This window comes from Sphingomonas folli (genome assembly GCF_019429525.1).
Lineage (GTDB): Bacteria > Pseudomonadota > Alphaproteobacteria > Sphingomonadales > Sphingomonadaceae > Sphingomonas > Sphingomonas folii.
The window spans coordinates 1-112234 of the sequence record NZ_JAHXZL010000013.1 but is presented as its reverse complement, the minus strand read 5'-3'; the positions used below and the strand labels follow the sequence as shown (position 1 = coordinate 112234).

The 112234-nt window shown below is 70.7% G+C and carries 114 protein-coding genes and 2 tRNA genes (1 of these 116 cut by a window edge); 72 read left to right on the top strand and 44 right to left on the bottom strand.

Features of this window, described 5'->3' with window-relative positions; translation table 11 throughout:
* Positions 1–14: the 3' end of a methionine synthase gene (gene metH, locus KZ813_RS18040; protein WP_219756440.1), read on the top strand. It extends 2680 nt beyond the left edge of the window; the window shows 14 of its 2694 coding nt (coding positions 2681–2694); its start codon lies off the left edge, out of view; the stop codon is at positions 12–14.
* A 134-nt stretch (positions 15–148) separates the two neighbouring features.
* Positions 149–2236 carry a catalase gene (locus tag KZ813_RS18035; protein WP_219756378.1) on the top strand — a complete coding sequence of 696 codons (2088 nt, stop codon included), beginning with the start codon at positions 149–151 and terminating at the stop codon, positions 2234–2236.
* Between the two features lie 175 nt (positions 2237–2411).
* Here KZ813_RS18035 and KZ813_RS18030 read toward each other — a convergent pair whose 3' ends face one another.
* Positions 2412–2558, bottom strand: coding sequence for a DUF2256 domain-containing protein (locus KZ813_RS18030; protein ID WP_183921959.1), 147 nt, complete (start codon positions 2556–2558; stop codon positions 2412–2414).
* A gap of 112 nt (positions 2559–2670) precedes the next feature.
* On the opposite strand from KZ813_RS18030, the gene KZ813_RS18025 reads away from it, so the two are divergent.
* On the top strand, positions 2671–3729 hold the full coding sequence (locus tag KZ813_RS18025; RefSeq protein WP_219756377.1) for a glycosyl hydrolase: 1059 nt from the start codon (positions 2671–2673) through the stop codon (positions 3727–3729).
* A gap of 161 nt (positions 3730–3890) precedes the next feature.
* On the top strand, positions 3891–4391 hold the full coding sequence (locus tag KZ813_RS18020) for a glycine zipper 2TM domain-containing protein (protein WP_219756376.1): 501 nt from the start codon (positions 3891–3893) through the stop codon (positions 4389–4391).
* A 337-nt stretch (positions 4392–4728) separates the two neighbouring features.
* Here the strand turns inward: KZ813_RS18020 and KZ813_RS18015 are convergent, their stop codons facing one another.
* The gene (locus tag KZ813_RS18015; protein ID WP_219756375.1) at positions 4729–5628 is read right to left on the bottom strand and encodes a Gfo/Idh/MocA family protein; all 900 of its coding nucleotides are present in this window, start codon (positions 5626–5628) and stop codon (positions 4729–4731) included.
* A gap of 223 nt (positions 5629–5851) precedes the next feature.
* Positions 5852–6232 (bottom strand): hypothetical protein, encoded by a 381-nt coding sequence (locus KZ813_RS18010; RefSeq protein WP_219756374.1) that lies wholly within the window; start codon positions 6230–6232, stop codon positions 5852–5854.
* A gap of 121 nt (positions 6233–6353) precedes the next feature.
* On the opposite strand from KZ813_RS18010, the gene KZ813_RS18005 reads away from it, so the two are divergent.
* The 4 genes from KZ813_RS18005 to KZ813_RS17990 all read left to right on the top strand — a co-directional run bounded on the left by KZ813_RS18005 (position 6354) and on the right by KZ813_RS17990 (position 11083).
* Complete coding sequence (locus KZ813_RS18005; protein ID WP_373369292.1) at positions 6354–7451, top strand: SdiA-regulated domain-containing protein; 1098 nt, start codon at positions 6354–6356, stop codon at positions 7449–7451.
* A gap of 132 nt (positions 7452–7583) precedes the next feature.
* Positions 7584–9365, top strand: a complete 1782-nt coding sequence (locus tag KZ813_RS18000) for a YbhB/YbcL family Raf kinase inhibitor-like protein (RefSeq protein WP_219756372.1) — start codon at positions 7584–7586, stop codon at positions 9363–9365.
* Between the two features lie 210 nt (positions 9366–9575).
* On the top strand, positions 9576–9875 hold the full coding sequence (locus KZ813_RS17995; protein WP_219756371.1) for a hypothetical protein: 300 nt from the start codon (positions 9576–9578) through the stop codon (positions 9873–9875).
* A 185-nt stretch (positions 9876–10060) separates the two neighbouring features.
* The gene (locus tag KZ813_RS17990; protein WP_219756370.1) at positions 10061–11083 is read left to right on the top strand and encodes an alpha/beta fold hydrolase; all 1023 of its coding nucleotides are present in this window, start codon (positions 10061–10063) and stop codon (positions 11081–11083) included.
* Between the two features lie 91 nt (positions 11084–11174).
* Here KZ813_RS17990 and KZ813_RS17985 read toward each other — a convergent pair.
* Positions 11175–11250: transfer RNA gene (locus KZ813_RS17985), tRNA-Lys, on the bottom strand.
* Complete coding sequence (gene folK / locus KZ813_RS17980; protein ID WP_219756369.1) at positions 11251–11751, bottom strand: 2-amino-4-hydroxy-6-hydroxymethyldihydropteridine diphosphokinase; 501 nt, start codon at positions 11749–11751, stop codon at positions 11251–11253.
* 23 nt (positions 11752–11774) lie between these two features.
* Between folK and KZ813_RS17975 the strand changes: the two genes are divergently transcribed.
* The gene (locus KZ813_RS17975; RefSeq protein WP_219756368.1) at positions 11775–12425 is read left to right on the top strand and encodes a uracil-DNA glycosylase; all 651 of its coding nucleotides are present in this window, start codon (positions 11775–11777) and stop codon (positions 12423–12425) included.
* A gap of 127 nt (positions 12426–12552) precedes the next feature.
* On the opposite strand, the gene KZ813_RS17970 is transcribed toward KZ813_RS17975, so the two are convergent.
* Complete coding sequence (locus KZ813_RS17970; protein WP_219756367.1) at positions 12553–13176, bottom strand: phosphatase PAP2 family protein; 624 nt, start codon at positions 13174–13176, stop codon at positions 12553–12555.
* An 86-nt stretch (positions 13177–13262) separates the two neighbouring features.
* Positions 13263–14042, bottom strand: a complete 780-nt coding sequence (locus KZ813_RS17965; protein WP_219756366.1) for a hypothetical protein — start codon at positions 14040–14042, stop codon at positions 13263–13265.
* A 57-nt stretch (positions 14043–14099) separates the two neighbouring features.
* Between KZ813_RS17965 and trmB the strand changes: the two genes are divergently transcribed.
* The 12 genes from trmB to KZ813_RS17905 all read left to right on the top strand — a co-directional run bounded on the left by trmB (position 14100) and on the right by KZ813_RS17905 (position 21905).
* A complete protein-coding gene (gene trmB, locus KZ813_RS17960; RefSeq protein WP_219756365.1) occupies positions 14100–14780 on the top strand; it encodes a tRNA (guanine(46)-N(7))-methyltransferase TrmB in 681 nt (226 codons plus the stop codon).
* Between the two features lie 120 nt (positions 14781–14900).
* Complete coding sequence (locus KZ813_RS20440) at positions 14901–16139, top strand: tyrosine-type recombinase/integrase (RefSeq protein WP_219756364.1); 1239 nt, start codon at positions 14901–14903, stop codon at positions 16137–16139.
* An 88-nt stretch (positions 16140–16227) separates the two neighbouring features.
* A complete protein-coding gene (locus KZ813_RS17950; RefSeq protein ID WP_219756363.1) occupies positions 16228–17013 on the top strand; it encodes a hypothetical protein in 786 nt (261 codons plus the stop codon).
* Between the two features lie 105 nt (positions 17014–17118).
* Positions 17119–17316: a helix-turn-helix transcriptional regulator gene (locus tag KZ813_RS17945; protein WP_219756362.1), complete on the top strand. Its 198-nt coding sequence runs from the start codon at positions 17119–17121 to the stop codon at positions 17314–17316.
* 205 nt (positions 17317–17521) lie between these two features.
* Positions 17522–17731: a hypothetical protein gene (locus KZ813_RS17940; RefSeq protein ID WP_219756361.1), complete on the top strand. Its 210-nt coding sequence runs from the start codon at positions 17522–17524 to the stop codon at positions 17729–17731.
* Positions 17724–18038 carry a hypothetical protein gene (locus tag KZ813_RS17935; RefSeq protein ID WP_219756360.1) on the top strand — a complete coding sequence of 105 codons (315 nt, stop codon included), beginning with the start codon at positions 17724–17726 and terminating at the stop codon, positions 18036–18038. Before KZ813_RS17940 ends, KZ813_RS17935 begins: the two co-directional genes overlap by 8 nt.
* Positions 18035–18316, top strand: coding sequence for a hypothetical protein (locus KZ813_RS17930; RefSeq protein ID WP_219756359.1), 282 nt, complete (start codon positions 18035–18037; stop codon positions 18314–18316). Before KZ813_RS17935 ends, KZ813_RS17930 begins: the two co-directional genes overlap by 4 nt.
* Position 18317: 1 nt before the next feature.
* The gene (locus tag KZ813_RS17925; RefSeq protein ID WP_219756358.1) at positions 18318–19319 is read left to right on the top strand and encodes a DUF7146 domain-containing protein; all 1002 of its coding nucleotides are present in this window, start codon (positions 18318–18320) and stop codon (positions 19317–19319) included.
* Complete coding sequence (locus tag KZ813_RS17920) at positions 19316–20794, top strand: AAA family ATPase (RefSeq protein WP_219756357.1); 1479 nt, start codon at positions 19316–19318, stop codon at positions 20792–20794. Before KZ813_RS17925 ends, KZ813_RS17920 begins: the two co-directional genes overlap by 4 nt.
* 49 nt (positions 20795–20843) lie before the next feature.
* The gene (locus tag KZ813_RS17915; RefSeq protein WP_219756356.1) at positions 20844–21263 is read left to right on the top strand and encodes a hypothetical protein; all 420 of its coding nucleotides are present in this window, start codon (positions 20844–20846) and stop codon (positions 21261–21263) included.
* Entirely contained in the window at positions 21250–21702 is a 453-nt protein-coding gene (locus KZ813_RS17910; protein ID WP_219756355.1) for a DUF5681 domain-containing protein, read from the top strand. The genes KZ813_RS17915 and KZ813_RS17910 overlap by 14 nt, the downstream gene beginning before the upstream one ends.
* 17 nt (positions 21703–21719) lie before the next feature.
* Complete coding sequence (locus KZ813_RS17905) at positions 21720–21905, top strand: hypothetical protein (RefSeq protein ID WP_219756354.1); 186 nt, start codon at positions 21720–21722, stop codon at positions 21903–21905.
* 30 nt (positions 21906–21935) lie between these two features.
* Here the strand turns inward: KZ813_RS17905 and KZ813_RS17900 are convergent, their stop codons facing one another.
* From KZ813_RS17900 to KZ813_RS17875, 5 genes are all read right to left on the bottom strand, one after another.
* On the bottom strand, positions 21936–22154 hold the full coding sequence (locus KZ813_RS17900; RefSeq protein WP_219756353.1) for a hypothetical protein: 219 nt from the start codon (positions 22152–22154) through the stop codon (positions 21936–21938).
* 243 nt (positions 22155–22397) lie between these two features.
* Positions 22398–22694, bottom strand: a complete 297-nt coding sequence (locus KZ813_RS17895) for a hypothetical protein (RefSeq protein ID WP_219756352.1) — start codon at positions 22692–22694, stop codon at positions 22398–22400.
* A 661-nt stretch (positions 22695–23355) separates the two neighbouring features.
* Positions 23356–23982, bottom strand: a complete 627-nt coding sequence (locus KZ813_RS17890; RefSeq protein WP_219756351.1) for an SOS response-associated peptidase — start codon at positions 23980–23982, stop codon at positions 23356–23358.
* Positions 23983–24048: 66 nt separating this feature from the next.
* Positions 24049–24273 (bottom strand): hypothetical protein, encoded by a 225-nt coding sequence (locus KZ813_RS17885; protein WP_219756350.1) that lies wholly within the window; start codon positions 24271–24273, stop codon positions 24049–24051.
* A 1433-nt stretch (positions 24274–25706) separates the two neighbouring features.
* Positions 25707–26225 carry a hypothetical protein gene (locus KZ813_RS17875; protein ID WP_219756348.1) on the bottom strand — a complete coding sequence of 173 codons (519 nt, stop codon included), beginning with the start codon at positions 26223–26225 and terminating at the stop codon, positions 25707–25709.
* A 55-nt stretch (positions 26226–26280) separates the two neighbouring features.
* Here KZ813_RS17875 and KZ813_RS17870 point away from each other — a divergent pair, with 55 nt between their 5' ends.
* The 15 genes from KZ813_RS17870 to KZ813_RS17800 all read left to right on the top strand — a co-directional run bounded on the left by KZ813_RS17870 (position 26281) and on the right by KZ813_RS17800 (position 36457).
* Positions 26281–26526, top strand: coding sequence for a hypothetical protein (locus KZ813_RS17870; RefSeq protein ID WP_219756347.1), 246 nt, complete (start codon positions 26281–26283; stop codon positions 26524–26526).
* Positions 26523–26756 carry a hypothetical protein gene (locus KZ813_RS17865; protein WP_219756346.1) on the top strand — a complete coding sequence of 78 codons (234 nt, stop codon included), beginning with the start codon at positions 26523–26525 and terminating at the stop codon, positions 26754–26756. The genes KZ813_RS17870 and KZ813_RS17865 overlap by 4 nt, the downstream gene beginning before the upstream one ends.
* 144 nt (positions 26757–26900) lie before the next feature.
* On the top strand, positions 26901–27845 hold the full coding sequence (locus KZ813_RS17860) for a hypothetical protein (protein ID WP_219756345.1): 945 nt from the start codon (positions 26901–26903) through the stop codon (positions 27843–27845).
* A gap of 454 nt (positions 27846–28299) precedes the next feature.
* Positions 28300–28593, top strand: coding sequence for a hypothetical protein (locus KZ813_RS17855; RefSeq protein WP_219756344.1), 294 nt, complete (start codon positions 28300–28302; stop codon positions 28591–28593).
* Positions 28593–29330, top strand: coding sequence for a hypothetical protein (locus tag KZ813_RS17850; protein WP_219756343.1), 738 nt, complete (start codon positions 28593–28595; stop codon positions 29328–29330). Before KZ813_RS17855 ends, KZ813_RS17850 begins: the two co-directional genes overlap by 1 nt.
* Before the next feature lie 65 nt (positions 29331–29395).
* Entirely contained in the window at positions 29396–30247 is an 852-nt protein-coding gene (locus KZ813_RS17845; protein ID WP_219756342.1) for a hypothetical protein, read from the top strand.
* On the top strand, positions 30247–33000 hold the full coding sequence (locus KZ813_RS17840; RefSeq protein ID WP_219756341.1) for a hypothetical protein: 2754 nt from the start codon (positions 30247–30249) through the stop codon (positions 32998–33000). The genes KZ813_RS17845 and KZ813_RS17840 overlap by 1 nt, the downstream gene beginning before the upstream one ends.
* 168 nt (positions 33001–33168) lie before the next feature.
* Positions 33169–33243: transfer RNA gene (locus KZ813_RS17835), tRNA-Ser, on the top strand.
* A gap of 203 nt (positions 33244–33446) precedes the next feature.
* A complete protein-coding gene (locus KZ813_RS17830) occupies positions 33447–33899 on the top strand; it encodes a helix-turn-helix domain-containing protein (RefSeq protein WP_219756340.1) in 453 nt (150 codons plus the stop codon).
* A gap of 3 nt (positions 33900–33902) precedes the next feature.
* Positions 33903–34493, top strand: coding sequence for a PIN domain-containing protein (locus KZ813_RS17825; protein ID WP_219756339.1), 591 nt, complete (start codon positions 33903–33905; stop codon positions 34491–34493).
* A 419-nt stretch (positions 34494–34912) separates the two neighbouring features.
* Positions 34913–35215, top strand: a complete 303-nt coding sequence (locus KZ813_RS17820; RefSeq protein ID WP_219756338.1) for a hypothetical protein — start codon at positions 34913–34915, stop codon at positions 35213–35215.
* A gap of 2 nt (positions 35216–35217) precedes the next feature.
* Positions 35218–35460 (top strand): hypothetical protein, encoded by a 243-nt coding sequence (locus tag KZ813_RS17815; protein ID WP_219756337.1) that lies wholly within the window; start codon positions 35218–35220, stop codon positions 35458–35460.
* Positions 35461–35463: 3 nt separating this feature from the next.
* The gene (locus tag KZ813_RS17810) at positions 35464–36042 is read left to right on the top strand and encodes a hypothetical protein (RefSeq protein WP_219756336.1); all 579 of its coding nucleotides are present in this window, start codon (positions 35464–35466) and stop codon (positions 36040–36042) included.
* Positions 36039–36284 (top strand): hypothetical protein, encoded by a 246-nt coding sequence (locus KZ813_RS17805; protein WP_219756335.1) that lies wholly within the window; start codon positions 36039–36041, stop codon positions 36282–36284. Before KZ813_RS17810 ends, KZ813_RS17805 begins: the two co-directional genes overlap by 4 nt.
* Positions 36281–36457: a hypothetical protein gene (locus tag KZ813_RS17800; RefSeq protein WP_219756334.1), complete on the top strand. Its 177-nt coding sequence runs from the start codon at positions 36281–36283 to the stop codon at positions 36455–36457. The genes KZ813_RS17805 and KZ813_RS17800 overlap by 4 nt, the downstream gene beginning before the upstream one ends.
* Before the next feature lie 98 nt (positions 36458–36555).
* On the opposite strand, the gene KZ813_RS17795 is transcribed toward KZ813_RS17800, so the two are convergent.
* Positions 36556–36693: a hypothetical protein gene (locus KZ813_RS17795; RefSeq protein ID WP_219756333.1), complete on the bottom strand. Its 138-nt coding sequence runs from the start codon at positions 36691–36693 to the stop codon at positions 36556–36558.
* Between the two features lie 16 nt (positions 36694–36709).
* Between KZ813_RS17795 and KZ813_RS17790 the strand changes: the two genes are divergently transcribed.
* Both KZ813_RS17790 and KZ813_RS17785 read left to right on the top strand, forming a co-directional pair.
* Positions 36710–37300 (top strand): hypothetical protein, encoded by a 591-nt coding sequence (locus KZ813_RS17790; RefSeq protein ID WP_258046927.1) that lies wholly within the window; start codon positions 36710–36712, stop codon positions 37298–37300.
* Positions 37301–37641: 341 nt separating this feature from the next.
* Positions 37642–38466, top strand: a complete 825-nt coding sequence (locus KZ813_RS17785) for a hypothetical protein (RefSeq protein WP_219756332.1) — start codon at positions 37642–37644, stop codon at positions 38464–38466.
* A gap of 609 nt (positions 38467–39075) precedes the next feature.
* On the opposite strand, the gene KZ813_RS17780 is transcribed toward KZ813_RS17785, so the two are convergent.
* The 4 genes from KZ813_RS17780 to KZ813_RS17765 all read right to left on the bottom strand — a co-directional run bounded on the left by KZ813_RS17780 (position 39076) and on the right by KZ813_RS17765 (position 41110).
* Entirely contained in the window at positions 39076–39441 is a 366-nt protein-coding gene (locus KZ813_RS17780; protein ID WP_219756331.1) for a TrbC/VirB2 family protein, read from the bottom strand.
* Entirely contained in the window at positions 39416–40192 is a 777-nt protein-coding gene (locus tag KZ813_RS17775) for a TrbG/VirB9 family P-type conjugative transfer protein (protein ID WP_219756330.1), read from the bottom strand. Before KZ813_RS17775 ends, KZ813_RS17780 begins: the two co-directional genes overlap by 26 nt.
* A 131-nt stretch (positions 40193–40323) precedes the next feature.
* The gene (locus KZ813_RS17770) at positions 40324–40800 is read right to left on the bottom strand and encodes a PilZ domain-containing protein (protein ID WP_219756329.1); all 477 of its coding nucleotides are present in this window, start codon (positions 40798–40800) and stop codon (positions 40324–40326) included.
* A 115-nt stretch (positions 40801–40915) separates the two neighbouring features.
* Positions 40916–41110, bottom strand: a complete 195-nt coding sequence (locus tag KZ813_RS17765; RefSeq protein ID WP_219756328.1) for a hypothetical protein — start codon at positions 41108–41110, stop codon at positions 40916–40918.
* 238 nt (positions 41111–41348) lie between these two features.
* On the opposite strand from KZ813_RS17765, the gene pcaF reads away from it, so the two are divergent.
* Complete coding sequence (pcaF, locus tag KZ813_RS17760) at positions 41349–42551, top strand: 3-oxoadipyl-CoA thiolase (protein WP_219756327.1); 1203 nt, start codon at positions 41349–41351, stop codon at positions 42549–42551.
* An 88-nt stretch (positions 42552–42639) separates the two neighbouring features.
* Here the strand turns inward: pcaF and KZ813_RS17755 are convergent, their stop codons facing one another.
* The 4 genes from KZ813_RS17755 to KZ813_RS17740 all read right to left on the bottom strand — a co-directional run bounded on the left by KZ813_RS17755 (position 42640) and on the right by KZ813_RS17740 (position 44858).
* The gene (locus tag KZ813_RS17755) at positions 42640–42921 is read right to left on the bottom strand and encodes a DUF427 domain-containing protein (protein WP_219756326.1); all 282 of its coding nucleotides are present in this window, start codon (positions 42919–42921) and stop codon (positions 42640–42642) included.
* A gap of 94 nt (positions 42922–43015) precedes the next feature.
* On the bottom strand, positions 43016–43474 hold the full coding sequence (locus KZ813_RS17750) for a globin domain-containing protein (protein WP_219756325.1): 459 nt from the start codon (positions 43472–43474) through the stop codon (positions 43016–43018).
* Positions 43475–43742: 268 nt separating this feature from the next.
* Entirely contained in the window at positions 43743–44312 is a 570-nt protein-coding gene (locus KZ813_RS17745) for a YkgJ family cysteine cluster protein (protein WP_219756324.1), read from the bottom strand.
* Between the two features lie 60 nt (positions 44313–44372).
* Positions 44373–44858: a cupin domain-containing protein gene (locus KZ813_RS17740; RefSeq protein WP_219756323.1), complete on the bottom strand. Its 486-nt coding sequence runs from the start codon at positions 44856–44858 to the stop codon at positions 44373–44375.
* A 142-nt stretch (positions 44859–45000) separates the two neighbouring features.
* On the opposite strand from KZ813_RS17740, the gene KZ813_RS17735 reads away from it, so the two are divergent.
* The gene (locus KZ813_RS17735) at positions 45001–46233 is read left to right on the top strand and encodes an SAM-dependent methyltransferase (RefSeq protein WP_219756322.1); all 1233 of its coding nucleotides are present in this window, start codon (positions 45001–45003) and stop codon (positions 46231–46233) included.
* Here the strand turns inward: KZ813_RS17735 and KZ813_RS17730 are convergent.
* The 3 genes from KZ813_RS17730 to KZ813_RS17720 form a co-directional block, all read right to left on the bottom strand.
* Complete coding sequence (locus KZ813_RS17730) at positions 46203–46763, bottom strand: hypothetical protein (RefSeq protein ID WP_219756321.1); 561 nt, start codon at positions 46761–46763, stop codon at positions 46203–46205. The genes KZ813_RS17735 and KZ813_RS17730 overlap by 31 nt on opposite strands.
* A 192-nt stretch (positions 46764–46955) precedes the next feature.
* Positions 46956–47987, bottom strand: coding sequence for a PEPxxWA-CTERM sorting domain-containing protein (locus tag KZ813_RS17725; RefSeq protein ID WP_219756320.1), 1032 nt, complete (start codon positions 47985–47987; stop codon positions 46956–46958).
* Positions 47988–48069: 82 nt separating this feature from the next.
* The gene (locus KZ813_RS17720) at positions 48070–49914 is read right to left on the bottom strand and encodes a toll/interleukin-1 receptor domain-containing protein (protein WP_219756319.1); all 1845 of its coding nucleotides are present in this window, start codon (positions 49912–49914) and stop codon (positions 48070–48072) included.
* Positions 49915–50141: 227 nt separating this feature from the next.
* On the opposite strand from KZ813_RS17720, the gene KZ813_RS17715 reads away from it, so the two are divergent.
* Together KZ813_RS17715 and KZ813_RS17710 are read left to right on the top strand one after the other, a co-directional pair.
* Positions 50142–51926 (top strand): DUF4231 domain-containing protein, encoded by a 1785-nt coding sequence (locus KZ813_RS17715; RefSeq protein ID WP_219756318.1) that lies wholly within the window; start codon positions 50142–50144, stop codon positions 51924–51926.
* Between the two features lie 94 nt (positions 51927–52020).
* A complete protein-coding gene (locus tag KZ813_RS17710) occupies positions 52021–52242 on the top strand; it encodes a hypothetical protein (protein ID WP_219756317.1) in 222 nt (73 codons plus the stop codon).
* Between the two features lie 148 nt (positions 52243–52390).
* On the opposite strand, the gene KZ813_RS17705 is transcribed toward KZ813_RS17710, so the two are convergent.
* On the bottom strand, positions 52391–55285 hold the full coding sequence (locus tag KZ813_RS17705; protein WP_219756316.1) for a TonB-dependent receptor: 2895 nt from the start codon (positions 55283–55285) through the stop codon (positions 52391–52393).
* 419 nt (positions 55286–55704) lie between these two features.
* On the opposite strand from KZ813_RS17705, the gene KZ813_RS17700 reads away from it, so the two are divergent.
* Together KZ813_RS17700 and KZ813_RS17695 are read left to right on the top strand one after the other, a co-directional pair.
* The gene (locus KZ813_RS17700) at positions 55705–57081 is read left to right on the top strand and encodes a glycoside hydrolase family 27 protein (RefSeq protein ID WP_219756315.1); all 1377 of its coding nucleotides are present in this window, start codon (positions 55705–55707) and stop codon (positions 57079–57081) included.
* A 14-nt stretch (positions 57082–57095) separates the two neighbouring features.
* Positions 57096–57842, top strand: coding sequence for a FadR/GntR family transcriptional regulator (locus KZ813_RS17695; protein ID WP_219756314.1), 747 nt, complete (start codon positions 57096–57098; stop codon positions 57840–57842).
* Positions 57843–58076: 234 nt separating this feature from the next.
* Here the strand turns inward: KZ813_RS17695 and KZ813_RS17690 are convergent, their stop codons facing one another.
* The 3 genes from KZ813_RS17690 to KZ813_RS17680 all read right to left on the bottom strand — a co-directional run bounded on the left by KZ813_RS17690 (position 58077) and on the right by KZ813_RS17680 (position 59346).
* Complete coding sequence (locus KZ813_RS17690) at positions 58077–58511, bottom strand: response regulator transcription factor (RefSeq protein WP_219756313.1); 435 nt, start codon at positions 58509–58511, stop codon at positions 58077–58079.
* Positions 58512–58600: 89 nt separating this feature from the next.
* Entirely contained in the window at positions 58601–58903 is a 303-nt protein-coding gene (locus KZ813_RS17685; protein WP_219756312.1) for a polyhydroxyalkanoic acid system family protein, read from the bottom strand.
* Positions 58900–59346: a VOC family protein gene (locus tag KZ813_RS17680; RefSeq protein ID WP_219756311.1), complete on the bottom strand. Its 447-nt coding sequence runs from the start codon at positions 59344–59346 to the stop codon at positions 58900–58902. Before KZ813_RS17680 ends, KZ813_RS17685 begins: the two co-directional genes overlap by 4 nt.
* Positions 59347–59459: 113 nt before the next feature.
* Here KZ813_RS17680 and lnt point away from each other — a divergent pair, with 113 nt between their 5' ends.
* The 4 genes from lnt to KZ813_RS17660 all read left to right on the top strand — a co-directional run bounded on the left by lnt (position 59460) and on the right by KZ813_RS17660 (position 64898).
* Complete coding sequence (lnt, locus tag KZ813_RS17675; protein WP_219756310.1) at positions 59460–60995, top strand: apolipoprotein N-acyltransferase; 1536 nt, start codon at positions 59460–59462, stop codon at positions 60993–60995.
* Between the two features lie 42 nt (positions 60996–61037).
* Positions 61038–62237, top strand: a complete 1200-nt coding sequence (gene metK / locus KZ813_RS17670; protein WP_219756309.1) for a methionine adenosyltransferase — start codon at positions 61038–61040, stop codon at positions 62235–62237.
* 112 nt (positions 62238–62349) lie between these two features.
* Positions 62350–64410, top strand: coding sequence for a M3 family metallopeptidase (locus KZ813_RS17665; RefSeq protein ID WP_219756308.1), 2061 nt, complete (start codon positions 62350–62352; stop codon positions 64408–64410).
* Positions 64407–64898, top strand: a complete 492-nt coding sequence (locus KZ813_RS17660; protein ID WP_219756307.1) for an asparaginase domain-containing protein — start codon at positions 64407–64409, stop codon at positions 64896–64898. The genes KZ813_RS17665 and KZ813_RS17660 overlap by 4 nt, the downstream gene beginning before the upstream one ends.
* A 141-nt stretch (positions 64899–65039) precedes the next feature.
* Here KZ813_RS17660 and KZ813_RS17655 read toward each other — a convergent pair whose 3' ends face one another.
* From KZ813_RS17655 to KZ813_RS20275, 3 genes are all read right to left on the bottom strand, one after another.
* Complete coding sequence (locus KZ813_RS17655) at positions 65040–65174, bottom strand: entericidin A/B family lipoprotein (protein ID WP_219756306.1); 135 nt, start codon at positions 65172–65174, stop codon at positions 65040–65042.
* 270 nt (positions 65175–65444) lie between these two features.
* On the bottom strand, positions 65445–67055 hold the full coding sequence (locus KZ813_RS17650; protein WP_219756305.1) for a sensor histidine kinase: 1611 nt from the start codon (positions 67053–67055) through the stop codon (positions 65445–65447).
* Positions 67056–67060: 5 nt separating this feature from the next.
* Positions 67061–67276: a NepR family anti-sigma factor gene (locus KZ813_RS20275; RefSeq protein ID WP_308461931.1), complete on the bottom strand. Its 216-nt coding sequence runs from the start codon at positions 67274–67276 to the stop codon at positions 67061–67063.
* A gap of 200 nt (positions 67277–67476) precedes the next feature.
* Between KZ813_RS20275 and KZ813_RS17640 the strand changes: the two genes are divergently transcribed.
* From KZ813_RS17640 to KZ813_RS17630, 3 genes are all read left to right on the top strand, one after another.
* A complete protein-coding gene (locus tag KZ813_RS17640) occupies positions 67477–68271 on the top strand; it encodes a response regulator (protein ID WP_219756304.1) in 795 nt (264 codons plus the stop codon).
* 313 nt (positions 68272–68584) lie between these two features.
* Complete coding sequence (locus KZ813_RS17635; RefSeq protein ID WP_183945210.1) at positions 68585–68722, top strand: hypothetical protein; 138 nt, start codon at positions 68585–68587, stop codon at positions 68720–68722.
* A gap of 112 nt (positions 68723–68834) precedes the next feature.
* Positions 68835–69482 carry a sigma-70 family RNA polymerase sigma factor gene (locus tag KZ813_RS17630; RefSeq protein ID WP_219756438.1) on the top strand — a complete coding sequence of 216 codons (648 nt, stop codon included), beginning with the start codon at positions 68835–68837 and terminating at the stop codon, positions 69480–69482.
* 164 nt (positions 69483–69646) lie between these two features.
* On the opposite strand, the gene KZ813_RS17625 is transcribed toward KZ813_RS17630, so the two are convergent.
* Positions 69647–69820, bottom strand: a complete 174-nt coding sequence (locus tag KZ813_RS17625; RefSeq protein ID WP_219756303.1) for a hypothetical protein — start codon at positions 69818–69820, stop codon at positions 69647–69649.
* A 39-nt stretch (positions 69821–69859) separates the two neighbouring features.
* Between KZ813_RS17625 and KZ813_RS17620 the strand changes: the two genes are divergently transcribed.
* From KZ813_RS17620 to KZ813_RS17595, 6 genes are all read left to right on the top strand, one after another.
* Entirely contained in the window at positions 69860–72505 is a 2646-nt protein-coding gene (locus KZ813_RS17620; protein ID WP_373369293.1) for a bifunctional [glutamine synthetase] adenylyltransferase/[glutamine synthetase]-adenylyl-L-tyrosine phosphorylase, read from the top strand.
* A complete protein-coding gene (locus KZ813_RS17615) occupies positions 72484–72933 on the top strand; it encodes a peroxiredoxin (protein ID WP_219756301.1) in 450 nt (149 codons plus the stop codon). The genes KZ813_RS17620 and KZ813_RS17615 overlap by 22 nt, the downstream gene beginning before the upstream one ends.
* 462 nt (positions 72934–73395) lie before the next feature.
* Positions 73396–74541 carry a M23 family metallopeptidase gene (locus KZ813_RS17610; RefSeq protein ID WP_219756300.1) on the top strand — a complete coding sequence of 382 codons (1146 nt, stop codon included), beginning with the start codon at positions 73396–73398 and terminating at the stop codon, positions 74539–74541.
* A 341-nt stretch (positions 74542–74882) separates the two neighbouring features.
* Positions 74883–75221 carry an iron-sulfur cluster insertion protein ErpA gene (gene erpA, locus KZ813_RS17605; RefSeq protein ID WP_219756299.1) on the top strand — a complete coding sequence of 113 codons (339 nt, stop codon included), beginning with the start codon at positions 74883–74885 and terminating at the stop codon, positions 75219–75221.
* A 50-nt stretch (positions 75222–75271) separates the two neighbouring features.
* On the top strand, positions 75272–76042 hold the full coding sequence (gene xth / locus KZ813_RS17600) for an exodeoxyribonuclease III (protein ID WP_219756298.1): 771 nt from the start codon (positions 75272–75274) through the stop codon (positions 76040–76042).
* Entirely contained in the window at positions 76039–76848 is an 810-nt protein-coding gene (locus tag KZ813_RS17595) for a transporter (RefSeq protein WP_219756297.1), read from the top strand. The genes xth and KZ813_RS17595 overlap by 4 nt, the downstream gene beginning before the upstream one ends.
* Before the next feature lie 156 nt (positions 76849–77004).
* Here the strand turns inward: KZ813_RS17595 and KZ813_RS17590 are convergent, their stop codons facing one another.
* The gene (locus tag KZ813_RS17590) at positions 77005–77280 is read right to left on the bottom strand and encodes a hypothetical protein (protein WP_219756296.1); all 276 of its coding nucleotides are present in this window, start codon (positions 77278–77280) and stop codon (positions 77005–77007) included.
* Complete coding sequence (locus KZ813_RS17585; RefSeq protein WP_219756295.1) at positions 77277–77453, bottom strand: hypothetical protein; 177 nt, start codon at positions 77451–77453, stop codon at positions 77277–77279. Before KZ813_RS17585 ends, KZ813_RS17590 begins: the two co-directional genes overlap by 4 nt.
* Positions 77454–77726: 273 nt before the next feature.
* Here KZ813_RS17585 and KZ813_RS17580 point away from each other — a divergent pair, with 273 nt between their 5' ends.
* Complete coding sequence (locus KZ813_RS17580; protein ID WP_219756294.1) at positions 77727–77975, top strand: hypothetical protein; 249 nt, start codon at positions 77727–77729, stop codon at positions 77973–77975.
* 76 nt (positions 77976–78051) lie between these two features.
* Here KZ813_RS17580 and KZ813_RS17575 read toward each other — a convergent pair whose 3' ends face one another.
* The gene (locus KZ813_RS17575) at positions 78052–79203 is read right to left on the bottom strand and encodes an N-acetyltransferase (RefSeq protein ID WP_219756293.1); all 1152 of its coding nucleotides are present in this window, start codon (positions 79201–79203) and stop codon (positions 78052–78054) included.
* Positions 79204–79323: 120 nt separating this feature from the next.
* On the opposite strand from KZ813_RS17575, the gene KZ813_RS17570 reads away from it, so the two are divergent.
* Entirely contained in the window at positions 79324–80409 is a 1086-nt protein-coding gene (locus KZ813_RS17570; RefSeq protein ID WP_219756292.1) for a fatty acid desaturase family protein, read from the top strand.
* A gap of 189 nt (positions 80410–80598) precedes the next feature.
* Here KZ813_RS17570 and KZ813_RS17565 read toward each other — a convergent pair whose 3' ends face one another.
* Positions 80599–80991, bottom strand: coding sequence for a hypothetical protein (locus KZ813_RS17565; RefSeq protein ID WP_219756291.1), 393 nt, complete (start codon positions 80989–80991; stop codon positions 80599–80601).
* Between the two features lie 262 nt (positions 80992–81253).
* On the opposite strand from KZ813_RS17565, the gene KZ813_RS17560 reads away from it, so the two are divergent.
* Positions 81254–82843: a sodium/sugar symporter gene (locus KZ813_RS17560; protein WP_219756290.1), complete on the top strand. Its 1590-nt coding sequence runs from the start codon at positions 81254–81256 to the stop codon at positions 82841–82843.
* Positions 82844–82987: 144 nt separating this feature from the next.
* On the opposite strand, the gene KZ813_RS17555 is transcribed toward KZ813_RS17560, so the two are convergent.
* A complete protein-coding gene (locus KZ813_RS17555; protein WP_219756289.1) occupies positions 82988–86053 on the bottom strand; it encodes a glycosyl hydrolase family 28-related protein in 3066 nt (1021 codons plus the stop codon).
* Positions 86054–86476: 423 nt separating this feature from the next.
* On the opposite strand from KZ813_RS17555, the gene KZ813_RS17550 reads away from it, so the two are divergent.
* From KZ813_RS17550 to KZ813_RS17540, 3 genes are all read left to right on the top strand, one after another.
* Positions 86477–88018 carry a cation:proton antiporter gene (locus KZ813_RS17550; RefSeq protein WP_219756288.1) on the top strand — a complete coding sequence of 514 codons (1542 nt, stop codon included), beginning with the start codon at positions 86477–86479 and terminating at the stop codon, positions 88016–88018.
* 124 nt (positions 88019–88142) lie between these two features.
* The gene (locus KZ813_RS17545) at positions 88143–88841 is read left to right on the top strand and encodes a hypothetical protein (protein ID WP_219756287.1); all 699 of its coding nucleotides are present in this window, start codon (positions 88143–88145) and stop codon (positions 88839–88841) included.
* Positions 88842–89181: 340 nt separating this feature from the next.
* The gene (locus KZ813_RS17540; RefSeq protein WP_219756286.1) at positions 89182–91137 is read left to right on the top strand and encodes a glycoside hydrolase family 84 protein; all 1956 of its coding nucleotides are present in this window, start codon (positions 89182–89184) and stop codon (positions 91135–91137) included.
* Positions 91138–91203: 66 nt separating this feature from the next.
* Here the strand turns inward: KZ813_RS17540 and aguB are convergent, their stop codons facing one another.
* Entirely contained in the window at positions 91204–92082 is an 879-nt protein-coding gene (gene aguB, locus KZ813_RS17535; RefSeq protein WP_219756285.1) for an N-carbamoylputrescine amidase, read from the bottom strand.
* Positions 92083–92147: 65 nt separating this feature from the next.
* On the bottom strand, positions 92148–92810 hold the full coding sequence (locus KZ813_RS17530; protein ID WP_219756284.1) for a hypothetical protein: 663 nt from the start codon (positions 92808–92810) through the stop codon (positions 92148–92150).
* A 149-nt stretch (positions 92811–92959) separates the two neighbouring features.
* Between KZ813_RS17530 and KZ813_RS17525 the strand changes: the two genes are divergently transcribed.
* The 3 genes from KZ813_RS17525 (at position 92960) to KZ813_RS17515 (ending at position 98832) form a co-directional block, all read left to right on the top strand.
* The gene (locus KZ813_RS17525; RefSeq protein WP_219756283.1) at positions 92960–93766 is read left to right on the top strand and encodes a DUF815 domain-containing protein; all 807 of its coding nucleotides are present in this window, start codon (positions 92960–92962) and stop codon (positions 93764–93766) included.
* A gap of 195 nt (positions 93767–93961) precedes the next feature.
* Complete coding sequence (locus tag KZ813_RS17520; RefSeq protein ID WP_308461930.1) at positions 93962–97084, top strand: TonB-dependent receptor domain-containing protein; 3123 nt, start codon at positions 93962–93964, stop codon at positions 97082–97084.
* 125 nt (positions 97085–97209) lie between these two features.
* Positions 97210–98832, top strand: coding sequence for an alkaline phosphatase D family protein (locus KZ813_RS17515; RefSeq protein ID WP_219756282.1), 1623 nt, complete (start codon positions 97210–97212; stop codon positions 98830–98832).
* Positions 98833–98835: 3 nt separating this feature from the next.
* On the opposite strand, the gene KZ813_RS17510 is transcribed toward KZ813_RS17515, so the two are convergent.
* Positions 98836–99273, bottom strand: coding sequence for a winged helix-turn-helix transcriptional regulator (locus tag KZ813_RS17510; RefSeq protein ID WP_219756281.1), 438 nt, complete (start codon positions 99271–99273; stop codon positions 98836–98838).
* Between the two features lie 101 nt (positions 99274–99374).
* On the opposite strand from KZ813_RS17510, the gene KZ813_RS17505 reads away from it, so the two are divergent.
* From KZ813_RS17505 to KZ813_RS17495, 3 genes are all read left to right on the top strand, one after another.
* Entirely contained in the window at positions 99375–100487 is a 1113-nt protein-coding gene (locus tag KZ813_RS17505) for an NADH:flavin oxidoreductase (protein WP_219756280.1), read from the top strand.
* Positions 100488–100576: 89 nt separating this feature from the next.
* Positions 100577–101035 (top strand): cupin domain-containing protein, encoded by a 459-nt coding sequence (locus KZ813_RS17500; RefSeq protein ID WP_219756279.1) that lies wholly within the window; start codon positions 100577–100579, stop codon positions 101033–101035.
* A 73-nt stretch (positions 101036–101108) separates the two neighbouring features.
* Positions 101109–101297, top strand: coding sequence for a hypothetical protein (locus KZ813_RS17495; protein ID WP_219756278.1), 189 nt, complete (start codon positions 101109–101111; stop codon positions 101295–101297).
* 36 nt (positions 101298–101333) lie between these two features.
* Here KZ813_RS17495 and KZ813_RS17490 read toward each other — a convergent pair whose 3' ends face one another.
* The 3 genes from KZ813_RS17490 to KZ813_RS17480 form a co-directional block, all read right to left on the bottom strand.
* Positions 101334–102680 carry a methyl-accepting chemotaxis protein gene (locus KZ813_RS17490; protein ID WP_219756277.1) on the bottom strand — a complete coding sequence of 449 codons (1347 nt, stop codon included), beginning with the start codon at positions 102678–102680 and terminating at the stop codon, positions 101334–101336.
* A 117-nt stretch (positions 102681–102797) separates the two neighbouring features.
* The gene (locus KZ813_RS17485) at positions 102798–105665 is read right to left on the bottom strand and encodes a TonB-dependent receptor domain-containing protein (RefSeq protein ID WP_219756276.1); all 2868 of its coding nucleotides are present in this window, start codon (positions 105663–105665) and stop codon (positions 102798–102800) included.
* A 383-nt stretch (positions 105666–106048) separates the two neighbouring features.
* Entirely contained in the window at positions 106049–109177 is a 3129-nt protein-coding gene (locus KZ813_RS17480) for a TonB-dependent receptor plug domain-containing protein (protein WP_258046926.1), read from the bottom strand.
* 473 nt (positions 109178–109650) lie between these two features.
* Between KZ813_RS17480 and KZ813_RS17475 the strand changes: the two genes are divergently transcribed.
* Positions 109651–109866, top strand: coding sequence for a hypothetical protein (locus tag KZ813_RS17475; protein ID WP_219756275.1), 216 nt, complete (start codon positions 109651–109653; stop codon positions 109864–109866).
* 35 nt (positions 109867–109901) lie between these two features.
* On the opposite strand, the gene KZ813_RS17470 is transcribed toward KZ813_RS17475, so the two are convergent.
* Positions 109902–110600, bottom strand: a complete 699-nt coding sequence (locus KZ813_RS17470; protein WP_219756274.1) for a pirin family protein — start codon at positions 110598–110600, stop codon at positions 109902–109904.
* Positions 110601–110714: 114 nt separating this feature from the next.
* On the opposite strand from KZ813_RS17470, the gene KZ813_RS17465 reads away from it, so the two are divergent.
* Positions 110715–111644, top strand: coding sequence for a LysR family transcriptional regulator (locus KZ813_RS17465; protein ID WP_219756273.1), 930 nt, complete (start codon positions 110715–110717; stop codon positions 111642–111644).
* Positions 111645–111888: 244 nt separating this feature from the next.
* Positions 111889–112234: hypothetical protein (locus KZ813_RS17460; RefSeq protein ID WP_219756272.1), on the top strand; the 346-nt coding region annotated here is incomplete at its 3' end.

Genomic DNA, 112234 nt, shown 5'->3' with positions numbered 1-112234 from the left:
CCAATCTGGACTGAGCGCCAGCGCAGGGTCCGTCAGATAATTGATCTCTCTGGCGTTTCGGCGGGAACGTTCGGCCGTGCCCGCCGCTTCGCTCTCGTACCCCGCCGCGCCCGCACGCGTCCGCGGGCCATCGAAGCGAGGCCTTTCCATGACCGACACGATCCTGCGCAACCCCGGCAACGGCGGCGAGACGCACCAGGCGACCGACGACGACCATCCCGTGCTCACCACCAATCACGGCATGCCGATCAGCGACAACCAGAACCAGCTGAAGGCGGGCGCGCGCGGGCCGGTGCTGCTGGAGGACGAGGTCTATCGCGAGAAGATCAACCACTTCGATCACGAGCGCATCCCCGAGCGGATCGTCCACGCGCGCGGCAGCGCGGCGCACGGCTATTTCGAATGCACCGAGAGCCTCGCCGACATCACCGTCGCCGACCTGTTCCAGAAGAAGGGCCAGCGCACGGAGGTGTTCACGCGTTTCTCGACCGTCGCGGGCGGCGCCGGCTCGGTCGACACGCCGCGCGACGTGCGCGGCTTCGCGGTGAAGTTCTACACCAGCGAGGGCAACTGGGATCTGGTCGGCAACAACATACCCGTCTTCTTCATCCAGGACGCCATCAAGTTCCCGGACCTGATCCACGCCGCCAAGATGGAGGCCGACCGCGGCTATCCGCAGGCCGCCACAGCGCACGACACCTTCTGGGACTTCATCGGCCTGATGCCCGAATCGACCCACATGATCATGTGGGCGATGTCGGACCGCACGCTGCCGCGCACCTTCGCGAACATGGAGGGGTTCGGCGTCCACACCTTCCGGTTCATCAACAAGGAGGGAAAGTCGACCTTCGTCAAGTTCCACTGGAAGCCGCGCGCCGGCCTGGCCTCGACGATCTGGGACGAGACGGTGAAGATCGCCGGTGCCGATCCCGACTTCCAGCGCCGCGACCTGTTCGAGCGGATCGAGCGCGGCGATTACCCGGAATGGGACCTGGGCGTGCAGCTGTTCGACGAGGAATTCGCCAACAGTCAGCCGTATGACGTGCTCGACGCGACGAAAATCATCCCGGAGGAAGTGCTGCCGGTGAAGATCGTCGGCAAGATGGTGCTCGATCGCTATCCCGACAATTTCTTCGCCGAGACCGAGCAGGCGGCGTTCGTGCCGAGCCATGTCGTGCCCGGTATCGGCTTCTCCAACGATCCGCTGCTGCAGGGACGACTGTTCAGCTACACTGACACGCAGCTGTCGCGGCTCGGCTCCGTCAACTTCCACCAGCTACCGATCAACGCGGCGAAGGGTCGCGCCGAGGCGGCGGGCTGCCCGTTCATGAACCAGCAGCGCGACGGTCACATGCAGATGGCCGTGCCCAAGGGACGCGCGAACTACGAGCCGAACAGTCTCGCCAAGGCGGGCGAGCAAGCTGGCGCGCGCGAGGATCCGGACAAGGGCTACAAGACCTTCCCATCCGAGGAGCAGGGCCAGAAGCTGCGCATCCGTCCGGAGAGCTTCGCGGACCATTACAGCCAGGCGCGGCTGTTCTTCCGCTCGCTCGATCCCGCCGAGCAGGCGCACGTCGCCTCGGCGCTGGTCTTCGAGCTGTCGAAGGTGTCGTTGCCGCACATCCGAGTCGCGGTGCTGGCGAACCTGCGCAACGTCGACGAGGATCTGGCGACGCGCGTGGCCGACGGCCTCGCGATGGACCTGCCCGAGGCATCGCCGACCGCCGCACCGGTGCTCGACATGGAGCCGTCGCCGGCACTGCGGATCGTGCGCGGACCGCTCGAGAAGCACACGCTGGAGGGCCGCACCGTCGGCATCTTCTTCGCCGACGGCACCGATCGCGAGGAGTATGACTCGCTGATCGCGGCGGTGAAGGGCGCGGGCGGCCACCCGCTGACGATCGCGCCCAAGGTCGGCAAGGTGCCGCTGTCGGACGGCTCGACCGTGACCGCCGACGCGCAGCTCTTCGGCCAGCCCTCGGTGACGGTCGACGCGTGCGCGGTGATCCTTTCCGCCGAGGCCTGCGCCAAGCTGGTGAAGGAGGGCGCCGCGGTGCAGTGGGTGATGGACGGCTTCGGCCACCTCAAGGCGATCGGGCACAACGCGGAGTCGAAGCCGCTGCTCGACAAGGCAGGGGTGGAGCCCGACGCGGGCGTGACCGACCTCGAGCGCTTCGTCGACGCCGCCAAGCAGCGCTATTGGGACCGCGAGCCCAACGTGCGCACGCTGGCGTGATGGTGTGGGGGCGGGATCACGGTTCTGCCCCCTTCCACTCTCCTTCTTCGTCACCCTGGCGGAGGCCGGGGTCCAGATGCGGACCGCGTGGGCCCCACTGCCGCCTTCCGACTTAAATCCCCGCCCGCCCCGGGGTGACCAGATCCGACGGGCAGTTCACCCAGGCAGCGCCGGCTCACGCCTCCCGCGCACCCACCCCCCGACACCGGTCGGAGCAGTAGCGGACCTGCTCCCAGTCGCGCGCCCATTTCTTGCGCCACGCGAACGGGCGGTGGCAGCTCGCGCAGATCTTCTCGGGCAGGTGCGGTTTGCGATGTGCCATGCCGCGCCAACCCGCGAGCGCCCGCCACGATCCGCGGCGGCGCTAACCGGATGACAACCTAGCTCCTTTACCAGTCGGCGCTCCCTTTCTCCGAGAGTGAGCGCGCGCCGCCATGACCCGTCACCGTCCCCTCGCGCCGCTCGCCGCGGCGCTGCTGCTCGCCGGCTGCGGCGGCGGCGGCGGCCAGACCGGCGCCGCGACCGCGGTGGTGGTCGCCCCCTCGGCCGCGCCGATCGCCGCCCCCGCACCGGCGCCGACTCCCACGTCCACCGCCTCACCGTCTCCCTCGCCGAGCCCGAGCGCGACACCGGTCGTCACCGCCGTCGCGGCCGCGCCGGCGTTCCAGTCGGTCGTTTATGTCGGCAACGACGTGCCCGACCTTGCCGCCTATGAGGCGTGGCTGGGCCGATCGACCGACGGCGTCCAGCTGTTCAGCGGGCGCGCCGGCTGGGCCGACTGGTCGGACTCGATCGGCTGGCTCGCCGACCGCTGGAAGGGCGTCGCGCGCACGCATTACTGGTCGATCCCGCTGTTCGCCGAGGGCGGCACGCTCGCCGCCGCGGCCGCGGGCGACTATGACCCGCGCTGGCGCGCCGCCGCGGCGACGCTGCTCGCCGCCAGCCCGGGCGACTCGACCATCGCGGTGCGCACCGGCTGGGAGTTCAACGGCGACTGGCAGCCCTGGGCGTCCAAGGGCAAGGAGGCCGACTATCGCGCCGCCTACCGCCGCTTCGTCGCGAGCTTCCGCGCGGTGTCGAACCGGTTCCGCTTCGAGTGGACCCCCAACGTCGGTGATTTCGGCACCGACCCCGAGGACAGCTATCCCGGCGACGACGTCGTCGACCTGATCGGCATGGACTTCTACTACAACCACGAGTGGGACCCCGCCGACCCGGTCGCCGCGTTCAACTACAAGGTGTCGGAGCGCTACGGCCTCGCCTGGCACCAGGACTTCGCCGCGCGCCACGGCAAGCCGACCGCTTATGCCGAATGGGGGGTCAGCCGCGACTCGGACGCGCCCTATGTCGCGCTCGCGCTCGCCTGGTTCGCCGAGCACAAGGTGGTCTATGCCTCTTATTGGAACTCGAACGCCGCCTATTCGGGTAAGCTGAGCGACGGTCAATATCCGGCGGTGGCGAGTGCCTATCGCCTGCTCTCGGCAGGTAAGTGATACTTGCCAGTGATTTGGCCGGAGCAGGCGGGATCGGTGGCGAGCGCCGGCTGAACCGCGGCTAACCGCGGCATTCAGGCGGCGCTCAAGCGCCGGTTTCTATCACGAAGCTCGTCGCGGCCCGATCGGCGCGCGGCGGGTGAGGGACAGGAGCTGGAACGATGCTGGGGAAATTCTCGGTCGCCATGGGATCGGTCGCGCTCGCGGCGGCGGCGCTCACCCCGGGCGCAGCGCACGCGCAGCGCTACCACGAGCGCGAGGTGTACGAGCGCGACTATGACCCGCGCGGCTATGACCGGCGAGACGATGACGACGACGGCTATCGCGACCACGCGCGCGCCTATCGCCAGGCCTATCGCGACGGCTGGAATCGCGAGCCCGCCTATGGCTACGAGGATCGCGACCGCGGCGATGAGCGCTACGCGCGCCGCGTCTACGAGGACCGCGGGCGCTACGACGATCGCCGCTACCGCTATGCCGGCGGGCGCTGCCAGAGCGGCACCACCGGCTCGATCGTCGGCGCGATCGCGGGCGGGCTGCTCGGCCGGACGATCGACCGGGGCGGCGACCGCACGCTGGGCACGGTGCTCGGCGCCGGGGCGGGCGCGCTCGCGGGCAACGCGGTGGAGCGCGCCGACAACGCCGATTACTGCCGGCGGTGAGGCGCAGGGGCGGCGGCCGGCGCCGCGTCCCGCCTGGCCGAGCTGGACGATGATCCCCGTCGCTTGAGGCCGAGCGCGTTCCCGCGCGAGCGGGAGTCCAGGACCACGGGCGCTAGAGGCTGATCCATCTGGTGTGAGCCATCGGGGTGCTCCCGCGGACGCAAGAGCAGTTAGCCGCGAGCGTCACGCCCGAGGCCCCGGGCTCCGGCGTCCGCCGGAGCACGGGTGAGCCTGGATGGCTGTCCCCCTGACCGAGGACGCATCGCGGGCGCCGCGCCGACGATCCTCTCATCGCAGGGAAGATGAGGTGCGGCTCGCCACCGGCCGGCCGCCGCACTCACCCCTTCGCCTCGGCGTCGCGCACGATCTCCTCGCAGAGCGCGTGGGTGCGTAGGATCGCGGCGGCGTCGGTCGGGCGGCGCTCGCGCGCGGCGGCGAGGAAGTCGTCGCACATCGCGTCGAAGCCGCGCTGCCGCGCCACCGCGGTCCAGTCGCCGCGCCGGCGTCGTACCTGCGTGCCGGCGGAATCGACCCGCTCGGCGAGGTCGAGCACGCTGTGGCGCTCGCCCGCGCCGATCACGTCGAGCCGCTCCTCGTCGAGCCCGCTGTCGCGGTGCATCGTGCCCACCGCGCTGAAGCCCTCGCCCGCCAGCGTGAGCGTGATCGCGTGGAGCAGCCCGCCCGCGACCTGGGTCACGATCAGCTGGCGTTGCACCGGCGCGGGGGCGAGGAACAGCAGGGTGTCGACGACGTGGATGAAGTCGTCGAATACCACGCGGCGGGCGCGGTCGGGCTGGCGGTGGCGATGCTTCTCCAGCGTGATCAGGCTGGCGCCGCGGCCGCGCAGCGCGGCATAATCGGGCGCGAAGCGGCGGTTGAAGCCCACCGCGAGCGGCGTGCCGCGGCGCACCGCGGTCTCGACCAGCGCCTGGGCCGCGGCGAGCGTGTCGGCGAGCGGCTTGTCGACGAAGGTGGGGACGCCGCGCTCGAGCAGCGCTGCGACGAGCTCGGGGTGCGCGGGCGTGGCGGCATGGACGAAGGCGGCGTCGAACCGGCTGGCGGCGAGCGCCGCGTCGAGGCTGGCATGATGGTGAGTCAGGCGGTGATCGCGCGCCACCTGCGCGCGCACCGCGGGGTCGCGCGTGGCGACGTGCAGCTCGACGTCGCCGCGCGACGACAGCACGGGCAGATAGGCCTTTCGGGCGATATCGCCCAGCCCCACCATCAGCACGCGCATCATCGTCTCCGCCGCCCGTGGTGTCGCCCTAGGATCTGATCCATCTCCATCGACCCGTGCTGCGGCGAACGCCGGGGGCCAGGGTCGGAGACGTGGCTCTGGGCTCCTGCCGCAGAAGGACCCCGCTGGTTCACACCAGAGGGATCAGCCTCTAACCCGCCGGGCGCGGACGGCAAGCGACCCGTGCCGGCGGGCGGGGCGATCACCCCGCCCGCCGCGCGGCTCACTTCTTCGTGCGCGCGCGCTTCGGCGCCGCGGCGGCCGCGGCATCCTCCTCCTCGTCGGGCTGCTCCTCGCCCGCCTCGCTCAGCGCCGCCCCGAGCGCCTTGAGCTTGTCCTGCTGCTTGTCCGCCTTGTCGGCGATCTTCGTCGTCGCCGCGCCCAGGCGGTGGAGCAGGTCGTGGACCCGGTCGGCGTCGGGCTGGTCCTTCTCGAGCTGCTTGCGCAGCGACGCGAGGTCGCGGAGGATGCCCTTGGCGCCGGTCGTGTCCACCTCGGCCAGCGCGGCCTCCCAATCCTCCACCATCGTCGCACCCTTGGCGGGCTTGGTGTCTTCCAGGCCCCGGTTGATCGCGTTCATCGTTCCGGCGAATTTGACGGCCATCGCTTGGATCCTCCTCATCGCCGGTTCGGCCCGGCGTTCGTCAACGACGCGTGAGGTCAAAAGAACCAAGGTATTTCAGCTAAATCAGCGGATCATCCGGGCAAGCGGTCACGTGCGCCTCATGGTTAACGAATTCGTCATCACGCCGTCACCGCGCTGGCCGAGACCCGTCGCGTCCGCCTCCCGCAGGGACGGAGCGCGGGTGACGGATACGAGGGGGAACGCGATGAAGACGATGCTGTTGTGCGCGGGGATGGCCGCGGTCGCGCTCGGGGCGACCCCGGCCGCGGCGACCGGCCTGCTCGACCAGTATAGCGTGAGCTACGCCAAGCCGATCGACACCCAGGAGGCCAGCGCCGTCGCTTATAATTGGGACACGCGGCGGCTGATGGTCACCAACGACGAGGAGGACAGCGCCGGCCGCAGCGTGTGGGGCGAATATGACCTGAGCGGCAACAAGACCGCGACGATCATCCTCAACGGCTGCCTGTCGCTGGGCTCCGCGCAATGCGACCCCGAGGGGCTCACCTATGTCGGTGGCGGGCGCTACGCGGTCGCCGAGGAGCGCTACCAGGACATGGCGCTGATCGGCGAGGTCGGCTCGAGCGGCGACACCCGCACCTACACCGCCTATCCCGACGCGCCCACGGTCAGCGTCGGCCCCGACGCGGGCAACAGCGGGCTGGAAGGCATCGCCTACGACCGCACCACCGGCACCTATTACGGGGTCAAGGAAACCTCGCCGCAGACGGTGTGGCAGATCACCGACGTCGACTTCGCGCGCGGCGCCGGCACGGTAACGTCGCTGTTCGATCCCGCGCCGCTCGGGCTCAACCGACTGTCCGACATCGCGGTGCTGAACAACGGCGCGCTGGCCGGCACGCCGTTCGGCGACAACCTGCTGCTGCTCAGCGGCCGCTCCTTCCAGCTGCTCGAGGTGACGAAGGCGGGCGCGCTGGTCAGTTCCTACGACCTGTCCGGGTTCAAGTCGCTGGTCGATCCGGCCGACGAGGGCGGCAAGTTCGAGGGCGTCACGCTCGACGACGGCGGCAACATCTATCTCGTCAGCGACGACGGCGACGGGCCCAACCAGTCCTACTTGGTCAAGCTCGGCTATACCGCGGCGGTGCCCGAGCCGGCGACCTGGGCGATGATGATCGCCGGCTTCGCGCTGGTCGGCGGCGCGCTGCGGCGGCGCCGTCCCGCCGCGCTCGCCTGAGCGGGGCGGCGGCGGCCCGCGCGCGCCGGCTCACCTAAGGGCCGCGCGCGACGGGCGTCGCGCCCGTTCCGCCCTATCCTCGGAGCCGCCGCGCGCGCGGCGCATTATGCCTGCATCGTGGAGGAGACGACGATGAAGGCCGCGCTGCTCGCTTATGCCCTGTTGCTCCCGCTGACCGCCGCGGCGCAGAGCAGCCCGGAGGACGATGACAAGCGACCCGTGGCGGCGCATTTCTACGAGCTGACCCCGCGCAAGCCCGGCGCCGACTTCGCCGCGTCGCTGCGCGTGCCGCGCGGCTATCGCGTCGGCGTGTGGGCCAGCGACCTCGGCAACGCGCGGATGCTCGCGGTAGCACCCGACGGGGCGGTGTACGTCAGCCGGCGCTCCGAGGCCGACATCGTCCGCCTCGTCGACGCCGACGGCGACGGCCGCGCCGACGGGCCGCCGACCGTGATCGTCAATCGTCCCGGGCTGCACGGGCTGACGATCCACGGCGGACAGCTCTATTTCATGACCGCGCGCGAGGTGTTCCGCGCGCCGCTCCGCCCCGACGGCACGATCGGCACGGTGGAGACGCTGATCGACGACCTGCCCGACGCGGGCCAGCACCTCAACCGCACGCTCGCGGTGGGCCCCGACGAGATGCTGTACGTCAGCGTCGGCTCGACCTGCAACGCGTGCGACGAGTCGAGCCAGGAGAATGCGACGCTGCTGCGCGCCAGCCTGGACGGCAAGCGCCGCTCGGTCTGGGCCTCGGGCCTGCGCAACACGATCGGCTTCGGCTGGCACCCGCGCACCGGCGAGCTATGGGGCTGGGACCAGGGCATCGACTGGCTCGGCGACGACCTCCAGCGCGAGGAGATCAACCGGATCGAGCGCGGGCGCCGCTACGGCTGGCCCTATGTGTTCGAGGACGGCCAGCGCAACCCGCAGGACGAGCCGCCCGGCGGGCTCACCGCGGCGCGCTGGGCCGCGGCCTCGACCGCGCCGACGCTGATGCACGTCGCGCACTCGGCGGGCATGCAATGGGCCTTCCACCCGGGCGGCGGCTTCGGCCCCGACGTCGGCGGCGACGCCTTCGTGGCGCTGCACGGCAGCTGGAACCGCAAGCCCGCGTCGGGCTACGAGCTGGCGCGCGTGCGCTTCGACTCCGCCGGGCGGCCGACGCGCGTCGAGAGCTTCGTCAGCGGCTTCATGAGCCGCGACGGCACCAGCCAGTACGGCCGCCCGTGCGGCGTGGCGGTGCTGCGCGACGGCTCGCTGCTGCTGTCCGACGACGCCAACGGCATCCTCTACCGCGTCAGCTACGAGGGTGCCGCCGGCCGGGCCGCGCCGCTCACGCCGCCGGCGGGGCCAATGCGCGAGCAAGCGGCGCGCGGCACGGACGTGCCGCTCGCGCTGGCGCGCCCCGAGACGGCCGCCCGGGGCGCGCCGATCGCGGTCGCGGCCGACGCCTTCGCCGCGGGGGGCACGATCCCGCGCGAGCACAGCGAATATGGCCTCGGCATCTCGCCCGCGCTGCACTGGGCCGCGGTGCCCGGGGCGGCCAGCTACGCGATCCTGGTCGAGGACCCGGACGGCGCGGCGCGGCCGGTGGTGCACTGGCTGGCATGGAACATCCCGGCGGGCACGCGCGCGCTCCCCGCCGGCCTGCAGGAGCGCGACCGGCTCACCGGCGGCGCGCTCGAGGGCATGATGCAGGGCATGACGACGCGCGGCACGATCGGCTGGTACGGGCCGCGCCCGCCGCTCGGCGATCGACCGCACGCCTATCACGTCCAGGTGCTGGCGCTCGACCGCCAGGTCGAGCTGCCGCTCGGTGCGACGCGCGATCAGCTGCTCGCCGCGGTCGCCGGTCACGTGCTCGCGCGCGGCGAGACGGTGGGGCGGTTCGGCGAGCCGGCGGCGCGGTGACGGGCTTCACCGCGTGAGACCGGCCGCGTTCCGGCTCGTCCCCGCGCGCGCGAGGTGGGGACGGCGCGAAGGGCCGGCCGAGGAGTGTCGCGTGTCGCGGTGGGTAGTGCGGCGGCGGATCATCCACCGCCTTGCCAGCGCACCTCGTAGCAGAGGATCGGATCATCGACCGGCCTAGCCACGGCCGCCGCCCTTCGCCAGGATCGCCCCATGACCGACGACGCCGCGCTCACGCTCCTCCATCGCGACCAACCACCCGCGGCCGGCGGGCTGCTCCGCGCGCTGTGGCATGGCGCGCGCGGCGAGTGGGAGGCGGCGCACGCGATCGCGCAGGATGACCTGAGCGCCGCGGGTGCCTGGGTCCACGCCTGGCTCCACCGCCTCGAGGGTGACGACGCCAACGCCGCCTATTGGTACCGCCGCGCCGGACGCGTCGCCGCCGCGGGTCCGACCGAGGACGAGGCGCGCGCGATCACCACCGCGCTGCTCCGGGACGAGCGCGCGAGCTAGGCCATGATCCTCGACGCCCTCCGGCCTGCGCCGGAGCCCGGTCCGGCTCGGATGGATCTCACCCCAGACTAGCGGGCGGGCCGGCCGGCAGCGCGCCCGCGCGCCGGCGAGCGCCGGAGCACGGCCGTCTGCTCGCCCTCCGCTCTCCCGCGGATATCCCGCACCGTCCGACGGTTCACCCGATCATGTCGCACCGCTTCCTCGCCGCCGCGCTCTGCCTCGCGCCCGCCCTCGCGCTCGTCCCCGCTGGCGCGTCCGCGCGCGACGTCGCGCTCGGCGCGGACCTGGAGCGCTTCGCTTATCCGGCGCCGGTGCATTGGTTCGTCGCCGACTCGCAGGGATCGCGCGTGCGGATGGCCTATCTCGACGTGCCGCCGTCCGCGGCGGCCAACGGCACGACCGTGGTGCTGCTCCACGGCAAGAACTTCTGCGCGGCGACCTGGTACGACACCGCGAGGCGGCTCGCCGCGGCGGGATATCGCGTGATCGCACCCGACCAGATCGGCTTCTGCAAATCGTCCAAGCCCGCGGGCTATCAGTATAGCTTCCACGCCATGGCGACGCTGACCCGCGCGCTGCTGGAGCGCGCGGGGACGGGCAGGGTGGTGCTCGTCGGCCATTCCACCGGCGGCGTGCTCGCCGCCCGCTTCGCATTGCTCTTCCCCGACCGGGTCGCGCGCCTGGTGCTGGTCAACCCGCTCGGGCTCAACGACACGCTCGCCGAGGGCGTGCCTTATGCCGATCTCGGCACGCTGCGCGCGGAGGAGGCGAAGACCAGCGCGGCGACGATCAAGGCCTATCAGCTCCGCAATTACTATCACGGCAGCTGGCGCCCCGCCTATGATCGCTGGGTGGCGATGCTGGCCGGGCAATATGCCGGGGCGGACGGCGACCGGGTGCGCGACGCGCAGGCGCGGCTGTCCGACATGATCCAGACCCAGCCCGTCGCGGCCGAGCTGCCGCGGCTGACGGTCCCCACCGTGCTGCTGATCGGGCAGCGCGACCTCACCGCCTTTCGCGCCGGCACCGCGCCGCCCGCGACGCGCGCCGCGATCCGCACCGTGCCGCAGGCGGCGGAGCAGGCGGTGGCGCGGATCCCCGGCGCGCGTCTGGTGCGGCTCGATGCGCTGGGCCACGCGCCGCAGGTGGAGGATCCCGAGACCTTCTTCGCGGCGCTGCGGACCGCGATCGCGCCGGCCGCTCGCTGACCGAGCGACGGGCGAAACGCGTCGTCGCTGTGGGAGCCGCTCGCCAGCGGCGGCTTCGTACCCAGCGGCGGACGGTGGCGCGGGTGCCGCGTGGTGGGTCCGCCGGGGCTCGAACCCGGGACCTCTCGATTAAAAGTCGCTTGCTCTACCGACTGAGCTACGGACCCTCACGCGGTGCGCGTCGGCCTAGGCACCGCGCGCGGCTTGGTCAACCGGGCATGGAGCTGGCGCAGCGTCCGCCCGCTCGCCGGGTCGCGCCAGCGCGGCGCCAGCGCCGCGGCGGGCGCCAGCACGAAGGCGCGCGCGCGATAGGCCGGGTGCGGGATCTCCAGCCGCGGCGAGCGCCACCGCCCGCCCGACCACAGGATCACGTCGAGGTCGATCACGCGCGCGCCCCAGCGTCGCCCGCGGCGCCGGCCGAAGGCGCGCTCGATCGCCTTCAGCCGCGCGAGCAGCGCCTCGGGCGGCTCCGCGCTGGCGATCAGCGCGGCGCTGTTGGCGAAGGTTCGCGTCGAGGGACCGAGCGGGGCGCTGGCGCGGATCGGCGCCGCGGCGCCACCGAGCAGCGCCAGCGCCGCCGCCACCTCCGCGCGCGGCGCGCCGTGGCGGCCGCGTCGGTTGCTGCCGACACCGATCAGATAGCGTTGCGCGTCGCTTGCTCGCTCCATGCCGCCGCGCCTATCGCACCGCGATGGACTTGGCACCCTCCCCGCTCGCCGCGACCGAGCCGCCGCGCGACTGCCCGCGCTGCCCGCGCCTCGTGGCGCTGCGCGAGCGGCTGCGCGCCGAGCAGCCCGAGTGGTGGAACGCGCCCGTGCCCGCGCTGGGCGACCCGGGCGCGTGGCTGGTGATCGTCGGGCTCGCCCCGGGGCGGAACGGCGCCAACCGCACCGGCCGCGCCTTCACCGGCGACGCCGCGGGCGCGCTGCTGTTCGCGACGCTGGCGCGGCTCGGCCTCGCGGTCGCCGGTTCGGACGGGGAGGCGGCGGCGCTCGACGGCGCGTTGATCCTCAACGCGGTGCGCTGCCTGCCGCCCGAGAACAAGCCCAGCCCCGAGGAGGCGCGCGCGTGCCGCCCGTTCCTCGCCGCGGGCGCGGCGGCGCTGCCCGCGGCGCGGGTGTTCGTGGCGCTGGGGCAGCTGGCGCACCAGTCGGCGATCAAGGCGCTCGGCGGGCGGCTGCCCAAGGCCCGCTTCGCCCACGGCGCCGAGCATCGCCTGCCCGACGGGCGCGTGGTGCTCGATAGCTATCATTGCTCGCGCTACAACCAGCAGACGGGTCGGCTGACCCCGGCGATGCTCGAGGCAGTGTTCGAGCGCGCGCTGGCGCTCCGCGCGGGCTGAGGCGACCGAGCGCGCGGCAGCGGTCCCGCGAGCGAGCCGCGCGCGGGGGGATCCAGGAGCCAGGCAGGGCCGGCGCGCGGCGTCCGCCCCGGCCGCGCCCGCGCGCGCGGCGGAGGGCTGGCTCAGCTCAGCTCGGATGCGCCTCCGCCTCCGCCTCGGCGCGCCGCTCGGTGCGACGCGAGACCGCGCCGCCCGCCGCCGCCATCGCCCAGCTCGCCAGCCGCTCGGAGAGCCAGCCGATCGCGGCGCCGGCCACCACGTCGCTGGCGTAATGCGCCCCGCGGGTCACCTGCAGCGCCCCCGCCGCGCCGGCGGCGAGTCGCGCCGGCACGGTCGCGCCCGGCGCCTCGTGACGCACCGCCTCCGCGATCGCCACCGCGCCCGCGGTGTGGCCCGAGGGGAAAGCGTTGCGCGCGCTGTCGTCGGTGCCGTGACCCTTCTCCAGCGTCGGGCGGTCGCCGGCGGCGTTGGGGCGGGCGCGGTCGACGCTGGCCTTCATCACCGTCTTGAGCCCGGTGGCCAGCAGGTGGCTGGCCACCATCCGCGCGCCGCTGCGCGCCATGGCGGGCCGGCGCAGCATCGCGCCGAGCGCGAGCGTGCCGAGGCCGAGCGCGAGCAGCGGCGGCTCGTCGGTCGCCTTGGCGAGCGGGGTGAGCGCGCGCACCGGGGCACTGTCGGCGAGCGCGCGCACCGGCGCGAGCGCGTCATGCTCGCGCGCGGCGGCCTTCTTCACCGCTTTCTTCTTGCCCATCACGCCGCTCCCGCCTGTTGTCCGTCGCGGGCGCTAACGGTCGCGGGAGGGCGCGGGTTGCGCGACGTCGCGGCCTTCCCCGTCGCTCACCCCGCCGCGGTATAGGCCGCGAAGGGCTCCTCCAGCAGTAGCCGCCCGTCGCGCCACACCTGAACCGCGCCGCCGCCCTGCGCGGGCTCCAGCGAGGCGATCACGCGATAGACGAAGCCGTCGCGCTCGAACTGATAGGTGCGCCGCTCGCGCGACGAGTCGATCACGCGGCCGCCGTCGATCGTCGTCGAGGCGCGCGTGTCGCGCCCGCCCCAGGGGACGTCGACCGCGCCGAGCTCGGCGTCGTGGTTGTAGCTGCGGTAGCGATAGCCGCCGCGCGGGTCGCCGGTGACCTGGACCGAGCGCCTGGCGGTGACCCCCAGCACGCGCGTCTGCGCGGCGAAGCGGCACTGGCTGGTGGTCGGGCCGTAGCGCAGCGACACCACCGTCGGCGTGGTCGCGCCGGGTTCGACCATCTGCGGGTTGACCGTCTCCACCGCGCCGACCGCGCGCCCGGCGGCGTTGGACAGCGTGTACCAGACATGCCCCATGCCCGCGTCGCTCTGGCCGACGCGCACCGTCGCGCGGTGTGTCGCCAGCCCGGGCTTGGCGTAGCTGGTGAGTGTCACCTGGCCGTCGCGCTCGGGCGGGGACATGGCGATCGCCCAGTCGCGATCGGTCGAATCGCACAGGAAGGCGGCCGGCTTCCACGCGCCGTCGACGCGCTGCATCGACACCGCGCCGAGCGCGCGCAGCTGCGCCGTGCCCGCGCCCGGCAGCGCCGCCATCCCCGCCGTGAGCCCCGCCACCGCCGCGCCGATCAGCCACGCCCGCATCATCGTCCTCCGTTTCCCACGTTCCGTTTTGGCGCGCGAGGCGATAGGCGGCGCTGCATGAACGATCCCACAACGATCCGGCGCCTCTACGGCCGCCGCCAGGGCCACGCGCTGCGCGCCGGCCAGGCCGCGCTGGTGGAGGAACTGCTACCGCGGCTGGCGCTGCCCGAGAGCGGCGCGCTCGACTCGCGCGTCCTGTTCGGCGACGACCGCCCGCTCCAGCTCGAGATCGGCTTCGGCGCGGGCGAGCATCTCGCCGCCCAGGCGGAGGCGGCGCCGGGCACCGGCTTCATCGGCTGCGAGCCTTTCCTCAACGGCGTGGTCGGCGCGTTGGGCCATGTCCGCGACCGCGCGCTGGCGAACGTGCGGATCCACATGGGCGACGCGCTCGAGGCGGTGGAGCGGCTGCCCGACGGGTCGCTCGACCGGGTCTACCTGCTCCACCCCGATCCCTGGCCCAAGGCGCGCCACGCCAAGCGCCGCATGATGAACCACGGCCCGCTCGACCTGATCGCGCGCAAGCTGAGGCCAGGCGCCGAGTTCCGGCTGGGCACCGACGACCCGACCTATTGCCGCTGGGCGATGATGATCATGGACCAGCGCCGCGACTTCAGCTGGACCGCGGCGTCGCCCGCGGACTTCCTCGAGCGCCCCGCCGACTGGCCCGAGACGCGCTACGAGCGCAAGGCGCGACGCCAGGGGCACGAGGTCTGGTATTTCAGGTACGTTCGCGATTGACGCCTCCAAGGCTTGCGATACTCGCCTCGCCGTCGCCAGACCTGAGTTCCCGCTGTTCCCTTGCCGTTCCCGCCACATCCCGCTACGGTGATTGCCAGGTGATTACCAGGAGGGTGGTCGGTGGCGACGGGCAACATCAGCAAGAGGACGGTCGACGCGCTCAAGCCGAGCACGACGGTTGGCTTCCTGTGGGATGATGAGGTGAAGGGGTTCGGGGTGAAGATCACCCCGGCCGGCGCCGTCACCTATGTCTATCAGTATCGGCTAGGCGGGCGTGAGGCGAAGACCAAGCGCTATACGATCGGGAAGCACGGGTCCTGGACCGCGACGAACGCCCGCGTAGAAGCTAAGCGCCTCGGTGTTCTGGTGTCGCAAGGGACCGACCCAGTCGACGACGACAAGCGCCGCCGCCGTGAGAGCGTCGAGTTGTCGTTCAAAGCCTACGCGGCTCGCTTCCATGCTGCCTGTGAGGGTGATGGCTGGCGCGGTCTCGTCGAGCGCTCCTTGCGACTCCACGCCGTTCCCGCCCTCGGGAGCAAGGCTCTGCCGGCAATCACGCGCGCTGACGTCGTAGCGGTGTTCGACGCAATGCCGGCCGAGCAGCAGGCTGGTCGGCGCAATACCTTCGCCATTCTACGCCGCCTGTTCAAATGGGCCATCAGCCGAGGCGATCTTGAGCGCTCCCCTATGGATGGGATGGAGACGCCGCCGCCGGTTAGGGCTCGAGACCGTTGGCTCACTGACGACGAACTGCGGCGTGTCTGGAACGCTGCGCAGTCGTGCCATCGCTGCTTTGGTCCGATTGTACGCCTGCTCATCCTTACAGGGCAGCGACGCGAGGAGGTGACGGGGCTCACGTGGCAGGAGCTGAACCGACCGGCCAAGCTATGGCGCCTCCCTGGCCCGCGCACGAAAAATGGAGAGCCTCACGACGTGCCGCTTTGCGAGCTCGCGGTGGCGGTGTTGAACGAGCTAGCCGGCGGCGAGAAGTGGCCGAAGCGCGGCGCCGTATTCACCACCGGCAAGGGTGGTTCATTCACCGCGCACTCCAGGGGCAAGGACAAGCTCGACGCTGTCCTGGCGAAAGACGGCGATGAGCCGCTAGCGCCTTGGCGCCTCCATGACCTGCGGCGGACACTCGCCACTGGCCTTCAGCGGCTGGGTGTGCGCTTCGAGGTGACCGAGGCTGTGCTCAACCACCTATCCGGATCCAGATCAGGCGTCGCCGGCGTCTACCAGCGGCATGAGTGGACCGAGGAGAAACGGTCGGCACTGGACGCGTGGGGCGAACACATCCGTAAGGTTCTTGCCGGCAGTGACGGCACGAACGTGATCCCGCTCGCCACTCGGCGGGCGTGATGCTGGGGCGGCTAGGGTAGCTCCCGAACGGCTGGTTTCCACCCAGTCTGCCGCCCCTTCGATCTATGGACGCGCTGGGAGGCGCATTATGGACGATACGACCAGCGAACGAATAGCATCGTTCGAGAAGCACATGAGCGCAAGCTGGGAGCAGCTCGCGCGAGATGAGAGAGCACAAGACAAGCGCTGGAATTTACTTCAAGCGATTGCCTACCTGGCCTCTGGCGATCGAGAACTGGTCAAAAAAGCTGCTACTTGGTGCCCGCATCCAAACGCATTGCCTCACTCGAACGCAGCGCAGGCAGCGTTCGTACATATGTCGAAGGAACTTGATGAGCGGCGGGCTTCAGGAGAACGGTGCCTATCAATCGATGGTGGTACTCGCGCCTTACTGCTCGGATTGAAGGACGGCGAGATCACCGCGTACGTGGATGCCAAGCCGACGTATCTCACCGGCCTCGACTTTCGAGAGCTTACTTATAGCAACGACCTGATTGGCTTGGCACCCGCCCCACAAGGTGACGATCGGTATTGGCGTTCCGTCAACGTGAGCGCCGAGGATGTTGTCCGACTTCGCGACGGTCAATCGATCGACGCTGGGCGTCCAAATACCAGTTCCGCTCCTACGGGCGCGAAGCGCGGACCAAAAGGGAAGTGGGACTGGATCGGCATGATGGCCGAACTGGTACGCGTTGCCGATCAGGACGGCTTGGACTCGATCGGCACGCAAGCCGACGTTGAGCGATGGGCTATGAAGTGGCATGCTGACAAAACTGGATCGGACGGGCCGGGCGTGAGTGTTGTGCGAGAGCATATCGCTCCGGTGTTCCAGGCCATCGAGCGGGAGAACCAGCGCCGGCGCTCCGGCAAATAGCAGAGCCAATTAGCGGCTAATTAGCGGCCACTCCGGCCGACAAGCGGCCGATTGCCCGCGAGAACCCTCCTATTCCCGGCACTTCCGCCGGGCAGGAGGACCGCAATGCAGAAACTCCTCAGCACGACTGAAGCCGCGCCGCTGATTGGGGTCAAACCCAAGACGCTGATGAACTGGCGTGTTCTCGGGCTCGGTCCGCGCCACATCCGCGCCGGCGGCAGGATCTCCTACGATCTCTCTGACATCGAAGCGTGGAAGTCTGCTCGTCGAGTGACTTCGACTTCACAGCCGATCGCCGCGTGACGCGACATGGCCAGGATCGAAGCGGCGGCGGCCGATAGTACGCGAAAGGCCGGCGCGCCAACGCCGGCCTCCACGAATTACATCAACAACAGCACTCACGCAGATAGCATTACGGCACTTCGCCTTCAACGGCTGAATAGCCTTTGCGGTCTGGTCGGCGCGCACGCCGGCCTGGTGTCTTCGCTCGCGTGGGGGGAGACGTGCAATGGGTGAGCCTTCGCCTTTCCTCGACCACAAGGCTGCCGCGCTCGCGCTGCTGCTTAGCGACGCGAAACTGACCCGTAAGGCGGGCAGCTTCCTCGGCCAGTGTGTGGTGGACGCGACGCCGCTCACCTCGGCACAGCTGGGGTGGCTAAGCACGCTGTTGGAGCGCGCCGAGCTGCCGGCGATGTTGGAGGAGGCCGGCCATGGTTGACCCCTTCGATACCGCCAGCGCGCACCGCCGCGTGGACACCAGCATTGCCGCCGCCGCGCTCGCCGCTGAGACCAGCAGCCATCTCCGCTATTTGGTCCACAAGACCCTCTGCGAGGCGGGCGACCACACCGTGGACGAGGTCTGCGGCATCGTCGGCCTGCCCCGCTACTCGCTCCAGCCCCGCTTCACCGAACTGAAGAAGGCAGGATCCATCCGCGACTCCGGCGTGCGTCGCCGCAATCGGTCTGGCGCCCAGGCAATCGTCTGGCGCGCCACGGTCCTCGACAAGCAGGAGGACGCAGCATGAGCGGTCGCATCATTCCGCTCGGGCTCCCGCGCGATCCTCGTCACGGCATCGTCCACGTGATGGGGAACAGCGCGGAGGGCTTCGAGGTCGCCCACGAAAGCGGCTCGGGCAGCAGCTGGGGCAACTTCCAAGGCCCGTACGCTGATCCGCAGGAAGCCATCGCCGCCGCCTACATCCTTAATCGGGATGAGTATTCTGGCCAGTGCGCGGTGTCGATCTGCGACGAAGCGCAGCCGGTTGGGCGCGGTCCAGCTCCTCTTTCTCGATCGGAGTTTTGAGATGCTTCTCGATCGGTATGCGTCCTACGGAGAGGCTCATGGCCGGGCGTCGCGCGAGCGCATCGACGTGCCGAAGGTCTGCGAGGCGATCCGTCGTGACCACCGCGTCTCGACCATCGCCATCCAGGCTGGCGTGAAGCTGAAGCCGGCAGGCAAGGAGTGGTTGGGGCTCTGCCCCTTCCACAACGAGCGCACGCCGAGCCTTACGATCTTCGCCGACGATAGTCGGTTCTGGTGCTTCGGGTGCAGCGCGTCGGGGGACGTCATCGACTTCGTCCAGCGCGCCTATCGGGTGACGCTGTTTGAGGCGATCGACATGCTCGACGGCGGCGCCCTGGCGGAACTGAAGCAGCAGCGCGCGCCGGTACAGCCGAAGCGGGATCTGCGCGAGGTGGCGAACCGTATCGCGGGACAGGCGTCGCCGATCGAGGGGACGCCGGCTGAGCTGTACCTGCGCAACCGCGCCATCACGATGCCGCTGCCGCACACGCTTCGCTTCGCCCGGCTCGCGCCGCCGAAGAACAGCGGCTTGCTGACGACGAACGGGCCGGGGCTGCTGCCCTGTCTCGTCGCCATCGTCACCGACCCGGACGGTACGCTGGTCGGGATCCAGCGCACCTACGTCACCGAGGACGGCCGCAAGGCCGCCACCGCGGACGGCAAGGTGAAGTTCTCGCTCGGGCTCGTCGCTGGTGGCGCGATCCAGCTTGGCGCGCCCGCTGAGACGGTCGTAGTGACCGAGGGGCTAGAGGACGGCCTGTCGCTCGCTCAGGCGCTCGGTGAGAGCGTGTGGGTGGCGGCGGGCACCTCGATGCTGCCGCACATGTCGTTCGCCAGCGTAACCCGCTCTGTGGTCATCGGTGCCGACGCGGATGAGGCTGGGGAGCGGGCGGCGCAGAAGGCGGCGGAGGCATACCGGGACGCTCAGCTCGCCGTCCGGATCATGCGCCCGCCTGCGCCGTGGAAGGACTGGAACGCGCTGGCAATGGAGGTGCGCGCATGAGCGCGGCATCAATCAGGCGGCAGTTCGATGCCGCGCAGGTCGTCGGCCCGGTTGCTGCCGAGGCATTGGCGATCAAGGCGACACCCTTCCGCTGGCCCGACCATCGCACTCTGCCGCGTCGTCCCTGGGTATGGGGTCGTTGGCTTCTGCGGAGCACGGTGTCGGCGATCGTAGCGCCCGGCGGGGTAGGCAAGTCGTCTTTCGTTGCCTCCATGCTCCTGTCGCTCGCCAGCGGACGGGAGGACATCCTCGGCAAGACTGTGTGGGCCGGCTCCAAGCGAGTATGGTACTGGAACCTGGAGGACAGCCTCGCCGAGCTGGAGATGCAGCTCGTGGCCGCCGCCATGTTCCACCGGGTCGACCAGGCTGCCTGCGGTGACCGGATCCACCTCGACAGCGGTCCCGATGGCGCCGGCCTCTGCATCGCGATCGAGGGCCGGGAGGGCTACGCCATCGCCGTTCCCGTGGTCGAAGCGCTGGTCGCTGAGCTCCTCAGTCGTCAGATCGACGTGCTGGTCATCGACCCGTTCGTCTCCTCGCATGGTGTGAGCGAGAACGACAACGTCGCGATCGACGCCGTGGCCAAGGCGTGGGCGCGCATTGCTAAGCGGGCGAACTGCTCAGTGGTGCTCGTCCACCACTCCAAGAAGCTGGGCAGCGAGAAGGTGACGGCCGAGTCGTCCCGTGGTGCCAGCGCTCTGGTGTCGGCAGCGCGGGTCACCCTTGTCCTCAACCGCATGGACAAGGATGAGGCCAAGGCCTGTCTGATCACGGAGGAGCGCGAGCGGCGTCGCCTGTTCACCGTCCTCGACGACAAGGCCAACCGGGCTCCGGCAACCGATGCCGAGTGGTTCCGGATCGCCTCGCAGGACGTAGGCAATGCTGAGGGTCCTGACGATCCGTTCGGAGCGGACGGGGACAACGTGGGCGTGGTGACCCGCTGGAGCCCGCCTGACGCCTTCGAGGGCATCAGCACCGATCACCTGCGGCGCGTGCAGGAAGCCGTCGCAGCGGGCTCCTGGCGGAAGGACGGCCAGGCGAAGGACTGGGTCGGCAAGGCCGTCGCCGACGTGCTCGGTCTCGACCTGTCCAACGACAAGGACAAGGCCCGCGTGCGCGAGATGCTGAAGCAGTGGCACCGCAACGGCGCGCTGGACGAGGAAACGCGCAAGGACGGCAAGGGCAACGACCGTCCCTTCGTGATCGTCGGCCGGCGCGTGGACGACCACTCCTCACCTCACCACCCGCAGGTGGGGAGTGGTGGGGAAGTGGGGACCGCCACTCCCCACCACCACCGCCCTATAAAGGGGCGGGGTGGTGGTGGGGATGGTGGCTACCGCGAAGGCAAGGAAGGCGAGGAAGGTGGGGAGGCGCCCCGCAATCCGGCGCTCGGGAGCAAGGACCGAGCGCCTCGCGACTTCAGCCGATGGGATGGGCAGGCCGTCAGCGGGACCAGCTCCGGAGGGAGCAGATGACCCTTCGACATCGGAATTCCGATAACGACCAGATCAGGGAGTGGGGTAAGTGACTGGACGCCTAGAGACTCGCATCGAGAAGCTGGAGGCGCGGCAACCCGCTGGCACCGGCGCTCTGTACGCTTTGGCGCGCTACCAGCCGCCGGCGGGAGGATCCGACTGGCTGGGGGACATGCTCTCTCGCCTGAAGTGGCCCTCGTCGACCTTCGCCCTGGTCATGATCGATGCCAACGACCCCGCGACGGCCGAGCCGGAGGAGGTGATCGCTCCGACGCAGTACGAGAGGATGAGCCAGGCGGATCGCACCCGCTTCCTGCTCGCCGGCGAGCATCCTGGCCGGTGGTACCTGATTGTCACTGGTCGGGGGCATGCGACACCCATCCCGATGTTCAACGGTCGCGCTGCCTTGATGACGGAGATCCGGGCGTCTGCTCAGCAGCAGGGAGGGTACTTCGGTGGCGCCTTCTGAGCCGGTAAATAGCGGGCGGAACCCCGATGGTACCTTCGCGCCCGGCAATCGCGTGAACCCCACCGGCAAGCCTCGCGGCTCGCGTCACCGCACCACGTTGGCCATCGAAGCCCTCCTTGAGGGGCAGCACGAGGCATTGACGCAGAAGGCGATCGAGAAGGCGTTAGAGGGCGATACCGTGGCGCTGCGGCTCTGTCTCGACCGGCTCGCTCCGCCTCGGAAGGACGCGCCCATATCCTTCGACCTGCCCACGGTCACGACAGTGGCAGACGCGGTGACCGCGTCGTCGTCGGTGTTGGCCGCGGTGGCCGCCGGTGAGGTCACACCCGACGAGGCCGGCCGAGTGATGGCGCTACTGACCGCCCATCGTGCGATCGCGGAGGCGGGGGACTTGGAAGCGCGCATCGCCGCGCTGGAGTCGAGAGGAGCTGTAGCATGACGTTGAAACGGAGGATCATGGCGCTCGAGACCGTCCGAGGAAGACGCGGGCGCTTCGTCGTGGCGATCGGTCCGACGCCGTTCGACCCGCATGAGGAGCTGCGAGGCCTCGGTATTGAGATCGTGGCGGCCGACACGCTAGTCGTCATCCACAAGCCCGTTGCCATCCCGGTCGTGATCAGCGTCGATGGACAGGCTTGTTAGAGGATCGTGCGCCGTCACCGCCGTTGGAGCTCACTTGGCTGCGCACGGCCATTTAGCAACCATCGCCGCTATGTACTCTGCCCGACCGTCTGATCCAGACAAAGCACTGCCGCGGCGCTCGAAGAAGTCGATGTACGCGTAAGCCATCATATCAGGAGGGCTGCTTTCCAGCTCCGCGGAGCGTGGCAGGCAGAAATGCGGTTCGGGAGCGTCCTTGCTCTCTCGATGCACAATCGCCTGGATCGACATCATGCTGCACCATTCAGGTTCGAACAGCTCGCGCGTACCATCCTTCCGATGAGGAACGGGCAGTCTTCGAGTCAGAAGAAAGCAGCTCACATACATGTCCCGGGCGGATGGCAGCCGTTCCGGTGCAACGCCTTGAGCAGCAGTTGCTGTTCCAGGGCAACCGAGCAAAAGGGACGTGCTAGCGGTGGCGGCAAGCAATCCTAGACCGAGCCTACGTGTGATCGAGCCCTCTTGGCTCACCGCCTAAACCTTTTTGGCATTAGGGAAGAAGTACAGAAAACCATTCTTCGGCTCGCCAATGTAGCGAGTGTTGTCTCGCCCGATCTCTCTAATAACGAGAATATCCGTCCCAGGATTGATAGTTGACTTGAGAAGAGAAGCGAGCGCACCAATCCCCATGTCCGTCTCGATCGCGACGAACGAAGTTGGCTCATCCCAAAAAGCCGAGCCGACCTCGTTGAGGGCGTCGACAAGGTCGTCATATCGCTGCTTGTACGATGCGTCGTCAGTCAGCCGAAAAGTGATCCAGTAGGTTGTCACATCATACTCCGAGTCGCTGACCGGAGACGCTGCGTTATATCTCGTGTGCGTGTAAATGGCCGCGCGCCTGGGTTTCGAGACCGGTTTGGTTGGGTCCGATTATCGACCAGCATAGCGCACACGGGGCAACCGGCAGAAGCGCTGCTGAGAGATCAGCCGCCATCGCCTGCCGCTGCCGCGTCCGAACCCTCCGGTGGCGCGAGTGGCGGTGGTGGAACATTCAGGATTGTCCGATCGGGTAGGATTTTGAACGCGCCACTCCCGAATGCGCTACCCGGCGAGATAATCGCGACCTCATAGACAACGCCGATCTTAAGCGGCTTGGGCGCGACCACCTCGATCGTCGAGCCGAATGGCCTGGGTCTGCCCTTAAGTGGCTGACCATACAGCACCGGGAATTTGTCTTCGCAGTCCCGTTCAACGCTTTGGTGCCAAAACGTCCCGTACGTGACGCGACTCACGTCGTCGCCGCTCGCTGGTCGAGCACGCGACGGACCGGACGCGATGACGTCGATGTCGGTGACGCAGGAAGGCTGGTGCCTAGATTGGGGGTCGACGATGAAGGCGACTCGGCCCGCGATCACAACCGCTTTGACCCGTTAGGCGCTCGAGCAGCCGGCGACGCTGAGCGCGACAAGTGAGATGAGGAGGCGAGGATACCTCACCTATCCACCGCCATCAGCTGCGACGGATAGGGCTGCGCCAGCGCGACCGCCTCGTCGAACGGACAGCTGAGCCAGCGCTCCTCGTCCTCCTCGTGGAGCAGCACCGGCATCGCCTTCGGGTGGATCGGCGCGACCAAAGGATTGGGTTCGCACGTCAGGAAGGCGAACACCGCGCCCTGCTCGGTCGGCCGCCACACGCCCGCGAAGCTGACGATCGCGCGGCTCGGCACGTCGAACCAGTGGAGCGGGAGCTTGCCGTCCGCCGCGCGGTCCTGGCCGTACTCGCTGAAGGCAGTGAACGGCACCAGGCAGCGCCGCCGCGGGTTGGCCAGTGCCGAGCGCCAGAAGGGCGAGGTGTAGTTGCGAACGTTGGTGATCTTCTTGGTCAGCAGAACGGGCTTGCCGGTCGCCTTGTCGATGCGCTTGCCCGGCACCTGGTGTGGGAAGCCCCAGACCATCGCGTCGAGCGCGCGGCCGCCGTCGGTCTCGCGCACGACATAGGCGGGGCGGTCGGGGAACAGCTCGGGCGGAGGTACCTCAAGGTCGGCCGGGAAGGGCACCGCGACGCCGTAGCGCGTCGCCAGCGCGATCTGCGCCTCGGTCATGCGGTAGCGGTTGCACATTGCCGGGAGGCTGCCCTGTCGTTGAGCGATCCGCAATCAGAGCCGGGGCCGTCGCACCGAAAAGCTTTATCGCACCCTATGCTCCCGCAGATCGTCGCCTTCGATCGTCGTGCCGTTGACCAGTACCGAATACCGCCAGACTTCGTCGTCGGGATCGCTGAGCGCTAAGCGGACCATCTTGGCGAAGCTGCCGGACCCGATAAGCTCACTCTCCACGTGGGTCTCGTGCGATGGGTGCTCTACGCGCGAGCAATAGAGGTAGGCTGGGTCGTCAGCTTCAATACGATCCATTCAGCCCTCAGGTCGGTTGCGTTCGGTAGTGGACCTGTAGGCCAGCGTCATTAAACCAGGACCGATGTTGCGACGTCAATCAGCGGCGATCCCCTATCGCGTTGCATCTTCAGGAGAGCTGGAGGTCCTGCTGGTGACATCGCGCCGGCGGAAACGCTGGGTCCTACCCAAGGGGAACCTGCATCGATGGATGCTTGCACACACCTCAGCAGCGACCGAAGCCTTCGAAGAGGCTGGGGTCCTGGGGGAGATAGAACGGCTCCCGATCGCATCTTACACGCAGGTCAAGCGGACGGCTGCCGGCTTGGCCGAGATCCACATCGATGCCTATCCTTTGCGCGTGAACACGGTTCTTCGCGCATGGCCAGAGAGGGACATAAGGCAGCGGCGTTGGATGAAAGTGAGCGACGCGATTGAGGCGGTAAACGATACTGCCCTACGCTCCGCACTCACCACTTTCATTTCAGCGCCTTCCTCCATTTAGGCGCGCCTCGCCCCATCCCCTACGACCAATCCCGCTCACGCCCGAAGTGCGCGCCACCGGAACCGACCAGCAGCAAAGCTGAGGCTGACACGCTACCTAGAGGACCTCACCGCGCAGAGCGGTGGCGACGCGATCAGCACGGCGCAGGCGGCGTGAGCCGTCCCGCGACGGGATCATGCCGCGGCGAATGCGGTGGCGCCGGAAAGGCCCCGTGGCCATCTCTGGGTCGTGCATTTCTCAAACGACAACGACCTCGAACAGACCGCTGCTGCTCTCGTTCAACGGTACGGAGCTAAGGCGCGGCAGCATGTTGTCGACCAGATCCTCGCAGCTATCCGGATGAGCGACCTGGAGGCTGCGAAGCGGTGGGACGAGGTCGGCCAGGCAGTAGATCGTCGGCTGGCGGCCTAGCTCGCTACCATGCTGATGGTAGCACTTGCACCGCCGCAGGGCTGAGCTAGCCTCGCCTCCGATTACCAGCCGAGAATGTCCGCGCCCGTTTTAGGGGCGCGGACCCGTGATCACTGCGGTACTTCGTTGCATCGGATGCCGTAGCAAGGCTGAGGCAGAGGGCCGGGCGCCGGGTTCGGGTATTGGTTGCCGCCACCACCGCCGCTGCCGCCTCCGCTATCATACTGGTTGTTGCATGTTTGAACGCACCAGCCTTCGCTGTTCGGGCGGCTAGCAACGCACCCAATTATACAGTCCGTGACAGGGTCTCCGGTGGACTCCTGAGCAGTGGCCGGAGCGAGGAACGCCGGCAGCATGGTAAGGCAGGCAGCGACGGCAATCTTACTGATCTTCATCTTTGCGACTCCTTCTGGCTTAGCCAAAACAGCTTTTGCGTCTTTGACGTACGCCAAGTCAAATCCGGGCCTACATTTTTGCACGGCATTTCGGAACCTTTTGGGGCTTGCCTTCATCTTAGCTGTGAATAGGTAAGGGCGACTCACCGAAACTCCGCCCACACCGGATGCCCGGCGTCGACCAGCTTGGTGACGATCCACCGCATCGCCTGGAGCGTCGGCGCGTACGGCTTGCCGCGTCCAGTCGCCGCCTCTGTCCAGAAGGTCACCAGCAGCTCGCGGTCGGGCAGGTAGGGGCGCAGCACGCGCAGGGCGAGCCTGGTCGCTGGCACGCAGACGTCCTCGTCGCGCGCGCGCCGGCTGGCATCGTCGAGCACCGCTAGCGCGAGGTTCATCAGGAGCGCGCGCGATCGGATGGCGCGGCGCTCCGGATCGCTCTGACTGAACGGCACCCCGTTGACCCGCGTGTCCTTACCCCCGCACTCGTGACACATCATCGTGTGCCGCACCGCCTCCCACTCCGTGGAAAGCCGTCGGGAGCGCCGATCGAGGATTAGCTCCTCGAGGTCGTGCTGCTTCACCGCCTTGCACGCGCGGCAGGTCACGCGCACGGCGCCCTCGACTCGGCGGAGGTCCTGTAGCGTCTTCGGGAGGCCGACCATGCGGCCATGATGGCGGAACGTAGAAGGAACAAAAAGGCTGGTATCGATCGCCGGCTTGCGTCATCTCGAGGCAATGAGTGCCCGCGAGAACCTCATCCGAGTCGCTGCTGAGCGCGGTGAGAGCCTGACGCATCTGTCCGTGAAGGTCGGCCGCAGCCCGGGTTACCTGTCACGCTTCATCACCCGCGGATCACCGCGGCGTCTCCCTGATGTCGAGCGGCGGCACCTGGCCATCGTGCTCGATGTCGACGAGCGGCTGCTAGGTGCGCGCGATCCGTGGGCGCCGGGGGAGCCAGCATGATGCACGACCACCCCGCAGCCGGCGTCGGCCACAACTCCGCCGGCTGCGCGCTGTGCACCTCTACTGACCACGAGGGGCTGGTGGAGCGGCTTGCCAAGGAACTGTGGGAGAGCAGGCAGGATGACACCCAATGGGCGCGTCGCTGGGCCGATGCTGGCGAGCTGTGGCATATCCGCTTCCGCGAGCTGGCAAAGACATCGTTAGATTTTCTCAGCGTGGCTCCGCGTTGACACCTGAAGCGTTCGCTATCTTGGACAAAATGTCCGGTGCGTGAGGTTTTCTTTACAGAAGAGCACCGGTGTTGATTTAGGCCTACTCAACGCGAAGCGCCTCCTGCATGATGAAGCTGGTATCACAAGCCGGGGGGCGGTCACGTGATCAAAGCACGGAAAAAAGCGCATGTAGCACTTCTCGGAGCGGTCTTAACGATCGCGGCGAAACCAGCGTTGGCTCAGACAGACGCTGAAGTTGAAGCGGCCAAGCGTAAATATGAAGCGTCGTTGCTTGCTGTGGATACCGATAAAAAAAATTATGACGCCTTGAGGTTGGCGAAGCTCAGGAAAGAGATCGAGCGGGGTGAGCAAGCCAAACGGGAACTCGCCGAACTGGGAGCTCTGCCCGCGTCCGCGACCGCACCGCCGTCCGCAACTCTGCCGGCAACTTCCAGCCCTACGGCGACAGCCTCGACCACGTCGGCAGAGGCAGCGGGTGCGACGCCCAGTAAGCAACAGCGGCAAGAGGTCGCAAATGCGCGGCCGACTGTAGCCGGAGGGCAGGAGCCTGAAGCTACACCACCGCCGCCATCTGATCAGTACGCAGACCTCACTGAAAGGCAAATTTCTGCAACAAAGAAATTCGCCGATCTAAATCTAGATGTTGGCTTGTCTCTGACGCTTGACCTTGGGTCAAGAGATCGTGTCGTTGATGCTGAACTCATAAACGGCATAGTCAGGGTAAAAGAGTCGAGAAACTCTGTTCCTCGTGTGATGCTGGGCGCACATTACCTTTTCCTACCTGAAAAGTCATTCTTTGGTTTAGTAGACAAGAAACTATGGGGCTGGGGGCCATTTATCGCGATACAGCCAGGAACAAATGAGATTGTTCAAGCGGTCGGCGCCGGTTTGATGGTAGGTTTTCGTAGATCACTTGAGACGAGGGAGAGCTTCAATCTAGGCATCGGTCTCGCTATAGATCCATCAGTCCAGGTTTTAGGTGATAACGTTTTCCCCAATAAGCCTCTTCCAAACGGCGAGACGGAACTTAGGTTTAAGACTTCGAGTCAGAAAGGGCTTTTAATATATTCTTCGTTTTCCTTTTGACGCGATCTCATGATCGGGCGCATGACGATGCCTAGTTTGTAGGCTGAGGGTTTGCCGAACAGATCCGCCTACTATTCCATAACGCCGCTTTGCCGCACTTCAGCGGCATGCCAACCCGCACGCCTCGCCGCCGCCGGTTCCTGGACGTTGTGAACTTCTGCCACGAGCACGCCGCCGCCACTGGCTCACCGCCGAGCTACTCGACGATCTGCGCAGCGCTCCGCATTACGGACGCCGGGACGGTGCGTCGGTACGTCAAGCAAGCCGAAGCCGCAGGGCTGGTGACGCTAGGCGCATACAGCCAGGGTCGCGGCGGCCGGTTGGCCCGGATCCGCCTGCCGGCGAAGCAGCGACCAGCGGAGGCATCCGCCTAGTATAACTCTGCCTAGTTTTCCGGCATCGTCTCCAACTGATCGGCCCGGATGGCGCCTTCCTGTCCACAGCGGAAGAGCCCATGACCGAGCAAGAGCGCCAGGATCAGATGATCGAAGAGACCGTCGCGCTAGAGACGGCGATCATCAGCGCACACGCCGTCTTCGCCACTCGAGCTCTCGCCCTCGGCTACCGTGAGCAGGCGATCGACGCGATGGCCAACGCCATCATGATCGCCGAGCACATGGACATGGAGGGGCGCTCACCGGACACCGTTGCCGGGCTGATGCAGATCCTGCCTCGGCTCCAGGCTGACGGCATCAAGGACGCGGTGCTTGCCCGCATCAAGGCCTACCGCGCCGGAAAGGCGCACTAATGGTCGCGCCGCTCGCCGTCGCCGCGATCGGCGCCGCTGGTAGCATCTTCGGTGGCATCACCGGCGGCAAGGGCGCCAAGAAGGCGGCGAACATCGCTGCTCAATCGGCATCGCAGGACCGGGCGCTCGCTCAGTCGATCTACAACCAGAACGTCGGGCTCGCTCAGCCCACCGTCGACCGCGGCAACGCTGCTGGTGCCCAGATCAATGCGCTACTCGGGCTCGGTGGCAACACTGGCGCCGCTAACGACGCGCTCGCCGCCTGGCGCGGGTCGACCGGCTATCAGACTGGCCTTCAGGAAGGGCAGAACTCGATTAACACCGGGTACGCGGCTAAGGGTGCGCTCGAGAGCGGCGCCGCGCAGAAGCGACTGCTTCAGTACGGCACCGACTACAACAATCAGAACTTCGGGCAGTACGTCGGCATGCTGTCCAATCAGCAGGGCGCCGGGCTGAACGCGTTAGGCGCAGTGACCGGCGCCGGGTCGAGCTACGTGCAGAACGTCACCAATGCCAACCAGGGGGCGGCCAGCGCCCAGGCTCAGGCGGCTCTGTACGGGGCTGGCGCTCAGCAGAACGCGCTGGCTGGGCTCGGCAACCTTGCAGGCAACTACCTCAGCGGGTCGTCGTATCAGCGCGGCTTCGACAACGCGCTCGGCGGCACGATCCGCAACCAGGCGAACAACGCGCTGGGCGCGCTCAACCTGAACTACTTCAATCAGAACCCGTGGGGCTGAGCGACATGGGATACCAAATCGATTGGTCCGTCCTCCAGCGCGCTCCCGATGTTGGCGCCGCTGTGATGCAGGGGTTCGAGACGGGCCGTCGCAACGCGCTCACTCGTGCCCGGCAGGACGCGCTCAGCCAGTACGCCGCGGCCCCGTCCATGGATGCGCTCGCGCCGTTGGCGGCGGTCGACCCGGACACCTATGCCACGCTGTCGACCAACGAGCGCCAGCGCGCCGTCGCAGCTCGGCAAACGCAGGACGCGCTGCGCAAGGATCAGGCACGTGCGATGGTCCCCGACGTCCTCGCGGGCCTGAGCCTTGGTGGAACGAGGTCGACCGCTCCGGATCCGGCCGCCGCCGGCCAGGACGGCGATGTCGTCGTGACCGCGCCTGTAAAGCACAAGACGGTCGCCGACCTGTACCAGCTCGACCCTGAGCTGGCGTCCACGCTGGTGCCCCGCATCGGGGACTTGCAGGAGCAGCATCGTAAGCAGCTGGCGTACGAAGCAGACACCTTCGCGGCGGCGGCGTTCGCCGCTCGGCAGGTTCCGCTGGAGAAGCGGCGCGGGGTCATCGACCAGTTCCGCCGGCAGCTGAAGGGCGCGGGCTTCTCCGACGATGAGATCGACGGCTTCGATCCGACCGACGAGGCCCTTGGCGCCGCGATCACCCACTCACTCGGCATCAAGAGCGCGCTGTCGCAGCACCTGGACGAGCAGAAGTTCGCTTGGCAGCAGCGTGATGACCAGATCGACAATGCGCGTGATGACCGGCGCGTCGCCATCACGGACCGCGCACAGCGCGACACCAGCGCTCGTGGCTGGTCAGCCGATCGCCGGTCCGAGCGGCGCTATCAGCGCGGGGACGGCGCGAACATCGCCTCGCTCTCCACCGACGACCTTCTCAACATGTTGGGGACGCAGTGATGCCCGACCGTGGTCAGATCCTCCAGGAGCTCGCACGTCGCGGCGCGTTGCCCGAGCAGCACCGGGCCGAATACGAGAAGCTGCGTACCGCCGGCAACATCGCTCCCGCCGGCGGCTTCAAGCCAATGCCTGACGCCGCGGCGACGAAGCTCGAGGAGCAGGTCAACGCCTTCGCCGGATTTGACCGGGCCGTGAACGCGTTCAAGGACGACTTCTCTGGCCCGGGCTCGGGCTTCGAGAACACCGCACAGGGCGTGTTCGGCACCGGCACGCCGGGGCAGCGTGACTGGTGGTCGGACTTCCGTTCGAGCGACAACGTGGCCCGCAATGCGCTGTTCGGGGCCAGCCTCACGCCGAGCGAACAGGCCTCCTACGCGGCAACCTCGATCATCCCCAACATGACCGCCAGCGAGATCAGGAAGAACCTGAGCCGCCGCCGCGACCTGGCGCAGCAGATGCTCGACCGCCGCGTCGCCTTTGCCCGTGCCAACGGCTACACGCCTGAAGCTGTAACGGCGATCCTGGGTGACTATGACCCCGCCAAGCGCAACGCTCAGGTGCGGTCGCTCAGTGTCGACAGCGTGACGGATTACGCGTTGGGCCTGAAGGAGCGCGGCAAGCCCGAGCAGCGCTCTGACGGGTCCATCGCCGTCCGCATGCCTGATGGCACCGAGACGACCTTCCCGAACCGCGACGCGTATGAGCGCAGCACGGTAGAGGAGCAGCTTGCCGGTGTGTTCGGCGGCGACCGCAGCAGCGAGGGCTACCGTGCCGCCTACAAGGCTCGGTTCGGCGAAGATGCGCCTCTGCCCGAGGTCGATGCTGACGCGCCCGTGAAGCCGATCGACAACGGGGACGGCATGGTCGGCGCCTTCGGTCGTGGCGTTGGCGACACGGTCACGTTCGGCGCCCTGGATGAGCTTGGCGGCGTGGTCGACACGCTGGCGGGTGACGGTGGCGACGGCAGCTTCACCGATCGGCTCGGGCGCAACATCATCCGCAATCGCGGCATTGAGGCCGGAGACGAGCAGAACCACCCTTACGCCCGTCTGACCGGTCAGGTGCTCGGCGGCGCTGCCATCCCGTTCGGCGCAGGTGCGCGCTCTGCCGCTGAGCTTGCCCGAGTCGGCGGCATCGGTGGAGCGGCCTACGGCTTAGGGTCCGGTGAGGGTAACGCCCTTGAGCGCGTGCCCGGTGCACTCGGCGGCGGCTTTGCTGGTGCGCTCGGCGGCTATGCCTTCGGCCGAGCTGCCCCGGTGGTCGGCAACGCCATCTCGCGCTTCCGCTCCGGTCCTTCGGCGGGGCGAGTCGAGGCCAATGCTCTTGCACAGGCAGGAGAGCGCCAGGGCGTGCCGATGAACGCTGCCGACCTGCGGCCCGGTGCCCGCAATGCGCTCGCCTTCCTGGAGGCCTCTCCCGGCGGCTCAGGCCCGATCCAGAACGCGCTTGCGACGGGCAACGACGCGCTTGAGGCCGCCGCCGGCCGGGTAGGCGGTGGTACCGCTCAGTCGCCCGAGGCGATCGGATCCACGGTCCAGGATGCGGGTCGGCGCATGATCGAGCGTACCCGGCAGATCAAGAACGACCTGTACGCCGACGCCGAGCGCCTGGCGCCCACGACGACGGTGCAGTCGCAGAACGCAGTCGACGTGCTCGACCGCAACATCGCCGAGCTGTCACAGATGCCGAACGCCAACCGCGGCCTGCTGAACCTGTTGCAGGATCTGCGCGGCGATCTCGTGACCACCAACGCGAACGGCACCGCTACCCCGCGGAGCTTGGCAGTTTCCTCTATCCGCAACCTGCGCACCGCAATGCGAGGCGAGATCGGCACTCGCAACCTGACCATGACCGACGCCGAGCGGCGTGTCAGCGAGGTCATCGACGCAGCCTCGTCCGACATCACGGACGCCCTCAACCGCACGGATCCTCGCGCCGCCGCCGCGTACCGCCGTGCCGACCAGTACTATGCCCAGCGCCAGCGCTACATCCGCGACGTAGTGCAGCACTACACCGGCCCTCGCGATCAGCCGATGTCGGGCGAGCAGACCTACCAGCGGATCATGGCACTGGCAGGTGAGCGAGGAGACCGGGAGCGGCTTGCCGGCGTCATGCGCGGGCTGAGCCCGGACGAGCGCGCCGATGTCGCCACGACGATCGCGAGCAACCTGGGCCGGCGCACGCCCGAGGACGACTTCTCCGCGGCTCGCTTCGTCACCCAGGCGCAGAAGATGCCAGCCGCGGCCCGAGAGACGGTGTTCGGCCGCGACGGCGCCGAAGCGCTCAACGACCTGATCCACATCGCTACGGCCAAGCGCGACACGGGCAACAGCCTCAATCGCTCGCGATCGGGGCAAGTGGCCAACTACGATCGCTGGCTCACCGGCGGACTGAGCCTGCTCGGCGCTGGCGGGGGCTATGCAGCTGGCGGAGCGGGTGGCGCTGCTGTTGGCGCGGTGGCGGCGGGGACGGCGAAGGCCGCAGCGCTCAACCTGTCGGCACGACTCCTGACCAACCCGCAGTTCGTCAGCTGGCTGGGGCGCGCTCCAAGCACGACGACGCCGGCGCAGATCACCGCTCACATCCGGCAGCTGAGCAATCTGGCCGTGCGCCAGCCGGCGATCCGCGGCGAGGTCCAGCAGCTGCAGCGCTACCTGTCGGAGAGCGCCACCACCCGCTCGCTGGCGTCAGAGCGAGGTGGCAGCGATGATAAGCGCGCCGATGACGATAAGCCGGTGGCTGCGGCGCGGTAGCCACCAGTACGCCATCAGCGCGCCCATAAGCGGGATCCATATGGGCATCGCCTTCAAAATAGGAGAGCATGCCGGGTGGCCCAACCCCGGAATGAGCTGGACGTCCTGGTGCAGTCGGGTGAGCCTTCGGCAGCTCTTGCAGAGCCGTGTGGCCCGCCCCACGTAAGCGATGCTGTAGCGCAGCGGTAGCGCGCTCCCTTGAGGGGTGAGAGGTCGTGGGTTCGAGTCCCATCAGCCTGACCAAAGGCACCCCACCGGTCTCGGCGGGGTGCCTTTTTCGTTGGTCCGTTCGTCGCCGGTTCCCATATGCCAGGTTGGTTGTTGGGTTATCAGTTTCGGTGTTTGTCCCGTTGGTAGACCCGGAACTCGCTTCGGTTATAGCCATTTCACTAGTTGCGTTTATTTCGAATATCGACTAGATGGATCGGCAACGGAGAGCCCCCCTCATGACATTGCCCGCCTTTGCCGAGGAGCTCGGCAGCCGCCTGCCTTCCGCAAGTGAGAAGGCGGCCGCTAATCAGCTGCGTCGTATTCTCGCCTCGCAGGCCGCGGGGGGAGCGACGCTACGTGTTCTAGACGATAAGAAGCCGACCGAGGTGACCCTGACTCCAGGGCTTTCGAAGCTTCTGATGGAATTGCTGCGTCATGTGGGGCGTGGTGATGCGGTCACGCTTGTGCCGGTGAGTCAGATGCTGACCACCCAGCAGGCGGCTGACATTCTAAACGTCTCGCGTCCGTTTCTCATCACCCTCCTTGAGAAGGAGGCGATCAAGTTTGATACCGTAGGGCGCCACCGCCGTATCAAGGCAGAGGACCTCTTCCGGTATAAGCGAGAGCGTGATGAGAAGCGCGGCAAGGCTCTGTCCGCACTGGCGGAGCTGGATGCTGAGCATCTCTGAGCCGTGTTCGCTAATCGGTACACCGCTTTCATAGATGCGTGCACCCTTGCTGGCACGCTGAAGCGCAACCTTCTCCTGTCCCTCGCCGAAGCGGAGTTCTTCCGTGTGCGATGGTCGGAAAAGGTTCTGGATGAAACCCAGGCGGCGATCGAAAAGATCCTGACTGGGAAGGGCGTGTTAGACTCAGCTGATCGCGCACAGCGAGCCCGGAAGGCGATGGAGATCGCTTTTGAGGAGGCGGTCGTAAGCGACTACGACCTTTTCTTGCCTTCCTGTGAAGATCTCCCGGATGCCGGCGACGCTCACGTTCTTGCTGCTGCATTGAAAACGCAGGCGGCCACAATCGTCACAGAGAACCTCAAGGATTTTCCAGAAAGTCATCTCTCAAGGCTTAACCTTGAAGCTCGGTCTGCCGACTCCTTTATCGCCGATACGATCGCTTTGGATCCCGGTCGAGCTGTCGCGGCAATTCGCAAGATGCGTGAACGATTTAAGAGGCCAGGGAAGACGGCGGAAGACCTGTTGCTTGAGATGGAAGCTGACGGCCTCACGCAGACCGTCGACATCCTTAGGCAGCACGTTCTTTCTCTTTAGCTTATTTGCTATAGCATTTACACCAGTCGCTCTCCAGTCAGCTCGTTGCAGACCTAAGCCTATAAGCGGTTCCGCAGAGGCAAGGCGCAACTAGGACGAGGGAAGAAGCAGACGCAGCCAGATCACGAGCCAGCCTGATCGAGCGCCGAGCGCAGCAGCTTGCGGATAGCTTCTGGCCTCGACGGTCGCGGCTCAGGCAATGACGCGATCCACGCGTCTAGATCAGCCGACAGCTCAGGATGCAGGCGCAGGCCGATCGCCGGGCCTATTCCCGTTTCCGGACGACCCCGCCCGCGCTTTTTGTCGCTATCAGCTATTGCGCTCATTCTGATTTATCGCTATCAGAAACTACGAGCCGAGGCAAGGTTGCAGCCTCACCCCGGCTCTCACCGCAGCACCTGGACTAGAGGTGATTGGCTATGAACACCGTACCGCTGGGCGTGCGCCCGGCCAACCCCATGTATCGTGTGCCCCGCGTCGGCGGCGGCGGTCTCTACAACGGCCACGCGACTCCGCGCGCCAAGCAGCGCTGGGAGATCGGCCAGGTCGTCAACGTCGGCTTCGTCCGCGGACTCGTCGTCAAGGCGCGCGTCGCAACGCCGGGTGACGGTCGGCCGGACATCTGGGCGCTGTGGCAGCCCTCGACCAACCGCTTCTACCAGTTCCAGCCGCACCTTGGCCTGTCGCGCGTCGACAGCCTCGCCGAAGCGATGGAGGCGTGACCGTGGCGACTGCAACCGACAATCGGATCCAGCGCGAGGAGCTGCTCCAGGACGGCGTCGAGTCGGCTCTGGCGGCGCTGTACGCCATCGGCGCTGGCGGGCTGCTCAGCGCCCTTCCAGAGAGCAGCGACGAGCGGACGCGGCACAACCACGCTCTGCTCCTCATCCACATGGCCGAGGAGCACCTCACCCGCATCCAGCAGCAGGTCGACGCCCTCAGCGGCATCGACGTCGTGGAGGACTGACCCATGCAGATGCACACGAAGCCGGTGGCGGCGAGCGCAACGACCTCCTTCGACGGGGCGATGGCTGCCAACGCAGCAGCGGTTGCGCGCTTCAGCTCACTCCCCGCCACGCTCGAGCAGGACGACCCTGCCCAGTACGAAGCGGAGGTGCAGCGCCTCATCGCGGCCAGCAGGGCAGCAGATGCGGCGACGCCTACCTCGTGGGGCGACTTCGGCCGCTGGGTCGAGCACCTATCCGACGATGGCGCGAACACCATCGACGACGACAATGCCGCTCGCCTGCTGGCGCACGTCCGCCGGCTGCTCACTCCTGTCACGAGCCCAGCTGAGTGGGATAGCGCGATGCGCGAGTACGAGCTCGTCCGCGACGTCGAGGGCCAGGACGAAGCGGAGTGGCTGGCGCTCAACCGCCTGCTCCAGATGCCGGCTCCGAACGCCCCAGCGCTTGCCTGGAAGCTCGGCTACCTGTTCCAGCCCGACCAAGAGGGCTTCGTCGCCAGCTATGCTCACAGCTTCCTGAAGCAGACGCTCGACGACGCGGTGCGGCTCGCGGCCGCTGGTCAGGCGAGTGCCCTCGCATGATCGCGGACAGCGACACGGGGACGTCTTCGGCTACCCCCTTCGATCCCGCGGCATGGCTCAACACGCTTGTCGGGATCGGCGGCGGCTACGCGCTCGCCTCAGGCCGCAAGCTGTGGCTGGTGGTACAGGAGTGCTCCACCGGCGATCTCACACCGCTGATGGCGCAGATCGTCGCTCAACCCGAGCGGCAGGAGGCGATCAAGGCCGCTATCGAGCGCAAGCAGCTGGGGTACGTCGGGTGACCAAGCGCCGCCTTTGCTGGCTGGCCCAGATGCTCGGCATGCTGGTGGGCGGGACGACGCTGTTCGTCCTCGCGTGGCGGGCCAACTACGGACTTGCCTACGCAGCCGGCCTGCTGACGCTCTGGGCGTGGTGGGATCATGTCGTCGTGCGTTGGATGGAGCGGAAGCGGTGAGGCAGACGACGCCATCACCGGCCGTGTCCAACGCACCGCGATCCTGGCCTCGCCGCCGCCGGCGCGAGTGGAGCCGCAGGAGCCATTTGGCCGGCTCGCTAGCCCTTCTCGCAGTAATCCCGTCCCTGCCACGCGCCGAGCTGGCTCGCCTCACCGAGCGCCTGATCGACCGCATGGACGAGCTCGATGGCGATGCCGACCTTGAGGACCTGCGTGAGGATGACGAGGAGACCCACGATCGGGAGGACGTCTGTGACGTATAGCACCGCAGAATGGCAGCCGGCGTCGCCGCGTCCAATCGCTCACCGGCCCGTCGCGCGCCACACCCGCACGTCGAGCTTCTCCCGCGTGCATCGCTTCCACGACAGCCACGCGGTGGCGGCGAGCTACGGGCCTGACTGGTGGCTGCCGATCTACCGGCGAGCGTTCCCGACGCTCATGTCCGCGGTCGCTGTTGAGCATGACGGCTGGGCGCAGCGAGGCGGCATCGATCGACTGCTGACGCTCGCGTGTGGCCGGACCTACACGGTCGACGAAAAGATCCGCACCGAGGATTGGCCCGACGTGCTGCTCGAGCGGTGGTCGGACGAGGCGCGTAAGTCGCCTGGCTGGGTGCAGAAGCCGCTGGCAGCCGACTTCATCGCTTACGCTCACGCCCCAACTGCGACGTGCGTACTTATGCCGGTGCCAGCGCTACAGCGTGCTTGGCGGCAGCATGGGCGCTCGTGGATCGGGTTGTACGGACCGCGTCGAGCTCAGAACGCCGGGTACACGTCGGTCAGCGTGCCGGTGCCGCGTGGTGTTCTCATGCAGGCGATCGTAGAGGCAATGTTCGTTTCCTAGCCGTTTCCGACCAGAGTGGAGCTAAAACCGACACCTAGGAGCCGCTTCCGGCGACTTCCCACATACGAGGCGATGTGCGAGTTTTTCGCCGGTGCCCGAGTCGGGTAACCGGAAAGGACACGCGATGGCTCTGCCACCTAACCTGAAGGCACTGCGAGTAAAGCTCGAGAGCACACCCTATGCTCAACGTACTTCGAACCAAGACGCTATTTTGGCCGAGCTCCAAGAACTGGATGTCGTGACGCTGCGAAAGGGCATCCAAGACAGCGAATTCGCGGCTACGCGGATGACTAGTCCGGGTGGCGGAACCTGCGGGTGTTGCGGCCGGTAACACCCAGCACGTGGCGGATGCAGAAAACCTAAAGCAGTCACCGGTTGACGTGGTGTCCTTCTGGGGCGTCGAACCTCGCGTGGGCGAGGATGGGTTCTCAGACATTAACTTTCGAGTGCACGATAACAGGGCGCCACTTGAGCAACGTGTTCTGAAAAACGATGTCGAACGGGTTCTAAGTGTTATTAAGAGGCTCTATCACGCTCCCGCCGACCGTTCTAAGTTCGATGAGGCTTTCTCAAAGCTGTTAGCTTTAGCTCAAGTTGGCCTTGTTGGCCGCAATGCGTCACCCGCGATAGCTGCGGATGCACTCCGATCGCTTGAGGCCGACGTTACTGCTCGGGAAGCTGGACCTGTCAAGAACCAGTATATGCGCACGCTCGGGTTGTGGGCGCTAGCATTGGCGGGTTGCGCCTGCGTTGCGCTCGGACTTGTGCAGGCTTTAGGTTGGTATTTTAAAGACTTCGCCGCCAGTGCTACCTACGTCTACAAAAATCTCTTCCTGGTGTGGGCTGGCTGCATGGCGGGCACTTGGGCATCCTTTGCGACGAGGAAGGTGACGCTTTCTTTCTCCGACCTCGTGATGTTGGAAGAGGACAAGATCGATCCTCCGCTCCGGCTCGTGTTCACTGGCGTTCTAACCGTTGTCCTTGCGCTGACCTTCAGCACCGGAATAGCCAACATCCAAGTCGGGCACTTCCAGGCTTCCGCAATCTTGAGCTCTGGGTCAGTCGCCTTCTTGGTCGGCTGCTTCGCTGGGTTGGCAGAAAAAGCACTCCCCTCCGCGATCCTTTCTCGTGCCGACTCGATCGTATCGTCAGCGGCTTCCAAGTGAATGCTTGGCTAGCTTCCCTACTCCCGCACGAGCGAAGCACGCCGCTGGCGCGGGCGGTGCACAGCAAAGCCCCTTCATGAAAAATCGAGCGACTCTTGCGGGATCGCTAGCCGGCCGCGGAGTCGCGCTGAGTGAAGCGGACTGGGCGGCGGGTCGGCGAAGCTGATGCATGGAGCTTCAACCCAGGACTTTGGACCAGCCCAAGCGGGCACCTCACGCGAGCGTAGCGGCGGTGCTTACTCGGTGATTGCTAGCAGTCCTCTGTGCCGTCATCAGCGATGTGAAACACGAGGCTTTCCGCAGCTTCAAAGCGAATTAGCCACTAAAATCTGGTATTTCAGGTACGTGCGGGGGTGAGCCGGTGCCGGGGGCAGCGCAGGACGACTTCGCCGCCGCGGCGATGGCCACCCGGCTTGATCGTGTACGGAGCGAGGGGCGACCAGCGAAGGGCTGCCCAGCATGGCCGCGGTCGCGTCGTCACCGGCCTCTCGCGGCTCTCGCGCGAGGTCCGCGGCAGTGCCGTACATCGACGTACCGCCCGAGGACGCGGGAACCGAGGTCCTGCCCGCCCGTCAGGCCGCTCCCGGTGATCTCGCCGGATGTCGCGCCTCACCGCACCGGCACCGCCGCGCCGGCATAGGGGTCATATTCCTCGGGCTGCGCGGGCGCGACGAGCCGCGCGGGCGGCGCGGAAGAGCCGTCCGCCACCGCCTCGCGCTCGGCCGCCGCGGCGGCGACGCGCAGGAGCCCCGCCCCGACCGGGCCGGCACCGAAGATCAGGCAACAGCCGAGCGCCGCGCGCGCGGCGCGGCGCAGCGGCAGCCGCCCTTGCAGCAGCAGCAGCCCGAGCGCGGCGACCGCCAGCGTCGCCGCGGCGGTGGCGACGTCGCCGGTGGCGACCGCGCCGACCCACTCGGCCGCGCGCGCCAGCGGCGCGCCCGCGGCCGGATCAGCGAGCGGCGGGGTGACGATCATCGCCGCGTCGCAGCGGGCCCGACGGGGCGGGGGCGGGGGCGGGGGCGGGGGGCAGTCGCTCCGCGTGCGCGCTCTGCCGGTCGAGCCGGAACACCAGTTCGCGTACCACCTCGTCGAGCACGAAGAACCGGCCGCGCATGTTGCCGTTGAGCAGCGTCTCGGTGCCGCGCTCGCGGCGGTAGACCGCCGGCAGCGGCCCGTCCGCCGGCCAGTCGATGAAGGTACGCGCGCCGTCGTCGCTGATCGCCGCGGGGTAGAGCGCGCGGCTGCCGCTCAGCCGATAGTCCGCGATCATCGCCCCCGCCCCCGCCGGGGAGGGGCCGGACGGCGCATCGGTGCCCGCCATCGCGGGATAGCGGAAGCGGATCGCGAAGGGCAGGTCGCCGCCCGGCTCCGCCACGCCGACCAGTTCGAACTGGTAGCGCCGCACGTCGGTCGCGACCGCCATGTCGGTCGGGGCGTTCAGCTGGAGCGGTTTCACGAACAACAGGTTGCCCGCCTTGTTCGCGGTCACCTGCCAGGCCGTGCCGTCGCCCAGCGCGACGTCGACGATCCGCTCGTCGGAGGCGAGCTCGATCGTCACCTCATAGCCCGGCGCGGCGCGGACGCGGACGACCTGATCGTCGCGATAGGGGATCGACTGGATCCGCGAGTCGCCGACCTGCGCCGTGCCCGGCGCGGCGAGCGCTGCCAGCAGGGCGCCGCAGAGCAGCGCGCCTACCCGCCCAACGATCGCCGGCCGTCGCACCATCGCTCGCCCCATCCCCGTCCGCGCCGACGCCGCACGCTCGCGCGACGGGTCCGTCGGGCCCGATGCGCGCGCCGCGTCCCTCCCTTATGGGCGCATCGCCCGTATCGCGGCGCTCGCGCCCGCCGGCCGGCTCAGATCGCGACGATGAGGGCGACCGAGGCGACGATCGCGACCCACGCCAGCGCGCAGAAGCCCATGATCAGCAGGAAGCGCGTGCGGAGCGGCAGCTTGTCGACCGCGGGCACGGCGGCGTCGGGGTCGGCGACCTGGGACGGGCGGTCGTCGGACAGCGCGACCACCGGCGTGTCCTCGCCGACGCGCGCGAGCAGACTGGGCGGGACGTGGCTGATGAAGGCGCAGCCATAGCCGGTGCGGGTGCTGCGCACCACCAGCGCCTCGACCCGACCCAGCCCGGCGATGCCGAGCGAGATCCACTCGCCCACCGCGACATCCTCCGCCGTGACGATATGGCACCCCGACGGCGAGATCTGGTCGAGCAGTACGTCGAGCGGCACCTGCGAGGCACCGCGCAAGGTCGAGCGCGCCTCGGTGTCGTACCGCTCTCCGGCGCGACGCGTGCGATAGACCCGGGCGGCGATCTCGACCATCTCTCTCCTATCCCCGATGAGATAGGGCTGAACTTCTTACCTTAAAATTCGGTGACACACACATGCTCATATCCGCGGCGGCGGCGACGCGGCGGAGGACCCCCGCCGCGCGCGCTCAGGCCGGTTTGGCGCCGGGCGTGCCGCATCTGGCGAACTGGCCCTTGGCGTTCTTGCACTTGGTCGCCTTGACGGGGGCGGTGGCGCATTTGACGAACTTGCCGGTCTTGGGATCCTTGCACGGCGCGGCGAGCGCGGGCGTCGTGCCCGCGAGCAGCACCGCGGCCGCGGCGACGATAGAGAGCGAACGCATCGGAACATCCTCCCGCCCGACCATCGGGCGGCGTCGATGCTACGCTTAGTTAACGGCTACTCAACTGAAATCATCCGGCTACGTCAGGGGCATAGCCGCAGCGTCGCGCGCTCGAACGCGATCGTGCTCCCCCGGGCGACACCGGCGCGTTGCCGATGCCCGCGTTTGGCGCCAAAGATCGCCGGGCGAGTCGACCCGCGATCCGCACGGCCTCGCCACGCCGGAACAGGACGACCCAATGCCCGACGCCTTCCTCTGCGACGCGGTGCGCACCCCGATCGGCAAGCTCAACGGCGCGCTCGCGGCGGTGCGCGCCGACGATCTCGCCGCGGTGCCGCTGCGCGCCTTGGTCGAGCGCAACCCCGCGGTCGACTGGGCGGGCGTGGACGACGTGCTGCTCGGCTGCGCCAACCAGGCCGGCGAGGACAATCGCAACGTCGCGCGCATGGCGGTGCTGCTCGCCGGGCTGCCCGAGACCGTGCCGGGAGCTACCGTCAACCGCCTGTGCGGCTCGGGGCTCAACGCGCTCGGCATGGCGGCGCAGGCGATCCGCTGCGGCGACGCCGCGCTGGCGATCGCGGGCGGGGTCGAGAGCATGACCCGCGCGCCCTACGTGATGGGCAAGGCCGCGGGCGCGTTCGACCGCGCGCAGCAGCTCGAGGACACCACGCTCGGCTGGCGCCTGATCAACCCGGCGATGCGCGCGGCCTATGGCGTCGACACGATGCCGCAGACCGCCGAGCACGTCGCCGAGCAATGGGGCGTGTCGCGCGCCGAGCAGGACGCCTTCGCGCTCGCCAGCCAGGAGAAGGCCGCGGCGGCGATCGCGAGCGGGCGGCTCGCGGCCGAGATCGTGCCCGTCACCGTGGCGCGGCGCGGCGCCGAGCCGGTCGTCGTCGCGACCGACGAGCACCCGCGCGCGACCAGCCTCGCGGCGCTGGCGCGGCTCACGCCCGTGGTCCGCGCCGACGGCACGGTGACCGCGGGCAACGCCTCGGGGCTCAACGACGGCGCCGCCGCCATGCTGGTGGCGAGCGAGGCGGCGGCGGCGCGCCACGGGCTGACGCCGCGCGCGCGCGTGCTGGGGCTGGCGCTGTCGGGCATCGCGCCGCGGATCATGGGGGCGGGGCCGATCGAGGCGGCGCGCAAGCTGTGCCGGCTCACCGGCGTGGGGCTCGACCGGCTCGACGTGATCGAGCTCAACGAGGCCTTCGCCGCGCAGGCGATCGCGACGCTGCGCGACCTGGGCGTCGCGCCCGACGACCCGCGCGTCAACCGCAACGGCGGCGCGATCGCGCTGGGGCACCCGCTCGGCATGTCGGGCGCGCGGCTGGCGCTCACCGCGACGGAGGAACTCCAACGGGTCGGCGGGCGCTACGCCATGGCCTTCATGTGCGTCGGCGTCGGCCAGGGCGTCGCGCTGATGCTCGAGCGGGTCTGACCCTCGCGCCGCGCCCGGTCCCTCCCACTCGCGCCGACGGGGGGCGGGTTCCGGCGCCGGCAGGCCCGCGACCGCCGGGGCGCGGGGATCAGCCGACCGTCACACCCTTCCAGAACGCCAGGCGCCCGCGGATCGCGGCTGCCTCGGGCTTGGGATCGGGGTAATACCAGGCGGCATCCACGTTGTCGGCGCCGTCGACGTGCAGGCTGTGATAATGCGCGGTGCCCTTCCACGGGCAGATGCTGGTCGTGGCGCTCGGCCGGAGCAGCGCCGCGTCGACCGCCTCGGCGGGGAAATAATGATTGCCCTCCACCACCACGGTGTCGTCGCTGCGCGCGATCAGCGCGCCGTTCCATCGAGCCTCGACCATCGCCGTCCTCCTGCCCGGGCGAAGGTCGGCACGCGGACGCCCCGAGTCAAGGCATCCGGCGCCGTGCGACAGAGCGCCGGCTCGCTCGCCCGCTTCAGCCTGGATGGGCCTGGGCTGGGCGCGTGTCCGTGACGCCCGTCGGCTCGAGCATCGCGTGCGTCACCCCGGCGTAGAGCGTCTCCCAGGCGGCGCGGGTGTCGGCGTCGAACCGGTCTCCCGCCATCTCGGCGAGCGTGTCGATCAGCACGCTGCCGACATAGTCGTAATGCCGCGTCAGCACGCCGTAGCCGACGTGGCGGCGACCGAGCTCCGCCAGCGCCGCGCACGACCCGCCGGGCTGGTCGAGCTGCACGATCAGCGCGTCGATGGTGAGGCGGAACACGCTGATCTGCTTCGCCATGTCGTCGGGGAAGAGCGCGCGGGTGAAGGGGTGGCGCTCCAGCAGCCGGTGATAGAAGCGCGCGGCATAATCCTCTTCCTGCCGGGCGATGGCGGCGTAGCTGGCGCGCACCAGCACCACCTGCGCGGGCGACAGCGCGACCGGCGCGCTCATCGCGCGCCGCGTCGCGGACGCAGCGGCCCGATCATGGCCTGGAGCGCGGGACGGGGCGCGGTGCGCGGGGCGCGATCGGGCAGGTCGGGTACACCATGCGGAAGGGGATACACCGGTCCGCCGACGCGATCAGTAACGTGGGTGAGGAAATAACGTGCAACTCGGCGCCACGGCCACGCCGGGCGGCCAGGGTCTGCTCCACCTCCCTTGATCCGTGCTACGGCGTCCGCAGGAGCACGCCGCTGGTTCACATCAGATGGATCGGCCTCTAGCGCGTCGCGTCCGGCGCCGCGAACGCGGCGTAGCGCGCGCGCCACGCCGCCACCTCCGCGGCGAGAGGCGCGGGCGGCGGCGTGCCCGTCAGCACGTGGCCGGCGACCTCCTCGTCGGGGTGCATCAGCATCTTGCGCGCGCCGTCGCTGAACCACACGGGGACCAGGCGATCGCACAGCGCGTCCAGCACGGCGGCGGCGGTGCCGTCCTCGATCGCGCCGCTGCCCTCGAGCCGCCGCACCGTGACGGCGACCCCCTCGAGGCAGTTGCGCGGCGCACGCTCGAAGCCGAGCGACACCAGCAACCCCGAGCGGTCGGGCCGCGCCGCCTCGGGCATCGCCGCGACGCGGCGCCAGCCGCAGAACCAGTCGCGGCAGATGCCGGGGCGCGCCGCGTGGATCGTGCAGCCCTGCGCGCCGAGATGCGCGCAGGGCGTGTCCGCCGGCTTGCTGAAGTCGGGCGCGGCGACCTTCAGCACGGTGCAGCAGACCGTGCAGTCGCCGCACGTCCGGTGCGCCACCAGCGGGCCGAGCAGCGCGGTCTCCAGGTCGGGGTCGGCGTCCATCGGCACGCCCGTGGCGCCCCGCGCGACGCGACGCAAGCGGCGGGCGACGACGCGCCCGCGCTAGCGGTCGGCCGGCAGCTTGGTGCCGAGCAGCACGAGGTGATCGCCCGTGATCCCGAACCAATGCGGCACGCCCGCGGGGATCAGCAGCACGTCGCCGCGCGCCAGCGCCCGGGTGCTGCCGCCCGCGATCCGTTCGCCCTCGACCATGCCGTCGCGGCGCGTCGCCGGGGCGACGAGCGTGCCCCCCGACACCAGCGTCCCCGCGCCCTCGAGCACGATGGCATATTCGGCCTCGGCGGGGTGGACAGCGGGACGCCCGGGCTTCTTCCACACCTCGATCGCGGCGACGCGCGCGCCGTCCCGCACCAGCGGCCGCCACAGGAACCCCTGGTCGGGGCGCATCTCGGCGAGCATCGCCGCGACCTGCGCGCGCACCGCCGCGTCGCTCACCACCGACGTGGCACCCGGCGTGCCGGGCGGGGCAGCGCCGGTGAGCAGCAGCGCCGTCGCGCCGACGACGAACCTGCGGACGATCGCTCGCATCGCTCACCTCCCCCTTGCCTGAGCCCCGGTTCTGGCACCGCCGCGCGCGCGGCGCCAGCCGTGACGCGCCGCGCCGACGATCGTGGCGTGGCGGCGGACGCGACACGTTGGCAGGGCGGCGCGGTGGGGCTAGCCTCCGGCGATGCGGCTGCTCGCCTTCCTGCTGCACCGACTGATCCGGCGCGGTGTCCTGCTCGTCGTCGACGCCGCGGGCCGGACGCACCGCTTCGGCGCGCCGGCCCCCGCCGCGGTCGACGCCACGATCCGCTTCCTCGACCACGCCACGCCGCGCCGCGCCGCGCTCGACCCGGCGCTGGCGTTCGGCGAGGCCTATGTCGACGGTCGGATGGTGATCGACGGCGACGACATCCGCGGCTTCCTCGACCTGATCGGTCGCAACACCCGATGGGACGACGACGCCGCGGCCGACCTGCGCTGGTGGCGGCCGTGGCGCCGCAGCGCGCTGCTCACCGCGGCCAACTGGCGCCGCCGGGCGCGCCGCAACGTCGCGCACCATTACGACCTCTCGACCGAGCTGTACGCGCTCTTCCTCGACCCCGAGCTGCACTACAGCTGCGCCTATTTCGACCCGCCCGACGCCACGCTGGAGCAGGCGCAGGCGGCCAAGCTGCGCCACATCGCCGACAAGCTCGCGCTGCGCCCGGGCGATCGCGTGCTCGACATCGGCTGCGGCTGGGGCGGGCTGGCGCTTCACCTGCACCGCGTCGCGGGCGTCGAGGTGCTGGGGATCACCTTGTCGGAGCAGCAGCTCGCGGTCGCGCGTCGCCGCGCGCGCGAGGCCGGGGTGGAGGAGCACGTCCGCTTCGAGCTGCTCGACTATCGCGACGTGCGCGGGCGGTTCGACCGGATCGTCTCGGTCGGCATGTTCGAGCACGTCGGGCCGCCGCACTATCGCGCCTTCTTCCGCCAGTGCCGCGCGCTGCTGGCCGAGGACGGGGTGATGCTGCTCCACACGATCGGCCGCGCCGACGGCCCCGCGGCGACCGACCGCTGGCTCGCGCGCTACATCTTCCCCGGCGGCTACGTCCCCGCGCTCAGCCAGATCACCCCGGCGGTGGAGGACGCGCGGCTATGGGTGACCGACGTCGAGACGCTGCGGCTCCACTATGCGCTGACGATCGATCACTGGCTCGCGCGCGTCGAGGCGGCGCGCGACGCGATCGTGGCGCTCTACGACGAGCGCTTCTATCGCATGTGGCGCTTCTATCTGGCGGGCGCGCTGGTCGCCTTCCGCCATGACGGGCATCTCAACTACCAGATCCAGCTCACCCGGCGGCGCGAGGCGCTGCCGATCACGCGCGACTATATGATGCCGCGCGGCGCTCAGCCCGCGATCGGCGCGTCGGGCCTGTAGCCGGCGGTGGCGATGAGGCTGCCGTCGGGGTTGCGTCCGTCGCGGTAGAAGGCGTTGACCTTCTGCCGCTCGGCCCAGGTGAGGCCGTCCCAGTCCTCGCGGTCGTTGCTGGGGTGGCGCTCGCCCGGTACGCGGCGGCGCGCCGGCTCGGCACCGCGCGTCGACCGCGCGCGCTCGGCCTGGCGCGCGCGCAGCGCGTCGTCGAGCTCGCCCGCCTCGACCGCCTGCTCGAGCCGCTCGAGGAACGCGGCGAACACGCCCTCGGGGATATGGTTGGTGGGGGCACCGCCGAGCGGCAGCACGTCGCCGCCGATCCTGACGGTGAGCGCGACCACGCCGTTCTGGACCTGCCACCAGCGGCTGCCGACGCGGGCGCCGTCAGCGGTGCGCGCGGCGAACTGCTCGCGCGCGCGGCGGATGCCGTCGAGCAGCGGGCGCCGCGCCTTGGCGGGATCCTCCGCCTTGGCGGCGAAGGTCTCGGCCAGACCGTCGTTGTCGATGAAGCCGGCGAGTGAGTCCAAGATTGCCAAGTGCGCCTCCGTGCCCCGCAGCGCCAGCTAGGCCGGAGACCTTACCGAGAGGTCAACGGATCGCGCGCCGTGCCTGCCCGTGCGACGAGGCGTTCGCACGGCCGACCACCGGCGTGGTCCCGCCCACGAACGAGCCCAGGGCCGAGCGCCATCCTCGCGGTCCCGGTGCTCCGGCTTTCGCCGGATCTCACTCTAGGCGGCAAGGGCGCGCCGGCGCCGGTCGCGCCGCAGCGCGCCGCCGACCAGCGCCATGCCGAGGATCAGCGTCATCCACGTCCCCGGCTCGGGCACCGCGCCGAGCTTGAGCGGGTCATAGGCGCCGTCGTAGGTCACTGGCCCCTGCGCCGGCGGCAGCTCGGGGAAAGGGCTGCCCGAGAGGTTGAAGGCATAGGGCACCTCCACCGCGTCATACTCGCGGTTGATCAGCGTCACCGGATCGCCGATCGCGAGGCCACGCGCGAAGCTGGAGACGCTGCCATTGTTGCGCGGATCGCCGAAGACGACCTGGAGCCCGTTGCAGCTGTTGATGTCGCTGCACTCGCCGAAGGCGGTGACAAAATAGGAGGCGTTATATTCCACCTCGGTGGTCGCGCCCGCGGCGAGCGAGCCGAGCTCGAGGTTGAGCGGGGTCGTGCTCCAGTCGAGCACGCGGCCGAAACCGTAGTCGGTGAAGGTCTGGCCGCGGAAGGGCTCGCCGTTGAAATTGCCGTCGCCGACGCTGACCTCCTCGTCGCTGACGTTGCCGAACGCCGAGTAGAGGGTGGCGTCCTGCTGCCCGGCGGTGCGCTGGGTCACGCTGAACGAGAAGCCGCCGCGCCCGGGGGCGCCGTCGACGATGGCGAGATGGCCCGGCGTGATCAGCGAGTCGAAGCGCAGGTCGACCGCGTCCGTGCCGGTGTTGGTCACGCTGAAGGTGATCACCGTGCTCGAGGCCAGGGCGCAGCCGCCGACGCAATAATCGTTGTGGAGGAAGTAGAAGCTGCCCGAGCCCGCCTCGCCGACGAGATCGACGCCGAGATCGGACTGGGTCGGCGCGCGCTGCCCGGTGAAGACCTGCTCGCGCGTCCCGCCGGGCGCGCGACTGGGAAAGGAGCCGTCGGCGCTGAACGTGTATCCCAGACCGTTGCTGACCGTCACCGTCTCGACCAGCGCCGCGCGCGCCGGTACCGCCGCCGCCATCAGCCCCGCCGCCGCGGCGACCGCGAGCGCTCTTCCCCTGTTCATCGCGACATCCCCCCGCGTGTGTTGGTTAATGCATAGCGAGACGGCGCGCCGCCAAAAGGTAAAAACTTGCCATCCCGCGCTTTTATTTGCCGGCGCCGCAACCGGCGCGCGCGGTGGCCAGCGCGGTCGCGGCGGGGTCGATGCGACGTTGCAGCGCGAGCGCGTCGTCGCAGGCCGCCGCGGCCAGAGCGGCGCGGCCGCCCGCCGCGAGCACGCGCGCGCGCAGCAGGCGGACCTCGACCTGGTCGGGGTCGGTCGCGGCATAGGCCGTGTCGTAGATCGACCGGGTCGCGGTGACGTGGCGCAGCGCGGCGTCGGTATGGCCCGCCGCCGCCTCCGCCTCGGCGGCGTAGAAATGCGCGTCGCCGACCGCCGGCGCGGCGGGGCCGTACAGGCGGCGATAGGTCGTAAGCGCGCGGTCCAGCTCCGCGATCGCGCCGTCATAGTCGCGATTGGCGGTACGAATGCGTCCCATCAGGATCCGCGCCGCGGCGACGGTCGGGTGGTCCTGTTCGAGCACGCGGTCGTAGATGCGCAGCACCTGTGCCATGCGCTGCTGCGCCAGGGCAACATGGCCACTCTCGAAGTCGGCGAAAGCGCGGTTCTGTAGCGCGCGCGCGGTGAGCACATGGTCGACCCCGAACTTCGCGGCGTAGGTCGCCACGGCGCGCGAGAACAGCGGATCGGCCTCGGCGTAGCGTCGCAGCCGCACGAGCACGATCGCCTGCTTCATCCATACGCCGCCGAGCGCCTCGCGCTGGTCGCCGTCGAGCGCCTGGCGCCGGCGCGCGGCCTCGGCGAGATCATGCACCGCGCCGGCATAGTCGCCGCCCAGCACCTTGGCCTGGCCGCGCGCCTCCGCCACCGCCGCCTCGATGGTCGGGGCGTAGCGCGCGCGTCGGTCTATCGCCGCCGCCGCGGCGTCGAGCGCGCGGCGTGCCCCGGCGGCGTCGCCGCGCTCATAGGCGACGCGGGACAGGCCCAGCTCGGCGAGCGCGCGCTGCTCGCCGCGCGCCGGCAGCCGCGCCAGCGCCGCGCGCAGGTCCCTCGTCGCCTCGCGCGCGAGGCCGAGGTTGGCGTAGATCTCGCCGGTGGCGCGCAGCAGCCGCGCGCCCACGGCGGGCTCGTCGGCCAGCTCGGCGCGCGCGCCGCGGCTGGCGCGGGTCAGCACCGTCAGCGCGGTGATCGTGCGCGGGTTCTCGGTCGCCGGGTTGGCGATGTTGAAGGTGCCGATGAGGAACTCGAGGCTGCGGTCGGCGAGCCGGCGCTGGCGCTCGGCGACGCGGCGCTGCCCCTCGGCATAGACCGCCAGCCCGACCGTGACGAGCGCCACCGCCACCGAGGCGGCGGTGACCCACATCAGCCGGCGCTGGCGCCGCGCGACGTCGCGGCGCACCAGCGAGTCGAGCCGCACGTCGGCCAGCGCGGCGATCAGCTTGAGCGCGGCGAGGCGGCGGCCGTCCTTGCCGGGGCGCAGGTCCGCCGCGATCGGCTCGGCGGGCACGTCGCCGAGCGTGCCGTCGGCGCCGATGCGCCAGCGCAGCGCCGGCGGGAAACACTCGTTGTCCGGGTCGCCGGGCTCGCCCGCGACGATCAGCGCGAGCACGCGGCCCTCGCCGTGGAGCCGCTTGAAGCTGAGCACCTCCTCGTTGACCCAGCGCGACCGCGCCGCGCGCGGGCTGCACACCACGATCAGGCAGCGCGCCGCGGCGAGCGCGGCGCGCAGCTCGCCGCCCAGGTCGCCGCTGGCGGGGAGCTCGTCGCGGTCGCGGAACACCGGCGGCAGCCGCCGCGGCACCGGGCCGAACGCCGAGTCGGTGCCGATCAGGGCGCGCGGCAGGCGGTAGGTCTCGATACGATGGTGGAGCCAGCGCACCGTCGCGGTGTCGGCGTGGCTGTAACTGATGAACGCGGCGTACTGACGCATCGGCCCCCCAGCCGCCCATCGGATGGATCGAGGGCGCGTTCGCCGGCGCGCCCGGCCGACCGGCTCCCCCCGTACCTCTCGTGCCAGAGCGCCGGAACGCTGGCAATGCGATGGTTAACAAGGATCAGCGCAAGGCGCTTGCGGCGGCGCCCCGATCGCTCGTAGCAGGGGCGCGCCACACGCGGTCGGGGGGGCCGATAGGGAATGCCGGTGAGCGAGGTTCAGTCGTGAGTCACCCGCCGCGCCCGGGCTTCGGGCTGGCGGTCGGGATCACCGGGCATCGCCCGCCGCTGCTCGACGCCGCCGCGGCCGCGCGCGCGGCGCCGCGGCTGGGCGAGGCGTTGGCGGCGCTGGCCGGCGCGGCGGGGCGGGTCCATGCCGCCGAGGCGCGCTATTTCGCGGACTCGCCGCCCGCGCTGCGTTTCGTCACCCCGCTCGCCGAGGGCGCCGACCAGCTCGCCGCCGAGCTGGCGCTCGCCGCGGGCTATCGCGTCGAGGCGGTGCTGCCGCTGCCGCGCGACGACTATCGCACCGACTTCACCGACGCCGCCAGCGACGCCGCCTTCGACTCCCTGATCGAGCGCGCCGGCTGCGCGCTCGAACTGCCCGCGCTCCCCGCGGGTCGGCCGGCGAGCTACGCGCTGGCGGGGCGCGCCGTGCTGGCGCACAGCGACGTGCTGGTGGCGCTATGGGACGGCGCGCCGGGACGCGGCATCGGTGGCACCGCCGACATCGTCGCGCGCGCGCTGCGGCAGGGCCTGCCGGTGATCCACGTGCCGCTCGGTGGCGGCGAGACGGTGATCCGCTGGGCCGGCTACGACCCGCTCGCCAACCCCGAGGCGATCGAGCAGGTGCCCGCGCGCGCCTGCGACGTCGACGCGGTGGACGCGCTGGTGGCGCAGCTGCTCGCGCCGCCCGCCGCGCCGGTCGAGCGTGCCTGTCTCGACCGCTTCCTCGGCGAGACGGAGCGGCGCGTGCGCGCGCGGGTGGAATATCCCGCGCTGCTGGCGGTGCTGGGGATCAAGCGGCTGCGTCGCGCCGCTTTCCGCAGCGCGCCTTATGACGCCGACACGCGGCGCGAGTGGGAGCGCTTCCGCACCTTCTGCCGCGACGGCGCGCACGGCGTGCGCCCTCGGCTCGACTCGATCGAGGCGGCCTATGGCTGGAGCGACCGGCTCGCGCAGCATTTCGCGCAGAGTTATCGCAGCGGGCACGTGCTCAATTTCCTGCTCGGCGCCGCGGCGGTGCTGCTGGCGCTGTCGGGACTCCTGTTCAAGGAGCTGAAATTCTGGCTGGCGCTGTGCGAGCTCGCCGCGGTGGCGGGGTTCGTGCTCAACACGCGCGTCGGGGTCGCGCGCGAGTGGCACCGGCGCTGGCTCGACTATCGCCAGCTCGCCGAGCGGCTGCGCCCGATGCGCAGCCTCAAGCTGCTCGGCGTCGGCCGCCCCGCGGTGCGCCCCGGCGCCGCGCGCGAGCCGCGCTGGCTCGACTGGTACGCCGCCGCGGTGTGGCGCGCGAGCGGCTGCGCCAGCGGCTGCCTCAGCGACCGGCGCGCGGTGGCGGACTTCATCGCCGAGGAGGAGCTGCACCCCCAGCTCGCCTATCACCGCGCCGCGGCGCACCAGCTCCACCTGCTCGACCATCGGCTGCATCGCATCGGGATGCTGCTGTTCCTCGCCTCGCTGCTGAGCTGCCTGGTCTTCCTGGTGGGCTATGTCGCGGCCCATGAGTGGGTGCGCGCCAACGCGGGGGTCTTCGTCGCGCTCTCCGCCGGGCTGCCCGCGCTAGGCGCGGCGATCTTCGGTATCCGCGTGCAGGGCGATTTCGGCGCCAGCGCGGCGCGCTCCAGCGCGACCGCGGCGGACCTCGCGCGCTACGTCGCCGCGCTCGAGAGCGACGGCGACGACCTGCCGCGCGTGGTCGACCTGGTCGAGGGCGCGGCGGCGACGATGCTGGCCGACCTGAGCGACTGGCGCCAGGCCTATGAGCGGCGCCAGCTGGAGCTGCCGTGACGAAGCCGAGGCTACCGCGACATGACCGAAGTTTAACGCAACACGGGGGCAGGCGGCGCGTAGGATAGGGCATCACTGAACGACGGAGGTTCTCATGCGGATGCTCTCTTTCCTCGCCGTCCCGCTGGTGCTCGCGACGGCTTCCCCCGCGCTCGCCAAGGGCTGCGTGCGCGGCGCCGCGGCGGGCGGCGTGGCCGGGCATCTCGTCGGCAAGGGCCACGCGGTGCTCGGCGCCGCGGCGGGCTGCGCGGCCGCGCACCATCATTATGCCAAGCAGTCGCGCGCCCAGAAGACGGTGACCAAGACGAAGGGGTGAGAAAATCCTCCCCGCACGGCGGGGAGGGGGACCGCCGGCCTCAGGCCGGTGGTGGAGGGGGCTCTCCCCACAGCGCAGCGCCTGCGGACACCCCCTTCCACCAGCCTGCGGCTGGTCCCCCTCCCCGCGAGCGGGGAGGATCGCGAGGTCAGAAGCGCGCGCGGACGCCGAACAGGTACCGCGAGCCGGTGTTCTGCAGCATCAGCAGCCGGTCCTCGAACACCGAGTAATCGTGGACATATTGGTTGGTCAGGTTGACGCCCTGCGCGTAGACCTGGAACACCGGCGTGACGTCATAGGAGACGCTGACGTCGAGCTGGCCGTAGGCGGCGCGGTTCTCCGGCCGCGAGGCGGCGCCGAAACACTGGCGCAGGAACGACGAGCGCCAGTTGTATGAGGCGCGCGCCTGGAGCCCGTATTTCTCGTAGAACAGGCTGCCGTTGGCGGAGTGCGGCGACAGGCCGTTGTAGCCGCAGTTGTTGGCGTTGGTGCCGCTGCCCTCGCCGCGCGCGACGTTGCTCGACACATAGGTGTAATTGCCCGCCACGCCGAAGCCGCCGAGCGCGCCGGGCAGCAGCCGGTCGAAGGTGTACTGGCCGCCGACCTCGACGCCCGCGATCGAGCCGCTCTGCCCGTTGCGCGTGCGCGTGTCGAGGAAGTCGAACCCCGCGATCGTCAGCGGTAGCGTCTGGCTCTCGAGGAAGTCGGTGAAGGCCTTGTAGAAGCCCGAGACGCTGACGTAGCTCACGTCGGTGATGTAATATTCGAGCGACACGTCATAGTTGGTCGACTTGAACGGGCGCAGCGCCGGGTTGCCGCCGCTCGACGTCGCGTTGGTGAGCCGGCCGCCATAGCTGTTGTCGACCCCGAGCGAGGTCAGCGTCGGCCGGGTCACCGTCTTCGACACCGCGGCGCGCGCGAGCACGCGGGGCGTGATCGCATATTTGATGTTCGCCGAGGGCAGGAAGTCGGTGTAGCTGTTCTCGACGCTGATCGCCTGCGGGTCGGTGTAGACGAAGTTCAGGTTGTCGTCGCCCGGGTTGACGAAGATGCGCACGATCTGCTGGCCGAACCCGGCCGAGCGCAGCCGCGTGCTGACGAAGCGCCCGCCGATGTTGCCGGACCAGTCGTCGCCCTTGAAATTGGCGTTGAGATAGGCCGCGACCACCTTCTCCTCGACGTCGAGCCGCGCGTTGGGACGGTCGCGCCGGCCGTAGGGGCCGCCTTCCAGCGCCTGCACGCGCGCCGCCTCGGCGGCCTGTTCCTCGGCGGTGCGCCCCTGGCGCGGGCGCACGAGGTTGGCGGGATCGGACAGGAAGGCGAAGATGTCCTCCTGGTTGAAGGTGAAGAAGTCCTTCGGCAGCGCGTCGCTGCCCGAGGCGCCGGGCAGGAAATTGTCGAGCGAATAGGCCTGGACGAGGTTGGACGGGATCGGGATGTCATAGCCGCAATAGGTGCAGACCGTGTCCGAATTGTCCTCGCGGGTGCGCACCTTGCGGCGCTGGTTGTAGGAGGCGCCGAACATCAGCGACTGGAGGATGCCGCGGTCCGCCTTCCACTCGCCGTCGAAGTGGAACTCGCTGCCCTTGTCGCTCACCCGCGTCAGGTCGTTCTGCGCGAAATGCGCGCGCAGCAGGCTGGCGTCGGTGATCGGGCCGAGGTTGGTGAGGCCGGGCAGGTCGTTCTCGGGGTTGAGATCGAACCGCACCGACGTCTGCGCCAGCGAGCCGACGACGACGAACTTGTACGGGTTGCGCTGAGTCGCCTTGGTGGTGGAGGCGTCGAACTTCAGCCGCAGCTGCTCGGACACGTCCCAGGCGAGATTGGCGCCGACCTGGTAGCTCTCGGTCTCGCGCTGGCTGGTCCAGACGATATTGTCGTTCTGCTGCCGCGTCACGCGCGAGTCGCTGCCGTCGGCGAGCGGCTCGAGCAGGCCGGGGTTGACCGCGAGGAAGTCCGAGCCCGGGCGGTTGAAGCCGATCACCGTGTTGTTGGCGTCGGTCTCCACCCCGAGGAAGCGCTCGGTGAAGAAGTCGCCGTAGCGGCGCGTATATTGCGAGACGTTGAACTGCGAGTAGATGCCGTCGACGGTCAGCAGCAGCCGGTCGGTGAGCTGGCCCTGGATCGAGCCGGCGACGTTGATCCGCTCGCGCTTGTCCTCCTCCCGGTCGAAGTTGAACTCGCGCGGCGTGTGGATGTCGCTGGGACTGTCGACCAGCGCCGCGGTGGTGAGCCCGGTCGACTGCGCGGTGCCGTCGATCAGCCCCTGCGGGCCGAGGATCCATCCGCCGATCCGCGCCGAGTCGAGCTGGCTCCGGCGGTTGGTGTACGAGCCCGAGAGCAGGGCGCCGAAGGTCTTGTCGGGGTTGGTCCAGGAGACGATCCCCGAGAAGTCCGGGCTCACCTTGTCGGCGAGCGAGTCGTAGATGCCGCCCGCCGCCAGCGTGGCGTGGAAGCCGGCGCGCCCGTCGAGCGGCCGCGCGGTGACGACGTTCACGGTGGCGCCAATGCCGCCTTCCTGCAGCTGCGGCAGCGAGGTCTTGTAGACGTCGACGCGCTGGATCAGGTTGGAGGACAACACGTCGAACGAGAACTCGCGGCCCGGGTTGTCGGTCGCCATGATGCGGCCGTTGACCAGCACGGTATTGAACTCCGGCCCGAGGCCGCGGACCGTGATGAACTGGCCCTCGCCGCCCGATCGGTCGATCGCGACGCCGGTGATGCGCTGGAGCGAGTCGGCGATATTGGTGTCGGGGAACTTGCCCGTGTCCTCGGCGGTGATCGAGTCCACGATGTTCTCGGCGTTGCGCTTGGTGGCGAGCGACGAGCGCAGGCTGCTGCGGATGCCGGTGACGACGATATCCTCGACACCGTCCTGCGGCACCGCGCCGGGCGGCGTCTCGGACGGGCCCTGCGGCTCGGCGGGGGTATCCGCCTGGGGCGTGCCGGTGGGGGCGACCGAATTGGCGTTGGACGATTGCGCCGCGACGGGCGACGCGGCGCAGGCGAACAGCGCCGCGCCCGCGAGCAGACGAGCTCTCATGATCCTCTCCCGATGTGCGGGGTCTCTTGCCCTCGCCCGATCGATCATCTTGTAGGAGTAGTCGACTGTCAAGCGATCGGGGCTACCTGCACCGGTGATCTTTTCCTTACAAGAATTCGTCCAGATCCTCCCCGGCACGGGGAGGGGAGCACCGGCCAAAGGCCGGTGGTGGAGGGGGCTCTCCACCAACGCTATGCCACTCGTGCGATCCCTCCACCCGCCTGCGGCTGTCGTGCAGGTGGAAGTGTCCCGGCCGTTCCAGCCAAGTCCCGGAGACGTGGCGGCGTGTACAACCCTTCCCGCCAGCGGGGAGGATTTCCGACGCGACGGTCTCGACAATTGTTTGAGTATTGATACCCTGATGCGATCGCGGGGCGGGAGCCGGTCACCGGCCAGCCGCCGCGCGCGGGAGGAGAGGGATGATGGACGAGGTGCGACTCAGTCGACGCGCGATGCTCGCCGCGGGGCTCGGCGGTGCCGCAGCGGCCGCGGTGCCGGGTGAGGCGGCGCAGGGCGGAGAGGGCGGTACTCGCGCCGGCGGGCCGTCGCTCGCGCCGCGGCCGCCGATGGGCTGGAATAGCTGGAACAGCTTCGCCACCACGATCACCGAGGCGCAGGCGCGCGAGACCGCGGCGATCATGCGCGAGAAGCTGCTGCCCCACGGCTACGACGTCTTCACCGTCGACATCCAATGGTACGAGCCCAACGCGACCAGCTACGAGTACAACAAGGTGGCGACGCCGACGCTCGACCCGCACGGCCGCGTCATCCCCGCGCCCAACCGCTTCCCGTCGAGCGCGGACGGCTCGGGCTTCACCCAGCTCGCCGCCGCGGTGCACGCCATGGGCATGCGCTTCGGCATCCACGTGATGCGCGGCATCCCGCGCGAGGCGGTGAAGCGCAACCTGCCCGTGCTCGGCACCAGCCTGCGCGCCGCCGACGTCGCCGACACGTCCAGCACCTGCCCGTGGAACCCCGACATGTACGGGGTCGACATGAGCAAGCCCGGCGCCCAGGCCTATTACGACAGCATCTTCGCGCTCTACGCTTCCTGGGGCGTCGACTTCGTCAAGATGGACGACATGAGCCGTCCCTATGACTCGCACGCGCCCGAGATCGAGGCGGCGCACCGCGCGATCCAGCGCTGCGGCCGGCCGATCGTGCTCAGCCTCTCGCCCGGCGAGACGCCGGTGCCGCGCGGCGCGCACGTCCGCGAATACGCGCAGATGTGGCGGATCAGCGACGATTTCTGGGACGAGTGGGCGATGCTGGAGGCGCAGTTCACCCGGCTGGAGAATTGGAACCAGTGGCGCCGCCCCGGCGCCTGGCCCGACGCCGACATGCTGCCGCTCGGCCGGCTCGCGCTGGGCAAGCGCGACACCAAGTTCACGCCCGACGAGCAGCGCACGCTGATGACCCTGTGGTCGATCGCTCGCTCGCCGCTGATCATGGGCGGCGACCTGCGCCACCTGGACGCGCCGACACTGGCATTGCTGACCAACCGCGAGGTGCTGGCGGTCAACCAGGCGAGCACCGACAACCGCCCGCATTTCATCGCCGATGGCACGCGGATCTGGTCGGCGCGGCCGGAGGGCAGCCGCGACCATTACGTCGCGCTGTTCAACACGAGCGACAAGGCCAAGGAGGTCGCGCTGCCGCTCCGCGCGCTCGACGTCACCGGCGCGGTGCGCGTGCGCGACCTGTGGGCCGGGCGCGACGACGGGACCGCGAGCGGCCGGCTGGCGCGCCCTATCGCCTCGCACGGCGCCGGGCTGTATCGCTTGTCCGCGGCGTGACCGCGAAGGAGAGGATGGTGAGCGAGTTACCCGGCCAGGAGGCCGCGCTGCAGTCGACCGGACGGCGCTGGCGCGGCGCGATCGGCAACATGCTGGGCCGCGCGATCCTGTCGGGCGAATATGCCCCGGGCGACGTGCTGCCCGGCGAGATCGTCTTCGCCGAGACCAACGGCGTCTCGCGCGGCGCCTATCGCGAGGCGGTGCAGGGGCTGATCGCCAAGGGGCTGGTGGAGAGCCGCCCCAAGACCGGCACGCGCGTGCTGCCGCGGCGGCGCTGGAACATGCTCGACCCCGACGTGCTCGGCTGGGCCTTCGCCGACAAGCCCGACATGGCGCTGCTGCGCAGCCTGTTCGAGCTGCGCTCGGTGGTGGAGCCCGCCGCGGCCGCCTTCGCCGCCGAGCGCCGCGACCGCGAGGATCTCAAGGCGCTGAAGGACGCGCTGGCGCGGATGCGGCGGCACACGCTGTCGACCGAGGCGGGGCTCGCCGCCGACCGCGACTTCCACGGCGCGATCCTCGCCGCCTCGCGCAACGACGCGCTGGTGACGCTGTCGGCGGGGATCACCGCGGCGGTGGCCTGGACGACCCAGCTGAAGCAGCGCGACCGCGCGCTGCCGCGCGACCCGATCCCGGAGCATGCCGCGGTGTACGACGCGATCGCCGACGGCGACACCGCCCAGGCCGCCGCGGCGATGCGCCGGCTGGTCGACCTGGCGCTGGCCGACACGCGCGCCGCGCTCACCGACGCGATGGAGGGCTGAGGCGCGGACGCCGGGGCGAGTCTCACTTCGGCACGATTGCGTCTGAAATGTGTCTGACTCGCCGGGGGCATGCTTCTATGATGGGGGTGTCGCCCCAACAGCGATACTGGGCCGTGCGGAACTCCCTTGGTTCACCACGACGCACGGCCCTTTACCGCCGCGTGCACGCTTCATGCTGGCGTCATCCCGGACCCTTCGCAGGATCCATCGCCGCGCGAGAACGCCGCGGTCACCTCACCGCGACGGCGCGCGGCGGCCGAAGCCGCCCGGCGCGACGCGGCGCACCGCCGTCACCGCGGGCGGGAATTTCTCCAGCAGCCGCTGCACGCGATACACCACTTCCTCGGGGTCGCACGGCTTCTTCAGATAATCGTTGCAGCCGGCGAAATAGGCGAGCTGCACGTCCTGGTCGTTGCGCCGCCCCGTCAGCATCAGCACGGGCAGGTCGAACAGCTGCGGCGACTTGCGCAGCTCTTGCAGCAGCAGCACGCCGCTCAGCTCGGGCATGCTGCAGTCGAGCACGACCAGGTCGGGCCGGCGCGCCTTGATCGCGCGCAGCGCGTCGCGGCTGTCGGTCAGCGCGCCCGCGGTATGGCCCGCCGCGCGCAGCGCGTCGCACACCAGCTCGCCCCAGATGTCGTCGTCGTCCGCGACAATGATATGCGCCATGGTCCCGTGATCCTCGCGATGCGGCGCGGAGTGCCACGAATTGGCGAACGGCCGGTTAACGATGCGGCGGGCCGCAGCGGAGGGGGCGCTCAGGAGAGCAGCTTCGGCCCGTCCTTCTGGAGCTTCTCGCGCAGCGGCTCGGCGAACATTGCGAGCAGCCCGGGCAGCTCGAACACGGCGTGGACGTTGCTGTCGGCGACGTCGAGCCGCACGCCGACCCGCTGCCCCATGCCCTCCACCGTGAAGTGGAGCGTGTCGCCGTCCCAGCGATGCTCGGTGACGTGGCCGCCGGGGACATAGCCGGCGAGCTTGCCGAAGCCGCCCTCGATCCGCTGCCGCGCCCCCGCGCGGCCGAGCTGGTGGGGCAGGTCGACCTCGACCGGGCGGCTCACGCCACCGCCTCCGGCACCCGCGGGGTCGTGGCGAAGAGCTGCGAATCGTCGGCGAAGGCCTTGAACTCGAGCGCGTTGCCGCTGGGATCGCGGAAGAACATCGTGGCCTGCTCGCCCGGCTGGCCTTTGAAGCGGACGTGCGGCGCGATGCCGAAGCGGATCCCCGCCGCCTCGACGCGCGCGGCGAGCGCCTGCCACTCCGTCATGGTCAGCACGATGCCGAAATGCGGCACGGGCACGTCGTGGCCGTCCACCGGGTTGGTCACCGCCACCGGCTCTGCCGCGGGGTCGAGATGCGCGACGATCTGATGGCCGCCGAAGTCGAAGTCGATCCAGGACTCGCTCGACCGGCCCTCGGCGCAGCCGAGCACGCCGCCGTAGAAGGCGCGCGCCGCGGCGAGGTCGTGGACCGGGAAGGCGAGGTGGAAGGGGCGTAGCGTCATGCGGTCGATGTAGCTCATCGGGGGCGGCGTGGGGAGGGGGCGCGCGCGGTGCCGAGCTACGGCGAGGACGCGGCCCCTCCCGCGCGACCCGCGGAGGTGCTAGCGGCGCGCGCATGACTCGCCGCCCCGCCCCCGTCGCGCTGCTGCTCGGCGTCGCCGCCGCCTGCGGCTTCGCCCCGCTCGAGCTATGGTGGCTCGCGCTCGCGGCCTTCGCGGCGTGGATCGCGCTGGTGCACGCCGCGCCGACGCTGCGCCAGGCGCTGTGGCGCGGCTATGCCTTCGGCGTCGGGCATTTCACGATCAACGACAATTGGTTCCAGCACGCCTTCACGTTCCAGGACAAGATGCCGCACGCGCTCGGCTATCTCGCCCCGTTCGCGCTCGCGCTCTACCTCGCGCTGTTCCCCGCCGCCGCGGCGGGGCTGGCGTGGCGGATGCGGCGCGGCGGCGCGCCCGACGCGGCATGGGCGCTGCTGTTCGGCGTCGCCTGGCTGGTGACCGAATGGGTGCGCTCCTGGCTGTTCACCGGCTACGCCTGGGACCCGCTGGCGGTGATGTGGGTGCCGGTCCAGCCGGTGGCGGGACTGGCGACGCTGGTGGGGACCTACGCGCTCTCCGGGCTGACGGTCGCGCTCGCCGGGCTGCTGCTGCTGGTGCCGCGCCGCGCGCTGCCGCTGGGCGGCGTCGCGCTCGCCGCCGCCGCGCTGCTGGGCGCGCAGGCGTTGAGCTACCGTGCGCCGCCGGCCGCCGCCGCGCCCGACGCGCCGCGGGTCGTGGTGGTGCAGCCCAACGTGCCGCAGGATCAGCGCGGCGAGAGCGACCAGGCGATGATGCTGGCGCGGCTCACCCGCCTCTCCGGCCGCCCCGGCGCGGCGCCGCGGCTGGTGCTGTGGCCCGAGGGCGTGATCCGCGACTTCATCGAGGACGATTACCCGCTCTGGGTCTACGGCGACACCAGCCCCTACGTCACCCGCGCCAGGATGACGTCGGTGCTCGGCGCGCGCGACATGCTGATGACGGGCGGCACCGCGCTCCAGTTCGACCCGCGCGGCGACGTCACCGGCGCGACCAACTCGGTGTTCGTGCTCGACCCGGCGCAGCGCATCCGCGCGCGCTATGACAAGGCGCATCTGGTGCCCTACGGCGAGTATCTGCCGATGCCCTGGCTGCTGAAGCCGCTCGGGCTGGCGCGGCTGGTGCCGGGCGACCTCGACTTCGCGCCCGGGCCGGGGCCGCGCACGCTGGCGGTGCCGGGCTTCGGCGCGATCGGGGTGCAGCTCTGCTACGAGATCATCTTCTCGGGCGAGGTGGTCGATCGCGCGCACCGGCCGCGGCTGCTGTTCAATCCCTCGAACGACGCCTGGTTCGGCAGCTGGGGCCCGCCGCAGCACCTCGCCCAGGCGCGGCTGCGCGCGATCGAGGAGGGGCTCCCCGTGGTCCGCGCGACTCCGAACGGCATCTCCGCGGTGATCGCCGCCGACGGCACCCTGCTCGGCACGGTGGCGCACCACGTCGGCGGCGAGGTGGACGTGCCGCTGCCGCCGGCGCGCGCGGCCACCTTGTTCGCGCGGCTGGGGAACTGGGCGGCGCTGCTGGTCGGGCTCGCGTTGGTGGCGGGCGCGGTTGCGTTGCGCGCGCGCCGGCGGTAAGCATATAAAGCTATCTTTATATCGTTATCTGCCGGAGCCTCCATGCGTCAGTCGTTCATCTTCACGTCGGAGTCGGTGTCTGAGGGGCACCCCGACAAGGTCGCGGACCAGATCTCCGACGCGATCGTCGACCTCTTCCTCGCCAAGGACCCCGAGGCGCGCGTCGCCTGCGAGACGATGACCACCACCAACAAGGTGGTGCTCGCGGGCGAGATCCGCGGCCGCGGCATCTATGAGAACGACCAGTGGGCGCCGGGCGTGCTCGACGAGATCGAGGCCGCGGTGCGCGCCACGGTGAAGCGGATCGGCTATGAGCAGTCGGGCTTCCACTGGCAGACGTTCGACTTCTCGAACAACCTGCACGGCCAGTCGGCGCACATCGCGATGGGCGTCGACGAGAGCGGCAACAAGGACGAGGGCGCCGGCGACCAGGGCATCATGTTCGGCTACGCCACCGACGAGACCCCCGGCCTGATGCCCGCGACGCTGTATTACAGCCACAAGATCCTCGAGAAGATGGCGGCGGACCGCCACGCCGGCACCGCGCCGTTCCTCGAGCCCGACGCCAAGAGCCAGGTGACGCTGCAATATGAGAATGGCGTGCCGGTGCGCGCCACCGCGCTGGTGGTGTCGACCCAGCACTCGGCCGAGCTGTCGAACGAGGCCGGCCAGGCCAAGCTGCGCGACTACGTCAAGGGCGTGTTCGCCGAGGTGCTGCCCGAGGGCTGGCTGCCCGAGGAGAAGGCGATCTACGTCAACCCGACCGGGCTGTTCGAGATCGGCGGCCCCGACGGCGACGCCGGGCTGACCGGGCGCAAGATCATCGTCGACACCTATGGCGGCGCCGCGCCGCACGGCGGCGGCGCGTTCAGCGGCAAGGACCCCACCAAGGTCGACCGCTCGGCGGCCTATGTCGCGCGCTATCTCGCCAAGAACGTCGTCGCGGCTGGCCTGGCGAAGCGCTGCACGATCCAGCTGAGCTACGCCATCGGCGTCGCCGAGCCGCTCAGCGTCTACGTCGACCTGCACGGCACCGGCACGGTCGAGGAGAGCAAGCTCGAGGCGGCGCTGCCCAAGCTGGTGCGGCTGACCCCCAAGGGAATCCGCGAGCACCTCAGGCTCAACGCGCCGATCTACAGCCGGACCGCGGCCTACGGCCACTTCGGCCGCGACCCCGAGGGTGACCTGTTCACCTGGGAGAAGACCGACCTGGTCGAGCAGCTCAAGCAGGCGGTGGCTTGAGCGCGACGCCGTCATCCTCCCCTCGGGCGGGGAGGATGACGGGCCGGGCGACGGTCGCCCGGCCGCGCGCGCCACTGGCAGAGCGCGTCGCGCGTCCCTATCATCGCGGACGATGACTGACACCACCCTGCTCGACCCGATCGCGCTGCCCGACTATGCCGCGCTGACCCCCGACACCATCGCCACCGCGCTCGACGCCGCGATCGCGCGCCACGCCGAGGCGGTCGCCACCGTCACGCGCGAGCGCCCGACCGACTTCGCGCGCGCCTGGCTGCCGCTGGAGCGCGCCGAGGCCGCGATCGACGCGCTGTGGTCGGCGGTGTCGCACCTGCGCGGCGTCGCCGACACGCCCGCGCTGCGCGCGGCGCACGCCGCCGGGCAGGAGAAGCTCGTCGAGCACAGCATGAAGGTGGCGCAGGACCGCGACCTCTACGAGGTGCTCACCGCGCTGGAGGCGTCGCCCGCCTTCGCCGCGCTGCCGCGGCAGGACCGGGTCGCGGTGGAGCATGCGGTGCGCGACTTCCGCCTCGCCGGCGTCGCGCTCGACGCCGAGAAGCGCGCGCGCTTCGCCGCGATCTCGGTCGAGCTCTCCGCGCTCTCCACCGAGTTCGGCAGCGCGCTGCTCGACGCCACCGACGCCTGGACGCTCGCGATCGCGGACGAGGCGCGCCTCGCTGGCCTGTCCGACACGGATAAAGCGATGTTCGCCGCGGCCGCCCGGGCCAAGGGGCAGGACGGCTGGCTGGTCACGCTGCAGCAGCCGAGCGTCACCGCGGTGCTGACCTTCGCCGAGGACCGCGACCTGCGCGAGGCGGTGTACCGCGCCTATGGCACGCGCGCCTCCGACCAGGGTCCCAACGCGGGCGCGTTCGACAACGGCCCGCGGATCGCGCGCATCCTGGCGCTGCGCCGCGAGGCGGCCGCGCTGCTGGGCTTCACCGACCCGGTCGAATGGTCGCTCGCCACGAAGATGGCGCCCAACGCGGGTGAGGTGCTGACCTTCCTGCGCGACCTCGCCCGGCGCGCGCGCCGGGCGGCACGGCGCGACCGCGACGCGCTCGAGGCCTTCGCGCGCGACACGCTCGGACTCGACCGGCTCGAGCCGTGGGACGCGGGCTTCGCCGCCAACCGGCTGCGCCAGGCACGCTACGCGGTCGACGAGCAGGAGGTGCGCGGCTATTTCCCGGTCGAGCGGGTCACCGCCGGCTGGCAGGCGTTGCTCGGCCGGCTGTTCGGGCTCCGGCTGATCGCGCGCGACGACGTCGCCACCTATCACGCCGACGCGACCTATTATGACGTGGTCGACGACGCGGGCGAGACCTCCGCCGGCCTGTACCTCGACCTCCACGCGCGCCCGGGCAAGCGCGGCGGCGCCTGGATGGCGCAGGCGCGGCCGCGGCTGCGTGACGGCAACAATGTCCGCGTGCCGGTCGCCTATCTGGTCTGCAACTTCGCGCCCAGGAGCCCCGACTCGCCGTCGCTGCTGAGCCACAACGACGTGGTGACGCTGCTGCACGAGACCGGCCACTGCCTCCACCATCTGTTCACGCGCGTCGATCGCCCCTCGATCGCGGGGACGAGCGGGTTCGAGTGGGACGCGGTCGAGCTGCCGAGCCAGCTGATGGAGGATTTCGCCTGGGACCGCGACGTGCTCACCGGCATGTCGGGCCATCACGCCACCGGCGCGCCGCTGCCGCCCGAGCTTTTCGAGAAGATGGTGGCGGCGCGGCGCTTCCAGTCGGGGCTGTTCATCGTCCGCCAGCTCGAGTTCGCGCTGTTCGACCTGCTGCTCCACCTCGGCACGCTCGGCAGCGACCCGATGGAGGTGATCGAGGCGGTGCGCGACGAGGTGGCGGTGATCCGCCCGCCCGCCTGGCACCGCTTCCCGCACGGCTTCGCGCACATCTTCGCGGGCGGCTATGCCTCGGGCTATTACAGCTATCTCTGGGCCGAGGTGCTGGCCGCGGACGGTTTCGGCAAGTTCGCCGAGAATGGCTTGGTCGATCGCGCCACCGGCACCGCGCTCCGCGAGGAGGTGCTCGCGCGCGGCGCGACGCGGCCCGCGGCGGAGAGCTTCCGCGCCTTCCGCGGACGCGACCCCGATCCCGCCGCGATGCTGGCGCGCCACGGGCTGCTCGAGGGCGCCGGGGCGGACGCGGGGGAGGGGGCGTGAGCCTGCTCGTCGTCACCACCGGCGGCACGATCGACAAACTCTATTTCGACGCGCTGAGCGAGTATCAGATCGGAGACAGCGTGGTGGAGCGCGTGCTGCGCCAGGCGCGCGTGGCGCTGCCGTTCCGCGTGGTGGAGCTGCTGCGCAAGGACAGCCTCGACCTCACCGACGCCGACCGCGCCGCGATCGTGGCGACGGTCGCGGCGGCGCCCGAGACCCGCGCGGTGATCACCCACGGCACCGACACGATGACCGCGACCGCCGCGGCGCTGCTCGCCTCCGGGGGTGTCACGGGGAAGACGATCGTGCTGGTGGGCGCGCTGGCACCCGCGCGCTTCGCCGACAGCGACGCGCCCTTCAACCTCGGCATGGCGGTGGCCGCGGCGCAGACCGCCGCCCCGGGCGTGTGGATCGCGATGAACGGGACGGTGTTCGACGGCGCCAAGGTGCGCAAGGATCGCTCGATCAACAGCTTCGTGCCGAGCTGAGGCGGGAGACCGCGGCAGGGCGACCGGTCATGTCGCTCCCCCTGGCCCGTCAGGAGCGCGCCATGCCGCGCGGCGCGGACAAAAGGAAAGGCGGGCCGCGTCGCCGCGACCCGCCCCCCGTGCGACCCCGAAGGGATAGCGTTACTTCGACTTGTCCGCCGCGGTGCTGACCGCGTCGCCCGCGGACGAGACGTCCTTGCCGACGCCGCCGACCGTGTTGCACGCCGCCACCAACATCGCGCCAGCCAGTGCCGCGACCGTCATCACCTTACGCATGGACCTGCCTCCTAGAAGATCATCCCGACAATGCGCGGCGGTGCGGATCGTTCCGCCGCTGCAATAGCTTGGGTCGATCAGCCGCGGAGATGCGGGAAAATGGTAAAGGCCCGGAAGCGTCTCCGGGGGGGGGAGGGGGACGCTTCCGGGCCTATGTCGAGGACAGCGAGAGCGGGGGGGCATAAGGTCGCTATCCGATCAGCTCAACGGGCCGTCCCAGGTTCGGTTCCGCGGCCGCGGCAATATTTTCCAAAGCGCCGGACGCGCCCCTCAGTCGCTCCCGGTCACCGCCACCGCGATCTCATAGGCACCCGAGAGCGGATCGTGCTGCAGCGACGAGCGCAGCTGGCGGGTCAGCCCCTCGATCACGCGCCCGTAGCGATGGCCCAGCCCCTCGCGCAGGATGTCGCTGTCGACCAGCGCGCGCGATGACAGTCTCAGCATCGCCTTCTCGCGCGTGCCCGCGACGGGCTTGAGCGAGATGCGCAGCTGTGCCTCGGGCACGCAGGTCATCGCCAGCTCGACCAGCTCGGTGACGAGGAAGGCGACCGCGACCGCGACGTCCTGCGTGACGTAGAAGGGGTCGATGTCGAGCACGATGCCGATCCGCGTCCCCTCGGGAGCGGTGGCGCGGATGCTCGACGCCAGCTCGCCCAGCACAGAGCGCAGCCCGAGGCCGCGATTCTCCTCCATCTCGGCGAAATGGTAGCGGTGCACCACCGCGAGCGCGTCGACGCGACGCTGGATCGAGGCATAGGCCTGGGTCGCCTCCGGGCTCCGGGCGCCGCGCGCGTGGAAGTTGATCAGGCTGGAGATCACCTGGAGGTTGTTCTTGACGCGATGGTGCACCTCGCGCGTCAGCTTGGTCTGGCGCACCAGTCCGTCGGCCAGTCCGGCCTCGTGCAGCGCCACGGTGCGGCTGAGCGCGCGGAAGGTGTCGCCGAGGTCACGGATCTCCTGCGCGGGGAGCGCGCGCAGCATCGCGGGGTCGGGCTGGTCGCCCGGCGAATAAGCGGCGATGCTGCCGCGCAGCGCGCGCAGCGGCGCGATCAGCAGACGATCGACCACGAACCAGCTGATCGCCGCGGCCAGCGCCCACATCAGCAGCGGCAGCGCCAGCGCGATCAGCAGCGGCGAGCTGATCGGCGCGCTGCGCACCTGCATCTCCAGCGCCAGCCCGGCGATGGCGAGGTCGTTGCGCGCCGCCTCGCGCCGCTCGAACGCGCTCTCGCGCGCGAGCGGGTCGAGCTCGAGCCGCTGGCTGCCCAGCGTCAGCGTCGAGCCATAGTCGACCGCGAACCCGCTCGGGCGGCTCAGCTGCTGGAGGAACGGCGCGGGAAAATAGGCCGCCGCGCTGACGCCGTTGGCGCGACCGGCGATGCGCAGCATCAGCCCCCGCCGCCCGCCCGCCGCGCCGTCGACGATGCGCGCGCTGACCACCGCCGAGTCGGACTGGCGCGCGAAGGTCGCGGCGCCGGGGAAGGGCTCGCCGCAGATCGGTCGGCCGCGTCGGTCGAGGATGACGAAGCCGGTGCCCGCCGCCGACTGCTGCGCGAACACGCCCTGAGCGCGCGCGCAGCTCGGCGCGTCGCCGCGGTCGGCGGTGAGCGCGTCGACCGCGACGCGGAGCGCGGTCATGTCGCCCACCAGCTCGATCGCGATCGCGCGGCTGGACTCGGCGGCCGCGACCCGTAGGTGCGAGCGCAGTTCGGTGTCGGCGATCTGGGTGACCCGCAGCGTGGCGAAGATCGCGATCAGCGCCAGCGGCAGCAGCGCGATGCTGAGGATCAGGAAGAGCTTGGCGCCCGTCGGCCAGCGGCCGACGAACTCGCCCCGCCCCGCGGGCGGGCGCGGGACGTCAGCGACCGCGGACGCCGCCACCTCGGTCAGTCAAGCTTGCCGAGCAGGGAGAGCAGATCGTCCGGCACGCTTTCCTCGACGGTCTTCTGATAGACGGAGCGCAATGCCGAACCCATGTCTCGATTCTTCGAGTGCGCGACGGTGCCTTTCCTCGGCTTCTCCGGCGCTTTCTTGTCCGACGTCAACGCTAACCCCCCAAGACAACCCGCCCCAGCGACCGCTGGGCGGGTCGAGCGGAACACGATGGAACATCCGTATGCTGCTGGCACGGTTGGCCGCGCTCGCCGGATGAAACCAAATAGCCCCTCGATGGTTCCCCCGCCGTGCGACGAAAATCGCCGACCGGTGGGAACTTATTGCCACGGTCGGGCGCCGTCCACGACCGGTATCACGACGCACGGCGGCGCGCTCGCGCCATGCCGTGAGGGAGGGCTTTCTACACATGTCGCTCGGACAACAACTCGCGCCGCATCTTCCGTTCCTGCGCCGCTACGGCCGCGCGCTGACCGGGAGCCAGGTGCAGGGCGACCGCTACGTCCGTGCGACGCTGGAGGCGATCGTCGCCGCGCCCGACCAGTTCCCGCGCGACGTGGATCCCCGGCTGGGACTCTATCGCACCTTCCAGGCGATCTGGAACTCGGCCAATTTCGACGAGGTCGAGAGCGCCGAGCCGGCCGAGGAGCAGGAGGCGGTGGCGCGCGCGCGATTGTCGCGGATGACCCCGCTCTCGCGCCAGGCGCTGCTGCTCACCGCGATGGAGGGCTTCACCCCCGAGGACGCCGCCTATCTGATCGAGGTCGAGCCCGCCGAGGTCGACTCGCTGGTGGCCGAGGCGCTCGCCGAGATCGAGAAGCAGACCCGCGCACGCGTGCTGATCATCGAGGACGAGCCGATCATCGCGATGGACATCGAGTCGATCGTGCGCGACCTCGGGCATGAGGTCACCGGGGTGGCGGTGACGCGCGACGAGGCGGTGGCGCTGGCGATGGAGGATCGCCCCGGCCTGGTGCTGGCGGACATCCAGCTCGCCGACGACAGCTCGGGGATCGACGCGGTGAAGGACATCCTCGCCGAGTTCAACGTGCCGGTGATCTTCATCACGGCGTTCCCGGAGCGGCTGCTCACCGGCGAGCGCCCCGAACCGACCTTCCTGATCACCAAGCCGTTCCAGCGCTCGACGGTGAAGGCGGCGATCAGCCAGGCGCTGTTCTTCGACGAGACCACCGTCCCGGCGTGAGGGGCGGGGTTGGCTGGGGGGCGGCCGCACGCGGACCAGCCTCGCCTCACCTGCTCCGTCATCCCTGCGCAGGCAGGGATCCAGACGCGCTGACGTTCCCGCTCCGTCGCGGACGTCAGCGCGTCTGGAATCCCGCCTGCGCGGGAATGACGTGGAGGGGCGAAGCGACCGACGATCGCACCAGCGCTCGGTCGAGCGCATGCCCGACCGAACGCGCCCCGCCCCGCTCGCCCCCTCGCGAAAACAGCCGCCACCCCCGCCACTTGTTCCCATCCTTACGGACCCAAAACGGTCGATGCGCGTTGTTAGGCGCATGGCAGACGACAACGATCGAGTTCATCTCGAGACCGACGAGGCCCGCGCCGGCAGCACGCCGGGCATGACTCGCTACATCCTCGCGGCGTCGCTGGTGCTGATCGTCGTGGCCTTCGCCGCCATCCTGCTGTCCTGACGCGATGCTCGAACAAGTGGTGCGTGACGGGCTGGCCAACCGGCCGGCCGATACCTATCTTCCAGCCTCGGACGAGCGCCAGGACGGCGCCGCGCCAGCACGACGGAGCGGCATGACCCAATCACCCTCGCACGCGAACGAGGCGTCGGCCCCGGCGCCGACGGAATATGTCGCGCTGTCGGATCCCGAGTTCAAGAAACAGCTCGCGCTCGTGATCCCGCACCTGCGCGCGTTCGGTCGCTCGCTCTCGGGCAACCGCGACCTCGCCGACGACCTGGTGCAGGAGACGCTGCTCAAGGCCTGGGCGGCGCGCAAGCGCTTCCAGGCGGGCACCAACATGCGCGCCTGGACCTTCATCATCCTGCGCAACCTGTTTCTCAGCCAGATGCGCCGGGCGCGTTTCAAGGGCGAGTGGGACGATCTGGTCGCGGACCGCGTGCTCGCCGCGCCGGCCAGCCAGGACAAGCACGTCGAGCTCGCCGACATGCAGCGCGCGCTGCTGCACCTGCCGCAGCCGCAGCGCGAGGCGCTGATCCTCGTCGGCGCGGGCGGGTTCGCCTATGAGGAAGCGGCCGAGATCTGCGGCGTGGCGGTGGGCACGATCAAGAGCCGCGTCGCGCGCGGACGCGTCGCGCTGGAGGCGCTGATGACCGACGGCGCGCTGTCGTCGCGCCGCGACCATGAGGTGAGCGGCGACCGCTCGACGCTCGACTCGATCATGAACGAGGTCGACGAACTGAGCCGCGACCGCGACGCGTAGGAGCGCGCGCCGGATTCGCCGACGCGTTTCGCTGATTCGACGGCCTCGCGATGTCCCTCGGACGGTGGGCAGATCCCGAACCGAGTCACGGATGACGGCCTATCGTGGTGACGTGACCCTGAGTCTCGTAGCACCGGGACATTTTCGTCGCCTGACCCGGCGTGTCAGTGCCCGCTACCGCCCAGCTTCGTGAGGAGCCGCGCCATGTCGCTCGGCAGCACCTGATCGCGGCCGAAGGCGCTTCGCAGCGATCCCGCGAGCGCGTCCCCGGCCTGCGGGGCGCGGACGACATAGTCGCCGCGCTGGCCGCCAGGGGGAAAGGGGAGGTCTGCTACCATATTGCTCGAACGTGCGACCTCGGCTTAGGTTTCGACATGATGAGTCCCCGCTTCGACGAGGCGCGCCGACGGGCGGAACATTATGCGCCGTTCCTGAACATCTTGCTCCAGCGCGAGACGGATACCGCCGCCGCGCTGGCGCTCGCCGACCTGCCGCTCGCGCGCCGGCTGCGGCTCGAGCGACGCGCGCTCGCGCTGGAGGTGGCGCTGGGCGACCTCGCGGGCGAGCTCGATCTCACCGCGGTCACCGCGCGGCTCACCGCCTTCGCGGATGACGCGCTCGACCGCGCCATCGTCGGCGCGCTGGCCGAGCGGACGCCCGACGCCGCGCCGCGCGGCTTCGTCGCGATCGCGCTGGGCAAGCAGGGCAGCCGCGAGCTCAACTACTCGTCCGACATCGACCCCATCTTCCTCTACGACCCCGCCACCCTGCCGTGCCGCGCGCGCGAGGACGTCGCCGACGCCGCGGTGCGGGTGGGGCGGCGCGTGCTGGAGCTGCTCCAGGCGCGCGACGCCGACGGCTACGTGCTGCGCGTCGACCTGCGGCTGCGCCCCTCCCCGGAGGTGACGCCGATCGCCATCCCGATCGACGCCGCGATCAGTTACTACGAGTCGCAGGCGCTGCCGTGGGAGCGCGCCGCCTTCATCCGCGCGCGCGTCGCCGCGGGCGACCGCGCGCTGGGGGCACGCTTCGTCGAGGCGATACGCCCCTTCGTGTGGCGGCGCAGCCTCGATTTCGGCGCGGTCGGTGAGATCCTCGACATCACGCGGCGCATCCGCGACCATCACGCGCAGGGACAGGGGTTCGGACCCGGCTATGACCTCAAGCGCGGGCGCGGCGGCATCCGCGAGATCGAGTTCTTCGCGCAGATCCACCAGCTGATCCACGGCGGACGCGACCCGTCGCTGCGCGCGCCCGCCACGCGCGACGCGCTCGCCGCGCTCGCCGCCGCGGGGCGGATCGACGCCGGTGACGCCGCCGCGCTGGCCGAGGCCTACACGCTGCTCCGCACGATCGAGCATCGCGTCCAGATGATCGACGACCGCCAGACCCACGCGCTGCCCGCCGGTGACGCGCTCGACCGGGTGGCACGGCTGCACGGCGTCGACGACGGCGCGGCGCTGCTCGCGCTGCTCGCGCCGCACGTCGCCCGGGTGGCCGCGGCGTTCGACCGGCTCGCGCCCGTCGCGGGCACCGGACTGCCGTTCGACCCGGCGCGGCTCGGCGCGACGCTGGCCGAGGCCGGCTTCGCCGATAGCGCGGACGCGGTGCGTCGCGTCGCGACCTGGCGCGAGGCGCGCTATCCCGCGCTGCGCTCGGCCGCGGCGCAGGGCGCGCTCGAGGCGGTGCTGCCCGGGCTGGTCGACGCGCTGGCGCAGGCGCCCGTGCCCGCGGTCGCGCTCAACCGGCTGGACCGCCTGTTCGAGCGGCTGCCGAGCGCGGTCAACGTCTTCCGCCTGCTCGAGGCGCGACCCGCGCTGGCGACGCTGCTCGCCGAGCTGCTCAGCCACGCGCCGACGCTCGCCGACGAGTTGGCGCGCCGCCCCGACCTGCTCGACGGGCTGATCGACGCCAGCGCCTTCGCCCCCGTCGCCGCGGTGCCCGAGCTGGTCGCCGAGATGCGCGCGGTCGAGGCGGGCGCGGACTATCAGGCGATCCTCGACCATGTCCGCCGCGTCGTCGGCGACAAGCGCTTCGCGCTCGGCGCGCAGATCGTCGCGGGCGCCGCCGACCCGCTCGACGTCGCCGCGGGCTACGCGCGCGTCGCCGAGGCCGCGATCGAGACGCTCGCCGGCGCCGCGACCGCCGAGTTCGAGCGCGCGCACGGCCGCGTCCCCGGCGGGGAGCTGGTGATCCTCGCGCTCGGCCGGATGGGCGGGATGGCGCTGACCCACGCCTCCGACCTCGACCTGATCTATCTCTTCACCGGCGACTTCACCGCCGAGTCGGACGGCGCCAAGCCGCTCGGCGCGACGCTCTATTTCACCCGGCTGGCGCAGCGAGTCACCGCGGCGCTGTCGGTGGCGACGGCGGCGGGGCCGCTCTACCCGGTCGACACGCGGCTGCGGCCCTCGGGCGCGCAGGGGCCGCTGGTGGTGAGCCTCGACAGTTTCGCGCGCTATCAGCGCGAGGAGGCGTGGACCTGGGAGCATATGGCGCTGACCCGCGCGCGCGCCGTGTTCGGCTCGGCCGCGGCGCGGCGCGACGTGGAGGCGATCGTGGCGGCGGTGTTGGCGGGCGAGCGGCCGGCGCGCGACGTCCCCGCCGAGGCCGCCGCGATGCGCGCCGAGATGGCGCGCCACAAGCCGCCGCAGGGGCCGCTCGACGCCAAACTGCTGCCGGGCGGGCTGGTCGACCTGGAGTTCGCGGTCCATGTCACCCAGCTGACGCGGCGCGGCGGCGTCGACCCGCGGCTGGGCGACGCGATCGACGCGCTGGTGGGCGCGGGCGCACTCGCGCCGGCGATGCGCGACGCCTATGCGCTCCTGGCGCGGCTGCTGGTGACGGTGCGGCTGGTCGCGCCCGACGCGCAGGAGCCGGCGGCAGCGGCGACGCGCGCGCTGATCGCGCGCGCGGTGATGCTGCCCGACTGGGAAACGCTGCTTGCCACCTTCGACCGGGTGCGCGAGAGCGTCGCGGCGCAGTGGCAGGAGAGCATCGCATGGACCCCCTCCCCGACGTGACCGCGACTGGCACCGACGGCGCGCCGCTGCGGCTACAGGACCTGCCGCGGCCGCTGATCGTCTATTTCTATCCCAAGGACGATACCCCAGGCTGCACCCATGAGGCGCTCGACTTCTCCGCGCTGGCGAGCCGCTTCGCCGCCGCGGGCGCGGCGATCGTCGGCATCTCGCGCGACAGCGTGGCCAAGCACAACAAGTTCATCGCCCGCCACGACCTCGCCATCCCGCTCGCCAGCGACCTCGACGGCAGCGTGACCGAGGCGTTCGGCGTGTGGGGCGAGAAGCAGATGTACGGCCGCACCTACATGGGGATCGAGCGCGCCACCTTCCTCTACGGCGCCGACGGCCGGCTGGCGCGCGCATGGCGCAAGGTGAAGGTGCCCGGCCACGCCGAGGAGGTGCTGGAAGCGGCGCGGGCGCTCGGGTGAGCGCGCGCGGGCATCGTCGCCCGCCCATCATCGCGGATTGATGCACCCGCGCGCGTCGGTCGGGACGGGGCCGGACCGCGCGACGTGGCGGCGGCCGCCGCCGCGATCGATCCGCCGCTGTCGTCGTGGCCTCGCCGAAGAGATCGCTCTCGCGTCGTCGCGCCATTTCGGAGCAAAACGACCTGCGCGGGCCAGTCAGTCGCCCCGATCCGCCACCAAGAATCGCTCGCAAGTCACGTGAATCACGCGATCACCTCCTACTCGACTCGGCGAAATACAACGACTCGCCGCGTCTCTCCGTCGACCGGGCGCGGTCTCGCGCCGCTGCTCTTGCCCGATTAACCCTGTGCAGGTCACAAACCTTTGCGCCTGGGAGGCTTCGTCTCCGGGGTGGCAGTACGAGAAAAGGGGAGGACCGCGCGGCAGCCCGCCGCCCGGTCACAGTCTTTGATCTGGGGTTCGATGAACGACACCGCTCTCACGCCGGCCGCGCGCCCGCTCGATCGCCCGCGCGCCGCTTATGGCACGCGCCTGATGGCCCGCGGGGGCGCCGCGCTGGTGCTCGGCCTCGCCGGCTATGGCGCGGTCGCCGCCAGCCAGCAGGTCGCGGTGGCCACCGGCCTCAAGCCCGTGCCGACCAGTGAGCGGAAGCTGGCGACGATGGAGCAGAAGGTCTCGCAGCTCCAGACCCGCGTCGCGACGATCCGCCGCACCGCCGAGCTCCACGCCAGCCGCATCGAGCAGCGCCAGAAGCTGCTCGCCGCCGCGCTGACCGGCGAGGGCGAGAGCCGCGAGCTGGCGCGCGCCACGCTGGCGATCGATCCCGACGCCACGCGCCTCGCCGCCGACACGATCAAGCCCTTCCTGCGCGTCGAGTCGCGCCAGGCCGAGTTGGCCGCGGTGGCGCAGCGCGAGCTCGACCAGCGCTACGCCGCGACCGCCAAGACGGTCCGCAAGCTGGGCATCTCCACCGCACGGCTGGCGCGCGGCGGGTCGGCGAAGGCCGGCAGCGCGATGGGTGGCCCGCTGGTCGAGGCCAACAGCGCCGAGGCGCGCGCCGACCTCGCCGCCGACCAGCAGTTCCGCACGCTGTTCATGAGCTGGAAGAAGCTCGACCGGCTCGAGCAGGGCGTGATCGCCATTCCCTCGGTGCAGCCGGTGCAGAAGCTGCAGTTCACCAGCAATTTCGGCATCCGCAGCGACCCGTTCCGCGGCACCGCGGCGATGCACGCCGGGGTCGACATCCCCGGCCCGAGCGGCACGCCGATCTACGCCACCGCCGACGGCGTGATCAGCCACGCCGGTCGCCAGGGTGGCTACGGCAACATGGTCGAGATCAACCACGGCAAGGGCATCGCGACTCGCTACGGCCACCTGTCGAAGATCCTGGTCTCCGACAACACGCGCGTGAAGCGCGGGCAGCTGATCGCGCTGATGGGTTCCACCGGCCGCTCGACCGGCCCGCACCTCCACTATGAGGTGCGGATCGACGGCCACGCGGTGAACCCGGTGCCGTTCCTCACCACCGCCGACTATCTGATGGCCGCGCAGGACCGGGCGGTCGGCCAGATCCCGGTCTCGACCTCCGGCCCCGTGCCGCAGGACTGATCGCCTCGCCGATCCAGGACGGAAGGGCCGGTACCGCCTCGAGCGGGCCGGCCCTCTCTCGTTGCTGTGTTGCTCGCCCCGTGCTCGGACGGGGATCGTTGCGAGCTCCTCCGCGTGCCCCCGCGCAGGCCGGAGCCCCGGGCCGCGCGCGCCGTGAGGCGCTGTTGTGCTTGGCGCGGCATCCGTCTCTCGCCGGAAGACGGTCGCGAGACACGTGAGGTGAGCCAGCTCGCGACGATGCCCTGGAGGGCGGAACCGACGTGGGGCGCTCTCGCGGGCTAGTCATGCACGGTGAGGCCTCGCCCCTTTCCCCCGCCGCGCCGCGCGCCTATCTACCTCGCATGGCCACGCTCGCACCCGACATAGCGCTCACCCCCGCCGCCGCCGCGCGCGTCGCGGCGATCGCGGCGCGGCAGAACAAGCCCGCCATCCTGCGGCTCGCGGTCGAGGGGGGCGGCTGCTCGGGCTTCCAATATCGCTTCGGCTTCGCCGACGCCCCCGAGACGAGCGACATCGTCGTCGAGACCGACGGCGTGCGGCTGGTCGTCGACGACGTCAGCCTCGACCTCGTCCGCGGCGCCAGCGTCGACTATGTCGAGTCGCTCGGCGGCGCCTCGTTCAAGGTCGAGAACCCCCAGGCCGCCAGCGGCTGCGGCTGCGGGACCAGCTTCTCGGTCTGAGTCGCGCGCGGGGCGAGACAAAGCCGACGCGGCGCGATAGGTCGTCGTGCGTGAAGATCGTCACCTACAACGTCAACGGCATCAAGGCGCGGCTGCCGCGGCTGCTCGAGTATCTCGAGGAGGCGCAGCCCGACGTGGTGTGCCTGCAGGAGCTCAAGTCGAGCGACGAGACCTTCCCCGAGGGGGAGGTGCGCGCCGCGGGCTATGGCGCGCTGTGGCACGGGCAGAAGGGCTTCAACGGCGTCGCGGTACTCGCGCGCGGCGCCGACCCGGTCGAGCGCCAGCGCGGGCTGGCGGGCGAGCCCGAGGACGAGCACAGCCGCTATCTCGAGTGTGACGTGGCCGGGCTGACGGTGGCCTCGATCTACCTGCCCAACGGCAATCCCGTGCCCGGTCCCAAGTTCGACTATAAGCTGCGCTGGATCGAGCGGCTCCGCGCGCGCGCGGCGCAGCTTCTCGCCAGCGAGATGCCCGCGGTGCTGGCGGGCGACTATAATGTCATACCCAATGACGACGACGTCTTCTCCGTGCGCGCGATGGCGAGCGACGCGCTGATGCAGCCCGAGAGCCGGCAGGGCTATCGCGCGCTCGTCGCGCAGGGCTGGACCGACGCGCTGCGCGCGCGCCACCCGCGCGGCGGCGTGTGGACCTTCTGGGACTATCAGGCCGGGGCGTGGCAGCGCGACGCGGGCTTCCGGATCGATCACCTGCTGCTCAGCCCGGCGGTGGCCGACCGGCTGGTCGAGGCGGGGGTCGACAAGGCGTATCGCGGGCGCGAGAAAGCGAGCGACCACGCGCCGACCTGGGTACGGCTGCGATGATCCGCGCCGGCCTGCTCGCCGCGATCGCGCTGCTGCTCGCCGCCGCGCCCGCCGCGGCCGAGGAAGAGGACGGCAAGCGCTTCTGCCCCAACCGGCCGTCGCTCGGTGCGAGCGGTTGCGTCACGCTGCCGGGGCAGGTGCAGGTCGAGGTCTCTGGGGTCGACTGGCAGCGCGACGACGGCGACGACTCGCGCGAGGACCTCACGCTGTTCGGCGACGTCACCGCGCGCTTCGGCCTCACCGCCAACAGCGAGCTGCAGGTCGAGTTCACCCCGCTCGGCACGCTGCGGACGCGCGACAAGATGACGGGCGCGGTGTCACGCAAATGGGGCGTGGGCGACACGGTGATCGGCTATCGCTACGCGCTGAGCCACCCCGACGGGAACGCGGTCTCCTCCGCGATCCAGCCCTATGTCGCGCTGCCGACCGGACGTGCGGGGATCGGCGACGGCGACTGGGCCGCGGGCGTGATCGCGCCGGTCTACTGGCAGATCGACGAGCGTTGGAGCCTCGACTTCACCGGCCAGGCCGCCGCGGCGGTCGACGAGGACGGCAACGGCCGCCACTTCGACGCGAGCGGCGTGGTCGGGCTGGGCTACGCGCTGACCGACAGCATCACCGCGGTCGCGGAGCTCTCGCTCGAGCGCGACGACGACCCCTCGGGCCATGTCACGCGCACGCTCGCCGCGGGGTCGCTGGCGTGGCAGCCGACCAAGCGCACCCAGATCGACCTGCTCGCGGTGGCGGGGCTCAACCGCGACGCACCCGACGCGCGGCTGGTGCTGGGCGGCGCCTTCATGTTCTGACCGAGAAGGGCTCACGCTCGCGCTCCCGCGCCGGCGTCATCCCGAGCCCGCCCCGGGATCCGCGGCTTTGCCCACGCCGCGACTGCCGAGCGTTCGGCACGGTGGACCCTGACACGGGGGCAGGGTGACACCGGCGGAGAGGGTAACCCGCGCCGCTTATCCGGCCTCGCCGGGCTCCTGCACCGCGATCAGCTCGAGCACCTGCCGCGCGCCCTCGTCGCTTGCCGCGGCGAGCTTGAGCGGGCGCGCGCCCAGTCCCACGTCGGCGTTGAGGAAGGCCATCGCGCCGGCCAGCCCGAGCCGCTCGGTCGCGGCGCGCACGACCTGGCTCTCGCGCGCGGCGCTCTCGGGCGAGAGCTTGGGCACGCTGCTGGCGGGGCGGAAATACGGTCGACGTGGCGAGCGCGGGGCGGGTTGCGGCTGATCGCTCACGCGCCGATCACCACGGTCGGACGGACGACCCCGGAACGCCACTGCAGCTGCGCGATCCGCTCGGCATAGCTGCGCGCGCAGACCTGATAGACCTCGCGACCCGTCACGCTGGCGGTGCCAGCCGCGCGCGCCACCGATAACTGGTGGCGCGAGTAGAGTTCGTTGAGATCCATGTCGGTCTCCCTGCGTGCAAGCGGGAGCGCGGTCGGTCTCTCAGCTATCCAGGCTCGCGTGGTCAGATCTGGACAGTCGTTCCGAGATGGGGTGTTCGCGCCCGATCGCAAGGGCTCGCCATCTTCTGGCGGAATACGCCGCATGTCGGCGGAGGGCCGGTGGGCCCGCATGCCGTATCGCCGCTAACCTACTCGATTTCCGACCAGATTTACGTTGGCACGGTCTCTGCAAAGCACGTGGCGTCCCCGATCACGGGGCAGGGAGACACTGTCATGAACGCCACGATCGTCGCCGCTATCACCGGTCTCGTCCTCGCCGCACCGACGCAGGCCGAGCCGACCGCACCGTCTGTCGCCGCCACCGCCGCTGCCACCCAGGCCGAGGGCGGAGCGAAGACCCGCGGTCCCGGCACGCGCTACTGCTACAGCACCGAGGCGACCGGCTCGCACATCATCCAGCGCGTCTGCCACACGCGGGCGGAGTGGAAGGAGCTGGGCGTCAAGGTCCCCGAGAGATTGTGAACGGCCGCCGCGGGGCGGACGGGAGGGAGCGGCGCCGCGCCGGCCGAGGCGCGCGGCGCCGCCGGCTCCCCCCGGATCAGAGCGTCCGCTCGTAGACCTGATAGACCTTGTTGACGCGGCTCTCGATCGCGGTGGCGATCGAGTTCATCCCCTGGTTGTCGTCGAGGATCCACCCGATCTCGCCGCGCGAGGCGCCGTAGTGGGCGACCGAGGCCTTGCGGATCGCCTCGATCATCATGAAGGCCAGCTGGCTCGCCAGGCGCGACGATTGCAGCTCCTTGCGCACCCCCATCAGCGGCACGCGCATCGTGCGCACGCGCGGCTTGCGCAGCCACAGCAGCAATTTGGCCCAGCCGAACGGGAGCAGGCTGCCGTTCAGCGGCCGGATCGCCTCGTTGAGGTCGGGCAGGGTGATCATGAACGCCACCGGCCGCCCGTCGACCTCGGCGATGCGGATCAGGTCGTTGAACACGATCGGCTTGAGCTTGACGCCCACGTCCTTGATCTCGGGCGGGGTGAGCGGCACGAAGCCCCAATTGTCCGACCAGGCGTCGTTGAGGATCTCGAGGATGATCGCGGCTTCCTCGTCGAAGCGCTTCTTGTTCACCTCGCGCACGACGATGCTCTTGTTGTTCTCGCCCGAGCGGATGATCCGCTTCACGATCGGCGGGAACTCCTGCGTGATATCGAGCTCGTAGGTGACCAGCTGCTTGACCGGCCGGTAGCCGGCGCGCTCGATCCACTCGCGATAGACCGGCTTGTGGTGCCCCATCATCACCGTCGGCGCCTGCTCGAAGCCCTGGATCAGCAGCCCCGGCTCCTCCCAGATCGACATGCTGATCGGCCCGAGCGCGCGCACCATGCCCTGCTCGCGCAGCCACGCCTCGGCGCGCTCCAGCAGCGCGCGGAAGATGTCCTCGTCCTCGGCGTCCATCAGCCCCCATTGGCCGACGCCGGGGCCGAAGCCCTGCGCGGCGGGCATCTCGAGCGCCAGCGTATCGATGTGCGCCGAGATCCGCCCCACCACGCGCCCGTCGCGCCGCGCCAGGAACAGCTGCGCCTCGGCGTGGCTGAACCAGCCGTTCTTCTCGGGCGTGATCAGCCCGAGCGCCTCGCCCTTGAGCGGCGGGACCCAGTAAGGATCGTCGGCGTAGAGGCGGAAGGGCAGATCGACGAACGCCTTGCGCTCGCTCTTGGTGGTGACCGCGGTGATGGACAGATCGGACATGGCGCTCGCCCGTAAACGGAGAAACCGATCATAGCGAGCGGGCTTTTGCTGGCAACGGGGCGTGCGGGCGACCTGTAAAGGTCATGCTGTCGCCACTATGTGGGGGCAATGGAAAGCGCCATGAACACGATGACCTTCGACAGCACGGGCGCGGGCAGCGCGCCCGCCGCGCCGCGGTCGGCGATCGCCGACGACAAGGCGATGCTGCGCGCCGCCGCCGACCTCACCCGCGACCTGGTGCAGCCGCGCCCCGCGCTCTACTGGGCCGACCTGATCGGCTCGGCGCTGGTCGGCTATGCCGCGCTCGCGGCCGCGGTGACGGTCGGCTCGACCGGCTGGGCGGTGCTCGCCGGGGCGGTGGCGGTGCTCGCGCTGTATCGCGGCATGAGCATGATCCACGAGATCAGCCACATCAAGCACGCCGCCGTGCCGGGCTTCCGCGCCGGCTGGAACGCGCTCATCGGCGTGCCGATGATGATCCCCTCCTTCATGTACGAGGGCGTCCACAACCTGCATCACGCCAAGACGCGCTACGGCACGTCGGAGGACCCCGAATATCTGCCGCTCGCGCTGATGCGGCCGTGGACTCTGCCGGTGTTCATCCTGGTGTCGGCGCTGGCGCCGGTCGGGCTGATGATCCGCTACGCGCTGCTCGCGCCGCTGTCGGCGCTGTCGCCGCGGCTGCGCGAGGCGGTGGTGGCGCGCTACTCGGCGCTGTCGATCAACCCGCGGTTCCGCCGTCGCGCGCCCCAGGGCGAGGAGAGAGCGCGCTGGACCCGCTGGGAGATCGTCACCAGCCTGTGGGCGATCGCGCTGCTGGTGCTGACCGCCACCGGCGTGGTGTCTGTGAGGGCGTTCGCGATCTTCCTGGCGGTCGGCTCGGGCGTCGCGCTGATCAATCAGGTTCGCACCCTGGTGGCGCATCTGTGGGAGAATGAGGGCGAGGCGATGAGCGTCACCGCCCAGTATCTCGACACGGTCAACGTGCCCCCGCCCGCGCTGCTGCCGGTGCTGTGGGCGCCGGTCGGGCTGCGCTACCACGCGCTGCACCATCTGCTGCCGGGGCTGCCGTATCACGCGCTCGCCGAGGCGCACCGGCGCATCTCGGCGGTGCTGGAGCAGGACTCGCCGTACCACAAGGCGAACTATGCCGGCCTGCCCGGGCTGGTCGGCAAGCTCGCCGCCGCGACGATGCGGCCACGCTGAGGGGAGGGGCGCTTACCGGCGTCCCCGTCCCGACGTTGTCGTGAGCTCGTTTCAAGCGCTCGCCGTGCCGCCTACTCGGCGGTGGCGGCGAGTGCCGGACGGGAGGTCCTGAGACAAACTCAGGGTGACGCCGAGAAGGGAGAGGACGCCGCTCGGACCGCGACACCGGCGTGCCGCGATCCGACAGCCTCACGGCACCGCCGCGCTCTCGCGCGCGAGCTGGCGCCGATCGGCGGCCCAGGCGCGCATCATCGACTGGGTGCAGCCGGTCTGGCCGCCCGTGCCCACCGCCGAGCAGGTGTCGGGCAACCCGCCGGCGACGCGGCCGACCTCGTCCATCGTCGCGACTCGGTTGACCCAGCTCTGGTTCTTCGCCGCGATCTCGGACCGGCGCAGCGGCTTGGGGATGCGATAGGGTTCGTCGAGCGGGGCGCACACCACCACCTCGTCGCCGGCGGGCCTGGGGCAGCTCTCGCCGGGCGCGAGCGCGACGCTGCGCACGCGCCGCGGCGGCGCCGGCACGACCGGATCGTCCGGCGCGGCGCCGGCGACAAGGACCGCGGCGAGCAGAAGGGGCATCATCGTCTTCTCCCCGCCGCGGTCGAGTGAGGCGCCGCCCGCCCACCGGGAGGAAAGCGGGCGGCGCGAGGCGACGGATAGCACGGGAACGCCGCGGCCTCGCCTCCTCCCTGCCGCCACCGCCGCACCGGGTGATTGCGGCATGTGTCGGCGTCGCAACCTTTGTCGCGCCCCGCGCGAGCGGCACGACACGGGTGGACAGCCTGCCCGCGCGACCTACAACGGCGCCCGACACGCGACGCGCGGCGGACGGGGAGAGACACAGGTGCAGCTTGCCACGATCGACGTGCTGGTGGTGGTGGCCTATGCCATCTTCATCTTCGCGCTGGCGCAATGGGTCAGCCGCGACAAGGCGGGCGCCGGGCCGAAGAGCACCACCGACTATTTCCTCGCCTCCAAGAACCTGCCCTGGTGGGCGATCGGCGCCAGCCTGATCGCGGCCAATATCTCGGCCGAGCAGATCGTCGGCATGTCGGGCTCGGGCTATGCCATCGGGCTGGCGATCGCCTCGTACGAGTGGATGGCGGCGCTGACGCTGCTGATCGTCGGCAAGTTCTTCCTGCCGATCTTCCTGCGCAACGAGATCTACACGATGCCGCAGTTCCTCGAGCGGCGCTACGGCCCCTCGATCCGGACGCTGATGGCCCTGTTCTGGCTCGCGCTCTACGTCTTCGTGAACCTGACCAGCATCATCTGGCTCGGCTCGATCGCGGTGACCAAGGTGGCGGGGGTCGACCAGAATATCGCGCTGGTGGTGCTCGGCGCGTTCGCGCTGCTGTACCAGCTCAAGGGCGGGCTGAAGGCGGTGGCGCTGACCGACATCGTCCAGGTGACGCTGCTGGTGCTCGGCGGCCTCATCATCGCCTATCTCACACTGGGCGAGCTGGGGCAGGGCGCCGGCCTCGTCGCGGGCTTCGCGCGGCTCACGCGCGAGCTGCCCGATCATTTCGAGATGATCCTGTCGCGCGACAACCCGCATTACATGGACCTGCCGGGCCTCTCGGTGCTGATCGGCGGGATGTGGATCGCCAACCTCAGCTACTGGGGCTTCAACCAATATATCATCCAGCGCGCGCTCGCGGCCAAGTCGCTGGCCGAGGCGCAGAAGGGCGTGCTGTTCGCGTCCTTCCTCAAGCTGCTGATGCCGATCATCATCGTGCTGCCGGGCATCGCCGCGGTGGTGCTCGCGCCCGGGCTGGCCAAGCCCGACGAGGCCTATCCGACGATGATGCGGCTGCTGCCGACCGGGCTGCTCGGCCTCGTCTTCGCCGCGCTGGTGGCGGCGATCATCGCGTCGACCGCGTCCAAGATCAACTCGATCGCGACCATCTTCACGCTCGACGTCTGGGCCAAGTTCAAGCGCCGCGCGTCCGCGGCCGAGGACGGCGCCGTCGACGACGCGCGGCTGGTGCTGGTCGGCCGCGTCGCCGCGATGGTGGCGACGGTGATCGCGATCCTCACCGCGCGGCCGCTGGTGGGATCGTCCGAGCAGGCGTTCCAGTTCATCCAGGAGTTCACCGGCTTCTTCACGCCGGGCATCACCGTGATCTTCCTGCTGGGCCTGTTCTGGAAGCGCGCCAACGAGGCCGGCGCGATCATCGCCGCGGTCGCCTCGGTGCTGCTGTCCTGGGGGTTCAAGCTGCTGCTGCCCGGGCTCCCGTTCATGGACCGGATGGGGCTGGTGTTCCTGATCGCGCTGGCGCTGGCGGTCGGCGCCTCGCTGGTCACGCCGCGGCGCGACGACCGCGACACGATCGTCACCGGCGACGTGCGCTACGCCACCAGCGCGGCGTTCAACGTCGGCGCGCTGGCGCTCGTGCTGATCCTGGTGGCGCTGTACGCGACCTTCTGGTGAGCGCGGCGGGCCCGGTCGGGGCCGGGGCATGCGGACGGCACCCTCTGACAAAGACCCGCGCTCCTGCGGACGCAGGAGCCAAGGGCCGCGAGGGACAGCACTCGCGGCCCTGGGTTCCTGCGCGCGCAGGAACACGCCGGCGGCTCAGAGCCGCGCGCGGTACAGCGAATGGTGCGTCAGCACGTAGAGCGACGCCCCGTCCGGGCTGAGCAACAGCTGGAGCGGGCGCTCGGGCACGTCGATCCGGCCCAGCGCGCCGCCGTCCGCGCCGTAAACGAACACCTGCCCGTTGGCGACGTACACCCGCCCGCGCGCGTCGGCGACCACGCTCTCGCCGCCGCGCTCGGCGAAGACGCGCAGGTCGCTGAGCGCGCCGCCCGCGCCGACCAGAGCGCTGTAGGTGCGCGCCTCCGAGGCGTTGCTGACGTAGCTGCGCTCGCCGACGCGCGCCGCGACCAGGCCATAGGCGTCGAGCGCGTGCGAGAAGCGGCGCGCGCGGAAGTCGGGCGGCCCCTGCTGGAACACGCGCCACGCCGGCAGCGCGAGCGTGCCGTCGGGCGCGACATGGGCGCGCGGCGCCGGCGTCGCGACGTCGCGCGCGAACAGCTCGGCCAGCGTGGCGAAGCGGTCGGTCGCGGGATCATATCGGTCGCGGAACTCGCCGTTGACCCACCAGCTGCCCGGCAGCAGCACGCGCGGCGCGGTCACCGACGCGAGCGGCGCGGGCGGGATCACGTCGAGCGCCAGCTCGCTGCTACCGGGGCGGAAGGAGGAGACGGTGCCGTCGCGCCCCGCCGCCGACAGCACCAGCAGGTCGCCCGCCGCGTCCGCGGCGAGGCTGACCGCGTCGAGCGTGGTGTCGCGCTCGATGCCGAGCCCGCGCGCCGCCGACCAGCGATAGAGGCGCTGCTGGATCCGGTCGACGAAGTAGAGCGTGCCGTCGGGCGCGACCGTGCCGCCCCCCGCCGCGTCGAAGCCGCCCGCGAGCTTCTCGACCGCGCCGCCCGCCGCGGGCGGCGGCGCCACCGCGGTCGCCGGCACGTCGAAGGCGGCGAACTCGCGCTCGCGCACCTGCGCGCCGCTCGCCACGTCGACGATCGCGTTCTCGTAGGGGAATCTGTTCGCGCGCAGGAAGGTGGCGCAGCCGTTCTCGTCGCAGGTCGCCAGCCCGCTCTCGGCGTTGACGTGGACGTTGCGGAAGCGGATGTCGCGCGCGCCGTACAGCGTCACCGCCGCTGGCAGCGCCTTGGCGGTGCGCGTGACTCGATAGGCGTGGAGATTGGCCACCAGGATAGCGTGCGAGTCGCGGATCTCGAGCGCGACCGCGTCGCGGCTCTCGCCGCCCTCCTCCTCGGTCTGCGGCGCGATCAGCTCCCAGTGGGCCACGCGGTTGAGCGCGATCTCGACCCGGCCGTGATGCTCGGACGACATCTGGTAGACGCGCCCGGGCGTCGCCGTGTCGGAGACGTACAGTCCCGCCTGGGCATAGGTATTGGGCGTCCACAGACCGTTGAACGTGCCCCCGCCGCCGCGCGTCACCCACAGGCTGGGATATTGCGCGTCCCAGCGCCTGGCCGGATCGGCGTCGCCGGTAGCGTTGGCATTGTACGGGTTGAAGCGCACCCCGCCCGCGAGGTCGGTGCCGTGGCCGCCCTGGAACTTGACGTCGTCGACCAGCGAGTCCGCCCCCGCGGTCCACAGCAGCGCGGTGGCGCGCGGGTTGATCCCGCCGGTGGCGAGGCCGATCCCGCTCACGATCGCGTCGCCGCCGTCGGCGCTCGCCAGCAGCGCCTTGGGCGCGCCGATGCCCTGGTAGGTGGGCGTGCTCTCGCGCAGCAGGATCTGGGTGAGATTGGGGTGGAGCGCGACCAGCACGCTGTCGCGCCGCAGCCGCAGCGTGTCGCTCACCACGTAGCGGCCGGCGGGCAGGTAGACGATGCGGTGCGAGTCGATGGCGCGTTGCAGCGCCTCGGTGTCGTCGCCGCGGTCGTCTCCCTTGGCGCCGGCGTCGCGCGCGTTGAACCACGCGCGCGTCGACGGCAGCGCGCGGATGACGTCGGCGCGGCGCGGCGGCAGCGCGGCGAGCGGCTCGGTCGCCATCGCGGTGCGCGGCGTGCCCATCTCGGCGTAGCCCGCGACCGCGAGCCCGTGGCTGAAGCTGGTCACGCGATAGGCCGCGCCCGCGCCGCGCCGCTCGGCGCCGCTGTCGCGGAAGCGCGCGAAGACGGGAGTGCGGCGCGCCAGCGCGTTCTCGAACGTCACCTGCGTGTAGGCGTTGTTCTCGTTGGAGACGATCACGCCCGCGCGCGCGACATTCTCGAAGCGTACGTCCTGACCGTACAGCCAGTCGCCGTAGCCGCGGTCGATCTCGACGCCCACGGGCGTGTCGCGGAAGGCGACGTTGACCAGGGTGAGCCCCGCCTCATGCTCGCGGATCGCGGCGTCGCGCTGGCCGGTGAAGGTGGAGTCGAGCAAGGTGAACGGCCAGGCCGGTGACGGCTTCTCGGCGAGGATGCCGTAGCGCCCGCCGCGGAAGCGCAAGTCGCGCGCGACGTTGGCGACTTGGTACAGACCCGCCAGCGCGGGGCCGAGGTCGAGGTCCATGTGGCTGAGATAGGCGTGCTGCGCGGCGTGGAAGCGGATCGCCGCGGTCGCCGGGTTGCCCCTGCCGACCGCGACGTCGACGTTGCTGATGGCGGAGTAGAAGGTGCCGGGATTGGCGTCGGCGATGGCCGGGTCGAAGGGCACGCTGCCCGCGACCGGGAAGGCGACGCGACGCGGCGCCGCCGCGCCGACGCGCCCGCCCTCGCTGCGCCCGCCCGCGCCCGAGCGGCGCGCGCCGGCGAAGACGATCATGTGCGCGACGCCCTTCTGGAACCCGGGCGTGTTCGCACCGAGCATGATCACCGGTCGCCGCGCGCCGACGCCGAACAGGCGCACGCCCGGCCACAGGAAGATCGTGCGCGTGATGCGGTAGCGTCCCGGCGGCAGGAAGACGATCCCGCCGCCGCCCTGGTCCGCCGCGGCGTCGATCGCCTGCTGGAGTGCGGTGCTGTCGTCGGCGCGGCCGTCGCCGACGCCGCGCACGGTGGTGGCGCGCGGGTCGGGCGGCGCGGTGACGAAGGCGGAGACGCCGCGCGAGGGGGCCGCCGCGGCGGGGAGGGCGAGGACCGCGAGAAGGAGGGCGGCGAGCGGGCGGTGGGCGGACATGACGGTAGCCTCTCCTCGCCGACCGCGCGGCTGCGATCCGGCATGGCAATGTAAGTGCTCGATGGCAGAGGAGGAATCGCGACGAAGGTCGGGGTGGGAACGACTCTCTGTCCGGCCCCGCCGTCATCCCGAGCTCGTCTCGGGGATCCATCGTGCCGCGAGCGCCACCGGCACCTGAGAGAGAGGCGGGATGAATCCCGAGACGCGCTCGGGATGACGCCCGCCTGAGGGGGAGTGGCCCGCTCCCCTCGGGCGTCGGCGAGTGTCGTCCGGCGGTGATCGGGCGGTCCGGGCGACAAGGGCCGGTCGGCGCCCGCGCCGCGCGCGCGGCTCGTGTCCTCCACCGGCCGCTGGCGCGACCGCGCGCGATCGGCCATGCTGCGGACGCGCGCCGCGGGAGCCGGCGCGGCCGGGGAGCGCGCCGTGACCTTCTTCGAGAGCCTGCTCGCGCTGCTCGGTGTCGCGGTGCTGCTGCTCCAGCTCGCGCGACGGATGGCCATCCCCTATCCCGCGCTGCTCGCCGCCGCGGGGGTGGCGCTCGCCTGGCTGCCCGGCGCGCCGACGATCGCGCTCGACCCGCATACCGCGCTGGCGCTGTTCATCGCCCCGATCTTGATCGACGCCGCCTTCGACTTCCCGGTCGGCACGGTGGTGCGGCTGTGGCGACCGCTCACCGCGCTGGCGCTGGTGGCGGTGCTGCTGAGCGCGGGCGCGGTGACGTGGCTGGGCGTCACGGTCGCCGGGCTGCCGGTCTATGCCGCGCTCGCCCTCGGCGCGATCGTCGCGCCGCCCGACGCCGCCGCGGCCACCGCGATCTCGGGCAGCGTTCGAATGCCGCGGCGCACCGTCGCGGTGCTCAAGGGCGAGAGCCTGCTCAACGACGCCTCGGCGCTGCTGCTCTACACCGCCGCGATCCTGGTCGAGAGCCACGGCGGGATCGACGGCGGGCTGGCGCTGCGCGTCGGCGTCGCTGTGCCCGGCGGGATGCTGCTCGGTTACCTGCTCGCGCTGGCGATGCGGCGGATCCAGCCGCTGGTCTGGGGCACGCTGAGCGGCAACATCTTCCAGTTCGTGTCGGGTTTCGCGACCTGGCTGGTGGCGGAGCGGCTGGGCCTCTCGGCGGTGCTGTGCCTCGTCACCTTCGCGATGACGATCGCGCGCTCGGCCGGGCTGGTGACGCCGCCGCGCGCGCGGCTGCACGACTTCGCCGTGTGGGAGACCGCGGTGTTCCTGCTCAACGTGCTGGCCTTCCTGCTGATGGGCTTCCAGGCGCGCACGATCGTCGGCGGCATGGCGCCCGAGCGACTGCGCGAGGCGGCGGTGTTCGCCGCCGCGGTGGTGGCCTGCCTGATCGTCGTGCGCATGGCCTGGGTGCTGGTCTACAACCGGCTCGCCCACCGCTTTCCCAGGCTGCGCGGCGACTATCCCGCCACCGGCCTGTCGCAGAGCGTGGTGGTGGGCTGGTGCGGCATGCGCGGCATCGTCACGCTCGCCACCGCCTTCGCGCTGCCCGGCCACTTCCCGCAGCGCGACCTGATCGTGCTGACCGCCTTCGCGGTGGTGCTCGCCACGCTGGTGGTACAGGGCATGACGCTGGCGCCGCTGGTGCGCTGGCTCGGGCTCGACGGCGACGACGGGCTGGGCGACGAACTGGCACGCGCGCGCGTCGCGATGGCGGAGGCGGCGCTGGCGCGGATCGGCGACGCGCGCGGCGCGGCCGCGGACCATTGGCGCTACGGCCTCGCCACCAAGCGCGACGCGATGATGACGGGCGGCGACGCGCGCGCGGGCGAGGAGAAGCGCCAGCTCGGCCTCGCCGCGGTGGCGTGCCAGCGCGAGCGGCTGGAGGAGCTGCGCGAGGCACAGGAGGTGGGCGCCGACTCCTTCCTGGTGCTGCAGGAGGAGCTCGACTTCACCGAGATGAGCCTGCGCACCGAGGAGGAGCGCCGGATCGAGGAGGCCTGAGCGGCGCGCGACTCGCTCTGGCGCGAAAGCGACTCGGCTCGGCGCGCCCGCCGGCGAGGGGCCGTGGGCGCGGCGGCGGGACGGGCGTACACGATGGTCGGGGACACAGGAAAAGGGGCCGACCGTGCGTTTCCAGCAGAGCGCGCCCGTCGCATCGATCACCGTCGCGCTGGTCGCCGTCGCGCTGCTCGCCGGCTGCGCGCGCCACGCCGCGCCGCCGCCGAGCGCGTCCGCGGCGCCGCCGCCCGTGGTCGCGATGGTGCCGGCGCCGCTGCCCGCCGGGGCGCGGCCGGGGATGACCGTGCCCGCGCGCCTGCCCGACGGCAGCTATCCCACGCCCAACCGCGCGCTCAGCGGCGCGGGCGCGGTGTGGCACCTGCGCAGCGCCCTCAACGTCGCCGCGCTCGCCTGCCGCGGTGCGCAGGAGGCGACGATCATCGCGCAGTACAACGCGATGCTCGCGGCGCGGAAGGCCGAGTTCGCCAGCGCGCAGGCGACGCTGCAGGCCGAGTATCGCGCCGGCGGCGGCGACTGGCAGGACCGCTTCGACGACCAGATGACGCGGCTCTACAATTTCTTCGCGCAGGACCTGGCGCGCGACTCCTTCTGTGCCGGCGCGGCGGACACGCTGGGCGCGGTCGCGACGGTGCCGCCGGCGTCGCTGCCCGGCTTCGCGGCCGAGCGGCTGGCGGCGCTGGAGCGGCCGTTCACCGACTTCTTCGCCGCGTACGACCGCTGGCGCGCGGGTCAGCTCGTCCCCGCCACGGTGGTGGCCGCGGGCGCGCCGTCGCCGCCGCGGCCGGGTGCGGGGACGGCGGGGTAAGCGGCGCCCGCGCTGCGATGGCGGCGGCGGGGAGGGGAGGCGCCCCAGCCCACGGGCGTTGATACCGGGAAGCGCTGCCGCCCCGCCCCCGACCCCCGTCCCCGTCCCCCGCGGGCGTCATCCTGAACTCGTTTCAGGATCCACCGTGCCGCGCGAGAGCGGGCGGCGGCGCTCGCGGGCCGGTGGATCCTGAGACGAGCTCAGGATGACGGCAGTGAGGGCAGCCGGCGCCATTCCAACCAGCCACCGTCGCGCCGCCGCGCCCGCGCCACCGCTTGCGAAGGCGTCCGCCGCCTTCTACCCAGACAATCATAATACCAACATGATACCGGAGCGCGACATGACACGCACGCGGACCCTTCGCCCCCTGCGGCTCGCCGCCGCGCTCGCCGTCGTCGCGGCCGCGCCCGCCGCGGCGCAGGTGCCGACGCGCCCCGTTATCTTCCCCGCGCCCACCGCGATGGCGCTGACCGGCGGCAGCGTCGCGCTCGGCCGCGCCGCGGTGCTGGTGGTGGCGCCCGGCACCGCCCCCGAGACCGTCGCCCTCGTCCGCGCCGCGCTCGCCGCCGCCGGCGTCACCCAGGTCACCGCCGCGAGCCGGCTCCCCGCGTCGCTCGCGATGCTCCACGTCGTCGTCGGCGCGAGCGACGCCGCGGCGGTGCGCGCCTCGCTCGCGCGCGCCGGCGCCACCGCCGACGACCGACCCGAGGGCTACACGCTCGTCGCGCGCCCCGACGCGGCGGGCGGCGGGCTGATCGCGCTTGCCGGGCACGACGCCGACGGGCTGTTCCACGCCGCGCAGACCCTCCGCCAGCTGCTGCGCCGCGGCGACGTGCCGGGCCTGGTCATCCAGGACCATCCTGCCATGCCGATCCGCGGCACGATCGAGGGCTTCTACGGCAGGCCCTGGTCGCAGGAGGACCGCGTCCGCCACCTCGACTTCCTCGCCAGCGTCAAGGCCAACACCTACGTCTACAGCCCCAAGGACGACCCCTACGCGCGCGACCGCTGGCGCGAGCCCTATCCCGCCGCGACCCTGGCCGAGCTGGGCACGCTGGCGGCGGCGGCGAAGCGCGACCACGTCGACTTCGTCTACGCCATCTCGCCGGGGCCGACGGTGTGCTTCTCCGCCCCCACCGACGCCGCCGCGCTGGAGCGCAAGTTCGACGCGCTGCGCGGCATCGGCGTGCGCAGCTTCTACGTCGCGCTCGACGACATCGAGTATAAGAAGTGGAACTGCCCGCAGGACGAGGCCGCGTTCGGCGCCTCGGGCGCGGCGGCGGCGGGCACCGCGCAGGCGCGGCTGCTCAACGCGGTGCAGCGCGACCTGACCGCCAAGGACCGCGGGGCGCCGCCGCTGATCATGGTGCCGACCGAATATTACGACGCCAAGGAGACGCCCTACAAGGCCGCGCTGCGGCGCGAGCTCGACCCGCGCGTGGTGGTGCAGTGGACCGGCACCGACGTGGTGCCCCCCGCGATCTCGATCGGCGACGCCAAGACCGCGACCGCGGCGTTCGGGCGCAAGACGCTGCTATGGGACAATTACCCCGTCAACGATTATGCCCAGACCACCGGCCGGCTGCTGCTCGCCCCTTACGCGCGGCGCGAGGCGGGGCTGGCGAGCGAGCTGAGCGGCATCCTCTCCAACCCGATGAACCAGGAGGCGCCGAGCCGCGTCGCGGTGGCGGGGGTCGCGGGGTTCGCGTGGAACGACCGCGGCTACGACCCGGCGCAGGGCTGGCGCTTCGCCGCCGACGCGCTGTCGGGCGGCGACGCGCGCACCGCCGCGGCGCTGCTGGACTTCTTCGACACGCAGCATCTCGCCCCCACGTTCGGCAGCCAGCCGTGGCAGGAGCAGGCGCCGCGGCTCAGGGCGCTGCTCGACGGGGTGCGCTTCGCGCTGGCGGACGGCGACGACGGCGCGCGGCGCGCGGCGATCGCGGCGCTGGCGGCGCGCGCCGACGCGCTGGCGGCGGCACCCGACACGATCCGCGCCGGCGTGACCGACCCCGGCTTCGCGGCGCAGGCGGCGCCGTGGCTCGAGGCGACCGCGCTGTGGGGCCGCGCGCTCCAGCTCACCGCGACCGGCTTGGGCGCGGCGCTCGACCGCAGCGCGGCGGCGTCGCGCGACTTCGCCGCGGCGGGGCAGCTGGCGGCGCAGGCCGCGGCGGTGAAGACCATCCCGGGCGCGACGCGGTTCGACGGCACCGTGAAGGTGGCCGACGGCGTGCTCGACCGCTTCGTCGCCGACGCGCCGGGGCTGGTGGGGGCGGTAGCCGCCGGGGAGGAGTGAGGTCGGGCGGCGCCGACCGCCGCTGTCGCGCCCCCACTCCTCCCGGCGAGGCGAGGAGCGCGTGCCTCAGATATCCTGTACCAGCCGCCCGTACAGCTCGGGGCGGCGGTCGCGGAAGAAGCCGAAGGCGGCGCGGTGGCGACGGACGCGGTCGAGGTCGATCGTCGCGGTGATCACGCCCTCCTCCTCTCGGTCGAGCTCGGCCAGGATGTCGCCGCGCTCGTCGGTGATGAAGCTGGTGCCGTAGAAGGTCTGGCCGCCTGCCACACCCTCGGGCTCGGTGCCGACCCGGTTGGCCGCGATCACCGGCACCACGTTGGATACCGCATGGCCCACCATCGCGCGGCGCCACAGCCGCGCGGTGTCGAGCGAGGTGTCGTGGGGCTCGCTGCCGATCGCGGTGGGGTAGAACAGCACCTCCGCGCCCATCAGCATCATCGCGCGCGCGGTCTCGGGATACCATTGGTCCCAGCAGACGCCCACGCCGAGCCGGGTGCGATGCCCCGCGCTGACCGGGCCGTCCCACACCTTGAAGCCGGTGTTGCCCGGGCGGAAGTAGAATTTCTCCTCGTAGCCGGGGCCGTCGGGGATGTGGCTCTTGCGATAGACGCCCTGGATCTCGCCGTCGGGGCCGATCATCGCCAGCGAGTTGTAATGGTGCGGCCCGTCGAGCTCGAAGAAGCTGGTCGGAATATATACCTGCAGCGCCTCCGCGAGCGCCTGCATCGCCAGCACGGCCTTGTGCTCGCGCACCGGCGCGGCGTTGGCGAACAGCGACTCGTCCTCGACGCGGCAGAAATACTCGCCCTCGAACAGCTCGGGCGGCAGGATCACCTGCGCGCCGCGCGCGTGCGCCTCGCGCACAGCCTCGGAGACCTTGGCGATGTTGGCGTCGATGTCGGCGGAGAAGGCCAGCTGCAGCGCGGCGACGGTGATCTCGGTCATGCGCGCGCACATAAGGTGCGGGAGCGCGCGAGGCTAGGGTGGAGGCGCGCGCCCCCGCGCCCGAGTCACGGCAGGATGCTGCCGATCCGGTACAGCCGGTCCTCGAGCAGCGGGACGATCTCCTCTTCCTCGGTGGCACGCGCCGGGTCGAGCGCGAGCAGCGCGGCGAGCGCGTGCCAGCCGTGGCGCGGCGTCACCGCCGCGCCCCCGGCCGCGCCGAGGCGGCGGACCATCCCCAGGCCGTGCTCGATCTCGCCCGTGCCGCCGACCTCCACCGCGCTGTCGCCGCTCACCAGCACGGGCGCGCGCAGGTCGCCGCCGACCACCAGCACCGAATCCTCGCGCGCGGTGTAGAGCCAGTCGCCGACCACCAGATCGCCGGTGACCACCACGCGGCTGCCCCAGTCGTTGAGCAGGCTGCCGCAACGCAGGCTGCCGAACACCACCAGCGCGGCATGGCCGTCGTTGCCGTCCACCTCCTGGGTCGAGACCTGGCCCGCGACGCTCAGATCGCCCTCGATCAGGGTCAGCAGCGTCAGCGGCGTATAGTCGCCCGCGATCGTGACGTCGCCCGGGTGGCGCGCGGCGCTGACGTCGTCGGGCTCGAGCACGGGTGACACCAGTTCGATCTGCGAGAGCAGGTCGGCGAGCGCCGCGTCGGGCAGGGCCTCGACCAGCGCAGCCATCTTGTTCTGCCACGTCTCCATCGGCATCCGCTGCCATGCCATCGCACGTCTCCTCGCTCGTCCAAGGGGTTATAGGATGAGGAGCGCGCGCAGGGCGGCGCCCGCGGCGGACGCCTGACCCGGATCGAAGGGTCGGGGCAGCGCGGCGCGCGCCTCTTGAGCGGCACCGGCCGCATCGCTAGCCCGCGCGGATGGACCCGCTCGATCGCATCGCCGCCGCGCTGGAGCGGCTCGCCCCGCCGCCGCCGCCCGCCGCCGACCCGCTGGCGCACGCGGCCTATGTCTGGCGCGACGGCGTGCTGGTCGCGACGCGGGCCTTCGCGCCGCTCGACCTCGCGCTGCTCCAGCGCGTCGACCAGCAGCGCGACGCGCTGGTGGCGAACCTCGAGCGGCTCGCCGCGGGCCATGCCGCGCAGGACGTGCTGCTATGGGGCGCGCGCGGTACCGGCAAGTCGGCGTTGGTCAAGGCCAGCGTCGGCGCGGTGCAGGCGCGCGGCGGCGCGCTCGCGCTCGTCGAGGTGGCGGCGGAGCAGCTCGCCGCGCTGCCGCGGCTGTTCGACGTGCTGGCGGGGCAGCCGCGCGCCTACGCGCTGTTCGTCGACGACCTCGGCGTCGACGACGCCGCCGAGGCGCGCGCGCTCCGCTCCCTGCTGGAGGGCGGCGCCGAGGCGCGCCCCGCCAACGCGCGGCTGATCGTCACGGCCAACCGGCGCCACCTGGTGGTGCGCGAGCACGCCGTGGCCGAGCGCGCGATCAACCCGCGCGACGCCGACGACGACCAGCTCGCGCTCGCCGACCGCTTCGGGCTGAGCCTCGGCTTCCACGCCGTCGACCAGGACCATTATCTCGCGATCGTGCGCGGCTATGCCGAGCGGCACGGGCTCGCCTTCGACCCGGCCGAGGCGGTGCGCTGGGCGACGCAGCGCGGCAGCCGCTCCGGCCGGGTGGCGTGGCAATATGTCGTCGAGCTCGCGGGGCGGAAGGGCATCTCGTTGTGATCACGGGATGAATTAGGTCAGCATCAGTGACGAACCGTGCGCTTACCGCGGTGATCCGAGCGTGAGCCAGAGTTTACAATTGGGTGACGAGGGCGTCTCATTAACCATCGTCGCAGCGGGGCGTCCGACTCCGCGCGGCATGGGAAGCATGACACCCGCGCTGCCCCCCGGCGCGGGTGCACCAGGGAGTCCACCGTGTCCGATCATCGTCTGTTCTCGCGCGCGTCGCTGCGCCACGACGTCGCTTGCTCCGCGCTCGCGCTCGCCAGCCTGACCGTCCTCGCCGCCGCGCCGGCGCACGCCCAGGTCGCCTCGCCGACCACGCCGACGGCACCGCAGGCCGAGCAGCCGCCCGCGCCGGTCGAGCAGAGCCCGGTCGAGCCCGCGGACGCCGCGGCGCCCGCCGGCGGCGACATCGTCGTCACCGGATCGATCCTGCGCACCACCGACCGCGCCAGCCCGTCGCCCGTCACCACGGTGAGCGCGGAGGCGCTCGACCAGCGCGGCGTGACGACGGTGCAGGAGGGCATCCAGCAGCTCACCTCGAACAACGGGCCGGCGCTGACCAACTCGTTCACGGCCAACGGTGCCTTCGCCGGCGGCGCGTCCGCGGTGTCGCTGCGCGGCCTGTCGACCAACTCGACCCTGGTGCTGTTCGACGGCGTGCGCGCGGCCTATTACCCGCTCTCCGACGACGGCACGCGCAACTTCGTCGACCTCAACACCATCCCCGACGACATCGTCGACCGCATCGAGGTGCTGCGCGACGGCGCCTCGTCGAGCTACGGCGCGGACGCGATCGCGGGCGTGGTCAACATCATCACCAAGCGCCAGTACAAGGGCATCGGCGGCCGCGCCGAGGCGGGCATCAGCGAGCGCGGCGACGCCTCCAACCAGCGGCTCAGCCTGATCGCGGGCACCGGCGACCTCGACGACAACGGCTATAACGCGTACGTCAGCGGCTTCTATTTCCGCCAGAGCGCGCTGTACAACCGCGACCGGCCGTACCCCTACAACAGCGACGACCGCCGCCGCATCTGCAACGACGGCGCGTGCGGCCCCAACCAGGTGGTCAACGGGCTCGACGGCGACGGCGGCTACACCTTCTCCGAGGGCGTCTTCAACACCGGCGGCACGCTCTACGTCCGCCCGTTCGATCCCACCAACACGACCGCGCAGGGGCGCTACCAGCAGCTCAACCCGGCGCTCGGCTGCGCGCGCGGCCCGGGCTACACGCTCAGCGCCGCCGATCTGGCGCGCACCGACGACGACGGCAACCTCGTCAACGCGGCCGCGCCCACCTCGGTGTGCCAGGACGACCTCGTCAACAACGACAATGTCATCTCGCCGCAGATCGAGCGCTTCGGCGGCTCGGCGCGCTTCACCGCGCGGGTCGGCGACAATGCCGAGGCCTATGCCATGTTCAACTTCCAGCAGAGCCGCGTCGGGTACACCGGCTCGCTGGGGACGATCCGCGCCAACGCCAACGCCGGGATCGACTTCCCGCGCTTCACCACCAGCGGCACCGGCGGCGCCTTCGCGCCGGGCTCGTACGCGCTGACGCTGCCGGTCTATGTCTGCGCCAACGGGGTCGGCGCCGCCAACGGCATCGACACCGGGTGCAACGCCAGCAACGGCACGCTCAACCCCAACAACCCGTTCGCGGTGAGCGGGCAGGTGGCGCGGATCGTCGGCCGCTTGCCCAGCCTGCGCACCTATGACGAGACCCGCAGCCGCGTGTACCGCGCCGCGCTGGGCATCAAGGGGCAGGTCGCCGACACCTGGGACTATGCGGTCGACGCCACCGCGATGCACACCGACCTGCGCCGGCTGCAGCAGGGCTATGTCCGCATCGACAACCTGCTCACCGCGATCGCGCGTGGCACGTACGATTTCGTCGACCCGTTCGCCAACACGCAGGCGCAGCAGAACTTCCTCTCGCCCGACAACGTCACCGACGCGCAGTCCGACCTCGCCCAGGTGCAGGCGACGCTCGGCCGCTCGCTGGCGACGCTGCCCGGCGGCCCGCTCCAGCTCGGCCTCGGCATCGCCTATCGCTACGAGTCGATCAACTCGCCCAGCGCCAACCCGGACTATAACGGCCCGACCGACCGCTATTTCGTGCTCAACGCCTTCGGCATCGACGGCAGCCGCTCGGTCTATTCGGCGTTCGCCGAGCTGAACGCGCCGATCGTCGACCAATTCCTCGTCAACGTCTCCGGCCGCTACGACAGATACTCGAGCGGGCAGAGCGCCTTCTCGCCCAAGGTCGGGGCCAAGTTCACGCCGTTCCGCCAGCTGGCGATCCGCGGCACCTACTCGCGCGGCTTCCGCATCCCGAGCTTCGGCGAGGCCAACTCGCTGCCCACCAGCGGCTTCGTCAACGCCTCGAAAAGCACCTATTCGGACGCGTTCCTGGCGCAATATGGCTGCTCGCAGGCGACCTTCACCTCGTGCCCGGCCTATATCAGCAACTCGTCCTACGGGCAGACGACGCGCGCCACGCCCGACCTCAAGCCCGAGAAGTCGCGCAGCTTCACCGCGGGCGTGATCTTCGAGCCGATCCGCCAGCTGACGCTGACGGTCGACTATTTCAACATCAAGAAGACCGACGCGATCGCCGCGGCGGACAACCAGGCCGCGATCGACGCCTACAATGCCGGGCAGGACGCGCCGGCGGGCTTCGGCCTGGTGCCCGACGTGATCGACCCCAATTTCCCCAACGCGCGCCCGCGCCTCGCCTTCGTCGAGGCGAGCTACGTCAACGAGAACACGATCCGCTCGCAGGGCATCGACTTCGGCGCGACCGGGACGCTGGACTTTGCCGACGACGTCAGCTTCACCTCGGCGGCGCAGGCGAGCCTGATCCTCGAGCTGTCGACCGAGTTCGCCGACGGCTCGAAGCAGACCTATCAGGGCACGCTCGGCAACTACAATCTCACCGCCGGCTCGGGCACGCCGCGGTGGCGCGGGACGTGGCAGAACACGCTCAACTACAAGGCCTATACGCTGAGCGCGACGGCGCAGTATTTCGACGGCTACAATCTCTCGGCGGAGGACCAGGGCGGCACGCGCGGCGACTGCTCGCTCAACCCCGGCTACGTGCCGTGCGACGTCAAGAGCTACATCACCGTCGACCTCACCGGCAGCGTCAAGATCAACGACCGCGCGACCTTCTACGTCAACGTGGTCAACCTGCTCGACGACCTGCCGCCGATCGACCCGGTGACCTACGGCGCCAACCTGTACAACCCGGTGCAGGGCGGCACCGGCATCTTCGGGCGCATGTTCCGCGCCGGGTTCAAGGTGGGGCTGTGATCTAGCGTCGCGCTGACGGCACCATGGGGAGGACGATCCGCTGAAGCGGCGTTGCTCCCCCCTGTCACACCGGCGTCACCGATCGGGCCGAGAGCGCGGGGACTCGCTTCCGGGGAACCGCCACGATGACGCTCACGCTCTCCCGCCGCTCGCTGCTCGCGACCGGCACGCTCGGCCTCGGCGCGCTCGCCCTGCCCGGCTTCGCCGCGGCGCAGTCCGTGCTCGCCGCGCGGGGCTTCACCCACTCGGTCGCGAGCGGCGAGCCGGCGAGCGACTCGATGCTGCTGTGGACGCGTCACGTCCCGGCGGCGGGCGACTCGGCGCGGCTGGTCGCCGAGATCAGCGACACCGCCGACTTCGCGCGCGTGGTCGCCGCGGGCGCGTTCGTCACCGGCGCGTGGCGCGACTGGACCGCCAAGGTGACGCTCGACGGGCTGACCCCCGGCACCGACTATCACTACCGCTTCGTCGCCGCCGACGGCACGCGCTCGCCGGTCGGGCGCACGCGGACCCTGCCCACCGACGCGGCGCGGGGCTTCACGGCGGCGATCTTCTCCTGCTCGAACCTCGGCTTCGGCTGGTTCAACGCCTATGGCCACGCCGCCGCGCGCGACGACCTCGACCTGGTGGTCCACCTCGGCGACTATTTCTACGAATATTCGCCGGGCAATTACCCGCCCAAGGCGGCGCAGGTGGCGGGGCGCGTGCCGCAGCCGCTCGCCGAGACGATCCACCTCGCCGACTATCGCCTGCGCTACGCCAGCTACCGCGCCGACCCCGACCTGCAGGCGCTGCACGCGCGCGTCCCCTGGGTGGTGCAGTGGGACGATCACGAGAGCGCCAACGACAGCTGGGAGGGCGGCGCCGAGAACCACGACCCCGCCACCGAGGGCGACTGGAACCAGCGCCGCGACGCCTCGGTCCAGGCCTATCGCGAGTGGATGCCGGTCAGCGAGGAGCCGTGGAAGGCCTATGACATCGGCACGCTGGCGACCCTGTGGCGCACCGAGACGCGGCTGTTCGCGCGCTCGCGCCAGAACGAGATCGCGACGCTGCTGCGCGCGCCCGACCCCGCCGCCGCGCTGAAGGCGTTCCGCGACGGTGCCTGGCAGGACCCGGCGGTGACGATGATGGGCTCGCAGCAGGAGGTGTGGCTGGCGCACGACCTGCGTCGCTCCGTGAGGCAGGGGCAGCGCTGGCAGGTGGTCGGCTTCGGCACGATCATGGGCAGGCAGCAGATGCCGGTGGCGGCCGAGGCGCTGCTCGGCGGCGGGACGGGCCATGTCGACGATTACGTCCGCGGCGCGATCGCGGCGACGCGCGCGGGCGTCGCCTCCAACCTCGATTCCTGGGGCGGCTATCCCGCCGCGCGCGCGCGCTTCCTGCGCTCGGCGCAGGCGGCCGAGGCCGAGCTGGTGGTGCTCAGCGGTGACAGCCACAATGCCTGGGCGTTCGACCTGGCGCAGGACGGCGCCGCGGGGGTCGAGTTCGCCGGCCAGGCGGTGACCTCGCCGGGCTTCGAGAGCGCCTTCACCGCCGATCCCGCGCGGATCGCGCGGATGATGGTGGAGGGCAACCCCGAGCTCAAATGGTGCGACACGTCGCGACGCGGCTATATGGCGCTGACGATCACCCCCGAGCAGGTGCGCAACGACTGGCTGTTCGTCGACACGATCCGCCAGCGCACGTCGCGCGCGCGCGTCGGGCACAGCGCCACGGTGCAGCGCGGGCGGCGGGTGATGGCCTAGGCGTCATTCTCCCTCTCCTGAAGGGGAGGGAGTAGCCGGCGTCCGCCGCTGATGACCTAACCCCGCCCGCGCGTCGAACGCGGCGCGCGCCGCCTCCACCCCGGGCATCGCCTCGCGCGTCCAGCGGTATAGCGCGCGGAACGGCGGCTGGAGCGAGCGGCCGAGCGGCGTGATCGCATATTCCACCGCCACCGGCGAGGTCGCCAGCACGCGCCGCTCGACCAGCCCGTTGCGCTCGAGCCGGCGCAGGCACTGCGTCAGCGCCTTCTGCGTCACCCCTTCCAGCCCGCGCCGGATCGCGTTGAAGCGCAGCGGCCCGTCGTCGAGCACGGTCAGCACCATCATCGTCCATTTGTCCGCGATCTGGTCGAACAGGTCGCGGCTCGGGCAGTCGCTGGAGAAGCGACGCCGGCACTCGGCCTTGTCCGCGGGCAGATGCATGGCGGTTTCCTCGACGATACCTAGTGACGCGACGGCGCCTCATTGACACCAGGTATCCTAGATATACCTAAGGGGCCTCTATCGCAACGGAGCTTGCCCGCATGGCCTCGGCCGACATCCTCTTCCGCCCGTTCCGCCTCAAGTCGCTGGAGCTGGCGAACCGCATCGTCATGGCGCCGATGACCCGTACCTTCGCGCCCGAGGGCGTGCCCGGCGCCGCCAACGCCGCTTACTACCAGCGCCGCGCCGAGGGCGGGGTCGGGCTGATCCTGTCCGAGGGAACGGTGATCGACCGCCCCGCGTCGCGCAACGAGCCGGCGATCCCCTTCTTCCACGGCGACAAGGCGCTCGCCGGGTGGCAGCAGGTGATCGACGCGGTCCACGCCGCCGGCGGCAAGATGGGGCCGCAGCTGTGGCACACCGGCTCGACCCAGGGGCAGAGCGGCTGGGAGCCCGACGTCGCGGTGGAGAGCCCGTCGGGGCTGCTCGCGCCGGACAAGCCGCGCGGCGAGGCGATGAGCGAGGAGGATATCGCCGACACCGTCGCCGCCTTCGCGCGCGCCGCGGCCGATGCCAAGCGGCTCGGCTTCGACACGGTCGAGATCCACGGCGCGCACGGTTATCTGATCGACCAGTTCTTCTGGTCCGGCACCAACCGCCGCGAGGATCGCTACGGCGGCGCGACGATCAGGGAGCGCGCGCGGCTGGCGGGCGAGGTGGTGGCCGCGATCCGCGCCGCGGTCGGTGAGGATTACCCGATCATCCTGCGCGTCAGCCAGTGGAAGCAGCAGGATTTCGGCGCGCGACTGGCGACCACGCCCGACGCGATGGCGGACTGGCTCCAGCCGCTGGTCGACGCCGGGGTCGACGTGCTGCACTGCTCGCAGCGTCGCTTCTGGGAGCCCGAGTTCCCCGAGCTGGACGGCGAGCAGGGGCTCAACTTCGCCGGCTGGGCCAAGAAGCTGACCGGCGCGACCACGATCAGCGTCGGCTCGGTCGGCCTGTCGGGCGAGTTCATCGCGGCGTTCGGCGGCGAGGCCTCGCGCCCCGAGGGGCTCGATCGACTGATCGAGCGGATGGAGCGCGACGAGTTCGACCTGATCGCGGTGGGCCGCGCGCTGATCAGCGACCCGCAGTGGGTGGCGAAGGTGCGCGCCGGCGACAGCGACGGGCTCAAGGACTTCGACGCGAGCGCGCTGCGCGAGCTGGTGTGAGGTGAGGGGGGCGACGCGCCCGGTCGGCGCGCGTCGTGGGCCCGCCATGGTGGGGCAGCGTATGATGGCAGGCGGGCGGCGGCGGGTGCATGGCGGAGCTGCTCACCGCCGGTCAGGGGTTAGACATGCATTCACCGCTCGCCGCCCTCCTGCTGCTGCTGCCGGCCCCCTCGGGGGTCGCCGTACCCGGGGCGGTCAAGCGTACGTCGCTGCTCGATCAGGCGCTCCCCGCCGGCACCGTGGTGCGGGCCATCAAGGGCAGCCGGATCGAGTTCGCGCCGGCACAGCGAAGCGGTCGTCATCGCCATCCGATGGCGGTCGTGGGCGTCGTCACGCGGGGTACTTTCCTGTTCCAGGTCGGTGACGCGCCGCTCCGCCGGCTGGCCGTCGGCGATGCCTTCTACGAACCCGCCGAGGCCGTGATCGAGCATTTCGACAACGGCTCGAGCGTCGCGCCAGCGGCACTCACCGCTTTCTACCTCGTCGACCGAGCCGACTCGCCGCTGGTCGCGCCGCTGCCCGCTCCAGCGTCGCCGGCCGCGCACTGACACGATCCGGAGGGACGATGCGCCGGTGACGCGGCTCGTGCGTTATGTCCGCGCGCGACCCGGAGTGACCCGCATGTTCATGGACTTCCGCGATCAGCCGCCGCCGCCCCGCTGGGAGCCGCGCCCGGCGCGCCCGCGACTGTCGCCGCGGCAGGAGCGCTGGCTCGGGCGGCTGGTGCTGGCCAACATGCTGCTGCTGCTGCTCGCGCCCATCGGCGGCGCGACGCTGGTCGACGCGCTGATCACGCTCTTCCGGCGCTGAGACCCGGGCGCGCACGCGCCGTCGCCGCCGCGCCCCTCACCCGCGGCGCGGCGGCGCCACGATCGCGCGCGACGGTGACGGCGCGGTCGCGTCGAGGCGGAAGCGCGCCACGTCGCGCTCCAGCCGGGCGGCGCGCTCGGCGAGGTCGTGCGCCGCCGCGTTGGTCTGCTCGATCATCGCGGCGTGCTGCTGCGTCGCGCCGCTCATCTCCGCCACCGCGACGTTGAGCTGGCCGATCCCGTCCGCCTCCTGCCGCGTGGCGCGCGCCATGCGCCTGATGCGCTCGTCGATCCCGTCTATCTGCGCGACGATGCGGCGCAGCGCGCCGTCGGTCTGGTCGACCAGCGCGACACCGGCGACGACCTGCTCGGTGGCGGTGCCGATGCGCTGCTTGACGTCGCGCGCCGCCTCGGCCGAGCGCTGTGCCAGCGCGCGCACCTCCTGCGCCACGACCGCGAAGCCGCGCCCGGCCTCCCCCGCGCGCGCCGCCTCCACCCCGGCGTTGAGCGCGAGCAGGTTGGTCTGGAAGGCGATGCCGTCGATCACCGCGATGATCTCCCCGATCTCCTGGCTGGCATGTTCGATCGCGCGCATCGCGGCGATCGCGTGCTGCGCCAGCGTGGCGGTGGCGCCCGTGTCGGCGCGCGCGGCGGCGACCAGCGCGCTGGCCGCGTCGGTCTCGCCCGCGGTCGCGGCGAGGCTGGCGGTGAGCTGCTCCAGCCCCGCGGCGCTCTGCTCCAGCGCGGCGGCCTGGCGCTCGATCCGGTTCGACACGCCGTCGGCGGCGGTGCTGATCTCGAGCGTGCCGCCGCGGATCGCGCGCGCCCCGTCCGCCACCGCGCCGACCAGCCGGCGCAGGTCGTCCACCACCGCGTTGAACGAGCGGCGCACCGCGTCGTAGCGCGGCGCGAACGTATGGCGGATCGGCTCGCTGAGATCACCCGCGGCGACGCGGCGCAGCCCGGCGGTGACGCCGTCGATCATCTGCGCGACGTCGGCGACGTCGATCGTGGTGCCCACCACCGCCGGCCGCCCGTCGATCTCGGCGGCCAGCAGCGTGACCAACCCGGGGAACTGGCTGCCGTCCTTGCGCTGGCACTGCCACTCGAAGCGCGCGACGCCGTCGCGGATCGCCTCCTGCGCGCGCGGCGTGATCAGCTCGGCCGACGGCGTGCCACAGGGCTGCAGCGGCGGCGAGGTGATCGCCGGACTGCTGCCGATGAACTCGTCGCGGCTGTAGCCGAACATGCGCAGCGCGCCCGGGTTGCAGAAGACGAAGCGGTCGTCCTGCGCGGCGTAGATGGCGTCCGGTGCGAGGTGGACGAACAGCGCGGCGGGATCGGTGTGGCGCCGCCACGGTCTCCTCGCGTGCCACAGCGCCACCCGCGTCCCTTTCCCGCTCCGGCGACGCCGCGCGCGTCGCAGACCGTCATTATAGCGGGTCGGGCTCGCGGATCGGCGCATCGGGGGCGACGGCCGCGGCCGCCGCCCCACCGCGGGTCAGAAGCCGTAGCTCAGCCGCGCATAGCCGAAGCGGCCGGGCACGTCATAGGTGGTCGGGTCGTAGTTGTTGAGGCTGCACGAGAAGCAGGCGGGCGGGTCGGTGTCGAAGACGTTGTTGACGCCGAGCGTCAGCCCGATCTTCTCGTCGAGCCAGGACGGACGGAACGAGAGCTGGACGTCGCCGTAGAAGCGGCTCTTCAGCCTGTTGCCGCCCTGGCTCTCGACCACGTCGTCGATGTAGCGGCCGGTGAAGGCCGCCGCGACCGGGCCGATGTCCCAGTCGAGCGTCGCCTGGCCCTTGAAGTGCGGATAGGCCTGGTCGGGGCTGCCGCGCTCGGTGCCGGTGTAGTCGGTCGTCGTCGTGCCGTCGGTGGCGGGGACGATCTCCTCGTACTTCAGCAGGTAGTTGCCGCTCACCGACAGGCCGAATGTGCCGGCGCCGGTCGGCTGCGTGCGCAGCGTGAACGTGGCGTCGACCCCGCGGGTGCGGATTCCGCCGGTGTTGAGCAGGATACCGTTGATCGCGGTGATCACGCCGCTCGGCGCGCGCACGACCGAGGCGCAGGAGAGCGAGTCACCCGTCTGCGCGCAGCGGTTGAGCAGCGTGTCGGCCGGGATCGAGGCGATCGCGCCGTCCACCTTGATGTCATAGTAATTGACCTCGAGGCTGAGCGCGCTGGCGAAGCCGGTGCGCGCCCAGGCGGGGCTGTAGACGCCGCCGAACACCCAGGTCTTGGCGGTCTCGGGCGCGAGCGCGGCGTTGCCGCCGGTCAGGATCGGCAGCTGGCCGGTCGGCTCGGCGTAGCTGCCGCTGGCGGGCACGCCGTTGGCGGTGCAGTTGGCGCGAACCGTCCCCGAGGTCTGGTAGGGCGAGCCGGCGATGTTGCTGCACGGGTCGGCGAGCGGTTGGTCGAAGCGCGACTGCGCGCCGAACAGCTCGCCGATCGAGGCGGCGCGGTAGCTCTCGGCATATTGGCCGCGCAGCAGCAGGTCGTTCACCGGCTTCCACAGCGCGCCGCCCGAGTAGGTGGTGTTGCCGCCGTAGGTGGAGAAATTGGAGTGACGCACCGCGCCGTTGAGCTCGACCAGGCGCAGGAACGGCACGTCGCGGATCAGCGGCACGCGCAGCTCGCCATAGACCTCGTCGACGTTGAAGGCGCCGCGCGCCGCCTGCGCGGGGATGTCGGCGCCCAGGCCCGCCTGGATCACCGGGTCCGGGGTGAAGCTGCCCTGCTGATAGCGATGCTCGTACCCGGCCGCGACGCCGACCGGACCGCCGGGCAGGTCGAACAGCTCGCCCGACAGGTTGAAGGTGAAGTCGTTGAGCCGCTGCTGGCTGCGCGAGCGCTCGTCGAAGCCGACGAAGGCGAGCATCTCGGGCGTGATCGAGCCCTCGCCGCCGAAGATGTTGAACGGCACGCACGCGCCGGTGCACTGGCTGACCGGGCCGAGCGCCTGCGCGAGCCGCGCGCCGTTGACGTTGCCGGTGAACAGCTGGTGCGCGTCGTTGGTGGCCGCCACCGCGTTAGCGTCATAATACCAGTTCTTGCCGAACAGCTGGAACTTGCCGTCGATCGTGCCGGTGACCGAGAAGGTGTCGACCGACTGGCTGTAGGTGCGCTGCCCCGCCTCGACCAGACGGCGGTAGATCGCGTTGTAATTCTGCCCCGGCACCAGCGACACGCCGAAGGGATTGTACGGGTTGGTCGCGTCGATCGTGATCGTGTCGAGCAGGTTGCCGTTGCCGATGTCGGGCCCGAGGCCGAGCGGCAGGAAGGCGGCGCGGTTCTGCGACTGGCGGTGGTTCCACACCGCCTTGACGCGGACGTTGAACCAGTCGGTGAACTCGGCGCGCGCGTTGGCGAAGCCGCCGTAGCGCTCGTTCGGCGTCAGGAAATAATTGTACGGCGCGAAGTTGAACCGGTCCGCGGCGGTGAACTGCTTGAAGTCGCCGGTCGCCAGCGTCGGGTCATAGACCGGGCGGCGGCCGGTCACCGGCGCGCGCAGCGTGATGTTCTGGCCGTTGACGACGAAGCGGCCGGACGGGGTGAAGCTGGAGCAGCCGCCGATCTCGTCGGTGCAGCTGGTCTGGCCGGGGTTGGGGAATTGCGAGATGTCGCGGTCGGCGGCGCTGACCGGATCCTGCTTGGTGTAGAAGCCGCCGACGTCGAGGTGGACGCGGTCGCTGCCGCCGCCCCAGCTCAGCTGGTAGTTCTGCGTGCCGCCGTCGTTCTCGCCGAGATACTGGCCGTATTGCGCCTGCGCGCGGAAGCCCTTCTGGCCCGAGCGCGTGATGATGTTGACGACGCCGCCGATCGCGTCCGACCCGTACAGCGCGGACGCCGCGGACTGGAGCACCTCGACGCGCTGGATCATCACGTCGGGGATCGAGTTGAGGTCGACCGTGCCGGGAATGCCGCTGGCGCTGGCGCCGTTGACGTAGCGCAGCCCGTCGACCAGCACGAGCGTGCGCTTGGCGCCGAGATAGCGCAGGTCGATCGCGGCCGAGCCGGCGCCGACGCCGCCGCCGTCGGGCGGGTTGCCGAGGTTGCCCGAGTTGTTGAACTTGGAGTTGAGCCCGCCCGAGGAGGCGGGGATGCGCTGCAGCACGTCGGCGATCGAGGACAGGCCGGTCTTGGCGATCGCGGCCTCGTCGACGGTGACGACGGGGGAGGGGTTGTCGAGCGGGTCGCGGCGGATGCGCGAGCCGGTGACGACGACGTCCTCGCCGGTCTGCGCGGCGATCTGGGCGGCGTCCTGCTCGGGCGCGGCCTGGGCGTGCGCGGTGGCGGGCAGCGCCGCGGCGACGAGCGCGACGAGGCTGGGGGCGAGCAGGCGGTGACGTCGGGCGAGCGAACGCTTCATGGGTCTTCCCTGTGCTGCGGCGCCTTGTCCGGCGCCTGTCGGACACGATGCTGCAGAGCGGCAGGGGTGGACGGCAAGGTTATTTGCGGCGCGAGATGGCCGGCGACAGATAATTTCAGAAGATTGTGGTAAATAAGACACGTCGATGACAGGCACCGATCGCGGGTGCGCCGGCGGGGGCGCCAGCGATGGTGCGGGCGCTCGGCGATCGTCGCGTCATCCGGCGCGCGATCCATGTGGTTGGACCGTGCTCCTGCCGCAGCAGGAGCCCAGGGCCAGGGCCGTCGCCCGCGTGGCCCCGGGCTCCCACCTTCGCCGGAGCACGTCCCCGGCCCGGGTCGACAGGGCGCCCAGGGGCGCGCGCACCCCTGGGCCGCCCCCCCTCAGAGTCGCAGCGACACGCCCGCGACGATCTGGCGGCCGAGCAGGTCATAGGCCATGATCGTGTTGCCGCGCAGCAGCCCGATGGTCGAGCGGCTGTCGGGCACGATCGGCGGGTCGCGATCGAGCAGGTTGTTGGCGGCGATGCGGAACGTCATCTGCCTGTTGATGTCGAACGCCAGCGCGAGATCGATCCAATTGTACGCGCCGATGCCGGGGAACTGGTCGCGCCGCGCGCTCTCGTCCTGCTGCGGGATGCCGGTGTCCTCGGGCGCGTAGAAGGTCAGCGGCATGGCCCCACGGTGGCGCCAGTTGACCGAGACGCTGGTGCTGCTGTCCGGCGCGGTCCAGGTGGTGCGCAGCTGGTGCGCCCAGCGGGGCAGGCTCTCGCCGCAACCAGAGCCGAAATAGCCCGTGCAGTTGCGCTTGATCGCCGCGGGCGAGGCCTGGCCGCCGTTGCGCGTCATCAGCGTGCCGTTGAAGCTCATGTCGAGCTTACCATAATTGCCGAGGCCGAGGTTGTACTGGCCCTGGAAGTCCCAGCCGTGGGACTGCTCGGTATAGCCGTTCGACGAACCGCGCGCGACCCAGCCGGTCGCCGGGCTGGTCGCGGGCGAGCTCGATAGCGTGCCCGTGGTCGGGTTGCGGATGATCGCCCGGCAGAAATAGTCGAGCCCGCTGTTGAGACACTCGTTGATGATGTCCTGCGGCTGGAGGAACACCAGCTGGTCCTTCAGGTCGATCAGCCAGCGATCGACCGAGACGGTCAGCCCCGGGAGGAAGCGCGGGCGCAGCACCACGCCGAACGTCTTGGTGAACGCGGTCTCCGGCGTGAGGTTGAAGCCGCCCTCGCGCACGGTGCAGCGGTCGTCGGGGCAGACCAGCGTCGGGCTGCCGTACAGGTTGGCGGGCAGGCCGGTGTTGGCGCACTGCGCGGCGGTGCCGAGCGGCCCGAGCCGCGGCCCGTTGGGGTTGCTGGGATCGACGCGCGGCGCGCAGGGATCGGCGTAGAAGCCCTGGTTCCACGTGATGTTGCTCGCCCCCGCCGCGGCGCCGACGCCGGGCGCCGCCTGCGATTTGTTGTACGAGGCGCGGAAGGTGATGTCCGATACCGGCGACCACAGTCCCTCGATCTTCCAGGTATCGAACTTGCCCGCGAGCCGGTTGTACTTCGACACGCGGTAGCCGCCGTTGACCTGGAGCAGCCGCGTCCAGGACTGGTCCTCGACGAGCGGCGCCTGGATCTCGGCGTTGGCCTCGAAGATGTTCTGCGTGACGCGCTGGTTCTGCCCGCCGTTGTTGTCGATGAAGATCTGGTTGACGATCGTCCGCTCCATCTCCTCGCGATATTCGGCGCCCAGCGCGAGCGCGACGCCCTGCTGTGCGAGCGGCGAGGTGACGCCGTATTTGCCGAGGTCGCCGCTGACCGTGCCGAGGAACTGGAGCAGCCGCGGGATGCGCGTGCTGATCCCGCCGGTCGCGCCGCCGACGCTGCCGCCGTAGAGATAGTCGTTGGTGGCCTGGTCGCGGTTGAACGGGACGAAGGCGTTGAACGGCACGCAGCTGGGATCGCTGCCGTTGACCACCGAGCGGCAGGTCGGCGTGCCGTTGACGTTCACCACGTCGAGCGAGCGGTTGATGTTGGTGAACTGCGCGAAGGGCACGTCGATCGTGTCGAGCCGCGCGCGCGACAGCATCCCGGCGATGTCATAGGACCAGACGTCGTCGAAGCCCTTGCCGCGCAGCCCGGCGACGATGCGATACCCCTCGTTGGTGAACTTCTGGCGCACGAGCGGCAGCCCGTCGAAGCGGTAGCGCACGTCGAGCGGGGCATAGGCCCCCGCCACCCCGGCGTTGGTACCGCACAGCACCTGCGCCTGCGACGACGAGAGGAACGGGTTGTCGCAGTTCACCTGGAAGGGGTCGCTGCCGTACGCCGTGTAGCTGAAGTTGCGGTTGAGCTGGGTGTTGTACGACTTGTCGCGATAGAACAGCACGTTGCTGTACAGCTCGATGTCGGAGGTGAGCTCGGCGGTGAGGAAGCCGCCGACGTTCACCCGGTTGAACGGACGCTGCGAGGCCCAGTCGTCATAGGGGTTGGCCGACGTCCCCGCGGGGCCGCTGTTGATCGGGATGAAGGTGCCGTCGCCGTTGGGGTTGTTGACGAACTGACGCCCGGCGTTGGCGCCCGCCTGCGGGATGATCGTGCCCGCGGCCGTGTAGCTGGCGCGCGTGCACGACAGCGGCGCGGTGTTGCTCGGCTGGGTCACCTCGCAGACGCTGTTCGAGCGGTCGACCAGCCGCACCAGGTTCGACTGGCGATAGTTGATGAAGCTGGTGAGGTTGACGCGGCCGTCGAACAGGTCGGCGCCCGCGGCGAGGCTGACGTCGGCGCGGCCGCCGTCGTTGCTCATCCCGTCGACCGCGTTGAAGCCCGCGCGCTCGGCCGCGGCGGTGATCGCGCTGCTGCGGTTGTCGTGGTTGAAGAAGCTGTAGTTGCCGTCGATGCGGACGCCGGTGAAGTTCTTCTTCAGCACGAAGTTGACGACGCCCGAGACCGCGTCGGAGCCGTATACCGACGAGGCGCCGCCGGTCAGCAGGTCGATCCGCTCGACCAGCGCGGTGGGGATGATGCCGACGTCGACGGTGTTCGGCAGGCCGATGCGCAGCCCGTCGATCAGCATCAGCGTGCGCTCATAGCCCAGGCTGCGCAGCTTGATCCGCTGGCGCCCCTCGGAGTCGCTGAAATTCTGCTCGGAGTTCACCTGTACCTGGGGCAGGCGGTTGACCACCTCCTCGATCGTGGTGGCGCCCTGCGCCGCGATGTCGGCGGCGGTGGCGGTGACGATCGGCGCGGCCGAGCGGTTGTTGGGGCGGACGATGCGCGTGCCGGTGACGACCACGTCGCCGCTGTCGCTGCTGGCATCGGCCTCGCCCGCGCGCTGCACGTCCGCGGCGAGCTTGGCGGAGGCGACCGGGTCGCCGATCGGCGATCCGTTATTTGGGGCGGCATCCGGGGAAGTGCCCTGGTCGGTGTTCGTCGCGCTGTCGGTGGTGACCTGCGCCGCGGCCGGCAGCGCCACCAGCGCCGCCGCGCAGCACGACGCGGCGAGCATTCCCCTGAACATCATGATGTCTTCCCCTTCGTTTCCCAACGAGCGCGGGAAAGACGTGCGCGCGCGCGGCCGCTGTGGCGCGACCTTCCCGCGGCCGCACGCGCGCGGCTGGCTGATGCCATTGCCGCGCGGCGGACCCGCTCCCTCCCGTGTTGGTAGTCACCATGCTGTCATGATGTCAGGGCCGAAACAATACCAATTTGACAGTGCGATGAGTCCGCGCACCCGCTGATGTACAAAGGTGACACCTGCCCGCCGCCGCCATGCGGTGCCGCGGCGATGCCGTCGGCGCACGTCGGCGGACGGGGCGCACCAGCGCGGGGAACGAGCCGCGTCGCTCACACAGATCAGTTGATCCGTGTCAGGGCTCCGGTATCCTCGCGCGACCCGTCGGGCACGCCGCCAGGGCGAGGTGAGCGCGCGCGGCGACGTGCGGGTGAGTCATGATCGAGCGCGGCGGTGCCGGGCCCACGCCGATGGAGGCACCGATGGCCCGCCCGACCCCGACCCCCGGTACCGCGGCACCGACCGCGCGCTCGGCCGAGCCCGCGGCGGATGCCACGCCCTATAACGCGGGCTGGCGCCGCGCCGCCGACCCGCGCGGCCACCACGACGACTGCCCCTATCGCGCGACCCTGGTCGCGCGCGAGCGCGCCGAGTGGCTGCGCGGCTTCAGCGCGGGGCGCGGCGACCGCGTCGGCTGAGCGGCGCGCCCGGGCGGAGCGCGCCGCGGCCGAGCTCAGGCGGCGTCGACCAGCACCAGCTCGCTGTCCTCCAGCGCGGTCACGCTCAGCACGTCCACGTCGCTGATCGCGGCGCCGTCGCGCGCGTTGACCCGCACGCCGTCGATCTCGACCGCGCCGGTGGCGGGCACCAGATAGGCCTTGCGGTCGCGCCCCAGCGGATAGTCGGCGCGCTCGCCCCGGCGCAGCGTCGCGCCGACCACGCGCGCGTCGGTGCGGATCGGCAGCGCGTCGCCGTCGCCGTCGTAGCCGCTGGCGAGCGTGACGAACTGACCCGAGCGCTCGCCTCTGGGGAAGGGCTTGGCGCCCCATTGCGGCTGGTCCCCGGTGCGCGTCGGCACGATCCAGATCTGGAAGATGCGGGTCGTCACGTCCTCCATGTTATATTCGGCGTGGCGGATGCCCGTGCCCGCGCTCATCACCTGCACGTCGCCCGCCTCGGTGCGGCCGGCGTTGCCGAGATTGTCCTGGTGCGTGATCGCGCCCTCGCGGACATAGGTGATGATCTCCATGTCGCGGTGCGGGTGCGGCGGGAAGCCCGTCTTGGGCGCGATCGTGTCGTCGTTCCACACGCGCAGGTTGCCCCAATGGGTGCGCGCCGGGTCGTGATAGCCGCCGAACGAGAAATGATGCTTGGCGTCGAGCCAGCCGTGGTCGGCGCCGCCGAGCGAGGCGAGGGGGCGGAGATCGATCATGCTACTTACTCCCGTCGACCGGCGGGGGGGCCGGTGCAAGGCGACGATCTAGGGCTTGCCGGCCCTCGCGTTCAGCCGGATAAAATCGTCCGCGATGTTCGAGGAAGTGGAACAGTGAGCGAGCCCGGCACCCCGACCTTCGACCAGCTGCGGATCTTCCTCGCGATCGTCGACGAGGGCAGTTTCGGCGCCGCGGCGCGCAAGCTGAACCGTGCGGTCTCGGTGATCAGCTACGGCGTGGCGAACCTCGAGGCGCAGCTCGGGCTCACCCTGTTCGAGCGCGAGGGCACACGCCGCCCGGTGCTGACCGAGGCGGGGCGCGCGGTGCTGGCCGAGGCGCGCGCGGTCGGCGCCGGGATCGACGGGCTGCGGGCGAAGGCGCGCGGGCTGCTCCAGGGGCTGGAGGCCGAGGTGGTGCTCGCGGTCGACGTGATGCTGCCCGCCGAGCGGCTGGGGCGCGTGCTGCGCGGCTTCGCGCGCGAATATCCGACGGTGGCGCTGCGGCTTCACGTCGAGGCGCTGGGCGCGGTGGCGGCGATGGTGCTCGACCGCGCCGCCGCGATCGGCGTGTCGGGGCCGCTCGCCGCGGGCGTGGAGGGGCTGGAGTGCGAGGCGGCGGGCGCGCTGGCGATGGTGCCGGTGGCGGCGCCCGACCACCCGCTCGGCCGCATGACCGCGATCGCGCCGGGGGCGGTGCGCGGCTATACCCAGCTGGTGCTGAGCGACCGGTCGCGCTTCACCGAGGGGCGCGACTTCGCGGTGGTGAGCCACCAGACGTGGCGGCTCGCGGACCTCGGCGCCAAGCACGCGCTGCTGCGCGAGGGGATCGGCTGGGGCAACATGCCGCTGCCGATGGTGGCGGACGACCTGGTCGCGGGCACGCTGGTGCGGCTGGCGCTGCCCGATCACCCCGGGGGGATCTATCGCTTCGGCACGATCTGGCGACGCGACTCGCCGCCGGGGCCGGCGGCGTCGTGGCTGCTCGCGCAGTTCGTCGCCGAGGGGCGCGGCGACGCGGGGGAGACGGGCCTGGGGGACATCTGAAGGAGTGTTCCCAGATCCTCCCCGGCACGGGGAGGGGACCGCCGACGCAGCCGGGGGTGGAGGGGGTTCGCCGCCCACGACCCGGCTCGTATGCGGAGGCCCCCCTCCACCAGCCTGCGGCTGGTCCCCCTCCCCGTGCCGGGGAGGATCAGCACGACTCTGGCCGATCGGACGGGGTCCACCCGCCACCTCCACTGGCTCGCCATCGTTGCGCGCGGCCGCTCACCCGCCTACGCCCGCGGGCGTGACGTCGCTCCGCCGGCTCCTCGACCGCTTCCCGCGCCTGGCCCTGTGGCTGGTGGCGGCGGCGCTCGCGGTGCGGCTGCTCGTCCCGGCCGGCTATATGCTGAGCCCGGCACACCCGCTCGCGCTGGTCACCTGCCCCGGCGTCGCGCCGGCGGCGCATCGCGCCCACGGCGACTCCCCGGCGCATCATGGCGCGCCCGACCAGCCCTGCGCCTTCGCCGCGCTCGCCGCGCCGCTCGCCGCCGTCGCCGCGGTGGCGCTCGCGGCGGTCGCGGCGGTCGTCGCGCCCGCGCCGGCCGCCCGGCCGCTGCGGGAGACGCCCGCGCGGGCGCCCCCGCGCTGGC

Bases quoted from the DNA above. Each gene is read 5' to 3' on its own strand.
- KZ813_RS18035 (WP_219756378.1), top strand. From the start codon at position 149: ATGACCGACACGATCCTGCGCAACCCCGGCAACGGCGGCGAGACGCAC.
- KZ813_RS18030 (WP_183921959.1), bottom strand. From the start codon at position 2,558: ATGGCACATCGCAAACCGCACCTGCCCGAGAAGATCTGCGCGAGCTGC.
- KZ813_RS18025 (WP_219756377.1), top strand. From the start codon at position 2,671: ATGACCCGTCACCGTCCCCTCGCGCCGCTCGCCGCGGCGCTGCTGCTC.
- KZ813_RS18020 (WP_219756376.1), top strand. From the start codon at position 3,891: ATGCTGGGGAAATTCTCGGTCGCCATGGGATCGGTCGCGCTCGCGGCG.
- KZ813_RS18015 (WP_219756375.1), bottom strand. From the start codon at position 5,628: ATGCGCGTGCTGATGGTGGGGCTGGGCGATATCGCCCGAAAGGCCTAT.
- KZ813_RS18010 (WP_219756374.1), bottom strand. From the start codon at position 6,232: ATGGCCGTCAAATTCGCCGGAACGATGAACGCGATCAACCGGGGCCTG.
- KZ813_RS18005 (WP_373369292.1), top strand. From the start codon at position 6,354: ATGGTTAACGAATTCGTCATCACGCCGTCACCGCGCTGGCCGAGACCC.
- KZ813_RS18000 (WP_219756372.1), top strand. From the start codon at position 7,584: ATGAAGGCCGCGCTGCTCGCTTATGCCCTGTTGCTCCCGCTGACCGCC.
- KZ813_RS17995 (WP_219756371.1), top strand. From the start codon at position 9,576: ATGACCGACGACGCCGCGCTCACGCTCCTCCATCGCGACCAACCACCC.
- KZ813_RS17990 (WP_219756370.1), top strand. From the start codon at position 10,061: ATGTCGCACCGCTTCCTCGCCGCCGCGCTCTGCCTCGCGCCCGCCCTC.
- folK (WP_219756369.1), bottom strand. From the start codon at position 11,751: ATGGAGCGAGCAAGCGACGCGCAACGCTATCTGATCGGTGTCGGCAGC.
- KZ813_RS17975 (WP_219756368.1), top strand. From the start codon at position 11,775: ATGGACTTGGCACCCTCCCCGCTCGCCGCGACCGAGCCGCCGCGCGAC.
- KZ813_RS17970 (WP_219756367.1), bottom strand. From the start codon at position 13,176: ATGGGCAAGAAGAAAGCGGTGAAGAAGGCCGCCGCGCGCGAGCATGAC.
- KZ813_RS17965 (WP_219756366.1), bottom strand. From the start codon at position 14,042: ATGCGGGCGTGGCTGATCGGCGCGGCGGTGGCGGGGCTCACGGCGGGG.
- trmB (WP_219756365.1), top strand. From the start codon at position 14,100: ATGAACGATCCCACAACGATCCGGCGCCTCTACGGCCGCCGCCAGGGC.
- KZ813_RS17950 (WP_219756363.1), top strand. From the start codon at position 16,228: ATGGACGATACGACCAGCGAACGAATAGCATCGTTCGAGAAGCACATG.
- KZ813_RS17945 (WP_219756362.1), top strand. From the start codon at position 17,119: ATGCAGAAACTCCTCAGCACGACTGAAGCCGCGCCGCTGATTGGGGTC.
- KZ813_RS17940 (WP_219756361.1), top strand. From the start codon at position 17,522: ATGGGTGAGCCTTCGCCTTTCCTCGACCACAAGGCTGCCGCGCTCGCG.
- KZ813_RS17935 (WP_219756360.1), top strand. From the start codon at position 17,724: ATGGTTGACCCCTTCGATACCGCCAGCGCGCACCGCCGCGTGGACACC.
- KZ813_RS17930 (WP_219756359.1), top strand. From the start codon at position 18,035: ATGAGCGGTCGCATCATTCCGCTCGGGCTCCCGCGCGATCCTCGTCAC.
- KZ813_RS17925 (WP_219756358.1), top strand. From the start codon at position 18,318: ATGCTTCTCGATCGGTATGCGTCCTACGGAGAGGCTCATGGCCGGGCG.
- KZ813_RS17920 (WP_219756357.1), top strand. From the start codon at position 19,316: ATGAGCGCGGCATCAATCAGGCGGCAGTTCGATGCCGCGCAGGTCGTC.
- KZ813_RS17905 (WP_219756354.1), top strand. From the start codon at position 21,720: ATGGCGCTCGAGACCGTCCGAGGAAGACGCGGGCGCTTCGTCGTGGCG.
- KZ813_RS17900 (WP_219756353.1), bottom strand. From the start codon at position 22,154: ATGTCGATCCAGGCGATTGTGCATCGAGAGAGCAAGGACGCTCCCGAA.
- KZ813_RS17890 (WP_219756351.1), bottom strand. From the start codon at position 23,982: ATGTGCAACCGCTACCGCATGACCGAGGCGCAGATCGCGCTGGCGACG.
- KZ813_RS17885 (WP_219756350.1), bottom strand. From the start codon at position 24,273: ATGGATCGTATTGAAGCTGACGACCCAGCCTACCTCTATTGCTCGCGC.
- KZ813_RS17875 (WP_219756348.1), bottom strand. From the start codon at position 26,225: ATGGTCGGCCTCCCGAAGACGCTACAGGACCTCCGCCGAGTCGAGGGC.
- KZ813_RS17865 (WP_219756346.1), top strand. From the start codon at position 26,523: ATGATGCACGACCACCCCGCAGCCGGCGTCGGCCACAACTCCGCCGGC.
- KZ813_RS17855 (WP_219756344.1), top strand. From the start codon at position 28,300: ATGACCGAGCAAGAGCGCCAGGATCAGATGATCGAAGAGACCGTCGCG.
- KZ813_RS17850 (WP_219756343.1), top strand. From the start codon at position 28,593: ATGGTCGCGCCGCTCGCCGTCGCCGCGATCGGCGCCGCTGGTAGCATC.
- KZ813_RS17845 (WP_219756342.1), top strand. From the start codon at position 29,396: ATGCAGGGGTTCGAGACGGGCCGTCGCAACGCGCTCACTCGTGCCCGG.
- KZ813_RS17840 (WP_219756341.1), top strand. From the start codon at position 30,247: ATGCCCGACCGTGGTCAGATCCTCCAGGAGCTCGCACGTCGCGGCGCG.
- KZ813_RS17830 (WP_219756340.1), top strand. From the start codon at position 33,447: ATGACATTGCCCGCCTTTGCCGAGGAGCTCGGCAGCCGCCTGCCTTCC.
- KZ813_RS17820 (WP_219756338.1), top strand. From the start codon at position 34,913: ATGAACACCGTACCGCTGGGCGTGCGCCCGGCCAACCCCATGTATCGT.
- KZ813_RS17810 (WP_219756336.1), top strand. From the start codon at position 35,464: ATGCAGATGCACACGAAGCCGGTGGCGGCGAGCGCAACGACCTCCTTC.
- KZ813_RS17805 (WP_219756335.1), top strand. From the start codon at position 36,039: ATGATCGCGGACAGCGACACGGGGACGTCTTCGGCTACCCCCTTCGAT.
- KZ813_RS17780 (WP_219756331.1), bottom strand. From the start codon at position 39,441: ATGATCGTCACCCCGCCGCTCGCTGATCCGGCCGCGGGCGCGCCGCTG.
- KZ813_RS17775 (WP_219756330.1), bottom strand. From the start codon at position 40,192: ATGGTGCGACGGCCGGCGATCGTTGGGCGGGTAGGCGCGCTGCTCTGC.
- KZ813_RS17770 (WP_219756329.1), bottom strand. From the start codon at position 40,800: ATGGTCGAGATCGCCGCCCGGGTCTATCGCACGCGTCGCGCCGGAGAG.
- KZ813_RS17765 (WP_219756328.1), bottom strand. From the start codon at position 41,110: ATGCGTTCGCTCTCTATCGTCGCCGCGGCCGCGGTGCTGCTCGCGGGC.
- pcaF (WP_219756327.1), top strand. From the start codon at position 41,349: ATGCCCGACGCCTTCCTCTGCGACGCGGTGCGCACCCCGATCGGCAAG.
- KZ813_RS17755 (WP_219756326.1), bottom strand. From the start codon at position 42,921: ATGGTCGAGGCTCGATGGAACGGCGCGCTGATCGCGCGCAGCGACGAC.
- KZ813_RS17750 (WP_219756325.1), bottom strand. From the start codon at position 43,474: ATGAGCGCGCCGGTCGCGCTGTCGCCCGCGCAGGTGGTGCTGGTGCGC.
- KZ813_RS17745 (WP_219756324.1), bottom strand. From the start codon at position 44,312: ATGGACGCCGACCCCGACCTGGAGACCGCGCTGCTCGGCCCGCTGGTG.
- KZ813_RS17740 (WP_219756323.1), bottom strand. From the start codon at position 44,858: ATGCGAGCGATCGTCCGCAGGTTCGTCGTCGGCGCGACGGCGCTGCTG.
- KZ813_RS17735 (WP_219756322.1), top strand. From the start codon at position 45,001: ATGCGGCTGCTCGCCTTCCTGCTGCACCGACTGATCCGGCGCGGTGTC.
- KZ813_RS17725 (WP_219756320.1), bottom strand. From the start codon at position 47,987: ATGAACAGGGGAAGAGCGCTCGCGGTCGCCGCGGCGGCGGGGCTGATG.
- KZ813_RS17720 (WP_219756319.1), bottom strand. From the start codon at position 49,914: ATGCGTCAGTACGCCGCGTTCATCAGTTACAGCCACGCCGACACCGCG.
- KZ813_RS17710 (WP_219756317.1), top strand. From the start codon at position 52,021: ATGCGGATGCTCTCTTTCCTCGCCGTCCCGCTGGTGCTCGCGACGGCT.
- KZ813_RS17705 (WP_219756316.1), bottom strand. From the start codon at position 55,285: ATGAGAGCTCGTCTGCTCGCGGGCGCGGCGCTGTTCGCCTGCGCCGCG.
- KZ813_RS17700 (WP_219756315.1), top strand. From the start codon at position 55,705: ATGATGGACGAGGTGCGACTCAGTCGACGCGCGATGCTCGCCGCGGGG.
- KZ813_RS17695 (WP_219756314.1), top strand. From the start codon at position 57,096: ATGGTGAGCGAGTTACCCGGCCAGGAGGCCGCGCTGCAGTCGACCGGA.
- KZ813_RS17690 (WP_219756313.1), bottom strand. From the start codon at position 58,511: ATGGCGCATATCATTGTCGCGGACGACGACGACATCTGGGGCGAGCTG.
- KZ813_RS17680 (WP_219756311.1), bottom strand. From the start codon at position 59,346: ATGACGCTACGCCCCTTCCACCTCGCCTTCCCGGTCCACGACCTCGCC.
- lnt (WP_219756310.1), top strand. From the start codon at position 59,460: ATGACTCGCCGCCCCGCCCCCGTCGCGCTGCTGCTCGGCGTCGCCGCC.
- metK (WP_219756309.1), top strand. From the start codon at position 61,038: ATGCGTCAGTCGTTCATCTTCACGTCGGAGTCGGTGTCTGAGGGGCAC.
- KZ813_RS17665 (WP_219756308.1), top strand. From the start codon at position 62,350: ATGACTGACACCACCCTGCTCGACCCGATCGCGCTGCCCGACTATGCC.
- KZ813_RS17655 (WP_219756306.1), bottom strand. From the start codon at position 65,174: ATGCGTAAGGTGATGACGGTCGCGGCACTGGCTGGCGCGATGTTGGTG.
- KZ813_RS17640 (WP_219756304.1), top strand. From the start codon at position 67,477: ATGTCGCTCGGACAACAACTCGCGCCGCATCTTCCGTTCCTGCGCCGC.
- KZ813_RS17635 (WP_183945210.1), top strand. From the start codon at position 68,585: ATGGCAGACGACAACGATCGAGTTCATCTCGAGACCGACGAGGCCCGC.
- KZ813_RS17630 (WP_219756438.1), top strand. From the start codon at position 68,835: ATGACCCAATCACCCTCGCACGCGAACGAGGCGTCGGCCCCGGCGCCG.
- KZ813_RS17625 (WP_219756303.1), bottom strand. From the start codon at position 69,820: ATGGTAGCAGACCTCCCCTTTCCCCCTGGCGGCCAGCGCGGCGACTAT.
- KZ813_RS17620 (WP_373369293.1), top strand. From the start codon at position 69,860: ATGAGTCCCCGCTTCGACGAGGCGCGCCGACGGGCGGAACATTATGCG.
- KZ813_RS17615 (WP_219756301.1), top strand. From the start codon at position 72,484: ATGGACCCCCTCCCCGACGTGACCGCGACTGGCACCGACGGCGCGCCG.
- KZ813_RS17610 (WP_219756300.1), top strand. From the start codon at position 73,396: ATGAACGACACCGCTCTCACGCCGGCCGCGCGCCCGCTCGATCGCCCG.
- erpA (WP_219756299.1), top strand. From the start codon at position 74,883: ATGGCCACGCTCGCACCCGACATAGCGCTCACCCCCGCCGCCGCCGCG.
- KZ813_RS17595 (WP_219756297.1), top strand. From the start codon at position 76,039: ATGATCCGCGCCGGCCTGCTCGCCGCGATCGCGCTGCTGCTCGCCGCC.
- KZ813_RS17585 (WP_219756295.1), bottom strand. From the start codon at position 77,453: ATGGATCTCAACGAACTCTACTCGCGCCACCAGTTATCGGTGGCGCGC.
- KZ813_RS17580 (WP_219756294.1), top strand. From the start codon at position 77,727: ATGAACGCCACGATCGTCGCCGCTATCACCGGTCTCGTCCTCGCCGCA.
- KZ813_RS17575 (WP_219756293.1), bottom strand. From the start codon at position 79,203: ATGTCCGATCTGTCCATCACCGCGGTCACCACCAAGAGCGAGCGCAAG.
- KZ813_RS17570 (WP_219756292.1), top strand. From the start codon at position 79,324: ATGAACACGATGACCTTCGACAGCACGGGCGCGGGCAGCGCGCCCGCC.
- KZ813_RS17565 (WP_219756291.1), bottom strand. From the start codon at position 80,991: ATGATGCCCCTTCTGCTCGCCGCGGTCCTTGTCGCCGGCGCCGCGCCG.
- KZ813_RS17555 (WP_219756289.1), bottom strand. From the start codon at position 86,053: ATGTCCGCCCACCGCCCGCTCGCCGCCCTCCTTCTCGCGGTCCTCGCC.
- KZ813_RS17540 (WP_219756286.1), top strand. From the start codon at position 89,182: ATGACACGCACGCGGACCCTTCGCCCCCTGCGGCTCGCCGCCGCGCTC.
- aguB (WP_219756285.1), bottom strand. From the start codon at position 92,082: ATGACCGAGATCACCGTCGCCGCGCTGCAGCTGGCCTTCTCCGCCGAC.
- KZ813_RS17530 (WP_219756284.1), bottom strand. From the start codon at position 92,810: ATGGCATGGCAGCGGATGCCGATGGAGACGTGGCAGAACAAGATGGCT.
- KZ813_RS17525 (WP_219756283.1), top strand. From the start codon at position 92,960: ATGGACCCGCTCGATCGCATCGCCGCCGCGCTGGAGCGGCTCGCCCCG.
- KZ813_RS17515 (WP_219756282.1), top strand. From the start codon at position 97,210: ATGACGCTCACGCTCTCCCGCCGCTCGCTGCTCGCGACCGGCACGCTC.
- KZ813_RS17510 (WP_219756281.1), bottom strand. From the start codon at position 99,273: ATGCATCTGCCCGCGGACAAGGCCGAGTGCCGGCGTCGCTTCTCCAGC.
- KZ813_RS17505 (WP_219756280.1), top strand. From the start codon at position 99,375: ATGGCCTCGGCCGACATCCTCTTCCGCCCGTTCCGCCTCAAGTCGCTG.
- KZ813_RS17500 (WP_219756279.1), top strand. From the start codon at position 100,577: ATGGCGGAGCTGCTCACCGCCGGTCAGGGGTTAGACATGCATTCACCG.
- KZ813_RS17495 (WP_219756278.1), top strand. From the start codon at position 101,109: ATGTTCATGGACTTCCGCGATCAGCCGCCGCCGCCCCGCTGGGAGCCG.
- KZ813_RS17485 (WP_219756276.1), bottom strand. From the start codon at position 105,665: ATGAAGCGTTCGCTCGCCCGACGTCACCGCCTGCTCGCCCCCAGCCTC.
- KZ813_RS17480 (WP_258046926.1), bottom strand. From the start codon at position 109,177: ATGATGTTCAGGGGAATGCTCGCCGCGTCGTGCTGCGCGGCGGCGCTG.
- KZ813_RS17475 (WP_219756275.1), top strand. From the start codon at position 109,651: ATGGCCCGCCCGACCCCGACCCCCGGTACCGCGGCACCGACCGCGCGC.
- KZ813_RS17470 (WP_219756274.1), bottom strand. From the start codon at position 110,600: ATGATCGATCTCCGCCCCCTCGCCTCGCTCGGCGGCGCCGACCACGGC.